Origin of the sequence: Streptomyces sp. NBC_01750 (assembly GCF_035918095.1) — a bacterium.
In the GTDB taxonomy this organism is placed as follows: domain Bacteria; phylum Actinomycetota; class Actinomycetes; order Streptomycetales; family Streptomycetaceae; genus Streptomyces.
In genome coordinates this window covers 2688486-2803828 of record NZ_CP109137.1, presented here as the reverse complement: position 1 = coordinate 2803828, position 115343 = coordinate 2688486, and the positions used below count along the sequence as shown (strand labels likewise).

The window sequence follows — 115343 nt, the reverse complement described above, 5'->3', positions numbered from 1 at the left end:
GCACATCCCCGTACGGCGGACCAGGCACACCATCGACTACCTCGGCACCTTCCTCATCGCCGCCGTCGCCACCTGCCTGATCCTGGTCGCCTCCCTCGGCGGCACCACCTGGGCGTGGGGCTCGGCGCAGATCATCGCGCTCGCCGTCCTCGGAGCCGTACTCCTGGTCGCTTTCGTGTACGTCGAGCGGGGCGCCGCCGAACCCGTACTGCCGCTCAGACTCTTCCGGATCCGCACCTTCACGCTCGTCGCCGTCATCAGCTTCATCGTCGGCTTCGCGATGTTCGGGGCGTTGACCTATCTGCCAACGTTCCTGCAGGTCGTCCACGGCATCACACCGACCCTGTCCGGTGTGCACATGCTGCCGATGGTGCTCGGCATGCTGCTCACCTCCACGGGCTCCGGCCAGATCGTCAGCCGCACCGGCCGCTGGAAGGTCTTCCCCATCGCGGGCACCGGTGTCACCGCCATCGGCCTCGTACTGCTCCACCAGCTCTCGGAGACCAGCTCCACCTGGGAGATGAGCGCGTGCTTCTTCGTCTTCGGTGCCGGTCTCGGCCTGGTCATGCAGGTGCTCGTGCTGGTCGTCCAGAACGCGGTCAGCTACGCGGACCTGGGCGTCGCCACCTCCGGCGCGACCTTCTTCCGCTCCATCGGAGCCTCGTTCGGCGTCGCCATCTTCGGCACGATCTTCGCCGGGCGGCTCCAGGACAAACTCGCCGAAGCGCTCGCCGGACGGCCGGGGACGTCCGGCGTCGGAGCCGCGCAACTGGCCGACGACCCGCGCTCCATCGCTCAACTGCCGCCCGCGCTGCGCCCGTCGGTGATCCATGCGTACTCCTCGGCCATCACCGATGTCTTCCTGTACGGCGTGCCCGTCGTGATGCTCGCCTTCCTCATCGCCTGGTTCCTCAAGGAGGACAAGCTGCGCGGCTCGGTCACCGCGCCCGATACCAGTCAGACGCTCGCCTCCAACCCGGTCGAGCGCTCCTCTCACGATGAGGTGGCCCGGGCCCTCTCGGTGCTGGGCTCGCGCGAGGGACGGCGCCAGATCTACGAGAAGATCGGCGCGAAGGCGGGGTACGACCTGCTGCCCGAGGCCAGTTGGCTGCTGCTGCGGATCAGGCGCCACGGCACGGTCGAGCCGGCCCTGCTCGCCGACGCCACCCCCGTACCACTGCACATCATCACCGACGCGGCCCGGCAGGTGGAGGAGCGGGGGCTCGCCCGCCGAGAGGGGCTGCAGCTGATCCTCACCGACCCGGGCGTCGAGGTGGCCGTACGGCTCGCGAAGGCGCGCGAGGAGTCCCTCTCGGAGCTGCTGGGCGACTGGTGGGCGCCGGAGCGGCCGACCGATCTGGTGCAGCTGGTGGAGGAGCTGAACGCGGAGCTGTGCGGGTCGGACGCCGAGCGGCCGTACAGTCCGCCGCCGAAGCGGGACCACGCGGCCTGAGCTCCCGGGCGGCTCACAGCTCCGGGTCGGCTCACAGCTCCGGGTGCCCGGGGCCGGTCAGAGTTCCTTGCCGTACCAGATATCCATGTACGGACCCGAGCAGTACGCCGGGATCTCGGCGTAACCGTTCCGGACGTAGAGCTTCCGTGCCTCGATCAGATCGAGCCGGGTGTTGAGGACCATCCGCCGGGCGCCCAGCTTGCGCGCCTCGCTCTCCAGCGTCTCCAGCAGGATTGCGGCGCCTCTCCTGCCGCGGAAGGCGCGGCGCAGAAAGACGCGCGTGAGCTCTGCCCGCTCGGCGTCCAGCATCAGCACCCCGCCGCAGGCCGCGGCCTTGGTGCCGTACCGCCCGACGACGAACTGGCCGGTGGGCGGCGTGAGTTGCTCGGCGCCGTCGCCGCTGAGCCCCTGGTCGATCTCCTCGGTGGTCGCGGGGCGCTGCCAGTAGCGGCTCGCGACCTCGTCGTAGTACTCGCGCCGCAGGGCGCTCGCGTCGGAGGAGTCGAACGCTTCGGGGGCCAGGGTCCAGGTGGTCATGGCGATCTCTGTACCGGAGGGGCGGGCCGTTTGGCCAACGAATTCCGGGCAACCCGCCTTCAGGAGGGCCCCTCAACCGAGTCGAACACACCGAATCGTGAACAGGGAAGGCAGTTATGTCCACAGTCCTGATCGTCATCGCTCTGGTAGCGGTGTTCGCGATCGTCGTCGTCGCCGTGCTCTACGCCGGTCCGGGCAGGGGAGGCGGCCGGCGGGGTCTGAAGCGGCGGTTCGGCCCCGAGTACGACCTGGTCCTCACCCGCCACGACGGCGACACCAAAGCGGCGGAACGTGAACTGGACGAGCGCGTCAAGCGCCACGGCGACATGAAGCCGCAGCCGCTGGCGAACGAGACACGTGAGCTGTACGTCGCCAAGTGGGCCGGTCTCCAGGAGCGCTTCGTCGACTCGCCGGCCGAGGCCGTCGCCGAGGCGGACGAGCTGCTGGCGCGGCTGGCGGGGGAGCGGGGCTTCCCCGAGGCCGCACAGCACGAGGAGCAGCTCGCCGCGCTCTCCGTGCACCACGCGCAACACGTTGGTGGCTACCGCCGGATGCACCGCGCGGCGCGCGCACAGTCGAGCACGGAGGAGCTGCGCGAGGCGATGGTCGAGAGCCGGGCGCTCTTCGAGGCCCTGCTCCACACCCGCGCCGCCGAGGACACCCGCCCGCACCGGGCCGGTGCGGTGGGGCGCGCCGGTCGCGGGCATCTGCTGAAGCCGAAGGGGAGTGGCGCCTGATGACGTACGAAGCGGAGCGTGCACCGACACCTGAGCGTGCACCGACACCTGAGCGTGCACCGACACCTGTACATGCCGAGACACCTGAGCGGGTCCAGTCACCAGCGCGGGCCGAGGCACCTGAGCGGGCCGAGGCACCCGAGCGGGCCGAGGCACCCGAGCGGGCCGAACACCTCGAACGTCTCGAGGGCCCTGAGTATCTTGAGCACTTCGAGCGTGATGAGGTCCGTGAGTCCCGCGACGAGAGCCCGTCGCGGCAGCTGATCCCGCAGGACGAGCGCGACAAGCTGACGCTGCGACTGCAGCAGTCCCTCGGCGGTTTTGTCGACGGGCCGCGGCATGCGGTCGAGGAGGCCGCCGCGATACTGGAGGACACCGCCGACCGCATCACGACCGCCCTCACCGAACGGCGCCAGGCTCTCCGCGCCGACTGGGACGGCGGGAAGGAGCGCCGCCCGGTGGAGGCGGACACGGAGGAGCTGCGGGTCGCCCTGCGCGCGTACCGCGAGGTGACGGAGCGGCTGCTGCAGATCTAGATCGTGGCCGGAGGCCCGGGTGTTGGGCCCGGCCCTCCGGCTTCGGCCTCAGGCCTTCGGGGCGGCCTGCTGGACCACCTCGAACGACCACAGCGTGGACCCGGAGGCGGCGGGCTTGGGACGCTCGCCGCCTTCGCCGCTGCCCGGGCCGCCCTGGCCCGCGCCGTGGGAGGCCTTCATCGAGCCCTCCATCCAGGCCTGGAAAGCGGCCTCGTCGCGCCAGCGCGTGTAGACGAGGTATTCGTCGGTCCCCTCCACGGGGCGCAGCAGCTCGAACCACTCGAAGCCGTCGGAGTTCTCCACCGAGCCCGCGCGGGACGCGAAGCGCTTCTCCAGCACCTCGCGCTGCTCGGCCGGGACGGTCAGGACGTTGATCTTCACAATGCTCATGCCGCCATCTTGCCGCACGGCCTGCGCTCACCGGCATGACGCACGGGGCGGGTTGGGGACACAGGCCGCGTCCCGCTCTTCGCGGGCAGGGCAGTCGGGCAGGCAGTCGTGCAGGCGGTCGTGCAGGCGGTCGGGCCGGACGGCCGGGCACCGACCGCCGCGACCACCCGCCCCACCCTCAGGCCACCACGCGCGCCACCAGCAATCCGTCGTACCCCTTCGTGCCCACCGTCTGTACCGCCGTCGCGCTCAGCCGCGGCTCCCGTGCCACCAGTTCGTACATCTCCCGCGTGCCCACGATGGCCGGATGCGTGTTGTCCGCGTCCACCACCGCCCCGCCCCGCACCGCGTTGTCGACGATGATCACGCTGCCCGGGCGGCTCAGTTTCAGCGCCCATTCCACGTAGCGCGGGTTGTTCTCCTTGTCCGCGTCGATGAAGATCAGGTCGAACGGGCCCGCGCCCGGTTCCGCCGCCAGCTTCGGCAGAATCTCCAGCGCCGCGCCCGTCCTGACCTCCGCGATCTTGTCGAGGCCCGCGTGGGCGAGATTCGCTCGGGCCACCTCCGCGTGCGCCGGGTTGTACTCCAGCGAGATCAGCCTGCCTCCCTCGGGCAGTGCCCTGGCCAGCCAGATCGTGCTGTAGCCGCCCAGCGTGCCGATCTCGAGCACCGTGCGCGCGCCCTGCAGCTGGGCCAGCAGATACAGCAGCTTGCCCTGGTTCGGGGCGACAGCGATGGCAGGCAGGCCGGCCGCATCGCTCGACGCGAGCGCGGCGGTCAGCGCTTCGTCGTCCCGGACGAGGAGGTCGGTGATAAAGCGGTCTACGGCGTTCCACCGTTCCTGGTTCTCCTGGGTCATACGCCCCAACCTATTTCAGGCGATCGGTGGCGGCACTTGGATTGCCGGAGGAGGTACGACCGGCCTCCGCCGCCGTGCCCGTACGCGCACGAGCACCACTGCCGCGAGAACCGCCAGAGCCCCGCCGACCGTCAGCAGCCACGCCGGGACACCGGCCACCGTCAACAGCCTGTTTTCGTACACCACCCGCCGGAAGGGGGTGTCCTTGTCCGTGGCGCGCAGTTCATGGTCGCCGTCGATCCGCTTGGGCTCCGGAAACTCCTGGTCCAGCGCCGTCAGGAAGGTCTCGCCGCCGCCGGTGAACGCGCCGAGCGCCCCGCTCGCCTCCACCTTCCCCGCGTACGTAACCTCCGGCGTGTTCCCGCCGATCGAGCCGCGCGGCTCCATCCGGTGCGGCGCCAGCACGAACAGACCCAGTGACTGCGCGGTCCTGGCCAGCCGCGACAGCCGCATCGGGTAGATGAGCCCGTCGCTGGCGAAGCGCAGCCGCAGCGGGTCGAGCGTGCCGCGCAGCACGGAGCCCTCCGCATCGGGGGCCAGGCGCACCGCCACGTACTCCCACTTCTGCTCGACGTACGGCTTCAGCGCGCCGGCGAGGCCGTCCGGCAGCTCGAAGCCGTTCCGCTCCAGCCAGCCGCGCAGCGCGCCGGGATCGGTCGCCGTCAGCCGTGCGACATCGAAGTCGCCGAGGCGCTCGCGGCCGACCACACCCACCGCCGGCGCACCCGCCGCGGGGGCCGGTGCGCCCGCGGAGTCGGCGGAACCCGATGAGAAGGGCCAGTCGTGGCCGCGCGGCCAGAAGTAGTGTCGCGTCCGGTGCTCCGGCGCGATGATCGTCTCGAGCTCGTCGAAGAGTGCGCTGTCGCCGAGCTCGACCGTCGCACGGCTCGGCACCGGCATGATCCAAGCAGCCTTGGGAGCGTTTCCGTCGACCGTGAAGCGCATCAGGATCTGCTCCGTACGGCCGTCCCAACCGACCACCGACGTCTCCCGGTTGACGGACATGTGCGACTGCTTGTCCGGCACCATCGCGCCGCATCCGCAGGCGTACGCAGGGCTGATCAGCGATCCGAGCTGCAGCGCGAGCAGAGCGAGCACCACCATCAGAAGCCGCTGTCCGTGTGGCGCGCGCGCCGCTGTCCTGTCTTGTATGTTCCCCCGCATGCCTCCTGTGACGGCGCCGCGGACCTCGCGGTTCCGGTGTCGTCGAACGAGATATCCGGTCAAAACATGGTGACAGTCAGGCGAAGAGGGGGTTGCCTGAGTCTCCTTCATGGGGCAGTGCGAGGCTCTATGAATCCGGAGCGGCCCGGACACGGAATCCGGAGCGGCCCTGACACGCAGGACCCGGCACACAGAACGTTGTCCAGGAACACAGAACGTGGGGAGGCGCGGCGCGACGTGGCGAACGCGGAGCACAGCGTGCACGGAAGTGCGACGACGGATACGAGGATGGGCGCGGCCAGGGCCGCCCTGTGGCTCGTGGCGGCCGTCCTCGCGGTACGGCAGGCAGCGGCAGTGCTCCGGCAGCCGCCCGGTGAACGGCTCACCGACCTGGAGACCTGGATCGGCGAGAACGGCGTCCTGCATATGAAGGGCTCGCTGTACGACTCCGACAGGTTCACCGGTACGCCGTTTGCCGGACTCGTACTGAAGCCACTGACCCGGGCCGCCGAGCAGGCGCTCGGCATCGCCTGGACCTTCGGCACACTGCTGCTCGTCGTCATGCTCGGCCTGGTCGTCGCCCGCGCTCTGCCGGGGCCCGTTTCGCGCCGCAGCGGACTGCTCGCCGCGCCCATCGCCATCAGCCTGCTGATGCTCTCGCTGCCCGTGCGCAACAGTTTCTACCTGGGGCAGACCAGCATCATCCCGGTCCTGCTGGTGCTGCTCGGCTGCTTCGCCGTGCGCGGCGAGAGGCCGTCCGGCGTGCTGATCGGCTTCGGCGCGGCGCTCCAGCCGACGGTGCTGCTCTTCGCGCCGCTGCTCTGGTTCACCGGCCGCAGACGCGCCGCCGTCACCTCGGCGGCCACCTTCGCCGCCTCCTCGGTGCTCGCCTGGGCCGCGCTGCCCCGCGACTCCTGGACGTACTGGGTGCACCATGTCGCCGGCGCCGGGCTCGGCGCCCGCCCGGACAGCCTGGCCAACCAGTCACTGCACGGCGCGCTTCTCCGTCTCGGCCTGGCGGGCCCGCTCGAGATCGCGCTCTATGTCGCGCTCGCGGCCGCGGTCTGTTTCTTCGGCCTGCGCCGTGCCGTCCGCTACGCCCAGGACGGACAGCTGCTCCTCGCCGTCGCCCTGACCGGCTGTGTGGCCGTCGCCGTCTCGCCCACCGCCTGGCAGCACCAGCTGCTGTGGGTGCTCCTCGCGGTCGTCGGCCGAGTCGGCAAGCGCGCCTCGGACCGCATGCTGTGGCCCGTCCTGGTGATCCTCGCGATCACACTGCCGGGCACGATGCTGCTGCCCAATATGGCGCTGCTCCATCCCGTACGCGACAACGTCCTGCTGATCGCGGCGCTGGCCGCGGCGGTCGCGGTGCCGTTCCTGCCCTGTACCTCGCCGTACTTCCGGCGGCCGGTGCCGACCGAGTACGCCCTGCCGCTCCCTGCCCGCTGGAGCCGGGTGCCGCTGCTGCCGTTCTGGCGGCGTGTGCTCAGCCGCCCGAACCTGCTGCTCGAACTGCTGGTGATACGGGTCGGCTACTCCGTCTACTCGCACATCCGCGCCGCCGCCACCGGCGGCGTGACGGCGGCCGAGGAGCACGGCCGGCAGATCATCTCCGCCGAGCAGGCGCTCGGCATCGACGTCGAGCACTGGGTCAACCACGCGGTGGTGAAGGCCGAGTGGGTCGAGGCCTTCTTCAACTTCTACTACACGTCCTTCCACTTCGTGGTGCCGCTGGCCATCCTCGGTGTGCTGTACGTCCGCCGCCCCGCCGACTACCGCTGGGCGCGCTCGTCGCTCGCCTTCGCGACGCTGCTGGCACTGCTCGGCTTCTGGCTGTACCCGCTGGCCCCGCCGCGACTGATGCCGCGCATGGAATTCATCGACACGGTGCACGGCCCGCAGGACCTCGCCAACCCGGACTACGGGGCGATGACGGCGGTCACCAACCAGTACGCGGCGATGCCGTCGCTGCATTTCGGCTGGTCGCTGTGGTGCGGACTGATTGTCCTGCTCCTCGCGCCGAAGCTGTGGATGAAGCTCCTCGGCCTGCTCCACCCGCTCTTCACTGTCTGCGCGATCGTGGCCACGGCCAACCACTGGGTACTGGACGCGGCGGGCGGCGCGGCGGTGGTGGGCGCGGGCTTCGGCCTGACGTACCTGCTGGCGGGCCGGCGGCAGCTGCGGGTGCCGGCGGGGGCGGTACCGGGGGCGAGAGCGGACGCGCGCGTGGATGAGCCCGCGGAGGAGCCTGTCCCGGTCGCGCCGAAGTAGCACGCGCGCCCCAGGGAGTACGGGTCGTCCCCGTACCCCCTGGGGGTGGATCGTCGCGTTCAGGCCAGGATCCGCCTGCGGGCACCTTTCCGCCACTCAGGCGGCCGAAATGTCATCGTTCCTGGTACGAGCGTGGCGACCGTTGACTACTCTCGGCTACGGGTCGGCTACAACCTGCCCTGCCATTGGTGGAGTTGAACGAGGGGATGCCCGCCATGAGCCAAGTCAACGTCCTCGACCCGAGTGCGTCGCCGCTCGACTACTACGGCTACGAGTTGCGTCGTTACCGGGAGGCGGTCGGCCTCACGCAGAAGCAGTTGGGCGAGATCATCAGCTACACGGGGTCGCTGGTCGGCCAGATCGAGACGGCGCGGAAGTTGCCGACGGCGGAGTTCAGCGAGCGGGTGGATGCGGCGCTGGGCACGGGCGGGATGCTGTCCCGGTTGCTGGATCTGGTGTTGCGCAGCCAACTGCCGTCCTGGTTTCAGCAGATCGCGGAGCTGGAGGCGCGAGCCACGGAGATCTACGCGTTCCAGGCGCAGCTCGTTCATGGCCTTCTGCAGACGGAGGCGTACGCCCGGGCGGTGCTCGGTGTCGAGTTGCCGGACGACCTCGATGGTCTGGTGGCGGCCCGACTGCAGCGTCAGCGCATCCTGCAGAAGGACGAGCCACCGTTCCTGTGGGTCGTCGTCGGTGAGTCCGTGCTCCACCAGGAGGTTGGCGGTGCCGAGGTGATGCGCTGCCAATTGGCTCACTTGTTGTCCTGCGTGGACAGCCGCAGGGTGAACATCCAGGTGTTGCCTTTCGCGGCTGGCGCCCACGCCGGTTCGCTGGGGTCGTTCACGGTGTTCCGGTTCGACAGCGATCCGGCGATCGTCTACACCGAGGACTACGTCACCGGCCATCCAACGGCGAATCCGCATGAGGCCAGGTCACATTCACTCCGTTACGATCAGCTGCAAGCAGCCGCCCTTCCCCTGAGGGATTCGGCGGAGCTGATCCGGCACGTGATGGAGGAACGCTATGGGGAGCACCCCTGATCTGACCGGCGCACAGTGGCGTAAGTCCAGCTACAGCGGCAGCACTGGCGGCGAGTGCGTCGAGTGCGCCCCCCTCAACGGCGCCGCCTGGCGTAAGTCGAGCTACAGCTCCGACACCGGCGGTTCCTGCGTCGAGATCGCCGAGGCCCCCCACGCTGTCGCCGTACGCGACTCCAAGGACCTCTCCCGCCAGCCCTTCCGCGTCTCGCGTACCGCCTTCGTCGCGTTCGTCGACTCTCTGCGCTGACCGGCGGGAGGCAGGGGCGTGGCGGGGGGGTTGTTGGCCCCTGCCTCCCACGGCGGACCGGGTCAGCCGTGGCTGACCCGGAGCTCCTTGATGCCGTTGAGCCAGGCCGAGCGCAGCCGCCGCGGGTCGCCGGCCAGCCGCAGATCCGGCAGGACGTCCGCTATCGCGTTGAAGATCAGGTTGATCTCCATCACGGCAAGGGACTTGCCGAGGCAGAAGTGCGGGCCTCCGCCGCCGAAGCCGAGGTGCGGGTTCGGGTCGCGGGTGATGTCGAACTGCTCGGGCTCGTCGAAGACTTCGGGGTCGTTGTTGGCGGAGGAGTAGAAGATCCCGACCCGGTCCCCCTTCTTGATCTGCCGGCCGCCCAGCTCCAGATCCTGCGTGGCGGTGCGCTGGAAGGAGACCACGGGCGTCGCCCAGCGCACGATCTCCTCCGCAGCCGTCTCCGGCCGGTCCCGCTTGTAGAGCTCCCACTGCCCGGGATGCGTGAGAAAGGCGTGCATGCCGTGGCTGATCGCGTTCCTCGTCGTCTCATTGCCCGCGACCGCCAGCAGGATCACGAAGAAGCCGAACTCGTCGTTGGAGAGGTTGCCTTCGTGCTCCGCCGCGACCAGTTGGGACACGATGTCCTTGGCCGGACACTCCTTGCGGGCCGCGGCCAGATTCATCGAGTACGCGACGATCTCCATCGCCGCCTCGGCGCCGATCTCCTCGGTGATCGCGTACTCCGGGTCGTCGTATGCCGCCATCTTGTTGGACCAGTCGAAGATCTTCGTGCGGTCCTCCTGCGGTACGCCGATGAGTTCCGCGATCGCCTGGAGCGGGAGTTCCACCGCGATGTTGGTGACGAAGTCGAAGCTGCCGTCGTCCTTCGCGCCGGCCGGCGCGGTCTCCACGATGGAGCGGGCGCGGCCGCGCAGGGCCGATTCCAGGGACCGGATCGCCCGCGGGGTGAATCCGCGCTGGACGATCTGGCGGACACGGGTGTGCTCCGGCGGGTCCATGTTGAGCATGATCAGCTTCTGGACCTCGATCTGGTCGCGGCTGATCGACTCCTTGAAGCGGATGACCGCGGTGTTGGTGTTGGAGGAGAAGAGTTCGGGGTGGGTGGAGACATGCTTGACGTCGGCGTGCCGGGTGACGGCCCAGTAGCCCTCGTCCTGGAAGCCGGAGATGCCGGCCGGCTGGCTGCACCACCAGACCGGGGCGGTCTGCCGCATCCGGGCGAACTCCGGGTGGGGGACGCGGGCTTGGAGCAGGTCGGGATCGGTGAAGTCGAACCCTTCGGGCACATGGGGGCAGTCCTTCGGCAGCTTCAAGGTCAACTCCAGGTCTGGCGGTGGTGTCGGTGACCGAGGTGGTCACGGGGTGGTGACACGGCTTGTCTGACGACCCATCAGAAGTTGACCGAAAGGTAGTAACGAGTTCTACAAGTGGCAAGGGTCGCGGCGGGATCTGTTGCCGGTAGGGGGGCAGCGGGGGCGTGCAAGGCTCTTGCGTACCGGGGGTAGCACTCATAAGACTGCTATGAGAACTAGAACGCGTACTAGTTCGGCCGTGGGAGCGCCGGGACGCTCAGCGGCTGTGCGAGGAGAGGACGAGCTCATGGCCGCGGAACCCGTCATCGTCGAAGCCGTACGCACCCCCATCGGCAAGCGCTCAGGCGCGCTTGCCAACCTCCATCCCGCCTATCTGCTGGGCGAGACCTATCGCGAACTTCTCGGCCGCACCGGCATCCACGCCGACTGCGTCGAGCAGGTGGTTGGCGGCACGGTCACCCACGCCGGCGAACAGTCCATGAACCCCGCGCGCAACGCCTGGCTGGCGATGGGGCTTCCGTACGAGACCGCGGCCACGACCGTGGACTGCCAGTGCGGTTCTTCGCAGCAGGCGAGCCATATGGCCGCGAACATGATCGCGGCCGGTGTCATCGACGTGGGCATCAGCTGCGGCGTCGAGGCGATGTCGCGGGTGCCGCTGGGGAGCGGCTCCAAGCACGGGCCGGGCAAGCCGTTCCCCGACGAGTGGAACGTGGATCTGCCCAACCAGTTCGAAGCGGCCGAGCGCATCGCGCGCAACCGCGGGCTGACGCGTGAACGGGTCGACTCCCTGGGGCTGCTGTCACAGGAGCGGGCCGCTGTGGCGTGGGCCGAGGAGCGCTTCAAGCGTGAGACGTTCGCCGTGCAAGTGCCCACCACGGAGGAGGAGCAGGCCGCCGGGCAGGGGATGTGGCGGCTCGTCGACCGGGACGAGGGACTGCGGGACACCAGTATGGAAGCGCTGGCAAGGCTGAAGCCGGTCATGCCGACGGCCGTGCACACCGCCGGCAACTCCTCGCAGATATCCGATGGTGCGGCCGCGATCATGTGGGCGTCCAAGCGGATGGCGCGCGCTCTGAAGCTGAGGCCGCGGGCCCGGATCGTCGCGCAGGCGCTGGTCGGCGCGGACCCGCACTACCACCTCGACGGGCCGATCGACGCCACGCGTGCCGTGCTCGGCAAGGCAGGAATGTCGCTCAAGGACATCGATCTGGTGGAGATCAACGAGGCGTTCGCGTCTGTGGTGCTGAGCTGGGCGCAGGTCTTCGAGCAGGACCTGGAGAAGGTCAATGTCAACGGTGGCGCGATCGCGCTCGGGCATCCGGTGGGAGCGACCGGGGCGCGGCTGATCACCACGGCCCTGCATGAACTGGAGCGCAGGGACAAGGAGTTCGCGCTGATCGCCATGTGCGCGGGCGGGGCGCTGGCGACGGGCACGATCATTCAGCGGCTGTAGGGGTCCTGCCCGCCTCGTGCCGTACCCGGGGGCAAACCCCGGGCCCCCGGTACGTCCTCCGGGGCTTCCTCCACGCCCGAAGGGCGTAGGGGGCGTGTCCTCAATCGTCGGACGGGCTGGATCTGCCCGCTCGGACGGGCCGGATTTTCCCGCCGGATGCGCTGGATTTTCCAGCGGGCCGGATCAGCCGCTCCGGCGATGGAGGCGCGAGTTCCGGGGCGGAGCCCCAGGAGGTCTCGTGGGCTGGATCAGTACCAGCCCTGCGCCTGCCAGGAGGACCAGGCGCCACAAGGGCTGCCGTAGCGCGACTTCATGTAGTCCAGGCCCCACTTGATCTGGGTGGCCGGGTTGGTCTTCCAGTCGGCGCCCGCGGACGACATCTTGCCGCCCGGCAGTGCCTGGACGAGGCCGTACGCACCACTGGAGGGGTTGGAGGCGTTCACATTCCAGCCGCTCTCGTGCTCCACGATCTTGCTGAAGCACTGGAACTGCGCGTCGTCCGCGATCATCTTCTGGGCGATCGCCTTGGGGGACCCGGACCCGTTCTCCGAGGTGGGAGCTGCGGCGGCCGTGGCCGGGTTCATGCCGAGCGCCATGCCGGCAGTGCCCAGGACAAGGGCGGAGCCGACGAGAGCGGACTTCGGGCGGCGGGTGATTCGGCTGACGAGCGAGCGGGACACAGGGTGACCTAACTTCCGAGAACAGGGCCGTCGCGGGCATGCCGGAACTCGCTTGTACGCGAGGGATCCGGCCGCCTGAGAGGCACTGCGGCTCCGGTGAGGAGCACTGACTGCGCCTTGCGACTGGACCAGTTGTAGCGGCGGGGTCAGCCCGTGGCAACGACCCTTGTTACTAGTCGAGCTCGCACCCGGGAGGGAACGCAGGCGGCTCGGCGGCGGAGGTTCCGCAGGTGGCAGGGGGGATCGGATGGGTCGCTATGGCCGATAAAAGGTACTATTCGGGCTCGTATCGGACCAAAGCCCTGTGGGGCGGCTCACCCCGGGGGGCCCTGTCGGGGGTCTCGAATGTGACCTGCGCCTCGAAGGCGGCACGGCGTGTGGCCCGGCGCAGCGCCTTGAGGACCGTCGAGCCGATGGTGAGGGTCAGTACGACGGTGAGCACCGCACGTCCGAGGTCCCAGCCGAAGGAGGTCGCCGCGCAGTAGGCGAGGAAGCGGACCAGGTTCTCCCGCACCGGATCGCCGGGGTGGAAGGAGATACCGGAGGAGAGACCGCCGATGTACGTCCAGCCCTGGAGATTCATGATCGTGCCGTAGGCGAACGCGGCGGCGGCCCCGTACACCCCGAGCAGCAGAAGCTCGGCGCGGCCGCGCAGCCGGTCCGGCTCCGGCAGCAGGCCCGCGCCCATCGTGAACCACCCCATCGACAGCATCTGGAACGGCATCCACGGGCCGACGCCGCCGGTGAGCAGCGCGGACGCGAACATGGTGACCGAGCCGAGTACGAAGCCGAAGCCCGGCCCGAGCACCCGCCCGCTCAGCACCATCAGGAAGAACATGGGCTCCAGGCCGGCAGTGCCCGCGCCCAGCGGCCGCAGCGCGGCGCCGACCGCGGCGAGCACTCCGAGCATCGCCACCGCCTTGGCGTCCATCCCGGTATCGGCGATCGTCGCGACGACGACGGCGACGAGGAGCGGGAGCAGCGCGGCGAAGAGCCACGGCGCGTCGGCGGAGTGGGCGAGCCCGGAGTCGGCGTCGGCGAGCAGCGGCCAGCCGAAGGCGATCACCCCGATCGCGCTGACCAGGACGAGGGCGGCGATGGACCGGGGGCCGAGGCGTACGGCGCGGCCCCGTGTGGTGTGGTTCACAGGGCGTCCCTGACCTGGGAGACGGTCAGCCACTTCTGCGGGGCCAGGATCTTGGCGACCTGGGGCGCGAAGGCGGGCGAGGAGACCACGACCTCGGCGGTCGGGCCGTCCGCGACGATCTCGCCGTCGGCCAGGATCACCACCCGGTGCGCGAGGTCGGCGGCCAGCTCCACGTCGTGGGTGGCCAGGACGATGGCGTGCCCATCGGCGGCCAGGCTCTTGAGGACGGTGACGAGCCGGGCCTTCGCCGCGTAGTCCAGACCTCGGGTCGGCTCGTCGAGGAGGAGGAGCGGCGGCCGCCCGGTGAGCACGATGGCCAGCGCCAGGGCGAGGCGCTGACCCTCGGAGAGATCGCGGGGATGGGTCCCGTCCGGTACGTCGGGCAGAAGCTCCGTCACCAGGGCGCGGCAGGAGCCGGGTGCGGCGCCCGCGTCGGCGTCGGCCGCCGCGCACTCCGCCGCCACCGTGTCCGCGTACAGCAGATCGCGCGGCTCCTGCGGAACGAGGCCGACCTGGCGCACGAGCTCGCGCGGGTGGGTGCGGTGGGGTGTGTGGCCGCCGACGAGGACGGTGCCGGAGGTGGGCTCGACCATGCCGACGAGAGTGGAGAGGAGAGTCGACTTTCCGGCGCCGTTGCGGCCCATGAGGGCGATGGCTTCGCCGGGGGCGACGGTGAGATCGATGTGGCGGAGGGCCTCTATGCGGTCGCGGCGGACGGTGAGCGCCCGGGTCTCGGCGAGCGGACCGCCCGAGCGGGGGATCAGCCCCGGACCCCGCGCCTCGATCGCCGGCGGGGCTGACATCGGCCCGGTCCGGGCCGGGGCTCCGCCCCGGACCCCGCGCATCAATCGCCGGCGGGGCTGCATTGCGGCCCGTCCGGTGATTGAGGACACGGCCGAAGGCCGTACGGGGGTCCGGGGTGGAGCCCCGGTTACGGGAAGGGGCGGGGTGGGGGTAAGACCTTCCAGGCGCTCCCGCAACGCACCGGCCCCGCGGCGCGCGTCCCGTACCGACAACGGCAGCGGGTCCCAGCCCGCCAGGCGGCCCAGCGCCACCACCGGAGGGTGCACCGGCGAGACCGCCATGACCTCCGCCGGCGCCCCGATCACCGGGGGCTCCCCGGGCGCGGGCAGCAGGATGACCTGGTCCGCGTACTGCACCACCCGCTCCAGGCGGTGCTCCGCCATCAGAATCGTCGTGCCGAGATCGTGGACCAGCCGCTGCAGGACCGCCACGACCTCCTCCGCCGCCGCCGGGTCCAGCGCGGACGTCGGCTCGTCGAGCACAAGGACCCTGGGGTGCGTGGTCAGCACCGAGCCGATGGCGACGCGCTGCTGCTGTCCGCCGGAGAGCGTGGCGATCGGGCGTTCGCGCAGCTCGGCCAGCCCGAGGAGATCGAGCGTCTCCTCGACGCGGCGGCGCATCACTTGGGGTGCGAGGCCGAGCGACTCCATGCCGTACGCCAGCTCGTCCTCGACCGTGTCGGTGACGAAGTGGGCGAGCGGGTCCTGGCCCACCGTGCCGACGAGATCGGCGAGTTCGCGCGGCTTGTGGGTACGGGTGTCGCGGCCGTCGACGGTGACGCGGCCGCGCAGGGTGCCGCCGGTGAAGTGCGGGACGAGGCCGGAGACCGCGCCCAGCAGTGTCGACTTGCCGACACCGGACGGCCCGACCAGAAGCACCAACTCGCCCTCGGGCACGGTCAGGTCGACACCGCTGATCGCGGGTGCGCCGGCATCGCCGTACGTCACCGACACGTCTTCGAAGCGGATCACGGTTTCTCCTGCGAGGCGGGTACGGGCGCGATGAAGGCGGGAAGCAGACCGATGACGATGCTCGCGGCGGGCAACAGGGGCAGCGTCGGCGCGGTCGGCGGTACGACACCGGGGTGCAGCGCCTCCGGGTCGTATGTACCCGCCCGGATCATCAGGGCAGCGACGACCGCGCCGGATCCGGCCACCAGCCAGGACCGCGGGCCCCAGCGGTCGGGACGGTAGCGGGTGCGTACGGAGCGCCGGCCGCCGAGCCGGAGACCGGCGAGCGCGGCGAGGAGCCCGGCGACGAGGAGGGGCAGAGCGTACGAAGCGCCCTCCGCGGCGAGCAGTCCGTACGAACCGGCGCAGACGCCGAGGAGCCCCCCGAGCGTGAGGACGGTGGTGGTGCGACGCACGGCGGGCGGGACGTGCGCGGTACGTCCGTACCCGCGCGCGTCCATGGACGCGGCGACGGCGACCGACCGCTCGAGCGCGCCCTCCAGGACGGGCAGCCCGATCTGCACGATCGCCCTTATGCCGCCGGTGGGGCGGCCGCGCAGGCGGCGGGCGGTGCGCAGCCGGACCACGTCCGCGACCATGTTGGGCGCGAAGGTCATGGCGACGACGACGGCGACGCCGACCTCGTACAGGGCGCCCGGGAGGGACTTGAGCAGGCGGGCGGGGTTGGCGAGCGCGTTGGCCGCGCCGACGCAGATGAGGAGCGTGGCGAGCTTGGCGCCGTCGTACAGCGCGAAGAGCAGCTGCTCGGCGGAGACCCTGCCGCCGATGCGTACGCCTCGCGCCCAGTCGGGCAGCGGTACTTCGGGGAGGCTGAACAGGACATGGGTCCCCGGGATCGGCGAGCCGAGGACGACGGAGAAGAGCACGCGCACGCCGATGACGAAGAGCCCGAGCTTGACGAAGGCCCCGTACGAACGGGCCCAGGGCGCGTCGGTACGCCGGGCGGCCACGACGTATCCGGCGACGCCGACGAGGAGCCCGAGAAGCAGCGGATTGGTGGTCCGCGACGCGGCGGTGGCCAGCCCGAGGGCCCAGATCCACCAGGCCCCGGCATGCAGGGCGTTGCTTCGACTGGCGGCGGGCGCGAGGAAGTACGACCTGCGGGGCGGTGTGCCGTCGCCCCGGTGACCGGCTGTTCGCTGCGCTGTCTCGTCGCCTCGGTGACCGGCGGCCCGTGCCGGTGCGAGGCCGGTCGCTGGGGACGGCTTTCCGCGGTCCCGGTGGTCGGCGGCTTGTTGCGGTGCCGTGCCGCTCCGGCCAGGGGCATGGGGCTGCGCCCCGTCGCCCGGGTGACCGGCTGTTCGCTGCGCTGTCTCGTCGCCTCGGTGACCGGCGGCCCGTGCCGGTGCGAGGCCGGTCGATGGGGACGGCTTTCCGCGGTCCCGGTGGTCGGCGGCTTGTTGCGGTGCCGTGCCGCTCCGGCCAGGGGCATGGGGCTGCGCCCCGTCGCCCGGGTGACCGGCTGTTCGCTGCGCTGTCTCGTCGCCCGGGTGACCGGCGGCCCGTGCCGGTGCGAGGCCGGTCGATGGGGACGATCCGTCCACCGGCCGTTCGGCCGCCTGCTGTTGCGTCGCGTCGCCGTGGCTGTCGGCCGCCTGGGGCGACGCCCCGTCAATCCCGCGCCTCGCCTCCGGGCCGCGGGTCACCGCATCTCCGGATCCACCCCGCCGCAGTGGCTCCGCCTCGTCTCGCACCGTCGATGCCCCGGTCGTCATCCCCGGCGGCGGCGTGACTGCCACACCGCCGCGGTGCCGAGTACCGCTACCGCCGCGATGCCGGCGATGAGGCCGACCGACGGACCGCCCTTGTCGTCATCGCTCCCGCTGTTCGCCGCGGACGCGGACGTGGCCGCAGAAGCTGACGGCTCCGGTTTCGCCGCGACCTGTTCGCCGCAGCCCGACTTCGGGTAGCCCGAGATCGCGCAGAGCAGCGCTTCGCTGTTGTACCGCAGCGGCTTCGCCACCGATGCCAGCGCCTCCGCGCTCGTCGCGTCCTTGCCGACCTGCGTGCACGCCGACCGCGCCGCGGGCGGGGTCTCGCCCGCCGGCGCGTCCGCCGGCGTTCCGGAGTCGATGACCAGCGCGATCCGCTTCATGCCGTCCTTCGGTGGCGTCCCGCCGCAGATCGCGTCGAAGTCCGGGGCCTTTCGTGGCTGCGCCGAGTCCCCGCTGTCCTCGCTCACCGAGAAGCGGAAACCGTTCACCGAGCCGTCCGACGGCCTCGCCGTGGCCGGTCCCTCGGTGGCGTACGTCCACTTCCCGCCGCCGCTCTGCCAGAACGACCAGTAGCGGTAACCCGCCGCCTGCGCCGGACCCGCGCCCAGCACCGTGAGCGCGGCGCCGAGCGCGAGGACGAGACAGAGGACTCGGGTGCGCATCACCGCTGCTGGTTCTTCTTGCGGCCGCTGATGAGGATTCCGGCGCCGACACTGGCGACGAAGAACACGCCCACGATCCACCACACCCCGACGCCCGAGCCGGAGTCCTTCTTCTCGTCCTTCTTCTCGTCCGCGGCCTGCGCCGGCTGCCCCTTCGCCGACTTGGGCGCGGGGCCCGTCGCGTTGAGCCCCGCCACCAGGTCCGTCCCGCCGAAGCTCTTCGGGTCCGCGCCACTCGCATGCGCGGCGAAGATCAGCTGCGCGTACGCCGCCGGGCCGGACGCCTTCGCCCAGGCCGCCGAGTTCTGCCGCAGCCACTCCAGCGGCTTCTTCGCCTGGTCGCCGAGGCCCTGCGCGTTCAGCGCGACGATCGCGTCCGCCGTGTTCCCGAAGTCCGGCTTCTCCGTCGGGTCCGTGGCGCCCGGCATCGGCGCCGTGTCGAGGTGCCCGGTCCTGGCGAGCGCGGTCGCCAGGTACGCCGCGCCGTTGTGCGCCGCACCCTCGACCGTCGTCGCCTTCTCGCAGACCGTGCCCTTGGCGTCCTTCGTGCCCGCCGTCACGACCAGGCCCTTGCCGTGCGCGCCGGCCACGGCCGCCGCCGTGGAGTCGGCGACGATGCCGGGTGACTTCAGCTGGAAGACGAACGCGCCGCCGTCCTTCCCGCCGCACGGCTTCGCGAACGCCAGCAGCGCGTCGTACGGCGTCTTCCCGCCCTTCGACTTCACCGCCGCCGGCTTCTCGCCCGCCGCCGCGAGCGCGCCGATCACGATGGACGTGGAGTTGGCGTCGCTGGCTCCGCCCGGGTTGTAGCCCCAGCCGCCGTCCGCGTTCTGCACGGACTTCAGCCAGTCGGCCGTCTTCTTCACGGCGGCGTCCTGCCCGCCGAGCGCGGCGAGCGCCTGCACCGCGGCCGCCGTGGCGTTGGAGTCCAGCGGCAGCTTGGCGTCGCACGCCTTGGTCGCGTCCGCGCGGTACGAGGGGAAGCCGCCGTTGTCGCACTGCTGACCGGTCAGCCAGTCCACGGCCTTGTCGGCCGGCGTGACGCCCACCGTGTCCTGTGCGAGCAGCGCCAGCGACTGCCGCCAGACACCGTCGTACGTCGGGTCGCCCGTGCCGTACAGACCGGCCGGCAGCACGGTCGACGGCTTCGGAGACGGCGCCGCTGTCGCGGCCGGTGCGGCGGCCGCGACAATGGCCACGCCGAGTACGGCGGAGGCGGCGAGCGATATGGCGCTGCGGCGAACGGTGGTCATGGCGGGCTGGGCCTCTCCTGGGGGAGCCGGGCACAGGCACGCTGAGGTACCAGGGCTCCGGCTCCGTATTCCTCGACGGTGCCGGCCACCGGCGGCTGCCGGTGGCACGAGCCGGTCACGACCGTGTACGGGGCATTCCGACTCACCGCCTGCGACGGCGGTTCACGGTTGCGGGTCAGCGCCGGATTTGCACCGGCTTCCCCCCGTACGGTCATGATGACGACTCGCTCACTGTACCGACCGGTCGTCGGCCGGACGCCGGTGGCCACCCCGGGCCGGACCGCCACGTACTCAGACCGCCACGTACAGCGTGGGGCCGCTCCCCGCGAGCACTTCCGCGTGCCCGAGCTTCACCAGGCGCCGCAGATGCGCCTCCGCCTCCGAGACCGCGATGTTGCGTGATCCGTACGGGATCTGCTCCCAGGGCCGGTTCCACTCCATCCGCTCGGCGACCTGCCACGCGGTGCGCGGCGCGGCGAGCAGCCCGAGCAGACCGGTGAGCCGTTCCTCGTGGTGGGCGAGCAACTCCCGTACCCGGGAGGCGGCGTCGGGGAAGGCGTACTGGTGAGCCGGGAGCACCTCGGCGGGTGCGAGGCGGCGGATGCGCTCCAGGGAGTCGAGGTAGTCGCCGAGCGGATCGGTGACGGTGGCTGTGTCGCCGGCGGCCGGATCCTCGTAGAGGCCGATGTGCGGGGTGATCCCGGGCAGCAGATGGTCGCCGGAGAAGAGCCGTCCATTGCCGGGGCTGCCCGCCGGATGGGCCTCATCCAGGTGGAGGCAGACATGGCCGGGCGTGTGGCCCGGGGTCCAGATGGCGCGCAGCCGGCGGCCCGGCAGGTCGAGGAGTTCGCCGGGAACGATCTCCCGGTCGGGCAGGGCCCCGCGCAGGCCCGGCAGCGTGCGCATCCGGCCCGAGGCGCGGGCGGCGCGCAGCGGCGCGGTGTGCTCGTCGGGGGCGCCGGCCCTGGTGAGCTTGTCCGCCAGATACTCGAGCCAGAGGGCCGGTGCGGCCTCCCTGGTGCGGCGTACGACCGCAGTGTCCGCGGCGTGCATCGCGATCCAGGCGCCGGAGACCTCCCGGACCTGTCCGGACAGTCCGTGGTGGTCGGGGTGGTGGTGGGTGATGACGACGCCGTGGATGTCACCGACCGCGACATCGATCGAGCCGAGACCCGCGACGAGGGTGTCCCAGGAGGCCGGGTCGTCCCAGCCCGTGTCGATGAGTACGGGCCCGCGGCCGGTGTCGAGCAGGTGGACCAGCGTGTGACCGAGCGGGTTGTCCGGGATGGGCACCTCGATGGACCAGACGCCCCCGCCGTGGTCGGTCACCTGGGTCATGAGGCTCTCGTCTCTCCTGGGCGGCACGGCCATCGTTCACTATAACTAGAACTGGTTCCAATGGTCGCCCAAGTCGACTGTCATTCCCGGGGAGTTGGCCGGCCTGCGGCGCGCCGACGACGAAGGCCCCGGCCGGCGAACCGGTCGGGGCCTTTCATCGGTGGAGCGTGCGCGCCATCCCCGCGGAAGCGGGACCGGGGCGGATGGCGGCCGGATTCCTCGTGCCCGCTATCGGGCCGTTCCGAAGTCCTGCGTCCAGTAGTCGCCGGGCTGCGCGAGGCCGATGCCGATCTCCTTGAACGCACAGTTGAGGATGTTGGCCTTGTGGCCGGGGCTGGACATCCAGCCCGCCATGACGCTCTCGGGTGTGGCGTAGCCGTAGGCGACGTTCTCGCCGTAGGTGCTCCAGCTGTAACCGGCACTCGTGATCCGGTCGCCAGGAGACGACCCGTCGGAACCCGTGTGGGACATGTTCTTGTGGGAAGCCATGTCCTTGCTGTGGTCCAGGGCGGCCTTGGTCAGCTTCGCGTTCATGGTCAGCGCGGAGCAGCCGACCTTGCCGCGCTCGCTGTTGACGAGTTGCAGCACGCGGGCGGCAGCCCCGGAAGCGGGGGCGGTGGCCTTCGGTGCGCTGGGAGACGCGGTCGCCTTCGGCGCGGTGGTCTTCGGCGCGCTGGGAGTGGCGGTGGCCTTCGGCGCGGCCGGAGACCCGGTGGGCGTCTTCGACTCTCCCGCGGTCGGCCTGTGGCCCCACGGAGCACCCGTCCACCGATGTCCCGTCCACCGATGTTCCGACTTCGCGCCCTTCCAGTGGTGGGCGTGGGGCTGACTGCCCGCGTCGACCTGAGGGTCCACGCAGGCCATGGCGGCAGAGGGCACAGCCACGGCTCCCACGGCGACGGCGGCGATCGTTATCTTCCGGTAGTACGTCTTCTTACGGTGCTTGCTCATGCGTGACCTCGCTCGATAATCGCGGAGCGCCCCCGGTGTGGCCGACTCTGCGCAGATCCTGCACCTGAGCTGCGGAGACGCTTTGCGCCGCCATTCTTAGAACCGCTGTCGGGGCAGGGCAATGAGCGCCGGTGCTATCACGCTTCGTAGTACCGGACGGCTCTTGAAAAGGGCGCACGGGCGTGCTGGTCCGGTTTATGGGGTTCCGTAATTTCCTGACGCTCCGTCAGAAGCCCTTGCTCGCTCGCTGAACGGGCGAAAGTGTCGAGCGGATCGAATGCCCCCAAATCCTGCGTGGAGCATGTCTGTATCAAGACGGACAAATGTCGCTATGTCGTCAAGATGCCATCTACTATTCAGCGACCTAAGTTCCAAATGTCCCTGTGGTCGATGTCACTGGGCGATGGATGGGCAAGCCTCTCGCCTGGTTGTTATGAGCATCTTTGCCGCTTATGCGAGTTCTCGAAGCGGGAATGGCGCCCGAAGTCGATCAAGGAGAATCCACTGCGCGCTCGCCGTCCAATGCTGTTCGAGCGCATCGGCACTCGCCGTCGCTGATGTCGGACGGGCGGACGGGGAGGGCAGCCGCCTCTCGAGGCCGCCTGCCGGAGGGCCGGCAGCGGCTGGGGCGCGGCCGGGCTGTGGGGAGCGGGCCGGCCGGGACAGTCGTCTGGTGCTGAGCCAGGGGCTCAGCACCAGACATGACGCGGGTGGTCGGCGACAGCGCTAGGGGCGGCAGCCGTCGAACGCGATGTTCAGATGGCGCGGTCCGCGCAGCACAGCGTTCTGGCGGTAGGGGGGCGGGTCCTCCAGCAGCCGCGGGTTGTCGAGCCTGCGGGCGAGTTCGGTCAGGGCGATCTGTGCCTCCAGGCGGGCGAGGGGCGCGCCGAAGCAGTTGTGGATGCCGCTGCCGAGGCCGAGGTGCTGGTTGTCCTTGCGGTCGGGGTCGAAGCGGTCGGGGTCGAGAAACCGCTGCGGGTCCCGGTTGCCGGAGGCAAGGACGAGCCAGAGGGAGGCGCCCTTGGGGATGGTGGTGCCTGCGACCTCGATGTCCGCGAGGGTGGTGCGCTGGGGCAGCAGCTGTACGGGGGGCTCGAAGCGCAGGAGTTCTTCCACGAGCGGGACGGCCAGCTGGGGTTCGGCCCGGAGCCGCTTGAGGACATCCGGGTTGCGCAGCAGGGTGAGCATCCCGTTGGTGATGAGGTTGACCGTGGTCTCGTGGCCGGCGATCAGGAGCAGAGCGGCGGTGCTGAGCACTTCCATCTGGGACATCTGCCCGTCCGGTCCGTGCTCGGTGGCCAGCGCGGAGAGCATGTCGTCGCCGGGTGCCTTGCGGCGTTCGTCGATGAGCCCGGCCAGATACACGCCGAGGTCTGTGCGCGCCGTCTGGGCGATGCGGCGCCGCTCGGTGGGGTCCTCGGACGGGTCCGGGTCCAGGCTGGCGGCGATGGTGTCGGCCCACGTGTGGAAACGTGCCTCGTCCTCGCGGGGGATCCCGAGCAGTCTGCAGATCACGGTCACGGGGAAGGGGTAGGAGAAGTTGTCGACGAGGTCGATCTGCTCCCGGTCTCCGAAGTCGTCGATGAGGTCCGAAACGATCTTGGAGAGCTCGCCGCGCATGTTGTGGACGCGCCGAGGGGTCTCCGGCGGTCCGAACGGCCGCATCGTCATACGGCGCAACCGGTCGTGCTCGGGAGGGTCGAGCTTCAGGAAGGTGGGTGGCAGGGCACTCTCTTCCTCCTCCTGGTCAGGGAGGGCGCCGGCTGCCCGCGGGGACAGATTGCGGGCGTCGGAGCTGATCCGCGGATCGTGGAGCAGGCCCTTGATCTCCCAGTAGTTGCTGACCACGTACGTGTTGGTGTCTTCCTCCCGGTACACCGGAGTCTTGCGGAGCTCGGCGTAGAGGGGGTAGGGGTCGGCGCGGTTGGCGTGGTCGAGGATCTGTCCCAGGAGCGTGGCTTGCGTCATGGCGGGTCCTTGTGGGCGTTGGAGACGGCTTTGCGGGCCTCGGACGGGCGTTGCCGTGCCCGTGGTCAGGCCCGGACCGGGGTGAAGGTGATCCGCCGGTCGGTCGGCGAGTAGCCGCTGAGGGTGACGGACGGCGCGTGGGTGGGCAGGGACGGGTCGGGGAAGTCGGCCGGGACCGGCCGCAGACCTTCCGGTCGGCGGTCCACCGTGGGGAACGGCGGCGGGAACGGCGCAGCCGTTTCGATCTGCCGCTGGTAGAACTCCAGCCACTTCGTCTGGTCGAAGGTGACGGCGGCGATGACGCGGCCCTGGTATCCGTACACGCCGGTGAAGCGGTGTTCGGCGAGTGCCCCCTGGGCGATGAGGATCTCCTCGCCCAGGGACGGGACGCCCACCGACTTGATGCTGACCCCGAATTGGGAGGACCAGAAGGCCGGCACCCACAGGTGCGGACGGCGATCCGAACTGGCGCTGATCATGTTGTGCGCCGCGATCTCGGCCTGTGCGACGGCATTGCCCCAGTGTTCGAGGGACAGGAACTGGTAGCCGAAAAGCGCGTGCGGGGATCGTGCGACGTCGCCGGCGACGAAGACGTCGTCGGTCACGATGCCCCGGACGTCGAAGGCGCGGCATCCGGCGTCGCAGGCGATTCCGCGCGGGCCGGCGCCGAGCCCCGAGTCGGCCAGCCATGCGGTGTTGCGCGTCGCGCCGAGCGAGACCACCGCGACATCCGCCTCGACGGTGGTGCCGTCGGACAGGTGGGCGCACCGCAGGCGTCCTGCCGAGTCGCCCTCCAACCCCGTGACCATGAGGCCGCAGCGCAGGTCCACGCCGTGTTCGCGTTGCAGCTCCGCGGCCGCCTGGCCGACCACACCGCCGAGCGCGCCCACGAGAGGCGCCGCGGCGCGTTCGACGACGGTGACCGGCAGCCCGCGCTCGCGGCAGGCGGACGCGATCTCCGAGCCGGTGAAGCCGGCGCCGATGACGAGCACCCGGCGTGCGCCCACCAGCCGCCGCTGCAGTCCGGCCGCGTCGTCGCGCGTGCGCAGTACGAAGACCCCGTCAAGGTCGGCTTCCGCCTCATGCGGCCACGGCCGGGCGTGAACGCCGGTCGCGATCAGCAGCCGGTCGTACTCCACCTCGTCGCCGTCGGCCAGGCGCACCCGTCTGTTCGCCATGTCCAGCCCGGTGGCGGCGACACCGAGCCGCCAGTGAGCGTCGAACTCCATGCGCTGTGGCAGTGCGGTCCGATCGGCGGACGTCTGGCCCAGCAGGACCTGCTTGGAGAGCGGCGGTCGGTCGTACGGTTCGTACGGCTCGTCGCCGATCAGCGTGAGTGAGCCGGTGAAGCCCTCCTTCCGCAGGGTCTCCGCGGCCCGGAGGCCGGCGAGGGAGGCGCCCACGATCACGATCCGCCCCTCGCGCCTCATCCACTCCAAGTACCCGTCACCGGCCACTGGACAGCCCCTCCCTCACCGGGGCAGGCGTATCGCCCGGGTCGTCCACGAGGATGGCCTGGACCGGACATGCCGCGACGGCCCGCGCCACGTGCTGCCGCTGTGCTTCGTCGGCGTGCGGCTTGTACAACAACGCCTCGTCGCCGTGCATGGTGAATACATCGGGTGCGAGGAAGGCACACTGCGCGTACCCCTGGCAACGGTTGAGATCGACGACAAGCCTCATCAAGGGGCCGCCCTTCCAGTAGTACCCCTGGCCCAGCATGCGAGTGCCGCTGTGGTTCCGCGAGCACAGGCGGGCCAATGGAGTTAACGGTCGACAACGCTCAGGAAATGGCTGGAGGTCATGAGGAGACGGCTGGTCATGACGAGACGGCCGGCACGGGGCGCGGGCGGAAGCTGGCGACAAGGATGTAGAGGCTGAGGATCAGGGCCCACCCGGGGAAGACCAGCTCGGACCAGGCGATATTGCCCGTCACGAAGAGCAGTATCAGGGCGACCAGGTAGCCCAGGAGGGAAAGCCAGCGCGGAAGGACCCCGAGCCGGTGCCCGATCGAGGAGGTCGAGAAGGTGAATACCGCGGCCATGCGCATCGAGTAGGTCGTCAGCAGGTTGTAGGTGAAGTGATTGCCGAAGGACCACACCTGCAGCTGAGAGTCGACCCCGGCCGCGTCGGCCGTGACCAGCAGACTTCCCGCTGCCGCCGCGGCCCCGAAAAGAGTCGCCACGAACACCAGACCGCTGCCGAGAAAGACCGTGGAGATGAACTGGTCCTCCGCCTCTCCGATCCGCGCGCGGACAGCGCCCATGAACCACAGGAAGAAGATGCCCGCGAACGGGATGAGGCTGAGCGCCGTCTCCACCGTGTGCCGACGCGAGGGATCGCTGAACCAGCTGCTGGCCCCCTTGCTCCCCTCGTGCGGTATCGCCAGGCGGACCAGAACGATGGCGGCGGCGAGCAGGATGGCGAAGATGATCCCTACCAGGCCTGCGGCTCGTGGAGTGCGCAGCGACTGGCTGCTCTTCTCCATGGAGGTCATTCGCTTCCTCTCCCTGTCCGTGCGTCACCCGGTCCGGTGACGGCCTGTTCCCCGCCCGGCCGCGGCGGCGACGGGCAGGTGCCGGATGCCCCGCTTCCGCCGGCCGCGCCGTAGGCCGGACGTGGCGTTGCGGCCCCGCGCGGACCCCCGGATGACGACTAGGACCAGCAAGCACCCGCGCACGCGGCCGCGCCACCCGGATCACCCGTGCGGGTGACGTGTGCGCCACCCGGTACTCGACGACTGCGGCTCAAGCACTCCCCTCCCGGCGGGAAACCACTGGTCGGGGCTATTTCGTTCCTGCCGTGGACTCCTTCAACTAGAACTGGTATCAGTTCTGAAACAGAGTCAGAAAAGCGCCGGGCCGCAGGAGGCAGCAGCCATGACCGAGCTTGTGGAACACGGAAAGCTGTTCATCGGCGGGGAGTGGGCCGATCCGCTCGGCAGCGACGTCATCGAGGTCGTGTCGCCGCACACCGAGCAGGTCATCGGGCGGGTCCCGCACGCCTCACCGGCGGATGTCGACCGGGCGGTGGCCGCCGCCCGCGAGGCCTTCGACGAGGGGCCCTGGCCGCGGATGACGCTCGACGAGCGGATCTCCGTCATCACCAGGATCAAGGACGCGATCGCGGTACGGCACGAGGAGATAGCCCGCTCCATCAGCGCGCAGAACGGCTCTCCGTACTCGTGGAGCGTGCTCGCGCAGGCGCTCGGCGCGATGATGGTGTGGGACGCGGCGATCACCGTCGCGCGCGGATATCCGCACGAGGAGCAGCGGGCCGGAGTGCTCGGGCCGATCCTCGTACGGCGTGAGCCGGTGGGCGTCGTGGCGGCCGTGATTCCCTGGAACGTCCCGCAGTTCACGGCCGCGGCCAAGCTCGGCCCGGCGCTGCTGGCCGGCTGCACGGTGGTGCTCAAGCCATCGCCCGAGTCACCCCTGGACTCGTACATCCTCGCCGGGATCGCGCAGGAGGCCGGGCTGCCCAAGGGTGTGCTCTCGATCCTCCCCGCGGACCGCGAAGTGAGCGAGTACCTGGTCGGGCACCCCGGCGTCGACAAGGTCTCCTTCACCGGCTCGGTCGCGGCCGGCAGGCGGGTCATGGAGGTCGCGTCACGCAATCTCACCGGCGTCACACTGGAACTCGGCGGCAAGTCGGCGGCGGTGATCCTGCCGGACGCGGACCTGGAGTCGGCGGTGGCCGGGATCGTCCCGGCGGCCTGGATGAACAACGGGCAGGCGTGCGTGGCCCAGAGCCGTATCCTCGCGCCGCGCAGCCGCTACGACGAGATGGCGGAGGCGTTCGCCGCCGCGGCGAGCGCCCTGGTGGTCGGCGACCCGCTCGACGCGGCGACGCAGGTCGGGCCGCTGGTGGCCCGCCGCCAGCAGCAGCGCTCGCTCGACTACATCCGGATCGGGCAGGAAGAAGGCGCCAAGATACTCACGGGCGGCGGGCGTCCGGCCGGTCTTGAGCAGGGCTGGTACGTGGAGCCGACACTCTTCGGCGGCGTCGACAACTCCATGCGCGTCGCCCGCGAGGAGATCTTCGGCCCGGTGATCTGTCTGCTGCCGTACGGGGACGAGAACGAGGCGGCGAAGATCGCGAACGACTCCGACTTCGGGCTCAGCGGCAGCGTCTGGACGACCGACGTCGAGCGCGGCATCGACTTCGCGCGGCGGATCAGGACGGGGACGTACAACGTCGATACATTCAGCCTCGACATGCTCGGGCCGTTCGGCGGCTACAAGAACTCGGGCCTGGGGCGGGAGTTCGGGCCCGAGGGCTACGGCGAGTACCTGGAGCACAAGATGATCCATCTGCCGGCCGGGTACGGAGAGAACTGAGGAGAGAAGTCATGGGAGACCGCTGGCACGTCGAGGTCGACCGGAGCGTCTGCATCGGCTCGGGCATGTGCGTGAGCCATGCCCCGGACGGTTTCGCACTCGACTCGGCCCGGCAGTCGCATCCGCGGGACGCCGACACCGACGCCCACGAGATGATCCTCGCGGCGGCCGAGAACTGCCCGGTCGAGGCGATCGCCATCACCCTGCTGGAGAGCGGGGAACCGGTCTTCCCGCCCGAGGAGTAGCGGAGCGGCGCGACGAACCCCGGGCCGGGCCATGGCCCGGGGTTCGTCGCGCCGGGTGACCGGGAAGGCTTCGAGGTGGACCGTAGGCACTCGCCTGCCTGCGGCTCGCCCTTGCCCATGCCGCGCCGCGCGCCTCATGCCGCTCGTGCGGCTCGTGCCGCTCGGTAAGGCGACCTGCCACCTCGACCCGGCGGCCGAGGCGCGCGCCGGGCGGATGTCCGCCGCCCGGCCCGGCGGCACGCCGATGTGTCGTCGCGCACCGGACCGGCTCGACTCGCCGGCCGCGTGCTGGTGATGGACGGGACGCACGCGGAGTACGGCACCACGAGGAGCCGCCGGCCCGCTCGTCCTGCTACCGCGAACCGACAGGGCCTTCGCAGGGTTCTCACACCCAGCCCTCGCCCTGGGAGATCCTTATGGCGTCGACCCGGTTGCGCGCGCCGGTCTTACGGGTGATGGCCGCCATGTAGTTGCGCACCGTGCCGTTGGACAGATGGAGACTGTTCGCTATGTCGGTGATCGAGGCTCCCTCGGCGGCCAGTGACAGCACATTCAACTCCCGCTTGGTCAGCGGAATCTGAGATGCGCGCAGAAAGCCGAAGCCCAGTGAGTCGTCGACGAAACGTTCCCCCCCGGCCACCTTGCGGATGGCGGCGATCAGATTCTCGGGCGTGCCCTCATTGTCGACAAAACCACAGGCGTGCGCCTCGACCGCCCGCCGGAGCGGACCTGGCCGGTTTGCGTTGGCAAGGACCAGCAACGGTCTTCTTCCCGTACCGGTCCGGCCTTCCGGCAGCTCGCCGAGCGGCGCGATGCCGTACGACTCGGAACAGTCCAGGTCCACCGCGCACACGTCGGGGCGGAGTAATCGCGCCCGGCCCGGCGCACTGCGCCAGGGCGCGTCGTAGACCTCCAGGTCGGGCTCTCCGGCGAGTCTCTCCGCCAGCGCCGACCGCAACATACCGACATCGTGCACGAGAAGTACCCGGATCACGTTCTGTCCCCCATCAGTTGACCGCTCACCGCTCACCGGATGCCCCGTCCGGCGCGAACGAACATTCTTGGCTGGCTTTCCTCCTCATGCAGTCGCAGAACAAGCCAAGAGGGGGCAAGGGGGGCGCACGTACCGCGCGTGAACCCCGGAGTGTGTCACCGGCGCACGCGCGTTGCCTTCGAGACCCCTGGGGTGATCGAACGGGAGTCCGGCTCGCCTGCGGCCGGTTGGCGAGGGACGTGCGCGGGACGCGGTGGGCGGCCGCGACCACCGGTGTGGCGGGAAGTGTCCGGCGAACTCCGGCCTGATGGCCCGGCCCCGGCGCGGTGCCCGAAAGCCGTCTAGCCCCGGCCCTTGACCGGCCCGGGCGGGGTCGTCAGATCGATCAGCCGGCACACCGTCTCGATGTCGATCTTCACCTGTGCGATCGAGGCGCGCCCCGATAGCCAGGTGATCAGCGCCGAGTGCCAGGTGTGCTCGATCACGCGGACCGCGGAGAGCTGCTCGGGCGTCGGATTCTCCAGCCTCATGGCGTCCAGGATGATCGCCGTGGTCTGGCGGGAGACCGTGTCCACCTCGGGGCTGACGCTGCGGTCCGCGAAGGTCAGCGCCCGCACCATCGCGTCCGCGAGATGCGGTTCGCGCTGGAGCGCGCGGAAGGCCCGCATCAGAGTCTCGGCAACCCGTTCCGCCGCGCTGTCCCCGCCCGGCGGCTTCTTCCGCAGAGTCGTGTGCATGTGCTGGAGCTGGTCCTGCATCGTGGCGACCAGCAGATGGATCTTGGAGGGGAAGTAGCGGTAGAGCGTGCCGAGCGCGACGCTCGAGGACTCGGCGACCTCGCGCATCTGTACCGCGTCGAAGCCGCCGCGGCTGGCCAGCTGAGCGCTGGCGTGCAGGATGCGACGCCGGCGCGCCTCCTGGCGTTCCGTCAGGGGCGGCGACGCGGGCACCACCGGCTTGGCTTCGGCTGTCATATGTCCCGTTCCATGCACGAGTCCGGATCGCACAGCATGGCAGGGCCTCCGTCGTGGCGCGAATCACCTGATCCGGCCCTTACAGCAGCGCTACCTGCCGGTAGATTCGAAGCTCCTTGAGCGATCAAGTCTGAAACTTGTTCTAGATTAGCGCGAGCGGTTACGCTCCGGCGAAAAGGCAGTGAGAAGGGGGCCGTGAGTGACCGCTGAGGCCATAGAGGCCGGCCCTCGTACGGGCAGGTCAGGCGGCGGTGACGAGCCGCTGCGCATCGCGCTCCTCACCTACAAGGGCAACCCCTTCTGCGGCGGCCAGGGCGTCTATGTACGGCACCTCTCGCGCGAGCTCGCCCGCCTCGGCCACAGCGTCGAGGTGATCGGCGCGCAGCCCTTTCCCGTACTGGACGACGGCGTGCCGCTCACCGAGCTGGGCAGCCTCGACCTGTACCGGAGCCCGGACCCGTTCCGTACGCCGAAGCGCGACGAGTACCGCGACTGGATCGACGCGCTCGAGGTCGCGACCATGTGGACCGGCGGCTTTCCGGAGCCGCTCACCTTCTCGCTGCGCGCCCGGCGCCATCTGGCCGCGCGGCGTGGTGAGTTCGACGTCATCCACGACAACCAGACGCTCGGGTACGGGCTGCTCGGCGACCTCGGCGCACCGCTGGTCACCACCATCCACCACCCGATCACCGTCGACCGGCAGCTGGACCTGGACGCGGCGGACGGCTGGCGCAGGCGCGCATCCGTACGCCGCTGGTACGGCTTCACGCGGATGCAGAAGCGGGTCGCGCGCCGACTGCCTTCGGTGCTCACCGTCTCCGGTTCCTCGCAGCAGGAGATCGTCGATCACCTCGGCGTACGAGCCGACCGCGTCCATGTCGTCCATATCGGGGCCGACACCGACCTCTTCTCGCCAAATCCGGCGGTCGCGGAGATCCCCGGCCGGATCGTCACCACCTCCAGCGCGGACGTCCCGCTCAAGGGCCTGGTCCATCTTGTCGAGGCCCTGGCGAAGGTCCGTACGGAGCATCCCGCCGCGCATCTCGTCGTCGTCGGCAAGCGCGCGGAGGACGGACCCGTCGCGCAGCTGATCGAGCGGTACGGCCTCGAGGACGCCGTCGAGTTCGTCAAGGGCATCTCCGACGCCGAACTGGTCGACCTGGTGCGCAGTGCGCAAATCGCGTGTGTGCCATCGCTGTACGAGGGCTTCTCGCTGCCCGCCGCGGAGGCGATGGCGACGGGCACACCGCTTCTCGCCACGACCGGCGGCGCGATCCCCGAGGTCGCGGGCCCGGACGGGGAGACCTGCCTGGCCGTGCCGCCGGGCGACGCGGGTGCGCTCGCCGCGGCTCTGGGCAGGCTGCTGAGTGACGAGGCGCTGCGCGTACGGCTGGGGGCGGCGGGCCGGGAGCGGGTGCTGGCGCGGTTCACCTGGAGGCAGGCGGCGATCGGTACGGCCGAGCACTACCGCGAGGCGATCGCCACCCGCGAGCCCCGGTCCGCGGCGCGGGGGGCCGCCCGGTGACCCGCCTCCACCAGGCGCGGCGTGCCCGGGCCGGTACCGGTTCCCGGCATCCCCTGCGCCCCGCGCCACAGGCACCGGCCCCCTCCGCGGCCCGGAGTCCCGGCCGCCCCGCGGCCATAAGTGTGGGCCGCAGGCTCACGAATCCGGACCGCACTGCGGACCCGCGTACTCGAACCCCCGACCGCGAAAGCAGGTCTTCGTGCTGACCGTCGACTTCTCCCGCTTCCCGCTCGCCGCAGGCGACCGCGTGCTCGATCTGGGCTGCGGCGCAGGCCGGCACGCGTTCGAGTGCTACCGGCGCGGTGCGCAGGTCGTGGCCCTCGACCAGAACGGCGAGGAGATCCGCGAGGTCGCGAAGTGGTTCGCCGCGATGAAGGAGGCCGGGGAGGCCCCGGAGGGTGCCACCGCCACGGCCATGGAGGGCGACGCACTCAATCTGCCGTTCCCCGACGAATCCTTCGACGTCGTGATCATCTCCGAGGTCATGGAGCACATCCCGGACGACAAGGGTGTGCTGGCCGAGATGGTGCGGGTGCTGAGGCCCGGCGGGCGGATCGCCGTCACGGTGCCGCGCTACGGCCCCGAGAAGATCTGCTGGGCGCTGAGCGACGCATACCACGAGGTCGAGGGCGGCCATATCCGTATCTACAAGGCCGACGAGCTGCTCGGCAAGATGAAGGAAGCCGGCCTCAAGCCGTACGGCACGCACCACGCACACGCGCTGCACTCGCCTTACTGGTGGCTCAAGTGCGCCTTCGGCGTCGACAACGACAAGGCCCTGCCGGTCAAGGCGTACCACCAGCTGCTGGTCTGGGACATCATGAAGAAGCCGCTGGCCACGCGGCTCGCCGAGCAGGCGCTCAACCCGCTGATCGGCAAGAGCTTCGTGGCGTACGCGACCAAGCCGCACCTGCCCGCAGTGGCCGCCAAGTGACTGTGTCCAGGAGCGGCCCCGGCCGTACAGAACACCTTGTCCTGCCCGGGGTCCTCACATCGGAGGAAGCCCTCGAGACCGTTGCCGGGATACTCGCCCTGCAGCGCGAGGACGGCGCGATCCCGTGGTTCAGAGGGCATCACCTCGACCCGTGGGACCACACCGAGGCGGCCATGGCGCTGGACGCTGCGGGCGAGCACGAGGCCGCGGCCCGCGCTTACGAATGGCTGAGGCGGCATCAGAACGCGGACGGATCCTGGTACGCCGCGTACCACGACGGCGAGGCGGACCGGCCCACCGACCGCGGCCGTGAGAGCAACTTCTGCGCGTACATCGCCGTCGGCGTCTGGCACCACTACCTGGCCACCGGCGACGAGATGTTCCTCGACCGGATGTGGCCGGCCGTCTTCGCCGCGATCGAGTTCGTACTGGCGCTGCAGCAGCCCGGCGGCCAGATCGGCTGGAAGCGGGAGGCGGACGGAACACCGGTCAATGACGCGCTGCTGACGGGTAGTTCGTCGGTCCACCAGGCACTGCGCTGCGCGCTGGCGATCGCCGAGGAGCGCGAGGAGCCGCAACCCGACTGGGAGCTTGCGGCGGGCGCCCTCGCGCATGCGATCCGCCGGCACCCCGAGCGTTTTCTCGACAAGAGCCGCTACTCGATGGACTGGTACTACCCCGTCCTCGGCGGTGCGCTGACCGGCCCGGAGGCCAAGTCCCGTATCGAGGAAGGCTGGGACGACTTCGTCGTACCGGGCCTCGGCGTACGGTGCGTGCTGCCCAACCCGTGGGTGACCGGCGGGGAGAGCTGCGAACTCGCCCTGGCGCTGTGGGTGATGGGCGAGTCCGACCGGGCGCTGGAGATCCTTCAGTCCATCCAGCATCTGCGCGCCGAGGGCGGTATGTACTGGACGGGGTACGTCTTCGAGGGAGACCGGGCCATGTGGCCGGAGGAACTCACCACCTGGACAGCGGGTTCGCTGCTGCTGGCGGTGGCCGCCCTCGGGGGCGATGAGGCGACCACCGCGGTCTTCAGCGGGGAGCGACTGCCGAAGGGGCTCGTTCCCGACTGCTGCTAGGGGCCGGAGACGGGGCTCCGCCCCGGGCCGCGCCTCCTCGAGCGCCGAGGGGCAATGTCAGCCCCTCGGCGCCGCGCTCGAGGACATGCTCTAGTGGCGTCGCAGCCGGCCCGCCACCGCGTGGCCGATGAAGAGGTACACCACCGCCGCCAGGCCGTAGCCGGCGACGACACGCGCCCAGGCTTCGTCGAAGGTGAACAGGTCGTAGGACCAGCCGGCGAGCCAGCGCGCGGTGTCCTGGACGAAGTTCACCAGGTCGTTGGCGCGGTTGGCGTCCAGCAGGTACATCAGGATCCAGAGGCCGAGGATGACGGCCATGACATCGGCAACGATCATGATGACCGTCGCGGCCTGATTCGTTCCGTTGTGATGACGAGGACTCATGGGCATCGGGTTACCGCTTGTGAGCGTGTGAAACCATTCAGGCTCTTCCGGATGCTTCCGCATGGTGGCAGGCGGCAATCGCCCGGCGCAGACGCGGAGCGGGGCTAGGAGTTCAGCTCCGCCAGGACGCGCAGGGTGTGCGGGTCCGGAGCGGTCACCAGCAGGTCCGTGACCGGGCCCTTGCGCCACAACTCCAGGCGTTCCGCGATCCGCTCACGCGGACCGACCAGCGAGATCTCGTCGGCGAAGGCGTCGGGGACGGCATGGACGGCTTCGTCGCGGCGGCCGTCGGCGAACAGCTGCTGGATACGGCGGGCCTCGGACTCGAAGCCCATCCGGGCCATCAGATCGGCGTGGAAGTTCCGCGCCGCGTGGCCCATACCGCCGATGTAGAAGCCGAGCATCGCCTTCACGGGCAGCAGGCCCTCCGCCACATCCGCACAGACCGTGGAGCGGACCATCGGCGCGATCATGAACCCGTCGGAGATGCCGCTGAGCGAGGCCTCGTAGACGTCCGTGCGCATCGGCGACCAGTACAGCGGCAGCCAGCCGTCGGCGATACGCGCCGTCTGGGCGATGTTCTTCGGACCCTCCGCGCCCAGCAGCAGCGGCAGCCCGGCGCGCAGCGGATGCGTGATCGGCTTGAGCGCTTTGCCGATGCCGGTGGCGTCCTCTCCTCGGTACGGATGGGAGTGGAAGCGGCCCGCCAGTTCAACAGGGGCCTCGCGCCTGAGGACTTGGCGGATCACATCGACGTACTCGCGGGTCGCCGTCAGCGGGCTCCTCGGGAACGGCCGGCCGTACCAGCCCTCCACCACCTGCGGCCCCGACAGCCCGAGTCCGAGCATCATCCGGCCGCCGGACAGGTGGTCCAGGGTGAGTGCGTGCATCGCGGTGGCGGTGGGCGTACGGGCGGCCATCTGCGCCACCGCCGTGCCGAGTCGGATCCGGGTGGTGTGCGCCGCGATCCAGGTCAGCGGGGTGAAGGCGTCGGAACCCCAGGCCTCCGCCGTCCACACGGAGTCGTAGCCCAGGCGCTCGGCCTCGCGCGCGAGATCGAGATGGGCGGGGTCGGGGCCGCGGCCCCAGTAGCCGAGAGCGAGTCCGAGTCGCATGCCGTGTCCCCTCCAGCGATACGTTTCTGACGACTCGTCAGGGTACGTCGGCGGCCCCCCGCCCGGAAGGGCGAGGGGCCGCTGTGCGGACCGTTTGCGCAGCCGCTTGCGCGGTGTGCGTCAGCCGCGCTGGATGCCCGAGGTGTCCTGCAGCACGCCACGACGGCCGTCCTGCGTCTGGGCCACCAGGCCGGGACCGCGCTGCTCGACCGCGAGGTACCAGGTGCCGGGAGCGAGCTCGGCGATCGGCGTCGGCGAACCGTCCTCGCCGTACAGCGGACGGGCCACCGGCACCGCGAACCAGAACGGCGTGAAGTCCGAGGCGCCACCGGCGTTCTGCGGCGCGGCCGGGGCCGACTGCTGCTGGCCCGGCTGGGCGCCGTAGGGCTGGGGCTGGCCGGGCTGCGCGCCGTAGGGCTGCTGCTGGGCACCCGGGTAGCCGTAGCCGCCGGCCATACCGGGCTGCGCGCCGTACGGCTGCGCGGCCGGCTTCGGGGCGCCGAGGAGCGGGGCCTTGAATGCCGGGACGATGAGCGAGCAGACCGCACCGGCGGCCAGGACGAGCGCGGCGATGAAGCCGAGGATGAGGCCGGTGCCGGCGTCGACACTGCTGCCGACATCCAGGGAGCCCGCCGGGTCGAAGATCGCGCCGAGCGAGCTCCACGCCGTGAAGACGGTCAGGGCGACGCCGAGCTGGCCGAGGTCGAGCCCGATGACCTTCGGCGGCTGCGGCAGCCCGCGCGAAATGACGATCAGTGCGGCGCCGATGATGCCGGCCAAGTAGACACCCAGGAGCAGGGAACCGTTGTCCCAGGCGTTCGGCACGCCGTCGCAGTTGCTGCCGGAGCAGTCGAACGTGTCGAGGAACGAGGCGATGAACAGCAACACCGCTGCTCCGATCACCACGCCATCGCCTCGAGTGAGGGAGCGGATGTTCACGTAAAAGTCCTTCGTCGGTCGTGTCATCGGGGCGGTCGTCGCTGCCGCCGTTGCGGCGGTGTGCACGGCACGGAGCTCGGGGGTGACTCCCCATCGTAGAGGTGAATCTATCGTCTGCCCGATCCGGCCGTCTGCCGGGTGCAGGAGTTACCGGTCGAGGTAGCTGCTGATGCCGTCCGCCATTCCCTGTGCCGCTTTCTGGCGCCAGTTGGAGCTTGTCAGCAGAGCGGCATCCTTCGGGTCACGCATATTGCCGCATTCGATGAACACCTTGGGCACTGTGGACAGGTTGAGGCCGCCGAGATCCTCGCGTACGTCCAACCCCGTTCCGTCGCCCACATAGTTGGAGGGCGCGCTGCCGGTCGCGCGTACGAACTTTCCGGCGATCCGCTCGCCGAGGTCGCGCGAGGGGCCGACGATTTTCGCGGTGTCCGCCGCACCCGCCTTGACCAGGGCCGGAAGGATCACATGGAAGCCGCGGTTGCCGGTGGCCGAGCCGTCGGCGTGAATGGAGATCACCGCATCGGCCCCGGCCTTGTTGCCGATGCGTGCCCGTTCATCCACACAGGGGCCGAACGGCCGGTCGTCGGTGTGAGTGAATTTCACCGTCGCGCCCTGCTTCTCGAGCAGCGTGCGAAGACGTTGTGACACATCGAGGCTGAATTCGGCTTCGGTGTAACCGGCGTTGGTGGACGTGCCCGTCGTGTCGCATTCCTTGCGATTGGTTCCGATATCCACGAGTTTGTTGATTTCGCTCGTGTGCTGGAAATTGCCGGGATTGTGTCCTGGGTCGACGACCACCACCCTGCCGGCGAGCGGTCCCGACGCTCCGGGCTTTCCCTTCGACGGCGACGGCGACGGCGACGGCGAGGGCGAGGCGGTGGTGGAGCTGGCGGACGGCGACGGAGTGGCCGGAGGAGCGGGCTTGCCGACGGCGGCCGACCGGCTCGGCAGCGCCTTCGGCGGCTCGTTCTCGTCCGGGCCGCTCATCGACTCCCAGACGAGCCAGCCCGCCAGCGCGGTCGGCACCAGCGCGGCAATCGCGATCGTGAGATTGCCGCGGCCGGAGCGGCGCGGCGGTGTGGGAGGCCAGTTCTCGTCGTACGACACCCTCGCGATGCTAGCCCGGCCGCTCAGATCCCCGTTCCGGTACGCCGCAGGACGCGCAGTGAGCCGGTCACCGAGACCTCGGTGAACGCGCCGGACGCGAGTGCCCTGAGGTAGACGCGGTACGGGGCCTGACCGGTCCACTCGTCGACCGGGTCGGGGAAGACGTCGTGGATCACCAGCAGGCCGCCGTCGGCGACATGCGGCGCCCAGCCCTCGTAGTCGCCGCCCGCGTGCTCGTCGGTGTGGCCGCCGTCGATGAAGACCAGGCCGAGCGGTGTGCCCCAGATCTTCGCGACCTGCGGGGAGCGGCCGACGACGGCGATGACGTGGTCCTCGAGGCCGGCCTTGTGCAGGGTGCGGCGGAAGGTCGGCAGCGTGTCCATCTCGCCGACCTCCGGGTCGACGACGCTCGGGTCGTGGTAATCCCAGCCCGGCTGCTGCTCCTCGCTGCCCCGGTGGTGGTCGACCGTGACGGCCGTCGTGCCCGCCTCGCGGGCGGCGTCGGCGAGCAGGATGGTCGAGCGCCCGCAGTAGGTGCCCACCTCGAGCAGCGGCAGCCCGAGCGCGCCCGCCTCCGCCGCGGCCGCGTAGAGGGCGAGGCCCTCGGTCACGGGCATGAAGCCCTTGGCCGCCTCGAAGGCGGCGAGGGTCTCCGGCTTGGGCGCGGCGGCCATGGTTCCTCCAGGTCGTACAGGTGTCCTGGCCGCCCATGGTGCCGTATCCCGTGCGCGGCACGGACAGGAAGGCCGTCGTCTGACCTACCATCAGATTGGAACGTGTTCTAGTCTGCCGCCCATGGGCATCGGAATCACGCGGGAGCAGCGGGAGTTGGCCCGGTCCGTACGCGGCTGGCTGGCACGCGCCGTGCCGCCCGAAGAGGTGCGCAAACATCTCGATGTGCCCTCCAGCGGGGTCGGCCGCCCCGGCCACTGGGACGGCGCCGCCGAGCAGGGGCTCCTCGGCGTGCATCTCCGCGAGGAGTACGGCGGCGGAGGCGGCACGCTCCTCGATCTGGCCGTCGTTCTGGAGGAGACAGGACGGGGCGTGCTGCCGGGGCCGTATCTCGTGAGCGTCCTCGCCTCCGAGATACTGCGGCGCTCGGGCCGGGACGAACTCGTCGCCGCGCTCGCGGACGGCCGGCGGATCGGTGCCGTGGCGCTCGGGACCGGCACGCTCACCGCCGTCGCCGTCGACGGCGGCTATCTGCTCGACGGGACCGCACCGCCCGTCCTCGCGGGAACGCAGGCCGATCTGCTGCTGCTCGCCACGGAGACGGCGCACGGCACGGTCTGGGCCGCCGTGGACGCGGAAGCGCTCGCGATACGCGCCCATGAGAGCGCCGATCCGACCCGGCCGACCGCCGAGGTGGCGGCGCACGGAGTCGTCGTCCCGCAGCCGCGGGTCCTCACGGTCGACACCGCGCTCGTACGGGATCTGGCCGCCGTGCTCTTCGCGGCGGAGGCCTGCGGGGTGGCGGCACGGTCGCTGGAGATCGCCGCGGAGTACGCGAAGGTGCGCGAGCAGTTCGGGCAGCCCATCGGGCGGTTCCAGGCGATCAAGCATCTCTGCGCCGACATGCTGGTGCGCGTCGAGCAGGCGAGGGCGCTGACGTGGGACGCGGCGCGCGCGGTGGACGAGAACCCGGGCGTACGGGGCCTGGTGGCCTCGCTCGCCGCCGGAAGCGCGCTGGACGCCGCGTACAGCTGCGCCAAGGACTGCATCCAGGTACTCGGCGGAATCGGCTTCACCTGGGAGCACGACGCGCATCTGTATCTGCGGCGGGCGCTTGTCGCGCGTCAGCTGCTGGGACCCGGCGACAGCCACCGGCTGCGGGCCGTGCGGCTCGCGGCACGGGGAGCGCGGCGCGAGCTGCGTCTCGAGCTGCCCGCGGAGGCGCAGAGGTACCGGGGTGCGGCGCGGGCGGCGGCCGAGGGCGTGCGGGGTCTCGATCCCGCTGGGGTACGCCGGGCTCTGGCCCCCACCGGGTATGCCGCCCCGCATCTGCCGAAGCCGTACGGCCGCGGCGCCGGACCCGTCGAGCAGCTCGTCGTACAGGAGGAGCTGCGGGCCGCCGGGGTGAAGACCGGCGGCCTCGGGATCGCGACCTGGGTGGTGCCCTCGCTCATCGCGTACGGGAGTCCGGCGCAGCGGGAGCGGTTCCTGGGGCCGACCCTGGGCGGCGAGCTGCGGTGGTGCCAGCTGTTCTCGGAGCCGGACGCCGGGTCCGATCTGGCGTCGCTGCGCACACGGGCCGAACGGACCGGCGACGGCTGGCGGATCACCGGCCAGAAGGTGTGGACGAGCGCCGCGCAGTGGGCCGACTACGGGATCCTGCTCGCCCGAACGAATGCGGCGGCTCCCAAGCACCAGGGACTGACGTACTTCCTCGTGGACATGAAGAACACCGAGGGGATCGACATCCGGCCGCTCAAGGAGATCACCGGGGAGTCGCTCTTCAACGAGGTGTACTTCGACGGGGCGCTGCTCCCGCACGACGCCGTGGTCGGGCAGGTCGACGACGGCTGGAAGGTCGCCCGCAACACTCTCGGCAACGAACGCGTGCACATGGCCGACCAGTTGACTTTCGACACGGGACTCGAGGCGCTGATCGCGCGGGCGCCCGAGGCTGACGGGGCCTGTCGGTCCCGTATCGGGGCCATCGCCGCCGAGGCGCACGCGCTCGCCTGCATCGGCCTGCGGACCACTCTGCAGCAGGTGTCGGGCCTGGAGCCGGGGGCGGGCGCGAGCGTACGCAAACTCCTCCAGACCTCCCATCAGCAGAAGGTCGCCGAGCTGGGTCTCGAACTGCTCGGCCCCGAGGGCGCGTTGTGCGAAGGAGCCGGTGAGCGGGCTGTGCACGGCTTCCTCATGTCGCGCTGTCTGACCATCGCGGGCGGCACCACGCAGGTCCAGCTCAATGTCGTCGCCGAGCGCATCCTCGGCCTCCCGCGGGACTGAAGGAGTACGCAATGAAGAGCTACATCGTCGGCGCCGGGATGACGAAATTCGAGAAGCCCGAGACGCGTGACCGGCAGTACTGGGACATGGCGAAGGAGGCGGGGACGCAGGCGCTGGCCGACGCCGGGATCTCGTACGACCTCGTCGAGCAGGTGCCCGTCGGCTACTGCTTCCAGGCATCCACGGCGGGCCAGCGGGCCGCGTACGAACTCGATCTGACCGGCGTGCCCGTCTACAACGTCAACAACAACTGCGCGACGGGCTCGACGGCGCTGATGATGGCGCGGCAGTTCGTCGAGGGCGGTATCAGCGACTGCGTACTGGCGATGGGCTTCGAGAAGATGACCCGCGGGGCGCTCGGCGCGGGATCCGACGGCAGCGCCTTGGAGACCTCACCCGTCGCCCGGCACTACGGCGTCATGGCCGCCGGGCACGGCTTCGAGTCGAGTCCCCCCACCGCCCAGATCTTCGGCAACGCCGCCCGCGAGCACATGGAGCGGTACGGCACCACCGAGGCGCAGCTCGCCGCCGTCGCCGCCAAGAACCACAAGCACTCGGCGAACAACCCCGACGCCCAGTTCCGGGAGGTCTATTCGGTCGACGAGATTCTCGCGGCGAAGACGATCCACCGGCCGCTGACCAGGCTCCAGTGCTCGCCCACCTCCGACGGGTCGGCCGCCGCGGTCGTCGTCTCCGAGCGCTTCGTCGTCCAGCACGGCCTCCACGACAAGGCCGTGGAGATCGCGGCCCAGTCGATGACCACCGACACCGGCGAATCCTTCGCTTCCGGCTCCTGCATCGACGTCGTCGGCAAGCCGATGTCCCGGGCGGCCGGTCGGCAGGTCTTCGAGAGCTCCGGACTCGGCATCGAGGACGTCGACGTCGTGGAGCTGCACGACTGCTTCTCCATCAACGAGCTGCTCACCTACGAGGCGCTGGGCATGTGCCCGGACGGCGAGTCCGGAAAGCTGGTGGAGAGCGGTGCGACGACCTACGGCGGACGATGGGTGGTCAACCCGTCGGGCGGCCTGATCTCCAAAGGGCATCCGCTGGGCGCCACCGGGCTGGCCCAAGTGGCCGAGCTGGTGCGGCAGCTGAGGGGCGAGGCGGGTCCGCGGCAGGTGGACGGGGCGCGGATCGGGCTCGCGCACAACATCGGGCTTGGCGGGGCCGCGGTCGTCACACTGCTGCGGAGGTCCTAGGTCCGGCGGGCCCCCGGTCCGTACATCGATTTCCCGATGTACGGACCGCCGGGCGGCTGCGACCATGACCGTCATGGCCCAAGCCTCCTCGGACGTCCAGCAGCCCCTCATACCGGCATCCGCCGCCCGGTCCTCAGGTACCTGGGCGGTGATTCTCGCCGCGTGCGCCGGCCAGTTCCTCGTCGTCCTCGACGTGTCCGTGGTCAATGTCGCGCTCCCCTCGATGCGCGCCGACCTCGGGCTCTCCACGACCGGCCTGCAGTGGGTGCTCAACGCGTACTCCATCGCCTTCGCCGGCTTCATGCTGCTCGGCGGCCGGGCCGCGGACATCTTCGGCCGCAAGCGGATGTTCCTCGTCGGGCTCGGCCTGTTCACCGCCGCGTCCGTCGCCGGCGGGCTCGCACAGGAGGGCTGGCAGCTGCTCGCAGCCCGCGCCGTACAGGGCCTGGGCGCGGCCGTGCTCGCCCCGGCCACCCTGACCATCGTGACGGCGGCCGTGCCGCCGGGCCCCGCGCGGGCCCGGGCGATCGCCACCTGGACGGCGGTGGGCGCGGCGGGCGGCGCGGCCGGCGGGCTCGTCGGCGGCGCCCTCACCGATCTGCTGTCCTGGCGCTGGGTGTTGCTGATCAATGTGCCGTTCGGCGCTCTGGTACTGGTGGGTGCGGCGATCCGGCTCACCGAGAGCCGGGCGGGCGACGGCCGCCGGCTCGACCTGCCGGGCGCGGTGCTGGTCACCGGCGGCCTCGCGGCGGTCGCCTACGGCATCGTGCAGACCGAGGAGTCGGGCTGGACCGCGCCCGCCACACTGCTGCCGCTGATCGGCGGGCTTGCGGTGCTCGGGGTCTTCCTGGCGGTGGAGAAGCGGACCGCGGCGCCGCTGATGCCGCTGAAGGTGTTCCGGTCGCGGGCGGTCTCCGCGGCGAACGTGGCGATGCTGGTCTGCGGTTCGGCGTCCTTCGCGATGTGGTTCTTCATGACGGTGTACGCGCAGAATGTGCTGAGCTACACGCCGTTCCAGGCGGGTCTGGCGCTCATCCCGAGCTCGCTGAGCGTGATCGTCGGCTCGAAGCTGGCGCCCCGGCTGATGGCCAGGGCCGGTGCCAGGAACGTCGCCGTCATCGGCGCGCTGGTCGCCGCGACCGGTTTCGGCCTGCAGACCACCATGACCGCCGACGGCACGTACCTCACCTCGATCCTCGGCCCCGGCATTCTGATGATGGCCGGCGTCGGACTCGCCGCGACGCCCCTCGCCTCGCTCGCCACATCGGGCGCGGAGCCGGGCGACGCGGGCCTGGTCGCCGGGCTGATCAACACCTCGCGGACGATGGGCGGCGCCCTGGGCCTCGCCGTTCTGTCCACGGTCGCGGCGGCGCGAACGGCGGGCGGCACGGATCCGGAGGCGCTGACGGCCGGCTATGCGCTGGCGTTCCGTACGGGGACGGGGCTGCTGCTGGCGGCGGCTGTGCTGATGGTGCTGTGGCTGCCGCGGCGTACGGAGTCGTAGCCGGGGCTCCGCCCCCGACCCCGTACGCCCTTCGGGCGTGTCCTCAATCGCCGGACGGGCTTGAATGTTCGGGCGGCGCCCCCGGTAATCGCCGGGCTTGAATGTTCGGGCGGAGCCCCCGGTTACAGCCAGCCCTGCCGACGGGCAGCCCGTACCGCCTCCATGCGATTGCGCGTGCCCGTCTTGCCGATCGCCGACGACAGATAGTTCCGCACGGTCGACTCGGACAGATGCAGGGCCGCCGCGATGTCGGAGACCGTCGCACCGTCCACCGAGGCGTTCAGTACATCCCGTTCGCGCGCGGTGAGCGGACTCGGCCCCGCACTCAGCGCCGCCGCGGCCAGCGCCGGGTCGATCACCGTCTCCCCGGTGAGCACCCGCCGGATCGCCTCGGCCAGCTCCTCGACGGGACCGTCCTTGACCAGGAATCCGGCGGCCCCGGCCTCCATCGCCCTGCGCAGATAGCCGGGCCGGCCGAAGGTGGTGAGGATCAGCACCCGGCAGTCGGGAACCTCGTCCCGCAGATCGGCTGCCGCGTCAAGACCGCTGCGTCCCGGCAGTTCGATGTCCAGCAGTGCCACATCGGGCCGCGAGACGAGCGCGGCATCGACGATGGCGTCACCACGGCCGACTTGGGACACCACCTCGATGTCCTCCTCGAGTCCCAGCAGCAGCGCCAGCGCGCCGCGCATCATGCCCTGGTCCTCGGCGAGGAGGACGCGAACGGACTTGGCGGGCCGGTGATCCGGGGGCATCTCTTCCACGGCGTAAGGGTATGTCCGACCAGGGCTCATTCGACCTGCACAGGTTCCGCTCCCTGCTGCTCCCGCTGTTGCCGCACCTCGTCCACGGGGAGTTCCGCCCGGACCCGGAAGCCGCCCCGCTGCGACGGGCCCGCCTCCAACGAGCCGCTCGCGGCCGAGAGGCGTTCCGTCAGGCCCTTCAGACCCGTGCCGCCCGGGGTGGCGGCGACAGAGTCGACAGGGGATCCGCGGCCGTCATCGGTGATCGTGAGGCGGACCCGGTCCTGGGCGCCCTCCAGAGCGATCTCGCAGCGGGCCGCGCCGCTGTGGCGTACGGCATTGGTCACCGCCTCGCGGACCACCCAGCCCAGCAGCGCCGCCGTCTGCGGTTCGAGCGGCGGGCCCGACTGACGGACCACCGGTTCGATGCCTGCCGCCGTGAGCGCCGAGCGGGCCCGGTCCAGTTCGGTGGCGAGGCTCCCCTCGCGGTAGCCGGTCACCGCCTCGCGTATCTCGGTGAGGGCCTGGCGGCCCACCGACTCGATGTCCGTGATCTGGATGATCGCGGCGTCCATGTCGCGAGGGGCGAGGCGGCGCGCGGCCTCCGACTTGACCACGATCACCGAGAGGGTGTGGCCGAGCAGATCGTGCAGATCGCGGGAGAAGCGCAGCCGCTCCTTCTCGACGGCGGTACGGGCCAGCTCCTGCCGGGTGTCCCGGAGTTCACGCACGGTCTCGGACAGGGCGAGGATGGCGGCGGTCACCATGCCGGAGATGAACGTCCCGTACGCGACATTGACCGCACCCCACCCGTCCCGCACCCCGGCGATCACCCCGGCCAGGGCGCTCAGCCCCAGCACGGTCGGGCCGAGCCTGCGGCCCCGCACGACCGAGCCGACGGCCAGGCCGAGGAGCGGGAAGAAGAGCAGCCAGCTGCCGCCGTACCCGATGGCGAGGCCACAGGTGACCGCGGTCATCGCCACCAGCAGCCAGCGGGTGGAGGGCGCCTCCCGTGCCTCCTTGACGAAGGCGCGGAACACCACGGAGATGTAGAGGGAGTTGAAGACCAGCAGACCGATGCCGCCGATCCAGGGGTTGGGGGTCTTGCCCTGGAGGAGGTTGGAGAAGGCACCCATTCCCATCAGCAGCCACGGCAGCATCGCGAAGCCGTTGGGCGGGCCCATCTCCTCGGCCCCTCGCTGCCCGGCTTTCCTGCGAGTCCGCCATTCGGCCTTCTGTCCGCACCAGTCGGCCTTCCAGGCGTCCATCCGCGCGGTGTACCCGGCGTACCACTCGCTCTTCCCGCGCATCGTCGCTCCCGTCATGCCGTCCTCGCGGCCCGACGGTATGAGATCACCGCGTACGAGCCGAACACCAGCAGCCAGCCCAGCAGCACCATCACCGTGGTGAGGCCGGGCGCGTGGCCCAGTGTCGTCGACCAGCCCAGGTCCGCGAAGCGGTTGGCCGGGGTGTACTGCGACAGTGAGCGCAGCCAGCCGGGGAACAGGTCCACCGGGAACCACAGTCCGCCGACGACCGCGAGCCCCAGATTGCAGGCCATGTTCACCACGCCCGTCGTCTGCGCGGAGAGCCGGTAGCCGTTGCCGAGCCCCAGCAGCGTGAAGGGGAGTGCGCCGAGCCAGAGCAGCACACTGAGTGCCACCCACTGCCAGGCATCCAGCCGTACGCCGTTGAGCAGACCGCCGGCCGCGAGGACGGCGACGATCGCGGGCAGCACGGTCACCGAGCCGGTGAGCGCGCGGCCGGTGACGACCTGGCGCGGGCTCATCGGCGTGATCCGCAGCTGCCGCAGCCAGCCGAGTGCCTTGTCCTCGGCCACCCCTCCGCCGGTGGACAGGGCCGCGCCGAGCGCTCCGTACGCCGCCATGCCGACCATGGAGGCGGTCTTCCACTCGGCGGCGTTCTCGCCGAGGTTGGTGAAGAGCAGGTACATCATCACCGGCATCCCGATACCGAAGATGACGAATCCGGTGTCGCGCAGCGTGCGGCGTACTTCCAGCTTGAGGTAGGCGATGATCATCGGGCTGTCTCCAGTTCGGGCGAGGCCGAGGTGAGGGCGAGGAAGGCGTCTTCGAGCGAGACCGGGGCGACTTCGAGGCCACGGATCGCGCCCAGTTCGGCGAGTGCGACGACCGTCGCGTCCGAGTCGTCCGTACGCAGCCGGGCACGGTCGCCCCGTACCTCCATGGAGACGACGCCGGGAAGCAGGGTGAGCCCCTCGGTGCTGCGGCCCGCCAGGTCGAAGGAGACGAGATTGCCGCCGGCCGAGCGCTTGAGCTCCTCGCTCGTGCCGTCGGCGACGATCCGGCCGTGGTCGACGACGACGATCCGGTCGGCGTTGTCGTCGGCCTCCTCCAGGTAGTGGGTGGAGAAGAGCACGGTGTTGCCGCGCTCGGCGTAGCCGCGCATCGACCTCCAGAAGGCGTGCCGCGCCTCGACGTCGAGTGCCGCGGTCGGCTCGTCGAGGATGATCAGCTCCGGGTTGCCGGCCAGCGCGACGGCGAAGCGCACGCGCTGGACCTGGCCGCCGGAGAGCCGGTCGGCGCGGCGGTCCGCGAGTTCGGTGAGCCCGGCCAGCTCCAGCGCCTCGGCGACAGGCAGCGGCCGCGGGTAGGTGGCGGCCACGAAGGTGACCACTTCGCGCACGGTCACCCGGGGGATCGGGCGGCCGTCCTGGAGCATCGCGCCGACACGTCCGCCGCTCACCGCGTGCTCGGGGGTGCGGCCGAAGAGCCGGACCTGGCCGGCGTCGGGGTCGTTCAGGCCGAGCATCAGGCTGATGGCGGTGGACTTGCCCGCGCCGTTGCGGCCGAGCAGGGCGACCGTCTCGCCGCGCCGGATGCCGAGGTCGATGCCGTCGACGGCGCGCACGTCGCCGAAGACCTTGGCCGCCCCCGCGAAGCTCACCGCCGCCTCGCTGTCTGTCGTCTGCAACTGCGTCTGCGTCATGTGGATCACGCTACGGAGCGGGCACAGGGTCCCGGCAGATGCGCATGTACGCACTCGGCAGTGACAAATGTCCTGGGTGAGCGACCGCTCCTGACATGGCGTCAGCAGTCTTCACAAGTGCTGGGGCCTGCGTTATACATAGGGGGCCATCGGCCTAGAACGCGTTCTAGAACGGGCGCCGGGGCCGGTCCCGTGCGACCTCGGTGCGGCCGACGGTGCGGACGGCCGCGCCGAGGTCTTCCACTCCTCAAGGAGCAGCATCCTCATGCCCATTGATGCCGCCAAGGCCGTCGCCGCGGAACCCCGCAGCGCCGAGATCGGCTGGGACCACAAAGACGTCCTGCTCTACCACCTCGGCCTCGGAGCCGGCTCCTTCCAAGGCGCGCCAGGACCCGCCACCGACCCCGACGAACTGCGCTACACCCTCGAGTCGAAGCTGCATGTGCTGCCCAGCTTCGCCACCGTCGCCGGCGCGGGCAAGGGCGTCATCGGCGGGCTCACCGGACCCGGCCTCGACATCAGCCTGGCATCCGTACTGCACGGCGGACAGAGTGTCGAGATCCACCGGCCGATCCCGGTCGAAGGCCGGGCCGTATCGACCTCCCGGATCGCGGCGGTCTACGACAAGGGCAAGGCCGCGATCCTCGTCCTGCGCTCCGAAGCGGCCGACGACAAGGGCCCGCTGTGGACCAGCGACGCCCAGATCTTCGTACGCGGAGAAGGCGGCTTCGGCGGCGACCGCGGCCCCTCCCGGCGCATCGAACTCCCCGGCCGCGACCCGGACAGGACCGTGGAGCGCGCCATCCGCGAGGACCAGGCACTGCTCTACCGGCTCTCCGGCGACTTCAACCCGCTGCACGCCGACCCCGAGTTCGCCGAGCTCGCCGGCTTCGACCGGCCGATCCTGCACGGGCTCTGCTCGTACGGCATGACGCTCAAGGCGGTCGTCGACACGATGCTCGGCGGGGACGTCACCCGCATCCGCTCGTACTCCACACGCTTCGCCGGGGTGGTCTTCCCCGGCGAGACCCTGCGCATCAGGATGTGGCGCTGTCTCGAACCGGCCCGCGTCCAGGTCTCGGTGACGGCCGTCGAGAGGGACGACGCGCCGGTCCTCGCCGACACCATTGTCGATCACTTCTGAGCCGATCACTCCTGAAGGGAGCCGCACCGTGCGCGCAGCCGTACTGCACGAGACAGGGCAGGACAAGCTCGAAGTCCTCGACGACATCGAGGCGGTGGGCTTCGGCCCCGGAAAGGTCAAGATCCGGGTCCGGGCCACCGGACTGTGCCACTCCGACGTCTCCGCGATGAACGGCGTGCTGCCGCAGCCCGCGCCCTTCATCCCGGGGCACGAGGGCGCCGGCGAGATCATCGACGTCGGCGACGGTGTGAGCGGCCTCAAGCAGGGCGACCGGGTGCTGCTGTGCTGGCTGCCCGCGTGCGGTGTCTGTCCCGCCTGCAAACGCGGCCAGACCCAGCTCTGTCTCGCCGGCTTCATGAACGCGGGCACCCCCAACTTCAGGCGTTCCGGCGCAAGCCCTTCCGACGTCTTCGGCTTCGCGGGTACCGGCACCTTCGCCGAGGAGGTCGTCGTCGACGCGGGCTGCGCCGTACCGATCCCCGACGATGTGCCCTTCGACATCGCCGCGCTGATCGGCTGCGGAGTGACCACGGGCCTCGGCGCGGCCATCAACACCGCTGATGTCGCGGCGGGTTCCTCGGTCGCCGTCATCGGCTGCGGCGGAGTCGGTATCTCCGCGATCCAGGGCGCCAGGCTCAAGGGCGCGGCCCGGATCGTCGCCGTCGACCCGGTCGCGAGCCGACGTGAGGCAGCCCTCAAGTTCGGTGCCACGGAGGCCGTTTCGCCCGATGAGCTGGCCGACGCCAAACAGCAGCTCACCGCGGGCGAGGGCTTCGACTACGTCTTCGAGGTCGTCGGCAGGTCGGCGACGGCCCGCACCGCGTACGAGACGACCCGGCGCGGCGGCACCCTGTGCATCGTCGGCGCGGGCGCCACGGACGACTTCCTTCAGCTCAACATGTTCGAGCTGTTCTTCGACGAGAAGCGGATCCTGCCGTCCATGTACGGCGGCGGGGACGTACTCACCTCGTACGAGCGTGCCATCGCCCTGTGGCGCGCGGGCCGGATCGATCTCGAAGGGCTGATCACCCACCGGGTGCGGCTCGCGGAGATCAATGACGCGCTGGCCCAGATGCGCACGGGCGAGGCGCTGCGTACCTGCATCGAAATCTGAGGGGAACCGGATGTCTCTGCCACTGGAGGGCCTGTCCGCGATCGTCACCGGGGCGGGCCGCGGCCTCGGCCGCGCGGAAGCGCTGGAACTGGCCGGGCTCGGCGCGAGCGTCGTCGTCAACGACTTCGGCCGGCCCGGCCGTGACGGGTCCGGAGAGGCCTCGGCCGCGCCGGCCGAGGAGGTCGCCGCCGAGATCCGGGCGGCGGGCGGCTCCGCCGTGGCCCACCAGGGGGACGTCTCCGACTTCGAGCAGGCCCGCGAGCTTGTCGAGCTGGCCGTCTCCCATCACGGAAAGCTCGACATCCTGGTCAACAACGCGGGCATCCTGCGCGACCGGATGGTCTTCTCCATGAGCGAGGAGGATTGGGACTCGGTCGTACGGGTCCACCTCAAGGGTCACTTCAACACGACCCGCTTCGCGGCCGTCCACTGGCGCGAGCGCTCCAAGGCGGCGGGCGGCCCGGTCTACGGCCGGATCGTCAACACGTCGTCGGAGGCATTCCTCGCCGGCTCCGCGGGACAGCCGAACTACGCGGCGGCGAAGGGCGGCATCGTCGGCCTCACCACGTCCACGGCGCTGGCGCTGGGCAAGTACGGAGTGACGGCCAATGTGATCTGCCCGCGGGCCAGGACCCGTATGACCGAGGACGTCTTCGCGGGCTACGCGGAACCGGTGGACGGCGGGCTCGACCCGCTGGCGCCGGAACACGTCGCCCCGCTGGTGGGTTATCTGGCTTCTCCGGCGGCGGCCAAGGTCAACGGCCAGCTGCTCGTCGTGCACGGCGGCATGGTGGCGATCGTCGAACGGCCCAGGGTGGCCGCGAAGTTCGACACATCGAAGGAGGCGTTCAGCTACGACGAGCTGGACGCGCTGCTCACCCCGCACTATGCGGACCGGCCACCGGGGGAGACGTTCGCGGCGGCGGAGGTTCTGGGGCTCAGGCGGGGGTGACCGGGCCGGTCCGGCGGCCGGCTTGTCCTCAATCGCCGGACGGGCTCGGTTTCAGCCCTCCGGCGATTGAGGAGCGGGGTCCGGGGCGGAGCCGCGGGGCTCCGCGTCAGACCGCGCTGCCTACCTCCCCGGGACGGCGGTGCCGCCCGTGCGCCGGAGTCGCAGACTCCTCCGTCGTGGCCGCACCGCCCCGGTGCTTTCCGGCGCCGCCGGCTTCGGCCTGGACGGCGGCCGCACCGTGCGGACGCTCCTGGGTCGTGTCGGTTCGGGCTTCAGACATGTGGGAAGTCACCCCGTCGTGATCGCTGAATTACGTGTCGCAGGGCCCCCGCCCACACCTACGAACCCGTCACCGCCGGCGTACGGTCGGTGCGGTGAGCAGCCCGGCCCCAGAATTCAATCAGGGGCCGTACGCCCGGTGAGAGGCGCCTGCTGCAAAGGAACCGGCCTGCACACAACAGGAGTCCCCACGTCCCCGGACGGTTCCTCACCTGCGCGTTCCGCTTGTGCCGGTTCTGTGACCACCGCCCTGCCGTCAGTCACATCAGGTACGAAGAGGTCCGCCGGCCCGTCGATCCGCGCCACCCCGCACGGCACCGCCCCGGTCGCGTACGGCAGTTGCAGCACCCCCTCCCGGCTCCACAGCCCGGCACCCGCCAACCACCCGTCCGGCGCGGCCAGTTGATGCAGCCGTCGGCCCGAAGGGCGCCACAGGCCGAGCCAGCTCCCCGCCGCCCCGTCGATCCGCAGCGCCACCGCGCAGCTCTCCGGCATCAGCGCCTGCCCCGGCTGTACGGCGAACGGCGTCACCGCGCAGTCCGCGAGCCGCAGACACTCCGGGAAGCGCACCGGCCGCAGACTCCCCAGCACCCCCCAGCCCAGCCGGCCGTGGCCCGGCGCGTTCGAGCGGATCAGCAGCAGTCCGCTGTCCGGCTCCGCCAGCAGCAGCCGGTCGTCGCTCTCCTCGGTGATCTGCAGCAGCGGCGTCACCTCCCCGCCCCGCTCCAGATCGACCGCCACCGCCTTGACCGGACCCTCGTCCCACTGCCGGTCCAGGGCGAGCATCCGCCCCGTACCGTCCAGCCACACCCCGCCCGAGCAGCGCCCCGGCACCTCGGCGACATGCTCGGGTCCGTACGCGCCGCCCGCAACCAGCCAGATCGAGCTGGACTTCGCGCCCGGCGCCAGAGCGTAGGCGCACACACCGTCCGGCGACGGCGGCAGCAGCGTCAGCTGCGCCGACTCGATCCAGCCGAGCGGCAGTTCGCCCGTCCCCGGCCCCGTCGGATACAGCAGCGAGAAGGCATGCCTGCCCGCCACCCGCCGCCGGATGAGCACCCGCCCGTCGGCCAGCGGCAGCACCTCGGCGTCGCGCTCCTCCGGTTGGCCGAGCGGCAGGGGCACCGCATAGGGCTCGGGTCCGTCGAGCGTCCACCGCTCGGGGAACAGGGCATCTCCGCCCCCCGCCAGCCGGGCCGCGTAGGTCCCGTCCGTGGTCATCGTGAATCCCGGACTCCCCACGGTTCCGTCCTCCGTGGCGGTCTCGATGGCACAGGCTGTCATCGGCACGTCACCTCCGGTGACTGAAGCTAGGTATCGCACTTCCTGCCGAACAACAGGTGAGACCCCACTTCACACATAAGGGTGGCCATGCGGGGATTCACCTGAGGGGCAGGGGGCGATTGTGCTCAGCGGGGCAGTGGTGCCTGAAGCGTGGCGCCCCCGAGCCACGGATCAGGAGCACGTGATTGTCCCGCGCAGACGGCGGCAGGCACGTATCCGACACTCCGCGTACGTATTCGATCAAGCAGCGGCAGTGGTCGAACAGGCCTCCCAGGCCGACGGAGCACGGAGCGCGGGTAACCTGTTCCCGTGCCCCGTCTGTCGGAAGTCCTCGCCGCGCTCGACGCCCTCTGGCCTCCCGAGCGGGCCGAACAGTGGGACGCCGTCGGCACGGTCTGCGGGGACCCGGAAGCCCAGGTCAGCCGGGTTCTGTTCGCCGTCGATCCGGTGCGGGAGATCGCCGACGAGGCGATCGGGCTCGGCGCCCAGCTGATCGTCACGCACCACCCGCTCTATTTGCGCGGTACGACCACGGTCGCGGCCTCCACCTTCAAGGGCCGTGTCGTGCACACGCTGATCAAGCACGACATCGCCCTGCATGTCGCGCACACCAACGCGGACACCGCCGACCCCGGAGTCTCCGACGCCCTCGCGGGCGCGCTCGACCTCCGGGTCGTACGCCCTCTGGTGCCGGATGCCACGGATCCGAGCGGTCACCGCGGCCTCGGCCGGATCTGCGAGCTCGACCACCCCGAGACGCTGCGGGAGTTCGCCGCGCGCGCGGCGAAGCGACTGCCGGGCACCGCGCAGGGCGTCCGTATCGCCGGCGATCCGGACGCGGTCGTCCGTACCGTCGCGGTCAGCGGCGGCTCCGGCGACAGCCTCTTCGACCAGGTGCGGGCCGCGGGTGTGGATGCGTTCCTCACCGCCGACCTGCGCCACCACCCGGTCTCCGAAGCCACGCAGCATTCGCCCCTCGGGCTGGTCGACGCCGCCCACTGGGCCACCGAGTGGCCCTGGTGCGAGCAGGCCGCCGCCCAGCTCGACGAGATTTCCGACCGGCACGGCTGGGGCCTTCGGGTCCACGTCTCGCACACGGTCACCGACCCCTGGTCCGCCCAGATCGCCCCCGCCGCCGAACTGCCCGGGAGCGCTTCGCGCGCCCCTTCCGATTCCTCTTCTCCTGGAGCCCCCAACTGAACGCCGCGCCCGCCGACCAGATCCGACTCCTCGACGTCCAGGCCCTCGACGTACGACTGTCGCAGCTCGCCCACAAGAGCACGTCGCTGCCCGAGCACGCCGAGATCGAGTCGCTCACCAAGGACCTCACCCAACTGCGCGACCTGCTGGTCGCCGCGCAGACCGAGGAGAGCGACACCGCCCGCGAGCAGATCAAGGCGGAGCAGGACGTCGACCAGGTGCGCCAGCGCGCCGTACGCGACCAGCAGCGCCTCGACTCGGGCGCCGTCACCTCGCCCAAGGACCTGGAGAACCTGCAGCGCGAGATCGTCTCGCTCGCCAAGCGCCAGGGTGACCTCGAGGACGTCGTCCTCGAGATCATGGAGCGCCGGGAGTCCGCGCAGGAACGTGTCTCCGAGCTGACCGGGCGGGTCTCCGCCGTCCAGGCCAAGCTGGACGATGCGACCGCGCGCCGGGACGCCGCGCAGGAGCAGATCGACGGCGAGGTCGCCTCGGTCACCAAGGAGCGCGAGGTCGCGGGCGGCTCCGTACCTGCCGATCTGATGAAGCTGTACGAGAAGCTGCGCGTCCAGCAGGGCGGGGTGGGCGCGGCCCGCCTCTACCAGCGACGGTGCGAGGGCTGCCAGTTGGAGCTCAACATCACCGAGGTGAACGAGGTCAAGGCGGCGTCGCCGGACACGGTGCTGCGCTGTGAGAACTGCCGTCGCATTCTGGTCCGCACCGCAGAGTCGGGTCTGTAATGCGGGAGTTCGTCGTCGAGGCGGACGGCGGCTCCCGGGGGAATCCGGGCCCGGCGGGCTACGGCGCGGTCGTGCTCGACCCGAAGACGGGCGAGCCCCTGTCCGAGGTGGCCGAGTACATCGGTGTGGCGACGAACAACGTCGCCGAGTACAAGGGCCTGATCGCGGGACTGAAGGCCGCGAAGGCCCTCGACCCCGAGGCCGGGGTCCGTGTCCGGATGGACTCCAAGCTGGTCGTCGAGCAGATGTCGGGCCGCTGGAAGATCAAGCACCCGGACATGAAGCCGCTCGCGGCGGAGGCCGCGCGGATCCTGCCGCCCGCCCGGGTGACGTACGAGTGGATCCCGCGCGAGAAGAACAAGCACGCGGACCGGCTGGCCAACGAGGCGATGGACGCGGGCAGGAAGGGCAAGCAGTGGGAGCCGTCGCGCTCCACGGCGGCCCTGGACGCGCATGACGCGCGGGACGCGGCGGCGGCGCGCGTGGTGGGCGACGCGACCGCCGGCGCGGCGAGGGCGAGGGCGGCGCTGGCGGGCGGCCCTTCGACCGGTTCCGGCCGTACGGACTCTTCCGGCGCGGCCGGGTCCGCGGGCGCGGGCCGTACGGAGTCCTCCGGCGTCGCCACAGCCACCGGGAGCCTCGAGACCGAGGCGGCGACCCCGACGGTCGGCTGGGGCCCCGCCGACCTCGGCACCCCGGCCACCTTCGTCCTCCTTCGTCACGGCGAGACGCCCCTCACCCCCGAGAAGCGCTTCTCGGGCAGCGGCGGCAGCGACCCCTCACTGTCTGCGGTGGGCCGGCGCCAGGCCGACGCGGTCGCGACCGCTCTCGCGGCCCGCGGCACGATCGAGGAGATCGTCAGCTCCCCGCTGAAGCGCTGCCGCGAGACCGCGGAGGCGGTCGCGGCCCGCCTGAACCTCGATGTCCGTATCGAGGAGGGTCTGCGCGAGGCGGACTTCGGCGCGTGGGAGGGTCTGACGTTCGCGGAAGCGCAGGAGCGGTACCCCGACGATCTGAAGGCCTGGCTGGCCTCGCCGAGGGCGACACCCTCGGGCGGCGGCGAGAGCTTCGCGACGGTGGCCCGCCGCGTCGCGGCAACCCGCGACAAGCTGCTCGCGCGCTATGCCGGCCGCACGGTGCTGCTGGTCACGCACGTCACGCCGGTCAAAACCCTGGTGCGGCTGGCCCTGGGCGCTCCGCCGGAGTCCTTGTTCCGGATGGAACTCTCGGCGGCGTCGCTCTCGGTGGTGGCGTACTACTCGGACGGCAACGCGTCGCTGCGACTGCTCAACGACACGTCTCACTTGCGCTGACGCGGCGACCCGGTAGACGCGATGACCTGGTATCTGACCGAGGACGTCGAGGAGTTCCGCCGCGTCGCCGGCGACTGCCTGGCGCGGGACTCCGTCCTCAGCACCGCGCTGCTCACCGTGAGCGAGACGGTGCGTCGGCACGGACCGCACGCGTACGGGGACACGGAACCCGCTTGGTTCGGGTGGTGGCGGGAGAGCGACGACGCGCCTGTGGACGGCGCGTTCCTGCAGACGCCGCCGCGGCCACCGCTGCTCGGCCCGATGCCGGAAGCCCTCGCCCGTGCGCTGGCGCGGGAGTTGCGCGCGGCAGGGGTGACGCTCGGGGGAGTGAGGGGCGGGGACGGCAGCACACAGGCCTTCGCCGACGAGTGGACGGGCGGAGGAGGCTGGAACGTCGGCCGGCGGCTCCGGCTCTTCCGGCTCGGTGAGCTGACGCCACAGCGGCCCGCTCCACCCGGCCGCGCCCGGCAGGCCACCGCCGACGACATCCCGGTGGCCGCCGCCTGGATGAAGGGGTTCGCCGTCGACGTAGGTGAGACGTCCGACGCGGACTACACACAGAACATCGCGCGCCGCGTCGCCGACGGACGCCTGTACCTGTGGGAGGGGGACGACGGACGGCCGGTCTCCATGGCAGGGTGTTCGCCGCTCGTCGCGGGACAGTCCCGGGTCTCGCCCGTCTACACCCCGGCCGGGCTCCGCGGACGCGGATACGCCGGCGCGGTCACCGCCGCCGTCAGCCGCGCCGCGCTCGAGGCGGGCGCCGAACAGGTCCTGCTCTTCACTGACCAGGCCAACCCCACCAGCAACGCCCTCTATCAGCGCCTCGGTTACCGACCGGTGGCCGACTTCGTCGATGTGGACTTCGGCTGAACCCGGCCGCGCAGCGCGGCCGCTCCGGCCGCCAGTCTCTCGACCCGTGCCCAGTCCTTGGCGCCGATCGCGTCGGCGGGCAGCATCCAGGTACCGCCCACACACCCCACGTTCCGCAGCGCAAGATACGACGGTGCCGAACCGAGCGAAATCCCGCCCGTCGGGCAGAAGCGCGCCTGCGGAAGCGGCCCGGCAAGGGACTTGAGATACGGTGCGCCGCCGGCCGCCTCCGCCGGGAAGAACTTCATCTCGCTCACCCCACGCTCCAGCAGCGCCACGACCTCCGAGGTCGTCGAGACACCGGGCAGGAACGGCACGCCCGACGCCTCCATCGCGTCCAGCAGCCGCTCCGTCCACCCGGGGCTGACCAGGAACCGCGCTCCGGCCGCGACCGTAGCGTTCACGCCGTCCGCCGAGATCACCGTGCCCGCGCCGACCACCGCGTCCGGCACCTCGTCCGCGATCGCGCGGATCGCGTCGAGCGCGGCCGGCGTCCGCAGCGTCACCTCGATCGCCGGCAGACCGCCCGCGACCAGGGCCCGCGCGAGTGGTACGGCATCGGCGATGTCGTCGAGGACGACGACGGGAACGACAGGCGCGAGGTCCAGCACAGAGGGCATGGCCCCATCCTGCCGGTCGCACTGCGAGCCACGCAACGAGCGTTGCATACAGTGCAACGCATCAGTGAATCTGGGAGACCACCACGTCCAGGGCCCACGCCCGCCCCGCCCGGGCCGGCTCCTGCGCCTCCACCACGTACCCGAGATCCCGCAGCGTCTCCACCAGCTCGCCGGGCCCCTTCGGTTTCGCGCCCGCCGTGAGCAGGTCCCGTACCAGCCGGCCCTTCGTGGCCTTGTTGAAGTGGCTGACCACCGACCGCTTCTCGACCCCGTCCACCAGCTGCGAGTGCAGCACCCGCACCGTCGCCGTACGCCCCGCCACCTCGCCCTGCGGCTTCCACGCCGCCGCATACGCCGAGGACCGCAGATCCAGCACCAGGCCGTTGCCCGACGCCTCGGGCAGCACGGAGGCCATCTGCCCCCGCCAGTACGCCCCCAGTGTGCCGAGCCCCGGCAGCTTCACGCCCATCGAGCAGCGGTACGACGGAATCCGGTCGCCCATCCGCACCGCGCCCCACAGCCCCGAGAACACCAGCAGCGACTGCCGGGCCCGCCGCCGCGCGTCGGGCTCCAGCGTCGCCGGACCGAGCGCGTCGTACAGCACGCCCGTGTAGATCTCCCCGGCCGGCCGGGTCCCCGCGGTCCGCAGCTCCACGTTCTTCGCGATCTCGCCGCGCAGGCCCTCGCTCAGCCCGAGCACCTCCCGCGCCTTCTCCTCGTCGGCGGCGCACAGTTCGACCAGTTCGTCCAGCACCGCGGCGCGCGCCCCGGCAAGACCCGGCAGCGACAGCGACTCCGGCTTCAGCGGAGCCCCGCGCCCGGAAGCGGCCTTACCCTCCGACGGCGGCAACAGCACGAGCACGGCAAGTCTCCTTCGTACGTACGGGGGCGGGGGTGCGGGCCCCGCGCCAGCCTACGGTCATCCGGGGTGCCGTCCGTCCCCGCCCGCCATACGCTCGGTCCATGCCCCGCCGCCATATGCACATGACCGGCGCAGCCGAAGCTCCGCTGCGGGCCGCACTGCGTGAGCTGCGTACGACGCTCGACGTGCCCGAGGGCTTCCCGGCCGAGGTCCTTGCCGAGGCGGAGTCCGCCGCCAGGGCACCGCGCCTGCCGGACCACGACGCCACCGACATCCCGTTCTTCACCATCGACCCGCCGGCCTCCGCCGACCTCGACCAGGCAATGCATCTCGCCCGCCGCGACGGCGGCTTCCGGGTGCACTACGCGGTCGCCGACGTCGCCGCCTTCGTCACCCCCGGCGGCGCGATCGACGCCGAGGCCCACCGCCGGGTGCAGACCCTCTACTTCCCGGACGAGAAGGTCCCGTTGCACCCGGCCCCGCTCTCCGAGGGCGCGGCCAGTCTGCTGCCCGGCCAGACCGTGCCGGCGCTGCTCTGGCGGATCGACCTCGACACCGAGGGCCGTACCGTCACGACCGAGGTGCGCCGCGCGCTCGTACGCAGCCGGGCCAGGCTCGACTACGAAGGTGTGCAGCGGCAGATCGACGCCGGCACCGCCGAGGAGCCGACGGCGCTGCTCAAGGACATCGGGCTGCTGCGCGAGGCGCTGGAGCGTGAGCGCGGCGGCATCTCGCTGAACGTCCCGGAGCAGGAGGTCGTCGAGCAGGACGGCGCGTACTTCCTCGAGTACCGCGCCCCGCTCCCGGCCGACGCCTGGAACGGCCAGATCTCCCTGCTCACCGGCATGGCCGCGGCCGATCTCATGACCGCGTCGGGCACCGGCATCCTGCGCACCCTGCCCAATGCCCCGGTCGGCGCGGTGGCTAGGCTGCGCCGCTGCGCGAAGGCCCTGGGCATCGACTGGCCGCACCATGTCTCGTACGCCGAAGTCGTCCGCTCCCTCGACCCGCACAACGGCCGCCATGCCGCCTTCCTCCAGGAGTGCACGACGCTGCTGCGCGGCGCGGGCTACGCCGCTTTCTCGGGAGGCGAACTGCCCTCGCCCGCGGTCCACGCCGCCGTGGCCGACGAGTACACGCACTGCACCGCGCCGCTGCGGCGGCTCGTCGACCGGTACGCGGGCGAGCTGTGCGTGGCTGCGGTGGCCGGGAAACCGCCGCCGGAGTGGGTGACGGCCGCGCTGGACAAGCTGCCGCAGGAGATGGCGGAGGGCTCCCGACGCGCCAACACGGTGGAGCGGGAGTGTGTAGACATCGTCGAGGCGGTGCTGCTGAGAGAGCGGGTCGGCGAGATCTTCGACGCCTTCGTGGTGGAGGTGAAGGAGTGCGACCCGGCCGTCGGGACGGTCCAGCTGGAGGACCCGGCGGTGGTGGCCAGGATCGATGGCGGCGGCGAGGGGCTTCCGCTGGGGGAGCGAGTACGGGCTCGCCTCACGCAGGCCGACCCGGGGGCGGCGAAGGTCCTGTTCGCGCTCGCGTGAGCGCGAACAGCCGTGGTCAACAACGTTGGCTGCGCCCGGGGACCCGCCCTCGGTCACGGCCGGCCCGCGGCCCTACTCAGCCTCGGCTTCCGCACCGCATCCGGCCGGACGGGCCGGACGACGCCGGTCCGGGCACCGGTCGTCGCGGGCCTGTGCGGCTGGTCGGCCCGTATCTCGTACGATCGCGCCTTCGGCTACGGAATCCGTTGAAAGGAAGGCTTCCAGCGTGCCTGACCCCACCCGTGCGCAGCAGATCGTCACCGCGGCCCGCGAACTGCTCGAGCAGGAAGGCCCGGAAGCGCTCACCATGCGCCGCCTCGCCGAGCGGGTCGGCATCAAGGCACCGTCCCTCTACAAGCACTTCCCGGACAAGTCCTCGGTCGAGACGGCCCTGATCGCCGAATTCCTCCGCGAGACCGCCGAGGTCCTCGAGGCCGCCGAGGCCGCGGCCGCCGGCTCCTTCCAGGCTCTGGCCACCGCCTACCGCGCCTACGCCCTGGCCCATCCGCACCTCTACCGTCTCGCCACCGACCGCCCGATAGCCCGCGAGGCCCTGCCCGCGGGCGTGGAGGACCGTGCCGTTGCCCCTCTCCTCCGCGCGGTCGGCGGCGACGCGGACGCCGCCCGGGCGGCCTGGGCCTTCGCCCACGGCATGACCATCCTCGAACTGAACGGCCGCTTCCCGCCGGGCGCTGACCTCGCGGCGGCCTGGGCCACCGGCTCGGCGGGCTTCGTCCGCACACGCGCCAGGTAGCATGGGTGCCACGGCAGACGAGCCGGGCGGACGGCCGCGTGAAGATCTTCTGGATCTTCCCGAGGAACGTCCGGGCTCCACAGGGCAAGGTGGTGGGTAACGCCCACCCGGGGTGACCCGCGGGACAGTGCCACAGAAAACAGACCGCCGGGGACCTCGGTCCCCGGTAAGGGTGAAACGGTGGTGTAAGAGACCACCAGCGCCTGAGGTGACTCAGGCGGCTAGGTAAACCCCACCTGGAGCAAGGTCAAGAGGGGCCGCCCTCAAAAGCGGCCCTGCGCGGACGTTCGAGGGCTGCCCGCCCGAGTCCGCGGGTAGACCGCACGAGACCGGTGGCAACGCCGGTCCTAGATGGATGGCCGTCTCCCCGGCCGCCGCGAGGCGACCGGGAGACAGAACCCGGCGTACAGCCCGACTCGTCTGCCGGTATGGGCCCCCGGCCAGCGAAATTGCTGGTCAGGGGCCCTTTTTCTGAGATTCGAGACTTGCCTGGAGCCCGTTCCGTACCGGTTCAAACCGGACCGCTCGGCTACGACGGCAGCCACGAGGGTAGCCATGGGAAGTGGGGCCGGAGATTGGCGGCGGTGGGGCCTGACCTGGTGCAGGCGGCCTATGTCATGGGTCATCTGTCTGGTCCCGTCGAGATGTCTGAGGATGTACGCAGCCGCTTCTGGCTTGTACCTCCCTGACAGCCCTGCTGAGTGGAGCAGCACTCTTCGTCTGATCGTCAGCAGCCTTGCGTACCGACTGATACTCGCCGGAGAGAGGCGTCGGCGGCCGCGGCCCGGCGGCGAGACCAAGGGGGCCGGGAATAGCGGCGGCGGGGCTGAGGCCGGTTGCCGGCCTGAGCCCCGCTGAGGTTCACCCTTCGCCGCTGCGTCTATGCAGGGGTTGCGAGGACGAGGGGACGCCGATGCGTGCCGATGCCTGAGCGAAGCGAAGGCATCGGAACTCTTACTTCATTGTGGTGCTTGATCTTGTTACTAAAGGCGCCTGATCTAGCGGCAGGCCGTAGCTGTTGTAGGCCCACTCTCCGAGTCCGGCGCCTCCGAGTGCGGGATCCGCGATTCCGTGAGCGCTGTCGGCGACCACTGCCCGAGCAGATCTGGCGATCATGAGCATTGGTTGTCAGTAGTTGTCCGCGCGGAAACAGGAGCCGGAGACAGCACAAAGGCCCGGGTCTTCGATCCGGGCCTGAGGGCATCCTGCACACAGGCGGTCCCCGGAAAATTCTGATCAACCCACTACGCGTTTCTCAGAAGCCGCCGGGGACCTGGCCGGTGCCCGACAGGTACTCCACGAGGGAGCCCTGTCGTGGTTGACCGGTCCTATTTACAGTGATTACTCCGGTTCTGTGAGGTGGTCAAGGGATCCGGCGGACTACCCCGCGCCGGCCTGCTCCGGGGGAGGTTCGAAGCGCAGCAGTGCCCCGACCTGGTGCGCGCGAAGTTCCGTCTCCGGCTCGATGTGCCGGACCTCGCCGCCGTCGTCTTTGACGGTCTCGGTCAGTGCGTCGATGATGTCGGGAACCTCGCGCAGCGGCTCCCCGCAGAGCGGGCAGGTCTTTCCCGAGCGCGCAAGCAGCCCGTCCCGGTCGCAGACGACACCTGGGGCGACCGCCTCCTCGTCCACCGCCAGCGTCCGGATCGCGGCCAGCGAGGCCGCCCACAGCGTCTCGTCGAGCCCGACGGCGCAGGGCCGCCGGGCCGCCCTGGCTTCGAGGATCTCGCCGACGAGCTGTCGCTGCTCCTGTTGTGCGTGGTCGGAGACGAGCTCCTGCACCTTCTGCTTGATGTCCGCGGGCGTGGCGGTCCCGCGGTCGACGGTGAAGCTGCCGATGAGCCGGTCCCGCAGTTCGCGCGGGAGAAATTCGATGAAGACCGGTACCTCATAAGGGTGGCCGCCGACGACGAGCAGGTCGAAGCTCCCGGTCCCGAAGAGCTGCTTCAGCTCGCCGATGAGCCGCCGGTAGTGCCGTTTGCTGAGCTCGTCGGCCTTGTTGCGGACCCGGTCCTCGGCGAGCCCCGCGGCGTAGTTGGGCTTGCGCAGCGTACGGTCGCGGATCGTCTCCAGCTCCCGGGCCTGGTCGATGTAGTGCTCCCAGACCTGGCCGGTCCCCTTGTCCACGATGACCGCGCAGGTGCGGTAGTACTCGTCGAGCACGCCCAGCATCGGACGGACGTACGGATCGGCGTCCACCACGATGCGTTCGCGGGTGCTTCGCGGCAGCCACACCTGCTCGTAGACGCCGTTGCCGCTGCAGGAGAAGACGGCGACAGCGCCCGATCTGTGGGGCTCCTCCTCGAGCGTTTTCTCGATCTTCGCGATGTCGTCGCGGAGCGAGAGCCGCGCGGCGTGCTCAAGTGTGCGATCCTCCGCGAGGGGCCGGATGCGGTCCAGCAGGCTCGCCACCCGGGTCAAGAACGCGCGGCGGCCCGTCCTGTCCGGTTCCGCGGGGACGTAGAGCGAGACCAACGGAAGTCCGTTCCCGTCCAGCCGGAGAATTCGATCGACCTGGTCTTGCGTGATCATCACCGCTCCTCGCGCTCCGTGAGCCTCGCTCCGCCCCGTTCCAGGTAACGCGGTGGGCGCGGGAGCAGCAACCGCAGCGTGACTCCGTACAGTAACCCCCGGGCTGCCCGCGCCGGGCGGGTCAGGCACCGATGCCTTTGGGGAACGCGAACTCACGGGGCCGACTCGCGCGCCGCCAGACCAGGGTGGCCAGCGCCATGACGAAGATCAGCCCGGCCAGGATGACGAGCTCGATTCCCTGGGGATTCCACTTGAACCGCTCGGCCTCGGCGGTGACGATGAGAACCTTACGGATTCCCGCGATCAGGCCTACAACGAGAAAGGGTTCCGCGTCCAGTGTCCGGTTCCTGATGGGGAGGCGGACCGTGTGCAGCAGCTCGGCCACCATGAACAGCACAAGGCTGTTGTCCAGCGTGGAGAGCATGATCGTCGGGCTCGTCCGTCGATGGGAGCGCGATCCAGCCGGAGGGCGGGCGGCGGGCGTCGAAGTGGACCTCGTGGGCGTCGACCGCACGGAGCCACGGGAAGCGGTCCGTCAGGTGCCGCGTGAACGCGCTCCCGGCGTGATCCTCGGCGTGCCCGGCGTACGGCGAGCCGACGACCGGCAGGAAGGCGTACACGCCGCTCACGGGCCCCTGGTAGGTCAGGGCGATGTGACGGACGAGCCGAGGCGGATCAGCTCGTAGCCGACTTCCGCCAACTTCGCCCACCGGTCGGTGAGGACCTGGTCCTACCCCCTTGGTGCGGCCGGTCTCCCGGCTCTCGTCGCCGTCGAGGTCGGGGAGGACGGAGAGCATCACGCGGGCGGCGAGCGTCACGACGGCGGCCGGATCGGTGGCGTTGACGGTGACGTCGGGTGGACGGGGAACGTGTCGGGCCGGTCGGCGTAGACCTCGATGCGGCCTGCCTGCTCGACGACGATCAGGGCGTGGCGGCCGTTCGTGAGCCGGGACGTGGCGACGTTGGGGCGGGATTCCGTACGGGGCGGGGTCGAGGGTCCAGGCGACGTCACGGCGGGCGTACTGTTGGCCGACGAGTTTGGAGCGCTGTCGGTCGACCTCAACGTGGAGTTCCTGGCCCTCTTCCGCGCACTCGCCGACGAACTCGGCACCGACTGGACGAAAGTCCAGGGGCCGACGCCATCTTTACCGGGACCGGCAAGCTCAAGCCTGGCATGCGCTCCTACGCCCGCCGCGTCACCCGCCCGCCTGGCCGACCGGCTGAGGGGGCCAGCGGAGACGTCCGGCCCAAGGCGGTGCTCCTCGTCCACAACTCCGGCCTGCTCGCACACGGCGGTGCAGGGCACGAACTCCTGGTCTCGTTGCCGCAGGCTGCCCGCCGCACGACTGAGGCGCCACGCGGCCTGGGGTGGCTGTGTCCAATGGAGGAGTCGAAGCAGACACCCGCGTTGGACGGGCGGCCGTCGAGGCCGTGGGACCGGGCGATGGAGTCGGTTGTGCTCCATTCGCTTTCTCGAAGGGGCTGCGGGCCGGGGCATACCGAGGCTTCGTGACTACCGAGAAAAACCGTTCCGTAGTTAACGCTTCACGCATTGGTGAGCTGACCGTAGAATTTCCGCATCCAGGGGGGATCAGCGGGACTCGTGCGGCCACCAGGACAGTACGGACTTCTCTGGCCGCGCTTTGCGTTGGCAGCAGAGGGGATTGCCGTCGACGCCGGTGCTCCGTTGGCCCAGAAGCGACAACATCAGGGGCCAGCGTGACGAACTCGGGTGACTTCGGGGGCAGCCAGGGACTCGACCGCCTCAAGGCGATGCTTGAGAGCTGGCGCACCTCTCTCGTGGACCTGAGCGGCCGCAACCGGCTGCTCAATTTCCGCCACACCAAGTCGGCGACACTGGAGATCGCGACCCCATCCGCGCAGGAGTTCGTCGAAGGCCTGGCCCGTGGCTGGGACTTCGCGCCGCTACCGGATGAGGAACCGGAGGTCGGCGAGGGCATGCGACCCGGCGATGTGGTCCTGGCGAAGAAGGGCGACCGCACCGACGGAATCGTCACCCAGAAGACCACCGCGCCTTCCCTTCTGCGCGCGTTGAACAGCTTGCGCGCCAAAGCGACGCAGGTCTTCAACGACTATGGCCTGTGGACCCTCAATCTCGGCGTCGGCATGCTCCGCTGGCGTGAGGACGGAGCTGAGACGGGCAGTGACGCCCCCCTGGTACTGATGCCGGTGGTCATCGAGCGCGCGCGCAACGGCCGGCTCCGCCTCAGGGCGAGCGACGACGAGGAACCGCGCCTCAACCCGGCCCTGAAGGTGAAGCTGGAGCAATTCCATATCGACTGGGCTCCGGTTGGCGAACAGGACCCTTCGGACCTGCAGGCTGTGCACTCCGCCGCGGCACGCGCGGTGGCGGGCAAGGCCGGATGGCAGATCTCCGACCGTGTAGTGCTCGCACTCTTCGCCTCCCACAAGGAATCGATGTACCAGGACCTGCTGGACAACGAGGACCGCGTCCTCGGCAGTGACCTCGTACGGGCGATGGCTCTCGGTACGAACTCCGGGCTCGCGTCCGACCGTTTCGACTTCGAGGAGATCGAGCTCGACCGGATCGACGAACTGAGCCCGCCCGAGGACAGCCCGCTGGTGCTTGACGCCGACGCCTCGCAGCGGCAGGCAGTCGCCGCGGCCGTGGCTGGACAGTCGTTCGTCCTGGACGGTCCGCCCGGCACAGGCAAGAGCCAAACGATCACGAACATGATCGCAGGTCTGATGCACGCAGGCTGCAGTGTGCTCTTTGTCAGTGAGAAGGCGGCGGCACTCGACGTTGTCCTCGACCGGCTGAAGTCGGTCGGACTCGACTCGTACGCCCTGGCCCTCCACAGCCACAACACCAGCCGCAAAGCGGTGGCTCAGGAGCTGGGCCGGGTTCTCGCGGAGGAGCCGCGCGCACCGCAACTGTCACAGCAGACCTTGGCCCAGGCCAGGGAACTGCGCCTCGCGCTCAGCGCCTACGCCGAAGCAATGAACGAGGTCCGCGACCCGCTGGGACGGACCCTTCACGACGTGCTTGGTCGGGTCGGCCAACTGTCCGAGGCGCCGGTGGCCTATCTGAGCCGTGGTGACGACACGCCCACCGGGGCAAGGGCGACGTTTCACGCCGAGACGCTCAGTGACGAGGACCTGCGCCTGATCGTCGAGGCGACGAAGGCCATCTCCGACGCTTGGGAGGCGGTCGCCGACCCATCGTTCCCCTGGCGTGACCTGCGAGACGGCCTGCCGCATCCACGGCCTGTGCTGGAGCAGGCGCAGGCGGCGCGGGACGCGCTCACGACGGCGGTCGACCGGTACCGGGACCTCGCGCCCGGGGGAGTGCCCGTCACAGACCAGAGCGGAATCGACCGTCTGATCGCGCTCCTGCGGCTGCTCGAGGTGCGGAGTCCGGTGCCGGAAGCCTGGCTGACCACCGATGCCTTCGCCGACGAGGTGGACGACCGGGTCGACGCCTTCCTCGCGGAACTGCGCAAGGTGCAGCGTACAAGCACCGCCGTCCGCGCGGCGGTGGGCGGGCGTTGGCAGGAGCTGTCCACCAGGCTGAAGGCTGAGCCTGGGGAAGCCGAGAAGACGCTCTCGGCGCTGGCGCCGCGCGGCCTCGACCTCGCCGGACTCACGGAAGAGCGAGCGCGACAGCTCGCCACGGACTTCGACGCGACCGCTGGGGTGCTCGAGCGGACCCTGAAGAGCCTCACCAGCGTCAGCCACTTCACCGGGCTCACGAACCCCGGCAGCCCCGAGGAAGCACGTCATCTGTGTGACGTGATCGCCGTGGCCGGCACGGAGCACCGCCCTCTTGAGCAGTGGTTGGACCTTGATGGCCCCGCGCGAGCGGAGGAGGCGGCGGTCCGGGGCGCCGCCGACGCACTGAGCGACTTCTTCGCACGACGGGACCAGGTACTCTCCGCCCGAGCCCTTGCGACGGACCACGCAGGCCCGGGGTGGGCCGAACTGCGTCCCGAACTGAGCGCAGAACGACCGCCCAACGAGCAGGCACTCGCCGCACTGGAACCGCCGGGAGTCGACATTGCGTCGATGCCCGTCCGCGAGGCCGCGGAGCTGGCCGAGTGCTTCGACACGCTCGCTGACACCCTTGAGATGGCCGCCGAGCACGCCGACTCGGTGGCCGAGCGCCTTGGGTGCCGGCGGCCGAAGGCGACGTCCGAGGCCGAGGACCTGGTCACGCTCGTGGAGTTGGCCACAGCCTCGGACCGTACGCTCGAAGCGTGGCTCGATCCCCGGGCACTTTCCGGCGTCCAGGCAGCCGTCGCGGAGATGTCCTCAGCGGCCGAAGAACTGGCTGTCGCGGAGGAGACGGCGCGCGGCATCTTCCTGCCCGAAGTCGTCTCCGAGCCCGAACTGCCCGAAGCAATCCATCGGCTCACCGAGGGCCGCCAGGGACTCGCCGGCATGCTGTCCAGCAGAATCCGGGCCGACCGGAAGCTCGTGGCCCAGCTGACACACGGCGGCTCGTGGCGCGGCGAGCTGTACGACAAGCTGCCGCTCGCCGACGCCTGGTGCGCCGCTTACCGGAAGCTGCGGTCGTTGACCATGACCCACGCCGAGCTGATCGGCCGCTATCGGGGCACGGCGTTGCCCGACGTCCCGGCGCTGCGCAAGGCACTCGCGCACGCCGAAGCGGTCCACGCACTTGCGCCCGAAACCGTGGCCGACCCCTACCGGCGGAGCCTGCTCGCCACTCACCTGGTCGACGGCAGAGAGCCCCAACCCGCACTCGTCGAGCTGGGTACGGCGCTGCGCAGCGAACTCGCGACGTGGCGACGGGCCTTGGACAGCACGTTGCTGGCACCGCATGCGGCCGATCTCACCAAGCAGCCGCTCCCCGACGCCGCCCGCTGGCTGCGCGCCCACCTCGCCCCCGTGCGGCAGGCCGTCGTGCTGCTGGACACCGTGGCCTCGGTCGGTCGCCGGGACAGTGGCCCCGGTTCCGAGCACACACTCGCTTCCGCGCGCACGGCGGTCACGGTCGCGCATGCGGCACAGAAGGAGACCGCCACGTTCGCCGCTCAGGCCGTGACCGACCGAAACCTTCTCGGCCCCTGGTACCGGGGCCTCGACACGCAGGCGGAGGACCTGTACGACGCCGCACCCAACGGCGTGACGGGCTACGAGCCCATGGGACAGCTCCTGCGCCGCGGCCTTGACCTGACGCGACAGCAACCGGGCCCGTACACCACGGAGCAACAGCGCGAGTTGCTGGGCCGGTACGCCCCGGAAGGGCACCCCCACACCGAGGCATTGCGGGCCGCTCTGGACTCCGCCCGGCTGATCGCCCGCCTCGCACCCGACACGCTCACGGAGCCAGCGCGCCGGACCAGCCTTGTCAACGTACTGGCCGACGGCCGGCCCGAACCGCGCGAACTCCTCGCGCAGACCGACCAGATCCGCTGTGACCTGGACCTATGGCAGGAGTACACCGCCGAGCCCCACATTGCGGCGGTCGGCACAGCACTCGCCGCCCGAACCCTCGAAGGAGCGGCGAGCTGGCTCCGCGCGCACGTGGAGCCCTTCGAAGACGCGGCCGACCTCATACGCTCAACCGCCCGCGTGATGAACGAGGAGACAAGCCTCACCCTGTCGCGGGCCAGGGAAGCGGTGGCCGCCGTTGTCTCCGCCCGCGCCGCCGAGTCCTCTTTCGCGGAGAACGACGCCACCTACCGAAGCCTTCTCGGCTCCCTGTACCAGGGCACCGAGACAGGCCGCGACGCGATCCTGGATGCCCTGGACTGGGCCCAGAAGGTTCGGCGTACCGCACATGGCGGCCACTCCGCGCCACTGCCGCGAGCGGCGGCCCGGCTGATGCTGACCGCATCAGTTGACCCGTCCGTCGCGGACCGCGCCAACGACTGGAGCGGTCAGCGCGAGGCACTCGCCGGGTACTTCGAGCCCGAGCGGGCTGAGGAGCTGCGACGCGAACTCGCCGAATCCCTTACCGCTGCCCAGTCCGTCCTGTCCCGCCTCGACCGCGACCCCTTCGGCCCGGAAGCGTGGACTAGCTGCGCCGACGCACTGACCCTGCTGCGCCGCTACCACCTCGACGGGCTGCCCGACCAGCTCGCGCGCCGCGAGGTCTCCGCCGAGGACTTCCCCGCCGCGATGGAACGAGCGGTGCTCACCGCATGGGTCGAGCGCCAGCTCGCCACCGACAATAGGCTGAAGCCGATGCGGGCCGTGGAACGCGACCAGCTGGTGGAGCGCTTCCAGAGGGCGGACCAGGACCTGGTGGCGGCGGCACACGCCGAGGTCATCGCCGCATGCAACTCCCGCCGCCCCCGCCGGACATCGGTGGGCCAGGCCGCCGTGATCCGCCGCGAGGCCGAGAAGCAGCGTCGCCACATGCCCGTACGGCACCTGCTGAAGCAGACACGCGACGTCGTACGGCTGGTCAAGCCCTGCTTCATGATGAGTCCACTGACGGTCAGCCAGTTCCTGCCACCAGACTTTGAGTTCGACGTCGTCATCTTCGACGAGGCATCCCAGGTGCTGCCCCAGGACGCGGTGAACTCCGTCTACCGGGGCAAGGCCCTCATCGTGGCCGGTGACCAGAAGCAGCTGCCGCCGACCTCGTTCTTCATCGCGGCCAGCGACAGCGACGACGGCGACGAGTGGGACGAGGACGACACCGACGGCTTCGAGTCCATCCTCGACATGTGCAAGGCCAGCGGAGTCCTGCGCGGGCTACCCCTGCGCTGGCACTACCGCAGCCGGCACGAGAATCTGATCGCCTTCAGCAACCACGACTTCTACGACAACTCCATGGTCACGTTCCCGGGCGTGCTGGAACAGGGACCGGACGTCGGCGTGGAGTTCATCAAGGCGGACGGTGTCTACGACCGCGGCGGGAGCAGCGACAACCCTCGCGAGGCCACCAAGGTCGCCAAGCGCGTCATCCACCACTTCGACACCCGCCCCGAGCACACCCTCGGTGTGGTCGCGCTGTCGAAGGCGCAGGCGGAGGCAATCGAGGAGGCGGTGCAGAAGGCGAGGGCAGCCCGCCCGGACCTCGACCACCACTTCACGGAGGGCCGGCTCGACGGTTTCTTCATCAAGAACCTCGAAACCGTCCAGGGCGACGAGCGCGACGTCATCATCCTCTCCATCGGCTACGGTCCCGACCACCGGGGCAAGCTGCTGTCGACATTCGGCCCCATCAACAGGGAGGGCGGCTGGCGACGCCTCAACGTGGCCGTGACCCGCGCCCGGCGCCGCATGGAGGTCATCGCCTCCTTCCACGGAGGCGATCTGCCGGACAGCGCCAACAAGAGCGTGCAACACCTCAAGCGGTACTTGCAGTACGCCCAGCACGGTCCTGCGATCCTTCAGACGGAGGCCGCCGATCCGGAAGCAGCCCCGGAAAGCCCCTTCGAAGAGGAGGTCATCGACGTTCTGCGCGGCTGGGGATATGAGGTCCAGCCGCAGGTGGGGGTCGCCGGTTTCCGCATCGACATGGCGGTACGGCACCCGGGCGCGCCCGGCACGTACGCGCTGGGCATCGAGTGCGACGGCGCCATGTATCACTCCTCACGGGCGGCCCGGGACCGCGACCGGCTCAGGGAGGCGGTCCTGCGCGACCTGGGTTGGAGGCTGCACCGAATCTGGGGTACGGACTGGTATCGCAACCGGCGGGATGCGATGGCGCGGCTGCGGTCCGTGGTGGAGGCGGCGTGCGCGGAGGATCCGCATGCGGTGCGAGTGGCGCCACCCGTGGGGGTGGACGGCAGCGGCGGAAACCGTGGCAACGGTGACAGTACGGCGGAGGCCGTGGACGGCCCCATGAGCGCGGGGCGCGGAGAGTCTGTAGAAGGGGCAGCAGGTGGTCCGGCAGTCCCGCGAGTGGAGTTCGTGACGGTCGACGCCGGCCCTGCCCCCTGGAGCCGTCCCTACCAGGACGTCGACCCTGACCTGTTGGCAGAGGTACGTGACAGGTCGAGCAGCCGGCGGGGCATGTGGGGCGTGGAGTTGCAGGACCCCGATGCCCTTGACGTGGTGGCGGACGTGGCGCTGTGTGTGGTTGAGGTGGAAGGGCCCGTCGAGAAGGAGGTGATCTACACCCGGGTCCGTCTCGCGTGGGGCCTCGGACGAGCCGGCCAGGTGGTTCGCGACCGCATCGATCGAGCTCTTCGCCGCCTGCTCAAACACGGCAAGATCGTCCACGTCGGTACGGCCTACGACAGGCCCGGCCACGAGACGGAGTTCGCCCGCACGCCCACTGAGCGGTGTGCCCGACGAGTCGCGGAGGTTCCCGTGGCGGAGCGGCAACTCGTGCTCAGAAACGTGGTCGACGAAGGACCGGGCGTGCATCGCGAGGACCTGCTGCGGGAAGCCGCTCGCTTCTTCGGGTGGGCGCGGCTCGGAGTCGATATCCGGGACGCGCTGACTGGCGACATCGACGCGTTGATCGCCGCAGGGGACTTGATCGATTCGGAGGGTGACCTGATGCCCGCCGAGGGTTCTTGATTCGTTGCGGTGACGCGTCCGCTGGGATGACGCGGACGCTACCGAGGTCGACCTCGCCGACTCCAGAGGTCAGAGGCCATGCACTCGGTATCCGGATGTCGGTCGGGGAGACCGGGCATGGGGTCCGCTGCCTCCAATGCGGCCACCGGTACGACTGCCAGTACCGCCAGGTACCCTCGAACACATCGTCATCGCGGCCCGACGGGCTTCCGCTCCACTCCGGTGGAGTCTCGAAGGACATGCCCCCACCCGCACGAGTCTCTTCGTGCTGCCTGGGGGAAGTCCTTGCTGTTCCGCGCGTCCGCGAAAACGGTCGCCGTCATGGCACTCGACGGTTCGCTGTTCCTGTACCTCACCGAGCAGTTCGTCCACATGCACGGCTATGGACCCGGAGCCTCGGAGATGCGTTCCTGGGAGCGCAGCATCCCGCTTCTGACCGCCGCGCTCAACGACGCCGGCCTGGGCGACGTCGAGGTCATGCTGGAGTACGCGCTACCGCTGAACAGCAAGCGTGCCGACGTCGTCCTCGCCGGCTTGCACCCGATCACGCAGGAGCCGTCCTACGTTGTGGTGGAGCTGAAGCAGTGGAGCCAGGCGGCTCCGCACGAGGACGACCCCACCCTGTGCTATGTCGACGCCTACGCGCACCCCGTGCTCAACCCGATCGAGCAGGTGCGGCGATACTGCGACTACCTGATCAACTTCAACGGCGCGGTGGCCGAGCACGGCGAGCGGATCCACGGAGTGGCCTTCCTGCACAACGCCACCGAGTTCGGGGTGACGGGGCTGCGGGAGATCGAGCGCGACGGGCAGGGACTGCTCTTCACGGGGGAGCGTCGCGGTGCGTTCCTGGACCACCTCCGGTCGAAGCTGAGCGACAAGCACCCCGGGGCCCGTGCGGCGGACGAACTGCTCGCGGGCGCCACCGTGCCGTCTAAGCAGTTGATGTCCGTGGCAGCTCAGGAAGTGCGGGAGCGACAGCAGTTCGTCCTTCTCGACGAGCAGCAGGTCGCCTACCGCATGGTGCTCAACGCGTTGGAGAGGGCGAAGCGCGCCGACCACAAGGAAGTCGTCATCGTCACAGGCGGCCCCGGTACCGGGAAGAGCGTGATCGCGCTCCAACTGCTCGGCGAGCTCTACCGGAGGGGCGTGGCTGCGGTCCACGCGACCGGCTCGCAGTCGTTCACCAAGACGATGCGCAAGGTGGCCGGCTCCCGGAAACGGGAAGTCCAGGATCTCTTCAAATACTTCAACAGCTTCATGACCACGGAGAAGAACAGCCTGGGTGCTCTGATCTGTGACGAGGCGCACCGCATCCGGGAGACGTCTGCCAACCGCTACACTCGCGCGGCCCTGCGGACCGGCAGGGCACAGATCGACGAACTCATCGACGTCGCCCACGTACCGGTCTTCTTCCTCGACGAGCACCAAGTGGTGCGTCCCGGTGAGATGGGCACCGTGGACGAAATCCGTGAGGCCGCGGCCAGACGGGGCATCGACTGCCATGTCGTCCCCCTGGACAGCCAGTTCCGCTGCGGAGGCAGCGACGCCTACCTGCGCTGGGTGGTCCGGCTCCTCGGCCTTGAGCCCGGCGGGCCGGTCGTGTGGGAGCCCGACGACCGCATGCAGTTGCTGGTCGCCGACAGCCCTGAAGAGCTGGAGGCGTTCCTCGACGCCCGCCGCGCCGAGAAATACGGTGCCCGGATGTCCGCGGGCTACTGCTGGCGGTGGTCCCCCGAGCCCAAGCCCGGCGATCCACTGCCTCCCGACGTCGTCATCGGGGGCTGGGCCCGGCCTTGGAACCTGCGCGGGGACCGGTCGGTCTCCGGCGCGCCCCCGTCCGCGCTGTGGGCCACCGACCCTGCGGGCTTCGGGCAGATCGGCTGCGTCTACACCGCCCAGGGGTTCGAGTACGACTGGTCCGGCGTCATCATCGGTCCGGACCTTGTCTGGCGAGGCGACCGCTGGGTCACCGACCGCACCGCGTCCAAGGACCCGGTGTTCAAGAAGGCCACACCGGAAACCGATGTGGACCGTCTCATTCGGAATACGTACAAAGTGCTGCTGACGCGGGGCATGGTCGGCACGATCGTGTACTCGACCGACCAGGAGACCCGGGAGAGGCTGCGGGAACTGGTGTCCGGCCGACCGGAGCCACAGCCTGCCGCGATCGAGGAGCCACTTCTGCGGCGGTGAGCGCGTGATATCCGGCCATGATGGCCGTGCTTCCAGCCGACCGATGTGTCATATGCGTTGGGAGGGCCTTCACTTCCTTAAGATCCCAGGCGTCATTGCGGCCCGACGGGCTTCCCACGTGGACATGCCCCCATCCGCACGAGTCACTCGTGCCCTGGGGGATCCACCTCGTGTCCATGCTCCTGCTGAAACTGGCAGCGCGAGATCTGCTGAACCTGAACTCAAGACGCCGTATGGTGCCCCACCTCGCCGCGAGGTGGAAGCACTTCCTCAGCACCGACGCTTCGTTGCCTGAACGTTCCGCCTGGGCAGAGAGCCTGGTTCATCTTGCCGAAGATCTGATCGCCGCCGACCGTGGGAACGTCGAGATGGTCGTCGAGTGCGCGGCCACGCTCGACGAGACCGACCGCGCTGGGGACCCGCGGCTCATCGACGTCGTCCTCGTGGGGCATCATCCCAAAGAGAACGGGCTGTCCGTCCAACTCGTCGAGCTGAAGCGTTGGTCGACGGTGACCCGGGTGGAGCGAGCCACCGCGGAACTGGTGCATGTCCCCGGTATGGGGGAGAAGAAGCATCCCGCGCTGCAACTGCGCGAATACTACGAGGCGTTCACAAGTGACAGAGGGCCGCTGCACGGACTGGACTACGAGTGCGGCGGCTTCGCCTATCTGCACAACGCCACCGACGCCGCGGTGCTCCCGCTGGTCGGCGTGGACGCGCCGACCGGTTCCTACGCCCGTGTCTACACCAGCGACCGCCGCGCCCAACTGCTGTCGGACCTGCGGAGCAGCTTCGCCGACGACGGTGCCGACTCGGCGGCCGAGATCCTGTTACGGAGCATGGGCCTGCGCAACACCCCGCTGCTCGACGCCATGATCCGCTCCAGCGGCGAGGACACGGTCTTCACCCTGCGCGGCCGTCAGAAGAAGGTCGCGGACCAGATCCTCGACACTGCCGCCAAGGTGCTTCCCGATCCCCGGCGGCCCGCGCTCCTCCCCGACGAGCGACGGGTGGTGTTCCTCGTCACGGGCGGTGCCGGCACGGGCAAGAGCGCCATCGGCCTCCAGCTCAAGGCCGAACTGGAGGCGGAGGGTCGCACGGTCAAGTACGCGAGCGGTAGCAGGGCCTTCAACGGCGCGCTGCAGGAGCATGTCGGCTTCGGCGACCGGGAGTTCAAGGAGACCTTCACCTACTTCAGCAACTTCGTCACCCCGCCCGACCCGCCGCTGGACGTGCTGATCTGCGACGAGGCCCACCGCCTGCGCGACCGCTCCACCAACCGCTTCTGGAAACCCGAGGACTGGGGCACCAAGCCTCAGGTGGACGAGCTCCTCGACGCCTCCCGGTTGACGGTGTTCTTCCTCGACGAGGGTCAGTCCGTGCGCCCGCAGGAGGTCGGCACCGCCGCTCTCGTGGAGGACGCGGCACGGCGCTACGACGCCCACCTGGTCCGTAGCAGCCTGCGGGAACAGTTCCGGTGCGGCGGCAGCGACGCCTACATCCGCTGGGTGCGCGGCGCGCTGGGAGTGTCCGACGCGGAGCCGGAGCTGTGGACCCCGGACGGACTGATGCATGTCGAGGTCGTGGACAGCCCGGAGGAACTCGAGCGGATCATCCGTTCCGAGGCCGGGGCGGGAGCATCCGCGCGCATGGTCGCCGGATACTGCTGGCCCTGGACGAAGCCCCTGGGCAAGGAGAAGCGACTTGAGCCCGACGTCCGGATCGGTGACTGGCACCGGCCGTGGAACGCGGACAGCGACTCCTTCTGCGAGAACAAGACCGTCCCGCCTTCCAAGATCTGGTCCGTGCACGAGAACGGTCTCGGCCAGATCGGCTGTGTGTACACCGCGCAGGGCCTGGAGTGGGACTGGTGCGGCGTGATCATGGGCGAGGACATGGTGCGCCGGGGCGACCGTTGGGTGTTCCGCCGGGGCAAGGAGACGGCGGACAAGGAAGCGGGCGTCAAGCGGGTCGCCGTTCCCGGGTCGTTCGATCCCAGGGTGAAGCCGAAGAGCGTGGAAGATGACGAGTTCGCCCGCCTCGTCCGGCACGCGTACCACGTGCTGATGACCAGGGCGAGCCGGGCGACCGTGCTCTACTCCACGGACGAGGAGACCCGGGACTACCTGAAGGGGCTCGTCGGCGACGTCGAGATCCACGGTCTGCGACCCACCTGGGAGAGTCTGCCGGAGCAGGCGCGACAGCCACATCTGCCCCGTCCCGGCCGAGGAGGGCGCCGCCGCAGGAAGCGTCAGAAGAAGGACACTCCGCCCGGAGAGATGCGTCTTTTCTGAAACGGTGGACCAGTAGGTGGAGTGGCGGGCGCCCGGGCCCGCCACCTGCCGGTCAGAAGACCAGGCGCGCTACCACGGTAAGGGCCGTCACCAGCAGATTGGTGATGACTCCCACCGTGACGTCGACCAGAATCTGACGAATCCGGTCACGACGTGCAAGCTTGTACTCAACGGGGTTCATCGGTTTCCACTCCTGAGCGTGAGCTGGGAATGGCAGGGATCGCCCTACCGGGCATCCGCAGTCACACCGCGTGTGGCACGCGGTGGAGACCACTCGTCGCTCATCGCCGAGGACCGGCACCTAAAACACCGCCGACGTACCCTCCGGGAAGGTGCGCAGCAGGTAACCACGTTAGTGCACGCGCCAGTTGACGCAGATCGATTTTGGACGCCGCGGTGTCTCCGCCCGGGCGCCGGACGCGATGGCGCCGGGGGGCGAAACGGCGTCGATCGCGGTGACATCGACTGTGTGGAGTTTGCGCATTTTCACCTGAGGGGGTGGGCGAGGCTCCAGGATATTGGTGGTCCACGCGCCACAAGTCACCGGAGTTGGGGGATAAGGGGGGAATGTTCCATACTCCCGTCCTTCACCGTCTCTTTTCATGGCACGGCCAGCCACTAGGATTTGCGTCAAGGGTCTGACCACGGGGAACGGTCGCCCTTGCGGGACACGAGGAGCGGGGAAGAGGCATGCGGGAAGGCCGGTGGGTCACGGTCACCCAGTCCGAGTTCGATCACGAACGCCGTGGCCTGGACGCGATCCGGGAGAAGCTGTCGGACTCCGACCCCTGGCGTGCCTGGTCGAACTTCACCTTCACCGCGAACACCGGACACGTCCGCGAGGTGGACCTGCTGGTCGTCGCCCCCGGCGGCGTCTGCATGATCGAACTGAAGGACTGGCACGGCTCGGTCGCCTCCGAGAACGGCACCTGGGTGCAGACCACACCCGGCGGCCGCCGCCGTACGCACGGCAACCCGCTGCACCTGGTCAACCGCAAGGCCAAGGAACTGGCCGGCCTGCTCGCGCTGCCCGGCGGCAAGCGGGTCTGGGTCGCGGAGGCCGTCTGCTTCACGGACAACAGCCTTCGAGTACGCCTGCCCGCCCACGACCAGAACGGCGTGTACACCGTCGACGAGCTGGTCGAGATGCTGGGGCAGCCTCCGCGTGACGAGCGGCGCCGCGTCACCGCGATCGGCTCGCGCGAGATCGAGGCGGCCCTCAAGAACATCGGCATCCGCAAGAGCGACGCGCAGTACAAGGTCGGCCCGTACGAGCTGGAGCGGAAGTCCTTCGACTCCGGGCCCACCTGGGCGGACTACCTCGCCCGCCACAGCGACCTCCCCGAGGCCGCCCGCGTCCGCATCTACCTCAGCGAGCGCGGCTCCGACGCCTCCCTGCGCCAGTCCGTCGAGAACGCCGCCCGGCGCGAAGCCGCGGTGCTGGGCCGCTTCAAGCACCCGGGCGTGGTCGAGCTCAAGCAGTACTTCCCCTCCGGGCACGCCGCCGGCCCCGCGCTGATCTTCGACTACCACCCGGACACCCTGAAGCTGGACGAGTACCTGGTCCAGTACGGCGAGAAGCTGGACATCCTCGGCCGGATGGCACTGGTCCGCCAGATCGCCGAGACCATGCGCTCCGCGCACTCCAGCCGTATCCACCACCGGGCGCTCGCCGCCCGCTCCGTGCTCGTCGTCCCCCGGCCGCGCGGCGGGAAGGGCCGGGCCGTGGGGGAGGAGGCCGCCTGGCTCACCCCGCACCTCCAGATCTCCGACTGGCAGATCGCCACCCAGCGCAGCGGCGACTCCTCCCAGGGCCAGGGCATGACCCGCTTCGCGCCGACCGCCCTGTCCGCGATGCACCTGGCCGACGACGCCGACGCCTACCTCGCCCCGGAACTCACCGCCCTCAACCCCGACCCGGTCCACCTCGACGTGTACGGACTCGGCGTCCTCACCTACCTGCTGGTCACCGGCAAGGCGCCGGCCGCCAGCCAGGCCGAGCTGCTGGCCCGCCTGGAGGCGGGCGAGGGCCTGCGCCCCAGCTCCCTGGTGGACGGACTGTCGGAGGACGTGGACGAGCTGGTCCAGGCCGCCACCGCCTACCGGCCGGGCCAACGCCTGTCCAGCGTGGACGAGTTCCTGGAACTGCTGGAGGTCGTCGAGGACTCCCTCACTGCCCCGGCCCAGGCGGCCACCGCTACGGAGGGGCCGGCCGACGAGGACGACGAGACCGCCGCCGACAAGGACCCGCTGGAGGCCGTCGCCGGAGACGTGTTCGCCGGCCGGTGGGAGATCCGCCGCCGCCTGGGCACCGGCTCCACCAGCCGCGCCTTCCTCGTCCGCGACCTTCAGGCCGAAGCCCGCAGGACCCGCCCGCTGGCCGTCCTGAAGGTCGCCCTCTCCGACAGCCGCAGCGAGATCCTCGCCCGCGAGGCCGAGGCCATGGGACGCCTGCGCCCCCACTCCGGCATCATCCGCCTCGTCGAACCCGAACCGCTGCACATCGGCGGCCGTACCGTCCTGGCACTGGAGTACGTCGGCGACGAGCGCGACGACAACGGGCAGAGCACCGAGGGCGCGGGCCGCCCGCGCCGCCGTGAGGAGACGGTCGCCCGCCAGCTCCGCGACAACGGCCGCCTCCAGGTGGACCAGTTGGAGGCTTACGGCGACTACCTCTTCGGAGCCGTCGACTTCCTGGAGGGCGAGGGCGTCTGGCACCGCGACATCAAGCCCGACAACATCGCCATCCGTATCCGCCCCAACCGCACCCGTGAACTCGTCCTCATCGACTTCTCCCTCGCCGGCTACCCGGCGAAGAGCACCAACGCGGGCACCGACGGCTACCTCGACCCCTTCGTCGACGTCATCACCCGCGGCTCGTACGACTCGCACGCCGAGCGGTACGCCGTCGCCGTCACCCTGCACCAGATGGCCTCCGGCGAGCTGCCCAAGTGGGGAGACGGCAGCGTCCTGCCCCGTATGACCGACGCCAAGGAGTGGACGTACCCGACCATCGCGGCCGAGGCCTTCGACCCGGCCGTACGCGACGGTCTCGTCGCCTTCTTCCAGAAGGCCCTGCACCGCGACGCCGGCCGGCGGTTCCCCGAGCTGAAGCCGATGCGGGACGCCTGGCGCAAGGTCTTCCTCGACGCCTCCCAGACCGTCCCGTCCAGCCACCGTTCCCGTCACCCGGCCGCTACGGCCACGGAGGAGGGGACACCGGCCGAGGGCGCCGCCGCGGCGGCGATCGCGGACGCCGAGCCGGAGACCGCCGAGCAGCAGCGCGACCGCCTCGCCGCCGAGGTCACCCGCGACACCCCGCTCACCGTCTCAGGCCTCACGCCCGCCGCCCAGTCCTTCCTGTACGGCCTGGGCATCACGACGGTCGGCGAACTGCTCGACTACAGCCGCCGCAAGCTCGTCAACGCCCCCGGACTGGGGGCCAAGACCCGCAACGAGGTCCAGCAGCGGCAGCGCGAGTGGGGCGAGCGGCTGCGCGAGATCCCCGTCTCACCGCTCACACCGAAGGGCCGAGCCGAGGCCAAGGAGGAGCTGGAGCAGCTCACCGCAGCCGAGTCCGCCCTCGTCGGCGAGCTCGCCACGGGCGCCTCGGCGAGCGCACTGTCGCCCCGCATACTCCGCTCCGTCAGCCTCGACACCCTCGCCACCGTCTTCGTACCCGCCGTCAACAACAACGGCTCCAACCGCAACAAGGCCGAGATGGTACGGCTGTTGCTGCGCCTGCCCGACGAGCACGGCGTGCTGCCCGACATCGGGGTCTGGCCGAAGCAGAAGGATGTCGCGGAGGGCCTTGGGCTGAGCCAGGGTCGTATCCCGCAGATGCTCAAGGACGAGCGCAAGCGCTGGAAGGCGGAGCCCGCCGTTCAGGCACTGCGCGAGGAGATCATCGACCTGCTGTTGAGCATGGGCCGGGTCGCCTCTGCGGTGGAGATCGCGGACGCCCTGGCGGTCCGGCGCGGCACGCACCTCGCGGGGCGCGAGCAGCGGCGCGCGATGGCGCTCGCAGCCGTACGGGCCGTGGTCGAGGTAGAGCAACTGGCCCCGCAGGAGGCCGAGTTCCAGCACCAGCCGAACCGCAAGGCGACGGACGAGTCCCTGGGCGCCGGCCTGCTCGCCCTCGACGTACGAGAGAACGACGGCCCGGACACCCCGACCGCGCCCGGCCTGCTGGAGTACGCGACCCGCCTCGGCAAGACGGCCGACCGGCTCGCCAGGCTGGACACCCTGCCGACGGCGGCGACCGTGCTCGCCGAACTGGGCGCGCTGACGGTGCCGCCGGGCGCGGTGGACTGGGACGAGCGCCGCATGGTGGAGCTGGCGGCGGCGGCGTCCGTGAACGCCGCCGCCACGCCACGCCTGGAGATCTACCCGCGGGACCTGTCGCTCGTCAGGGCGTTGCGCCTCACGCAGGCCGGGCTCGTCCGCTGGATCCCGGGTATGCCGGAGGGGCAGCAGCCGGGCCTGACCGGCGAGGCCGTGCACGAGCGGGTCCGTGCTCGCTTCCCGGAGATGGTCGCTCCTGACGGGCGTGGCGGCACGCACCACGAACTGCCGACGGGCGGCCCGCTCACCAAGGCGTTGCGCGACGCCGGCTTCGAACTGTCGCTCAGCATGCACGAACGCGAGGGCGTGCTGCGCTACCTGCCGACGCGAGTGGACGACGCGTCGAGCTACCTGACTACAGGTGCGTGGCGGCAGTCGACGCGTACGGGTGCGGTGACGCGGTACGCCGACGACCCGCAGCTCGCGGGTGCGGTACGTGCGGAGGAACGGCTCCTCGCGTCGGCCCGCCGGGACGGGTACCGGGTGCTGACCGTACGGCAGCAGTTGGTGCGGGACGCGGTACGGGAGTTGGGTGCGGGGCGACTGGGCACGCGGGCGGTGTCGGTGACCGAGCTGTTCCTGGAGGCCCTGCACGCGCAGGTGACGCCGGGCACCAAGCCCACCTGGGAGACCCTGCTCAAGGCGGACGCCGCCGAGCCGGGCTCGAAGGGCGCGGTGCGGTTCGCGGAGTACGCGCGGACGGCGTGGGGCGCGGTGGAGCCCCGGATCGCGGAGCTGCTGGGCAACGGTGGTGGCGGGGCCGGGCCTGTTCTGCTGACGGAAGCCGGGGTGTTCGCGCGGTACGACGCGATGGGCGTCCTGGACCGGCTGGCGTCGGCGGCCCGGCGGGGCGGGCGGGGGCTGTGGCTCCTGGTCCCGCAGAGCGACCCCTCGCGCGAGCCCCGGCTCGGGCAGGTGGCCGTGCCGTACCAGGCCGGCCTGGGGGAGTGGATTCAGCTTCCGGACACGTGGGTGGGCAACGCCCATCGCGGGTCCGGCGAGGTTGTGGCTAGTGCCAGTGGTGTCGAGGGAGACGCAAAGTGATCGACCGCAAGGCTCTGTTGAACGACCTGAAGCAGCAGGTCAAGGCGGTCGAGACCGACCTTGGACGCCAGGTGAAGGCGCTGGGTGATGTTGGCGCGCGGCTGAGGGCCGAGTACGACCAGGCGCGCAAGCTCGGGCGTACGGCGGCGACGTGGACGTCGTGGCTGGACGAGCGGGTCACGCAGGTCGCGGTGGCGTGGGTGCTGGGGACTGTGTTCGTACGGTTCTGCGAGGACAACCGGCTGATCCCGGAGCCGTATCTGACGGGGCCGGACGGTGACCGGCGGGAGCTGGCGGAGTCGCGGTACGACGCGTACGTGGAGTCGGACGAGGATCCGACGTACCGGGGGTGGCTGGAGAAGGCGTTCGAGGAGCTGGGGCGGGGGCAGGCGGGTCGGCTGCTTTTTGATAAGCGGCACAACCCGCTTTTCCAGGTTCCGCTTTCGCATGATGGTGCGCGGGAGTTGGTCGAGTTCTGGCGGGGGAGGGATGAGGGTGGTGTCCTCGTCCATGACTTCACCGACCCGCTGAACGAGGACGGTACGGAGGGGTGGGACACGCGGTTCCTCGGCGACCTGTACCAGGACCTGAGTGAGGCTGCCAGGAAGACGTACGCGCTGCTTCAGACGCCGGAGTTCGTGGAGGAGTTCATCCTCGACCGGACGATGAATCCTGCGGTGCGGGAGTTCGGGTACGAGGAACTGAAGATGATCGACCCTACGTGCGGGTCGGGGCACTTTGTGCTGGGGGCGTTTCGGCGGTTGGTACGGCTGTGGGGGGAGGGGCAGCCGGGCAAGGATGCACATGAGCGGGTAGCGGCCGCGCTGAAGTCGGTGCACGGTGTGGACGTCAATCCGTTCGCGGTGGCTATTGCTCGGTTCCGGTTGCTGGTTGCGGCGATGGCAGCGGGTGGTGTGCGCACGTTGGCGAAGGCGGCGAAGTACGACTGGCAGGTATCTCTGGCGGTCGGAGACTCGCTGATCAAGTCCCGCCGCTCCCAGCAGGGCAACCTGTTCGGCGGGGTGGACGAGGACTTCGTGGACGAGTTGGCCGAGTTCAAGTACGCGACGGAGGACTTGCACGAGTACCCGGACGTCTTGCAGCCGGGGCAGTATCACGTGGTGGTGGGGAACCCGCCGTACATCACGGTCAAGGACAAGACACTCAACGTTCTCTACCGGGAGCTGTATCCGGCGTGTGCGGGCAAGTATGCACTGTCGGTGCCGTTCGCCCAGCGGTTCTTCGAACTGGCCAAGCGCGGAGATGCTGAGGGACGCGGCTACGGCATGGTCGGGCAGATCACCGCGAACTCGTTCATGAAGCGGGAGTTCGGGGCGAAGCTCATTGAGGGATACTTCGGGCACACGGTGGAGTTGACCGAGGTCATCGACACCTCGGGTGCGTACATTCCGGGGCACGGGACGCCGACGGTCATTCTCGTGGGCAGGCAGCGGGGTGGCGATGGGCGATCGCCGGTCATCCGGACCGTTCGCAGTGTGCAGGGTGAGCCGTCCGCGCCGGACAACGCCGAGGAGGGGCTGGTCTGGCAAGCAATCCTTGAGCAGATCGACAAGCCTGGTTCCGTTAGCCAATGGGTGTCCGTCGACGATCTTGAGCGCGCTCGATACTTTGGCAAGCAGCCTTGGGTTCTAGCTGATGGCGGTCTGGAGATGGTCGAGCAGCTTCAGGCGGCTGCGGTCAAGAAGCTTGCAGAATTGACCGAAAGTAGCGGATTCTCGGCGATCACTGGCGACGACGATCTTTACTCTTTCCCTCGGCCGCTCGCTGCCTGGGTGCCTGTACATGGTGCACCTATGCGGCCGTTCTTGGAGGGAGATCAGATTCGAGACTGGGTCAGCTTGCCTGGCGTAGACGCTATCTATCCAATCGGCACCAACCGGACTGATCGTGAACTATTGGAGTCGAGGGCTTTGTGGCCCGGGCGCCATATCCTTCGAAACACTCTGTACTTCGGTCAGACGAAGGAGCAGCGTGGTATCCCATGGTCCAACTACGCTTACTACAAAGAAGACCGCCTCAACGCGGATCGTCTGATTACCTTTGCATTCGTTGCAACGTGCAACCACTTCGTGTTGGATCGAGGCGGGAAGGTGTTCAACAGGTCCGCACCAGTGATCAAATTGCGGGAGGAGGCGGGCGAGGAGGAGTACCTGCGGCTGCTTGGGCTGCTTAACAGTTCAGCGGCTGGATTCTGGCTCAAGCAAGTGAGTCAGTCAAAAGGTAATGGCGGCATCGGTGGTGGAATCTCGGACGAATTCTGGGAGCACCGGTTCGAGTTCACCGGAACGAAGCTGGAAGAGTTCCCCCTCCCCGCTGGGTACCCCACCAAACTCGGCACCGCGCTCGATGATCTGGCTCAGCAGCTCATTGCTGTCAGCCCTGCAACCGTGGCAGCCCAGGCTATTCCGACTGCCACGACCCTGCGAGAGGCCGCCTCCCGCTGGGAGTTGACACGCGCGCGGATGGTCGCTCTCCAGGAGGAGCTGGACTGGCAGGTCTACTCTCTCTACAACCTTCAGTCCGAGGACCTCCGCGTCTCCAACGATCCCGACGATCCCAACATGCCCGCGCTCAACCTCGGTGAGCGCGCATTCGAGATCGTCCTCGCCCGCCGCGTAGCCGCAGGCGAGGCCAGCGGCGAGTGGTTCAAGCGGCACGGCTCCACCCCCATCACGGAGCTCCCTGCTCAGTGGCCCGCCGCCTACAGGCAGATCGTCCAGAAGCGGATCGACGCCATCGAGTCGAACCGCGCCATCGGCATGGTCGAGCGCCCCGAGTACAAACGTCGCTGGGCCGCCGAGGGCTGGGACGCACTCCAGGAGAAGGCCCTGCGCTCCTGGCTGCTCGAACGCATGGAAAACCGTGACCTCTGGTCTGACGAGAACGGTCAGCCCACCATCCTTACCCTGGCTCGCCTCACCGACGCGCTCTCGCGTGACGAGGACTTCGTCTCCGTCGCCAAGCTCTACGCACCCCGCAAGGAACTCGCGAAGGTTGTCGCCGAACTGATCAGCGACGAGCACGTGCCGTTCCTCTCCGCCCTGCGCTACAAGCCCGCCGGTCTGAAGAAGCGCGCCGACTGGGAAGAGGTGTGGGACCTCCAACGCAAGGAGGATGCCGCGCCCGACGAGCCCGCCAAGCGGAAGATCCGGGACTCCATCCCTGTGCCGCCGAAGTACACCTCGGCCGACTTCCTCCGCCCCTCCTACTGGAGGGCGCGCGGCAAGCTCGACGTGCCCAAGGAGCGGTTCATCTCTTACGGGCAGGCCAACGCCGCCACCCCTGAGCTGTACGGGTGGGCCGGCTGGGACCACCGGGAGCAGGCACAGGCCCTCGCCACGTACTTCACTAACACCGCGCTGTCCACCGAGGAGATCACGCCGTTCCTCGCCGGCCTGCTGGAACTCCAGCCGTGGCTGTCCCAGTGGCACAACGAGTTCGACATGCTCTACAGCGGCTCCCCGGCGGACTTCTTCGCTGGTTACCGCCAGCAGAAGCAGGGCGAGCACGGACTCACTGACGACGATCTCCGTGGCTGGCGTCCTCCGGCCGCGACCCGAGGTCGTCGCGCAGCAGTGAAGCAGTAGCCAGGAGTAAATCGAGGTCCGTCGGTTCAAGGGCCACCCGGTGCGTGAGCGGGTGGCCTTGGGTCCGCACGTGCAGATCCGCCCACACGGTCTTGCCCGGGGCTGCTGGGCGAGGGCTGACGCCCCAGTCGTCCGCGAGGGCGGCGACCAGAAGCATGCCCCGGCCGGACTCGGAAAGCGAGTCGGTCGCCGGGGGACTGGCCGGGGGCCGTTTCTCGGCGCGGGTGTCCGTCACCTCGATGCGGAAGGTGTCCTCGGCCAGGGTGAGTTGGACGTGGAAGTCCCGGCCGGGGACGTGGCCGTGGCGTACGGCGTTGGCGCTGAGTTCCGCCGTGATGAGGGTGAGCGTCTGGTTGACCGGGGTCGTGTAGGGGTGGCCCCAGTCGTTCAGGCGGTGCGAGACGAGTCGGCGGGCGAGGCGGGCACCGCGCGACGTTGAGGTGAAGCGCATGGTGAACTCGCGTTCGGGTGCGGGGCGCTGTGGCATATGCCCGTTCGGGGGAGTTGCTGACTTCATGCGGTCAACGGTTGCGGACTCTGCGTAGCGTTGAACAGGAGCGATGCGCTGACGGGTACGGGCTGTACACGTCGGCGGTGCGCTTGTACGTGGTGTCTGGCGTGACCGGTTCCCAGGCCGCGCGTTGGGCGGGCGGAGTCCGGTGGCTGTGGTGGTCGTACGGGAGGAGTCGCGGCGTGGACGGCGAGGTTCAGCAGCCGGAGTATGAGGTCGGGACAGGCATGTTGTGCATGTTCGGACGGCAGTTGAAACTGTTCCGGGAGCGCGCGGGGATGGACCGCGCGAAGCTCGGGTCGCTGACCGGGTACTCGGCCTCGACGATCGCGTCGTTCGAGCAGGGGAGACGTATCTCGCCGCCGAAGTTCATCGACCAGGCTGATGAAGTGCTGGACGCCGGTGGGGTGTTGAGCGCGAGCAAGGAGGAGGTGGCTCGGGCTCAATATCCGGCGTTCTTTCGGGATGCGGCCAAGTTGGAGGCCGAGGCCGTCGAGCTGCATGTGTATGACACTCAGTTGGTCAACGGCCTGCTGCAGACGGTGGAGTACGCGCGAGCGGTGTTCGCCATGTGGCAGCCGCTGTTGGACGAAGCGCTCATGGAGCAGCGAGTAGCCGCACGACTAGCACGGCAGGAGATCTTCTCCCGACGCCCTGCGCCGCATCTGAGCTTTGTGATCGAGGAGGCTGTCCTGCTCCGGCCGCTCGGCGGAGAGGCTGTCTGGCGAGGTCAGTTGGAGCACCTCATGCTGATCGCGGAGAAGCGCAACGTGGTAATCCAGGTGATGCCGTTGTCCCGCCAGGAACATGCGGGACTCGCTGGACCGTTCACCTTGATGGAAGCCAAGGATGGGCGCAGGATCGCGTACACGGAGGTACAAGGCGACAGCCGTGTGCACACAGAGCGTCACAAGGTGCGGGAGCTTGAGCGTACGTACGGGATCCTTCGCGCGCAGGCCCACACTCCGACAGAATCGCTGGCGTTGGTCGAAAGGTTGCTGGGAGAGAGATGAGCGGGGAAGAGGCGGGGCCGGACACTGATGCCCTGGCATGGTTCAAGAGCAGTTACAGCGCTGGTGACGGTGGCCAGTGCGTTGAGGTCGCGGCTGCGATAGGCGCCGTACACGTCCGCGACTCGAAGGACACAACCCGCGCCGCACTCGCCGTAGAACCCACGGCGTGGACCGCGTTCGTCGAGTTCGCGGCACTCTGACAGAGGTGGCACCGATCGCAGGGCCTTCCGGTGGGCATGTGCTTGCCGAGGGCCCTGCGCATGTCCGCCTCCGCAGCACCTTCAGCAGCCCTCGCGCGCCTTGCTCGCCGAGTGTCGCGCCGGCGCAGGCTGCCACGGCGATCAACGTGCTCAGCGGGGCTCGGTTCGCGACGGGTGGTCGCCTTCCGGGTGACGATCGGCATCGTGAGGGACCCAGCCCGCACGCCACCGTCACTCACATAGCGAGGCCCCAACGGAGCTGACACAGTCCGGCCCTTGGAGTGCGGAGCTACTGTAGGTTCCTGCTATGAAACAGGGCAAAGACATCGAGAACCCCGAGTCGCGCTTCTCCGCGGTGCTCCTGGCGGCAGCAAAGCTTCCCGGCGTGCGTATCAACAGGGAGACGTACCTCCGAAGTGCGCTGGCTCGTCACTGCACCGAGGACGACATCCGGAGAGCGATAGAAGAGACCCCCGCTGCGGCGGGCATCCCTGTTGAGGTTCTCGACAAGGTGGCCAACGACTCCATCCGCTTCGAAACCGGCAAGGTCAGCGCTCTCTCCGCCGCTGCCGGGATCCCCGGCGTCCTCGCCCTTCCCGCCACTGTGCCCGCCGACGTGGCCCAGTACTTCGGCCACATGGTGCGTATCGCGCAGAAACTCGCCTACCTCTACAGCTGGCCCGATCTGTTCTCCGACGACGGCGATGACGTCGATGACGCGACCATGGGGGTGCTGACGCTGTTCTTCGGCGTGATGTTCGGCACCCAGTCGGCGAACGCCGCTGTGGGGAAGGTCGCGGGGATGATGTCGAAGCAAGTCGCCAAGAAGCTGCCCCAGAAGGCCCTCACCCAGGGGGTCATCTACCCGATAGTGAAAAAGGTCGCGGCTTACCTCGGCGTCCAGATGACGAAGCAGTCCTTCGCGAAGGTCGTCTCGAAGGCCATCCCTCTCGTCGGGGCCGTTGTCTCCGGCGGGCTCACTCTTGCGACCTTCCTTCCGATGGCCAAGAGGCTCAAGAAGCACCTCTCCAGCCTGCCGCTGGCGGAGCCGTCGCACCGAGTGATGGATGGGGAAGTCGTGGATGGCGAAGTCGTGGAAGACCACAGGCCTTTCGCCACAGCACACGCTGAACAGCCGGGCGCGGACGCCACTGCCATCAAGCTGGACGCACCTCAGTCCTGACCCCGCGAGCACCCTCCTGGCTGTCCAAGGGAGCGGTCTTCCGTCTTCGACGGAGGCGCCGGCCCGGGTTCGCCGGTGCTACGGCTGCTCGTGATGCGTTTGGCCCCGGACGCACGCCCACAACGCCATCAACGCGCATTCAGGGATCGGCGGGCCGAGTTGATGAGGTTGTGGGCGTCGGCCCCGAACACCGCCGACTCGCTGAGGGTCTTCCAGACCTTCTTGTACAAGGCGATGTTGTCGGCATCGTTCAGCCACATCTCGGCGTGCCAGTCCTCGGCGACGACCAGCCGGTCGTCGAGCACCCAGAAACCGTTGGCAGGCACGATCTTGACGGACGCCGTGAAGGGGATGACACCCAGCTCGACCGTGTCCATGCCGATCATGCCGTTGAGGCGGTCGAGTTGGCTCGCCAGCACTGAGGGCGGGCAGATCAGTGACCGCAACGCCGCCTCCCACATCAACACGTGCAGCTTGCGGCCGGACCGGTACAGCCATTCCTGGCGCTGCACCCGGGAGCGGACGGCTGCCTCGATGTCGCTCGCTCCGCCCAGCAGCTCCGAGTACCGCTGGATGACGTGTCGGGCGTACTCCGGGGTCTGCATCAGTCCGGCGATCACCGACTCCTCCCAGATCCACATGTCGGAGGTGCGGTCGATCTCGGCGCTCAGCCCTTCGTGAAGGGGCTTGAAGCCGTTCGCCAGCGCTCGGCGCCATGACCTGATGTGCGATTCGAACCCGGCCAGTCTGGCCGCGAGTTCGGGGTACACCCCCGGCTGCTCGGTCGCGTCGGCCCACGCCCGCAGGTCCTCGGGGGTGGCTGTCTGCTTGCCGTTCTCCAGCTTGCTGATCTTGGAGCCCGGCCAGCCGAGCCGTTGCGCGAGCTGCTGACCGGTGAGCCGACCACCGGGGCACGTGAAGCGGAGTTCGCGCAGCCGCGCACCCAACGCCGCCCGTGCTTGCTGATAGTCAGTGCTCACCGGGCACGCGCTATTCGGTCGTGGCCACCTGCGCGGCGAACTGGTCGCGCGGGATGGCGTTGTGCATCGCCGCGTCGCGCACCATGGCGTACCGCACGACCTCAGCCGGTTCGGTGATCAGCTCGATGTCGAGCAGGTTGTCCTCGTCATCGAAGTGCAGCAGGGCGACCAGTCGTGAATCGAAGATCCAGAAGTCCTCGGCGGGCAGGCCGGCTCGCGCGGCGTCCTCGCGCCACAGGTACCGGATGTCCTCGCCGAAGGTGGCGTTGTGCCGGGCGTAGTCGAGCAGGAACAGTTGTTCCGTGGTGGGGGGGTTGTCGGCGATGCGGACACGGCCGACCCTCTTACCGGCGCCCGTCTGGCCCTTGATGTTGACGAACCAGGGTTCGTCGGGGTCGCAGGGCGACGAGCCGGTGGCCAGGAACGCCTGGAAGTCGGGGTCCTGTCGGTCCGACGCGTAACCGCGCCGCGTCTCCAGCCGCCAGGCGGTGTGCTCGAAGGTCTCGAACAGGCGGCGGAAGGTGGCCCGGTCCACGAGTTCCGGCACCCTCTCCATCTCCTTAGGCCCCCAGTTCACGAGCAGTTCGCGCGGCACGGCCACCGCTGCCTCGCCGACTCCGAAGTGCTTGAGCTGTGCGAGGTCTTCGGGGTCGGTGACGGGCATGCCTTGAACGATGATCTCCCCGGTGCCTTCGTCCGTGTGCAGGGCGGGGCAACCGTCGACCTTGCTGTCCGTGCCCGTGAAGCGCAACCGACGAACCATGGACGCTCTCCCTTCCGCGGGGTGCTGATCCCATCAGCATGGTCGGGGGTCCGGGCCTGGCACTACGGGGTCAGGCAAGGCTCATGAGAAAACACCAGCAATCTCGGGCGCGCGGCGAGCAAATTCGAGAAAACAGCGTACCGCCAGTCAACGCCCCGCTTCTAGCGTCCTGCTCATGGCCTCGAAAGAACGGAACAACGTCGACCCGCACGCGGCGGCGGAGACGTTGAGAGCGGCGCTGTCCGATGTCGGGCTCGTCCTGCCCTCGCTGAGGGTCGACCCTGCCTCCCCCACGCTGCGGCTCATTGAGCTGGGGCGGGTGCGCTCCGACGTGGCCGCCCGCCTGGCCGAAGCGATCCGACGGGGGGTGACGCGTGATGCCTGAGGAACAGCAGCCGGAGGGCGCGCTGGTCGTCGACACCGAGCGCGACAGGCTTGGCTACGTCATGGGTCACCTCGGACGGGTCGTGCAGCTTCGGCCGGTGACGGGCGGACGCGAGTGGGACGTCGATGCTGCTCGTGTCCGCCTTGCAACGGATGAGGAGCGGCAGCACGCCATGCGGGAGCGAACCCGTGCTCTGAACTCGGCAAGCAGTGGCGGGGTCTTCTCATGACCACTCCGGACACCTCGACCATGTCTGCTGAATGGGCAACCGCCAGGGCTCCACCGAAGCCGCCCGCTCCAGCCAGGTCACCCAGTAGCCCTCGCTGGAACGGGATCCGCAAGGCGCCCTCGCCGCGCTTTCAGCCGGGACAGGCTGACAGGCGGGGCGGGCTCGAACCGGTACGACACGACCTGTCTCCGAAGGAGTAGTCCATGACCGCCACACTCGACCGGCCCGTGAGCACCCGCACACGGGACCCGAAGGAACTCCTCAACGCCGTTCAGCCCCGCATCAAGCACCTGACGATCAACGTGCTGGACGGCGACATGACCCTGTGGGACCGCGAGGTGGCCCTGCTGCTGCGCGACCACACGATGGTCCGCGACATGGCCGAGCGGATCCTCGGCAACGCGGTCATGTACACCATCGGCTGCATGGAGCACCCGGAGGTCCACCTCGGGGTCGGCAAGCTCGTCGACATCGGCGTGCACCAGCTCATCCTCGACACGCCGGTGTGATGGGCACTCTGCGACGCGTACAACGAGGGCCGTTACAAGCACCACGCCCCGTTCATCGAGCGTCGTCGCGACGGTCTGTGCCTGCGTACGGCGGACTTCCTGAAGTCCATCGGCTTCGACATCGACGAGGAGCTGTGGGCGATCGACGGCACGGACTGCTCGCCGTGTGACAACAAGGTCCCCGACAGCCACTGAACGGCCCTGCCCTGCTCCCTGTCCTCAGTACTTAGGGAGGACAGGGGCCAGCCCCTGCGAAGAGGAATCGCCTTGCCCGCACAACACGACATCGCCGCCGAGACGGAGCTGTGGGACACCTTCGCCGCTTCCGCCTTCAAGGACGACGCGGAGCCGAGCTTCTGCTGGACCCAGTACGCCGGACACGGACCCGGTCCGGAACTGCTCGGCGACCCGCGTTCCGTCCTGGAGATCGGCTGTGGCACCGGCCGCGCTCTCGCCTACCTCGCTCAGCGCGGCATCGCCGCTCGGGGCGTTGATCTGTCTCCCGTCATGGTGAAGAAGACCACCACGAAGTGGGCGGGCACCGGCGCGGAGTTCGTGTGCTCCGAGGTACTGGAGTACCTGAGCGAGCACGAGGAGGTATACGACGCGGTCTACTCGATCTTCGGAGCCGCCTGGTTCACCGACCCGGGCCGTCTCTTCCCCCTTGTCCGCAGGAGGCTCAGGCCCGGCGGTGTCTTCGTGTTCTCGCAGCCGCCGGCCATCCCCGGCGCGTACGGGCCGCAGGGCATGTACAAGGGAGGCTTCGCCGGAAAGGCGATGTTCACCTACCGCTACAGCTACCGCCCGGCCGTCTGGCAGCGCCTGCTCACCCGGGGCGGGTTCCCCACGGCTGAGGCGCAGGTCCTCGACGCGCCTCACCCGGGGCACATCGGGACGCTCCTCGTTCGCGCGGTCGCTCCATGACGGACCCCGGTCAAACGGTCACGGACTCTGCGTAGTCGAACAGGAGCGATGCACTGACGGGTGTGGGCTGTACGCCTGGGTGGTGCTTGTGTACGCGGTGTTGGGCGTGACCGGGTCCCGAGCCGCGCGTTGGGCGAACGGAGTCCGGTGGCTGTGATGGTCGTAGGGGAGGAGCTGCAGCGTGGACGACGACGTTCAGCAGGCGGGGTACGAAGCGGCGGCCCTGCTCAGACTGCTGGCCCGGTTCGCCGCCGAGCCGCTGCCGCTGACTCTGCTCAACCACGCCGACATCGGCGCCGTACTGCCTCGTGCCCGAACCGAGACAGCCCTCAGAGCCCTCCTCGACCAGTCCCTGTCCGAGCTGGTCGACGCCGCCGGCGCGCGCTGCGTACAGAGTCACGGCATCCTGCTCGACAGCGTCTCGGCGGCGACCCCCGCGGACCTGGTGCCCGCCCTCGACACGACAGCCGTCCGGCTGCTCGACGCGGCCGTGCCCGGCGTACCCGACGCGGGTCCGCACGATCCGCGACTGCGCCTGCTGGTACCTCACGCGCTGGCCCTGCTGAGGCACATCGGCGGGCCGTCCGCCGCCGACGCCCTGGCCGTCGCGACGCGGCTGTCGGTCGCCCTGCACCGGACCGGTGACTACCTCTCCGCCTGGGAGACCGCCCGCACCGCGGCGGACCTCGCACAGCGACTCCTCGGCGCGGACCACCGTACGGTCCTCGCCGCCCGCTCCAGGGCCGGGCGGGCACTGTTCCGGCTGGGCAGGTACGCCGAAGCCGAAGCGGCGCTGCGCGCGGTCCGGGACGCCCAGGAGCGCCTGTTCGGCGCCGACGACCCCGACACCACGGACAGCGGCTATGGCCTCCAGCTCGTGCTGGCGAACCTCGGCAGACGCGAGGAATCCGTCGCGCTCCTCCGCGACACCGTCGCCGGGCGCCGTTCGGCGCTGGGCCCCGCGCATCCGCTGACCCTGCGGGCCCGCGCCAGCCTGCTGGAGATGCTGCCCGCCGCCGAAGTGGTCACCGAGGAAGGCGGCACACTGCTCACGTTGCCGTCGGAATGCGATCGGTCCCTCGGCCCCGACCACACCGTGACACTGGGCGCCCGGCACAACCACGCGTGGGCGCTGTACCTCCTGGGCCGCTTCGACGAGGCCGACCGTGAGATCCGGCGGGTCGCCGAGACGTATGTGCGGCGCTTCGGGCCCGAGTACCCGATCGTGCTCGCCGCCCGGCAACTCCTCTCCCGGACCCGGGCCGCGCTCGGACACGTGGAGGAGGGGATCGCGCTGATGACCGACGTCGTCGAGCGGCGGGAACGCGGCCTGGGCCCCGAACACCCCTTCACGGTCGCGAGCCGGCAACTGCTGGACGCCTACCGGTCGGGGAGATGGCGGCCGTAGTGCTTACGGCGGGACGGGAGCGGCCCGCACGGACGGTGCGCGAGGGTATACGGCACGGGGTCGACGGGAGTACGGATGTAGGGTGCTATGCGCAGGCCGTACGGGTGACGTTCAGTACGAGGGGGACGAAAAGTGCAGACGCCGCGAACCCGTCTACCGTGACCCGGCCGACGCCGTGAGTGTCGTTCCCGTCCGGTCACCGCGTGACCGGTTCCGTCCTCGCCACCGGCCGGGACAGCCGACCCGCCGCACCGGCCGTCCGCACCCCTGAGCCCCGCCCCACCCTCGGACCGGCATCGGGCCTCGGCGGCGGACCCCGCACGACACCGAGTACGAGCAGCAGCACCGACCACCGTCAGGGAGAGCGAGACCCGCAATGGCCCAGCCGCCCCTCCTCCGCGATGTCATCGACATCAAGAAGAAGATCTCCACTTCGGACTTCGTGCTGTCCCTCGCCGAGGCGACGACACCCGAAGGCGCCCAGAACGCGCTCAAGGACTACGTCGTCACCGAGCGGCTGCTGGAGAACTTCGACGAGGCGCTGGCGCTCATCAAGTCCTCGCTCGACGGACACCGCTCCAAGGCGGCCTACCTGCACGGCTCGTTCGGTTCCGGTAAGTCCCACTTCATGGCCGTGCTGTACGCGCTGCTCAGCGGCGACCCGGCCGCCCGCGCCCGTACCGAGTTCGACCCGGTGCTGACCAAGCACGAGTGGCTGACCACGGACGGCAAGAGGTTCCTGCTCGTGCCGTACCACATGCTCGGCGCGAAGGCCCTCGAACAGCGGGTGCTCGGCGGGTACGTCACGCACGTCAAGAAGCTGCACCCGGACGCCCCGACCCCGCAGGTGTACCGGACCGACTCCCTCTTCGCCGACATCCGGGCCAACCGTGCCACTTACGGTGACGATGCGGTCATCCGTGGCCTGGGCGGCAGCGACGCGGGCGACGGCGAAACGGACGAGTGGGGTGAGGGCTTCGCCTGGACCCCGCAGCTCCTCGACACCGCCCTCGGCGCCGAAGAGAACCACGAGGGGGGCACTCCGCTCAACCTCCGTAATCCCTCCACCCCGGCCGAGCTGCGCGCCAAGCTGGTCAACGACGCCAGCACCAATCTTTTCCCCGGCTTCGCCAAGAACGCCGTCGAGAACGAGCACGGCTTCATCTCCCTGGACGCCGGTCTGTCCGTCATCGCCGAGCACGCCAAGTCGCTCGGCTACGACGGACTGATCCTGTTCCTGGACGAGTTGATCCTCTGGCTCGCGACCCTCATCCACGAGCAGAAGTTCGTGGCCCGCGAGGCCAGCAAGATCACGAACTTCGTGGAGGGCGGTGACGCCCGCCGCGCCATCCCCGTCGTGTCGTTCATCGCCCGCCAGCGCGACCTGCGTGAACTCGTCGGCGAAGAGGTGTCCGGCGCGGCGGAAGCCTCCATCCAGGACACCCTGAACCTGGCCTCCGGCCGGTTCGACAAGATCACTCTGGAGGACCGCAACCTCCCGCAGATCGCTCACGCGCGCATCCTCAAGCCGAAAGACGCCGAGGCGGAACGGCTCGTCGAGGCGGCCTTCGAGCAGACCAAGCGGGTCGGCACCCAGGTCTGGGACACCCTCCTCGGCTCGGAGAAGGGCACGACCGGCGCGGACGCGGAGTCGTTCCGGCTGACGTACCCGTTCTCGCCGGCGTTCATGGACACCCTCGTCCACATCTCGTCCGCGCTGCAGCGCTCCCGTACCGGTCTGAAGCTGATGGGGCAGCTCCTCGCCGACCACCGCGACGAGATCCGCCTCGGGCAGCTCATCCCGGTCGGCGACCTCTACCCGGTGATCGCGGAGGGCGGCGACAAGCCGTTCACCGACAGCCTGAAGGTCGTCTTCGAGGCCGCCGACAAGCTCTACAAGACCAAGCTTCGGCCCTACCTCCTCAGCTCGTACGACATCACCGAGGACGACGTCAAGCAGTACCGCACCAGGCCCGAGACCGTCACCGACGTGCAGCGCGCCAACCGCTGTCGGATGTTCGTCGGCGACAACCGGCTCGTGTGCACCCTGCTGCTGTCGGCGCTCGCGCCCAGCGTGCCCTCCCTGGCCGAGCTGACCATCCGGCGGCTCGGCGCGCTCAACCACGGGTCGGTCCTCGCACCCATCCCGGGCGCCGAGGTCGGCATCATCAAGAACAAGGTCGCCGAGTGGGCAGCCCGGTTCCCCGAGATCAAGGAGACCGGCACCGACGCCAACCCCGGCGTACGGCTGGAGCTGTCCGGCGTCGACGTCGACTCCGTCATCGCCAACGCCCAGGTCAACGACAACCCCGGCAACCGGGTCGCCCTCGCCCGACGTCTGCTGTCCGAGGAACTGGGCGTCGAGCACGGGCAGTTGAGCGACCAGCTCAACTTCACCTGGCGCGGTACCTCCCGCACCGCCGAGATCGTGTTCGGCAACGTCGCCGACGAGGACGAGCTGCCCGACCACGACCTGATGCCGCAGGAGGACGGTCGCTGGCGTATCGCCATAGACCTCCCCTTCGACGAGGGCGAGTGGGGCCCGGTCGAGGACGTCAACCGCATCCGGCGGCTGCGCGAGCGCCAGCAGGGCGAGCGGTCCCGCACCGTCGCCTGGCTGCCCGCCCATCTGTCCGCGCAGCGCTTCGCCGACTTCCGGCGTCTCGTCGTCATCGACAAGGCCCTCGCCGACGAGCACCGCTTCGACACCCAGTACGCGGGCCACCTCAACGCCGACAACCGCAGCCGCGCCAAGGGCCTCCTCGAAACCCAGCGCGAGGCTCTGCTCAAGCAGGTCAAGGGTGCCTTCAAGCAGGCGTACGGGCTCGCCCAGAAGCAGGCCGCCGACGTCGTGCCCGACTTCGACGACCACCTCGTCCCGCTGCCCGACGTGGACGGCCTCACCCTGTCCTTCGGGCAGAGCCTGCACGACGGCATCCGGCACGTCGCGGGCAAGCTGCTCGCCCACCAGTACCCCGCGCACCCCGACCTCGACCCCGACGGCACCGGCACCGCCGTCAAATCCGCCGACACCCGCAAGGTGTTCACCCATGTGCGGGCCGCCGCCGAGGCGCGTGACGGGCGGGTGGAGGTCCCGGCCGCCGACCGCAAGCTCATGCAGCGGATCGCCGGACCCCTGCGCCTCGGGCAGCAGAAGGAGGCGTACTTCGAGCTGTCCCGCTACTGGGCCGACCACTTCCGCCAGCTCGCCAGCGCCCAGGGTGTCACCGGGGACCTGTCCCTGATCACCCTGACCGACTGGACGGACAAGCCCGACCCGCGCGGCCTGCCCGACTTCCTCGCCCGGCTCGTCGTCGCCGCCTTCGCCGAGATGGACGACCGGGTGTGGGTGCGCGGCGGCACCGTACTCGACCCCGCGCCCGAACTGTCCGCGATCAAGGACCATGACGCGCTGCGCAGTCAGCCGCTGCCCGCCGAGTCCGACTGGGACACGGCACGGCAGCGCTTCGAGACGATCTTCGGGCAGAAGGCTCCTGCCCTGCGGCGCGGCCGGATGGTCAACCAGTTCGCCCGCCAGATCATCGAGGCCGCCCGCGCCCACCGGGACCACGCGGCGGACTTGGTGCACCAGTTGGAGGCCCGCGCCTCCTTCCTCGGCCTCGACCAGACCGCCGACACCGGACGGCTCGCCCTCGCCCGCCGCTCCCTGCAACTGCTGGACGCGCTCACGGCGGAGGCCGGCAAGGGCGCGGCCGGAGCGAAGAAGACCGTGGAGGCCCTCGCCTCCTTCGACCTGGGCGAGACCAGCGCCGACCGGTACGGGACCTCCATCAAGCAGGCCCGCGGCGTCGCGGAGGCCGTTGCCTCCGCGCCCTGGAGCACCCTCGAACTCGCCGCCGGACTCGGCCCCGAGGGCGCGGCACTGCTCGACTCGCTGCGTAACGTGGCCCGCGACGATCAGCGCACCGCGGACCTGCGCGACGCCCTGGCCCGCACCCAGCGCGAGGTCGTCGCCCTGGTGAAGCGCAGCCAGGCCGCCGCCCCGCCGCCCGCGCCCGTCGCGCCGCAGCCCACGGCCGACGACCTGTCCCTGAACACACCGACCAGCGACCCGCGCATCCCGTACGCCCCGCAGGAGATCCCCACACCGGCTTCCTCCGGCAGCGGCTCCGCGCGAACGGCCGGTGGTCGCCGCACAACCGTGGCACGTGCCGCCGCCGACCTCCAGGCGGAACTGTCCGAACTGGCCGCCCGCCACCCCGACGCGACCATCGAGATCACCTGGAAGGTCGTCGAATGACGGACACCGTCGCCGCCGCCCCCGGCGCCGTCCGGCTGAACATCGCGACCGTGACCCAGTACCTGTCCTCGCAGTCCTCCCTCGCCGCCTCCCTGACCGGAGACGGCGGGGGCAGGCGCCGGGTCGTGCTGCTGCGGTCCGCGCCCCAGTGGGACGGGCCCGCCGAACCCGGCTGGGGCGAGGGCCGGACGGCCGGCGTCGCGGTGGCGCCCTCGCCGCTCGCCGTCCACGAACTCGTCCTCGACCACCTGACGGGCCGGCGCCCCGGCCCCGCCGTCCTGGTCGTCCTCACCGACCGCGAGCAGAACGAACTCGACCCGGCGATCGCCGCCCGCGTCCACAAGCAGCGCATCGACATGGTCGACAGCTGGGACGTCGTGCGGGAGGCGTTCGGCGCCCGGCAGATCGACCCACGCCTGAAGGACGTCAACTGGGCCGCCGAAGCCTTGCTCGACGCCACCCCGCCCGGCGGCTGGCCGCCGGTGCCCGGTGGCTGGCTGTCCCGGCAGTACGCCCTCACCGCGCTCGCCCAGCGTCGCTTGCGCCTCGGCCGCTACGACACCGAGGGCGGCACACGGCGCCCCGGTGAGGACCGGCTCGACGCGCAGACCCTGCTGCACTGGTCGACCCGGCCCGGCGCCCCGGAACGGCTGCTCGCCCTGCGCGGTCCCGAGCGCGCCGGGCTGACCGCCTTCCTCGGGGAGGAGGACCAGGCCGGTCTCGCCGGACGCGCTCTGCTCGCTCTCGTCGACGCCGAGCGCGGCGCGGACGCCGCCGCCTTCGGCCTCGTCTGCGAGGCCTTGTGGCAGCACGCCGAGCCCGCCCCCGAGACGTATCAGGCCCGGGGCCGTGCCGAACGCTACTTCGGAGACCAGCCCCCAGCCGTCGGCGAACAACTCGACGTCCTGGTGGGCGTCTTCGGCCGGTCCGCCGAGGAGTACGTGAGCACGCTGCTGACGGCCGGGCACCGGGGCGGCGGCGCCGACGCCGACCAAGCCCGCGAAGCGCGCCGCACCAGTGGCATCGTGCTCGACCGGGCCGCCGTGCTGGCCCGCCAGTTCGGCGCGGAGGCGGCTGTCGCGGCGAGCCCCGTCCTGCGCGGCGGACTGGACGCCCGGTTCACCGCCGTCGGCCAGGCCCTCGCGTCGGGCGACACGGCCGCGGTCGCGGAAGCCGTGCGACGGCTCGCGGACCATAGGCTCGCCACCGATCCGGAGGAGTCCGCCCGCGTCGAACGCGCCCGCATGGGTCAACGCCTCGCCCTCTGGCTGGTCACCGACCCATCCGCCGACGCACCCACCGTCGCCGACGCCATACAGCGGCACGTCACCGAGACCGGCTGGGCCGACCTCGCCCTGGAGCACATCGAGGCCGGCGGCGACCCGGACCCCGTCCTCAAGGCCGCCTACGACACGCTCGGCACGCACGTCAGGGACCGGCGGCGGCAGATCGACGCATCCTTCGCTCGCACGCTGGCCGGCTGGACGCAGGACGGCACCCCGCCCGGCGGCATGCTCACCGTCGAGACCTTCCTCGACCGAGTGGTCGGCCCCGTCGTCCGGCGCGGCGAGGAGCGGCGGGTGCTGCTGCTCGTGCTCGACGGCATGAGCGCGGCCATAGCGAACGAACTCGGCGAGGAACTGCGGCGCTCCTGGGCAGAGTTCGACCCGATTGCCGAGGGCACCCCGCGGCGGCGGGCGATGGCCGCCGCCCTCCCCACCGTGACGGCCGTGTCCCGGACGTCGCTCTTCGCGGGCACCCTGATGAAGGGCACCCAGGCCGATGAGAAGCGGCTCTTCCCCGCGCTGAAGCTGTGGAGCGGGGCACCGGCCGCCGTCTTCCACAAGGACGACCTGCGCACCGAGACCGCGGGCGACACCTTCGGCCCGGCTCTCACGGAAGCGCTCACCGACGGCAGGACCCATGTCGCCGTCGTCCTCAACGCCATCGACGACCGGCTCGCCAAGGAACAGAAACTCGGCGACGGAGCCTGGCGGGTCGACGACGTACCCGGCCTGCGTGACCTGCTCCGGGTGGCGGCGGCCCAGGGCATGGCGGTCATCGTCACCAGCGACCACGGCCACGTCGTCGACCGGCACGGAACGAAGGCCGACGCGGCCACCGAGCCCGCGTCCGCGCGGCACCGCCTGCCCGGCGGCCCGCTCGCCGAACGGGAGATCGCCCTCACCGGGCCGCGCGTGGTCTGGCCCGAGCCCGGCGCGTCCATCGTCGCGCTCTGGGACGCGGACTCCCGCTACACCGCCCTCAAGGCCGGCTACCACGGCGGGGCCTCCCTCGCCGAGTTCACCATCCCGGTGCTCGCCTTCCTGCCGTTCGGGGCGGAACCGCCCAAGGGGTGGCGGGAGCTGGGAGACCAGCGGCCACCCTGGTGGGCTTCGAAGGAGGCGGGCAGGCCGGTGTCGGGCGAGCGTTCGGCTCAGTCGGCCGGCGCGGCTCCGAAGAAGGGGACGGCGAAACCCCGCAAGAAGCACCCCGAACCCGAGTCGCTGCCCGACGCGTTGTTCGACGTGGCGCTGACCGCCGGGGGAGACGACGCACTGCTCACACCGACCCTCGTCTCCCGGACCGAGGTGCTCGTGAAGGCGCTGCTCGACTCGGAGACGTATCAGGTGCAGCTCGATGGTCTGGCCCGCAAGCCGCAGCAGGAGCAGGTCCACAAGGCCCTCGCCGCCCTGCTCGACGCGGGTGGCACATTGCCCGTGACCGCGCTCGCCCAGCGGGCGGGCATGCCCACCGCCCGGGGCGACGGCTTCGCCGCAGTCCTGCGGCAGCTCCTCAACTACGACGGCGTACAGGTGCTGGAGACCCTGCCGGACGGACGCACCCTACGGCTCCACGATGCGCTGCTGCGCGAGCAGTTCGCCCTCCGCGCGGGCTGACAGGGTTCGGGGTGCCTCTGGTGTTCGCCTGCAGGCACCCCGGGTAGCGGCCCCGGCACGCGGCACCGCTCTCCTGGTATTCCCGCCCGCCGCCTCAGGCCACGAACGCCCGCAGCAGCTTCGCGAACGTCGTCAGTTCGTCGAGCAGCTCCTGCGGAAGCGGCTTCTCGTCGAAGTGTGCGATCCGGTTGCGGATGTCCTTCACCTGCTTCAGACGGCCGATGAACTGCTCCCTGGGCATGTTGTGCCACTTCAGGGCTTCCCAGTTGGCGTCGGCGGCTTCGGCCAGTGACGTCTTCGTCTGGGCGCCGTCCAGAAGCTTCAGATAGTCGCCGAACATGAGGTCGGAGACCTGGCCGGTGCGGTGCTCGGCCTTCTTGTTCGTCTGGACGGCCTTGATGGTCTCCTCGTCCAGTGCCGCGCCCAGGCAGCGGCGCAGCAGGGACTCGATCTCGCCGACGATGAAGAAGGGCCGTGCCGCGCCCTCGAAGCGGTCCGTGACGTCCGCTGCGCTGACGATGCCAGAGAGGCAGCCGTCGTCGCCCCGGACCAGGAGGTAACCGTGTTCGCGGATGACCGGCAGGGCGGAGAAGAACTCCTGGCGGGTGTCGGCGACCGGAAGGGAGTCCTTCTCCATCGCGTTGTCCAGAGTCGGCTGCTTGCCCGCCTCGTACATCTTGGCGACGGACCCCCAGGTGACCACCCCGTGGATCTGCGCCATGCCGGTGGTCACCGGGACCTGCGCGAGGCCCTTCGTGCGCATCAGGAACGTGGTCTGCGCCAGAGGCGTACCGGGACCGACGGACACCAGACCGCGCCGCGCCGACGGGATGTCCCCGAGCAGCAGACGCTGCGGCAGGGCGGCCGAGGGCAGGGCCTCGTCCGTTTCGTCCTCCTCCACGCCCGCGGGGGCGGCCTGCGCGGGGACGGACGCGAGCGGCACCACTTCGACGTTGCTGCGCTGACCGCAGACGGCGAAGTCCGGCAGCGTCGTCAGCCCGGCGTCCGTGAGTGCCTGCGAGATGCGGTGCACCGTCCGGTGGTCGCGGACCCTGACCTGGAAAAGGTCCAGAATGTCCTGCACGGGCACGGTCCTGCCCTTGAGCGCGGCGAGGTCCTGCCCGCTCGGTGCGGTCGTCATCGGGCGTCGCCCTCCGCGAGGTCACGGAGCATGGTCCTCTTGCCCATGGCGGAGTGCACGAGATCCTGCAACTGCTTGGAACGGTCGTTGTAGAACCGTTCGTAGTCGTTGTCGCGGAGTGCTTCCGGATCGATGAGGTGGGTGGCGAGCACATCGTCGAACCACTCGGGGCGCATGTCGGAGGCGGCGACCATCGTGGACAGGTAGGACGCCGGCGCCCCGGTCATGTCCATCGCCGCGCGGTAGGACAGCGGGGTCTTGTTCACGATGGAGTTCGTGGGCAGGTCCTGGCTGTTGCCCCGCCGGAACCAGGTCTTGGGGAAGATCTGCCGGACGTCCACGCTGTACTCGTCCAGCCTGCCGGGCTTGAGCGGGCTGTCCGTGTAGTGCCAATCCACCGCCCCCTGCTTGACCAGCAGGGCGTAGATGCCCTTGTAGGCGGCGCTGTTGCGGGTGGTGAGGCTGTCGAGGCGGTCGGCGAAGAAGAACGCGTCCGTGACGGTGTCGGGCGCCCGGTCGTCCTGCGCGATCCAGGGGACGAGCTGCTCGACGTCACGCGTGAAGCGGGTCTCGGTGGAGCCGCCGTACATCTCGCCGAGGACTCCGCACCAGTACCACTGCTCGGTCTTCTCCTCCGCTCCCAGGCCGTCCAGCGCCGTGTCCAGGATGGCACGGACGGCCGCGAGCGGGACGAGCTGCGTCTTGTACGGCAGGTCGCTCGGGCGGACGATGCACTGCCGTTCCAGGAAGTCGCCCACCCAGGCGAAGGCGTCCGCCAGTTTCGGCGCCAGCCGGACGAAGTCGGCCAGCGGGAGGTCCAGCAGGTCCCGGCGCTTGCACGACACCGTCGCCCCCCTGCCCGACTGCTTCCGTTCCCAGGTGCGTACCAGGGCGATGGCCTGCAGGAAGTCGATGCTGCTCAGCCCGTTCTCGAGGCCGCCGTCCAGACGGCCGAAGACCGGGTACTTGGCTGCCAGCCCCTGCTTGATCTCCCGCCACACTTTGGGGAGTTGGTAGTAGTCCCCGCTCTGGTCCACGTAGTCGCGATCCCCGGCGTAGGTCGCGGTGAGTAGTTCGAAGACGTTCAGAGGTACGCCGCCCGTATTGACCCGCTCGAAGACCGCGCACACGGCGTCCATGGAGGTGGTGGCGGCCAGCCGGATCATCGGGACCTGGAAGGCGCGGACCTGCTGGAGGACCAACTCGTCGAACTGCCCCCACAAGTTCCAGTTCCGGTCCTCGTCCGCCTTGACGTACGACATCATCCACTGGTTCACACGCTGTGCGTCGAAGACGAGATGCAGAGGGAAGAGACCGGCCGCGCACTCGTTCTCCGTGGTGCTCAGATCCAGCACCACCGTGCGGTTGAAGTCGGTGCGGAGGACCTTGTCCGCCGGGACGGACAGGATGGCTTCGTCGCGATCCGCGCCCGGGCCCACGGCCTTCTCGATGTCGACGTAGTACCACCGCTCGATGGGTTTGTTACGGGCGTCCGCCGTTTCCACCGGGGCGTCCAGCCACAGGGCCTGGAAGAGGGAGGTGAGACGCTGCTGACCGTCGAGCAGGAGGAGGTCCGCGGCCGGATCCCCGTCCGGGCGTGCCCCGGTGAGCGTCCGCGAACGGAATCGGGTGGCGCCGCCGGTCTGCAGAGTCATCACCACGCCGAGCGGATAGTCCAGCGTCACCGTCGCGATGATCGCGCGGATCCGATCGTCGTCCCACTTCCAGTTCCGCTGGAAGTCGGGCAACTGTAAGGAGCCCGACGCCACATCCGCGAGTACGTCCTTCAGCTTCACATTGTCGAGTGCCGCCACGTTCGTCCCACTCCCACCCTGCCGAATGTACGGAGAGTGATTCCAGCAGCGTATCCGGGTGACCGTCAACCGATTCAACGAAGTAGGCGCCCCGCCACGGTGCCGCGTGCAGCGCGGACCGATCGACGGCCGCCATCCGGTCCCCGTACGGGCGGGCCCGTGGAAATGGAAGACTGACTCCTGTGAGCACCACCGGATCCCAGCGCCCCGCCCAGGTGAGCGCCGCCCGCCGCCGTACCGTCATCGACGCGCTGCGACGCGGTGCCGTGCCCGACAGCGGCCTCGACCTGCTGGCCACCGGACTCGACCGGTTCGAAACGGCCCTGGACACGGAACTGGACTCGGTGGCGTCGGGCGGGTCCGTGTTCAAGGCTGTGCGGGGCGAGTACGGGTCCGGCAAGACGTTCTTCACCCGCTGGCTGGGGGAGCGGGCCAAGCGTCGCAACTTCGCCGTGGCCGAGATCCAGATCTCGGAGAACGAGACCCCGCTGCACCGGCTGGAAACGGTCTACCGGCGGCTCACCGAGCGCCTCACCACCTCCAGCTTCCCTGCGAGCGCCCTCCGACCCGTCGTCGATGCCTGGTTCTACGCCCTGGAGGAGGACGCACTCGCCGACGGTGCGACCGAGGACCGTCTCCCGGGCGACGTGGAGAAACTGCTCGTCGCACGGCTCGCCGAGGTCTCCCGGCACGCCCCGTCGTTCGCCACCGCTCTGCGCGGCTACCGCGCCGCCCTCGCGGACGGCGACGAGGCGACCGCGGCGGCCGTCCTGGCGTGGCTCGGCGGCCAGCCGCACGTGGCGGCCTCCGCCCGCCGATCCGCCGGAGTGCGGGGCGACCTCGACCACTTCGGTGCGCTCGGGTTCCTGCAGGGCCTCCTCACCGTGCTGCGCGACTCAGGACACACCGGGCTGTTTGTCGTCCTCGACGAGGTGGAGACGCTGCAGCGGGTCCGGTCGGACGCCCGCGACAAGGCACTCAACGCGCTGCGGCAGCTCATCGACGAGGTGCACTCGGGCCGCTTCCCCGGCCTCTATCTGGTCATCACGGGTACCCCGGCCTTCTACGACGGTCAGCAGGGCGTGCAGCGTCTGGCACCGCTCGCTCAGCGGCTGGCCACCGACTTCACCACTGACCCGCGCTTCGACAACCCTCGCGCTGTGCAGATCAGGCTTCCCGGCTTCAACCAGGAGTCCCTGGTCGGACTCGGCCTCACCATCCGTGACCTGTACGCCGATGCCGCAGAAGCACCCGACCGTGTGCGGAAGGTCGTCGACGACGTGTATGTCGCGGACCTCGCGGTGGCCGTCGGCGGGGCGCTGGGCGGGAAGGTCGGAGTGGCTCCCCGGCTGTTCCTGAAGAAACTCGTCGGGGACGTACTCGACCGCGTGGACCAGTTCGACGACTTCGACCCTCGGCAGCACTACCGGCTCACCGTCGCCGGCAGCGAACTCACCGACGTCGAGCGAAACCTGGCAGCCACTGTCTCCGGACACTCCGCGTCGGCCGATGACATCGACCTGGAGCTGTGATGGCGGACGCGGGACTCCCGGCCGGGAAAGACCCGGGTGACGAGGATGTCGACGTACTGGACCGACTCGACCCCGTCGTCCTGCATCACATCGTCAACACACTCGGCTGGCCCGATCTGCGCCCCCTGCAGCGGGCGGCGATCCCCCCGCTCATGGAGGGACAGGACGCCGTACTGCTGGCTCCGACGGCGGGGGGTAAGACCGAGGCGGCCTGCTTCCCCCTGCTGTCGGCGATGACCGAGCAGAAGTGGACCGGCACATCCGTGCTGTACCTGTGCCCGCTCAAGGCACTCCTCAACAACCTGGTCGGCCGCGTCGACTCCTACGCACAGTGGCTGGGGCGACGGGCCGCACTCTGGCACGGGGACACCAAGGAATCGCAACGCCGGCGTATCCGCGCCGAGGCACCGGACATCCTGCTGACCACGCCCGAGTCGCTCGAAGCGATGCTGATCGGCGTCAAGACCGACCACGCCCGCCTTTTGGGGAGTGTGCGAGCCGTCGTCGTCGACGAAGTGCACGCGTTCGCAGGGGATGACCGGGGATGGCACCTGCTCGCCGTGCTCGAACGGCTGGAGCGGGTTACCGGACTGCCTATTCAGCGCGTTGGACTCTCAGCGACCGTCGGCAACCCGGCCGAGCTGCTGCACTGGCTGCAAGGCGCGGGCGTCGGCAGCCGCAAAGGTCAGGTCGTCGCCCCTGGAGTGCACCTGCCGGCCACCGACGGCGGCGGACGCGGTGACAAAGCGATCCCCGAGGCGTCCCACAGGCCTGCGGGCGAAGTGGAGCTCGACTACGTCGGCTCCCTCGACAACGCCGCCAAACTCATCGCGGCGCTGCACAGAGGAGAGAAGCGGCTCGTCTTCTGCGACTCGCGCCGCCAGGTCGAGGAGTTGGGTGCGGCGCTGCGCGCGCGTGAGGTGACCGTCTTCCTGTCCCACGCCTCCCTCTCCGTCGATGAACGCACCCGTTCCGAGCAGGCGTTCGCGGAGGCCCGTGACTGCGTCATCGTCTCCACGTCAACCCTCGAGCTCGGCATTGACGTCGGTGACCTGGACCGCGTCATCCAGATCGACTCACCGGCCTCCGTTGCCTCGTTCCTGCAGCGCATCGGCCGCACCGGCCGGCGTTCCGGCACCGTGCGGAACTGTCTGTTCCTCACCACCCGCAAGGACACACTGCTGCAAGCGGCGGGCCTGCTGCTGCTGTGGTCTCGCGGCTGGGTGGAACCGGTCCTCCCCCCACCGGAGCCGCGCCACCTGGTGGCCCAGCAACTGCTCGCAGTCACCCTGCAACAGCACAAGCTCGGCGACCAGTTGTGGGACCGGCAGTGGAACGGCCTCGCCCCCTTCGACAAGTCGGCTGCCCCCATCCTGCGCTTCCTCACTGAGGAGGGCTTCCTCGACAGCGACGGTGGGATGCTGTTTGTCGGCCCCGAGGCGGAACGCCGCTTCGGCAAAAGGCACTTCATCGAACTCACCGCATCCTTTACCGCACCTCCGCAGTTCACCGTCCTGTCCGGACGCACGGAGATCGGCCGCACCGACCCGAGCGTGCTCACAGAGGAACGCCCCGGCCCCAGGCGGTTGCTACTCGGTGGACGCAGTTGGCAGGTCACGTACATTGACTGGCTGCGCAAACGCGTCTTCGTCGAGCCGGCCGACGGCGGCGGCATCGCCAAGTGGATGAACGGCGGCGTCGCCGGACTGTCGTACGCCCTGACGCGTGCCATGCGCGAGGTGCTGCTGGGCACGGCCCCGCCGGTCTCCCTCACCCGGCGTGCGGAGGCGTGCCTGGCCGAACAGCGTGAGGCCGACGCACCCGACACCGTGCTCCCGGGCGGCACATTGATTACGCGCGTCGGCTCGGACGTCCGCTGGTGGACCTGGGCCGGTTACCGCGCCAACGCCACCCTGGCCGCCACCCTTCAGTCGGTCACCGATCCTCTGCAACGACCCACCGACAGCTGGCTGCGCCTGCGCGAGAACCTCACCCCGGCCGACTGGCGTGCGGCCCGTGACAACGTCGGTGAGAACCTCGTCCTGCCTGACGTGGACCGCCGGGCCGTACGCGGCCTGAAGTTCTCCGCCGCCCTCCCGGAACGCCTCGCCGTGGCCACGGTGGCGGCCCGCTTGGCCGACTTCGAGAGCGCCCGCTCGGTGCTCGGCGAGTCGGCGCGCTTTCAGTACGACGGCTGAAGCGGAAAAGCCATCAAGTCCGCTTCAGACGGACGCCAGGGGTTACGCCCGCCCCAACTGCTCCGTCACCACTGCAAGGCGGAGGCCTATTGGCGGCCTGAGAAGGAGTGTCAAACGAGGGTTACATCGAACTCGCGACCCTGGAGGCGGTTGGCGGTGTCCACCGTGGTGGCCTTGAGGCCGCGTGCGGCGAGTCGGGATCGGATCGCGTCCGCCTGCCGACACCACGCAGGTACCGCACCGCCCAGCCGTCGACGGGCTCGCGGTCTACGCGACCACCGTCGGGTTCGTCTGCAGTATGCGAAGGCAGCCGCATGGAGACGGACTCGGAGTCTTCGAGCGCATCGAGCAGACCGCCTGACCCCAAGAGGTGACGAAGCCCCCGTCCGGACCGCTCCAGGGCGGGATGTCGTCTTATGTAGCCATCAAGGTAGCCACACAAGAGCCCTCCTTACATGTTTGCCCAGGTCATAGCGCTGTCGTGACTCTCCCCGGCGTACAGCCCGACTCGTCTGCCGCTTGCATTTCCTCAGGTCAGGCACGTTTTTTGGAGCGGCTTCCCGCCACGAGGCTCACCGCGGCCAGTCGGCCGCCGATCTCGACCTGCCGGAGCTCGCAGTTCCGGCAGACGCTCGGTTCGCCGTTGTCTTACGAGGGCCTTCATCGGGACCTACTCTTGGGCCATGGAAATGCGAAAATCCGGACTTCCGGCGGGAGTTGGGCCACCGGCCAAGGCAGCAGCCGGTTGGCGGCTGGTGTTCGTGCCCAGCCGGATCCGTGAGTTGGCCGTCGTCCTCGGCGGAGGCGTCATGGGCCCCTCGATGATCGCCGCTCCACTCCTGCTGGCCGCTCTGGTGGCTGCCCTGTTCTCGGGGAGCCCGTTTTTCTGGGGCGTCCTGTGGATTCTCCTGGGACTCACGGGCATAGCTGTGATCGTGCTCGTCGTGGGCGGGATGTGTGCCGCGGCAGCCACGATGGTGCGGTGGGTCGAGTTCCGCCCCGAGGGGATTCCGGCCCAGGTTGTGATCGCCCGCTTTGCGCGTTCGTCGACCATGGCCATGGCTGAGCTGCAGCGAGTCGTCGTCTTCGAGCGGCTGAGGCTGGGCCGGCGGAAGTCGATCAAGGTGCTGCTGCACACCCGCGGCGGGACGGTGGAGTGCGAACCCGCGACGCTCTCGCCGCTGTCCCGGATCGATACGCAGAGGCTGATCGACCGGCTGACCGAGCAACTGGGTCCGGCCGGTGTGGCTGTGGAGGGTCGGACAGAGAGCGAGCGAAATTTCCTGTGCCCGGATGAGTGGTGGGCGCCGTCCCGCATAGCCGATCTGTGGCAGGTGCCCTCCAGTGCGGTCGACGGTATCGCCGCTCAGCACGGCGTCAGAGGCTACACGTACACCCCCCGGGCAGGCGCCATGTACAGCCCCGACAGGGCGGTCATGGTCTACGATCCGGGGCGGGCATACGAGGTCGCCGAAGATGTCCGCGCGGAGCAAGCGGCCGGCCAGGCCTTCGGAAGCGGGGCGGCACCGGATCCGGATCCGGATCCGGATCCGGCCGAGGGTGGCACACCGGATTGAGCCGTAGGATGCACCGCCCGCGGCCAGGGCCGGCCGGCCCCGTTGGGCTCCGATCCTCTGAAGCCCGTCCTCGCAGGTCACATCCGCTTCGACTCGCACAAGCACAGGTCGGAAGGGTGTGGCGGACGACCCCGGCGTACGGCCCGACTCGTCCGCCACACCACCTCGTGTGGTGACCGCCCGGGTGGTGACCGGTCGACGGTCAGGCGAACATTCCGGTGCGAAGCCTGGTGAGCGTGCGCGTCAGGAGCCGGGATACGTGCATCTGGGAGACGCCGAGTTCGGCACCGATCTGGGACTGGGTCATCTCCTGGCCGAAGCGCATCTCGATGATGCGTCGCTCCCTGTCGTCGAGCTGCTCCAGGAGCGGGGCCAGCGTGTGCAGGTCCTCAATCGTTTCCAACGCGGGGTCCGGCTCGCCCATCACGTCGGCAACCGTGCGCGCCTTGCCGGCCTGGCCGTCGTCGCCGACGTCATTGGGTGTGTCCAGGGAGCCCGCGGTGTAGCCGTTGGAGGCGACGAGGCCTTCTATGACCTCTTCCTCGCTGAGCTTCAGATGCTCGGCCAGCTCCTTGACCGTCGCGTCGCGGTCCTGGCCGGCGGCGAGCTGCTCCTGCGCCCGGACGATCTCCACGCGCAGTTCCTGCAGGCGCCGGGGAACGTGCACGGCCCAGGTGCTGTCGCGGAAGAACCGCTTGATCTCGCCGATGATGTAGGGAATGGCGAAGGAGGTGAACTCGACCTCGCGGGACAGCTCGAACCTGTCGATCGCCTTGATGAGCCCGATGGTGCCGACCTGGACGATGTCTTCCATATCGCCGCTGCCGCGGTTGCGGAAGCGCCTCGCGGCGAACCGCACCAGGGACAGGTTCATCTCGATCAGCGTGTTCCGGGCGTACTGGTACTCGTGGGTGCCCTCCTCAAGGACCTGGAGCTGGTCGAAGAACAGCTTCGAGAGGGCTTTTGCATCCTTCGGAGCGACCTTCCCCGCGTCTTCGATCCAGGGCAGCTCACCGACTCCGGCCGGTGCGCCGACCGGAGAAGATGCCGCGGCCTCCGCCAGTACCGTGTTGGCAGTCTGTGCAGAAGTCGCTGTCATGTCCCCACCCCTTCGCTCGTCATGCACTCTTCTCGAACCGCGCCTTCCCGCGCGGATTCTTTCTATGCCTGTCGATCCTTGTGGTCTTTTGGGGCGCACTCCCCTTCGTTCGCCGCCTGGCCGCCGGGTATCAGCCAGTGCTCTCGGCCGGCGGTGGGAGTAAGGTCGGCGGGGCGTTGGGACGACGCCGGGTGCCGAGGTCAGTGGGGGTGGGCGGGTGGATGCCTCAGACGGTGCGGGTTCGTCGGCAGTACCGTTGCCACACAGGGTGGCCGAACTGGAGATCTGCACGCTGAAGGATCGACCCGGAGTGCACGCGGCCGGTGAGGTGACTCTGGCCACGCGCACAGCGTGGGAGCGGGCGCTCGACAGCCTGGTCGGCGGAAGCGGTGACGTTTACCTCGATCTGTCCGCAGTGACGTTCATCGACGTAGCCGGTACGTCCACCGTGGCGGTCGCGGCCCAGCACCTGGGCACCGGACGGCGCATGGTCCTCGAGGGGCCGCCGCCCGCGCTGCGACGCGCCTTGGACATGTTCTGGCCCGACTTGGCGGCGATCGAGGTGACGAAGTGACACACACGGCTGAGCCATTCGTCCACCCGGCGCTGTTCTACCGGGGCAGCGAGGAGTACCTGGCGGGAACTGTGCCGTTCATCCAGAACGGTCTCGCCGCGGGCGAGCCGGTGGCGGTGGCGGCCCCCGAGAGCAACCTCGAACTGCTGCGCGCGGAATTGGGGGCAAGCGCCGGAGAAGTGCGGTTCATCGACATGCGCGAGGCCGGGCGCAACCCGGGGCGGATCATTCCCAGGGTGCTGAGGGCCTTTGCCGATACCTATCCCACCCGGCGGGTGCGGATCATCGGTGAGCCGATCTGGCCCGGCCGCACCCCGGCCGAGTACCCGGCCTGTGTCCAGCACGAGGCACTGATCAACACCGCGTTCAGCGGCCGGGAAGTCACCATCGTGTGCCCCTACGACGCCGCAGGACTCGATGCCGCGGTGCTCGCCGACGCCTACGCCACCCACCCGGTCGTCGTCGACCGAGGACGTGCGAAGCCCAGCGGCACGTACGACCCCGACCGTGCCGTCGCCGCCTACAACCAGCCACTGGCACGCCCGCAGCGGGCCTCCGCGTTCGCCTTCGAGGCCGAACGCATTCCCGACGCCCGGGACTTCGCGGTCGAACGGGCCAAGGACCTGGGTCTGTCGGGTGAGCGTCTGGGGGACTTCGCCCTGGCCGTCGCCGAGCTGACCACCAACAGCGTGGTGCACGGCCATGGTTCAGGCACCGTATGGGTCTGGGGCGAGGACGGGCAGATCCTGTGCGAAGTGAGAGACGCAGGACTCCTGAGCGACCCGCTGGCCGGCCGTCGCCCGCCCACGCGTGACCAGCTCGGTGGCCGGGGCCTGCTGATGGTTCACTACCTCACCGATCTGGTCCGCGTCCACACCGGCCCGGAGGGCACCGCGATCCGCTTCCATCTCGGGACCTGACCGGCCTGACCGCGACCCGACCGGCCTGACCGGGCCTGACCGGGACCTGAACTGCCGGCAGCCTCGGTGCCCGGTCACGGTGTCCCGGGTGTCTTCTCGCTGCGAGGTGCCGGTACGCCCCGGTCGTTCTGGAGGACCCACAGTTCCTGGAAGAGCCCGGGGGAGTCGACCAGTTCCCCGAAGGTTCCCTGCTGGATGACGCGGCCGTGGTCGAGGACGACGATGTGGTCCGCGACGGCGACATTGGCGAGGCGGTGGGTGACGAGCACCACGGCCCTGTCCCGGGCGATGTCCCGGAGGCCGGTGAAGATGCGGTGCTCGGCGCGGGCGTCGAGTGCGCTGGTGGGTTCGTCCATCACGAGCAGCCCGGCCGGGCGGTGGAAGGCGCGGGCGATGGCGATGCGCTGCCACTGGCCGCCGGAGAGCTCCACCCCGCCGAACCACTCCCTTGCGAGCAGCGTGTCCAGACCGCTGCGCAGACCGTCCACCACCTCGGCGGCCCCGGAGCGTGCGGCGGCGCGCAGAACCGCCTCGTCGCCCTCGTGGAGCTGGCCGAGCGTGATGTTTTCCCTGGCCGACATGGGCCAGTGCGCGAAGTCCTGCGGAACGATCGCGGTCTGCGTCCACAGGGCGTGCGGATCGAAGTCGGCGACGTCCTTCCCGTCCCAGGTCACGGTGCCGTCGGTGGGGAGATACAGGCCGGTCAGGAGCTTGCTGAGGGTGGTCTTGCCGGAGCCGTTCTCGCCGACGAGGGCCAGGACTTCGCCGCGGCGGACCTCCAGAGTGACCTTCTCCAGCGCGGGGTGGTCCGCGCCCGGGTAGCGGTAGGTGAGGGCCTCGGCCCTGACGGTCCGCGGGGACGGCGGTGCGAGAACACCACGATTCAGACGGTGGCCGCCGGCCTCCTCGATGAACTCGGCCCAGTCGTCGAGATAGAGCCCGGTGCGGAAGAGGCGGGTGCCGTAGCCGACGACGCCGCGGAGCGAGGAGCCGACCGTACTCAGGGCGAAGACCGCCGTGCCCGCCGAGGCGACCGACATCCGCCCCGAAGCCAGGAGAAGAGCAAGGGCCACCCACACCAGTCCGGCGGCCAGCCCTCCGGCCGTCGCGCCGACGATCGCGTAGCGCGCGCCCTGGTGCACGGCCTTGTCGGTGGCCGAGTCGACCCGGTTGCCGATGGCCCGGTAGCGGTTCAGCAGGAACTCCGCCATGGTGCAGGAGCGAAGCTGGTCGGCGGTGTCCTTGTCGACCACGAACCAGCGCAGCAGGCTCAGGGTCCGGCGCTCCGCCGCCATGGCGCGTGAGGTCTGGTAGTGGACGCGGGCGCCCTTCACGCTCGCGATTCCCTGCGGGACCGCGGCGAGCATCAGCAGCGGCAGCAGGACCGGATGCAGGACCGTGACCACTCCGGCCGCCGCGACGAGCGAGGCGACGCAGGCCATGACGTCCTGGGATTCGGTGAGGAGATCCTGGGCGACCTCGGCGCCCCGGTCGGCCGCCTCGCGCTTGTCGTTGAAGCCGGGATGGTCGTACGCCGACAGTTCCGCGTTGACCGCCGCGGTCAGCATCTGCAGCTCGGCCTCCCGCGAAATCCTGGGGGAGAGGCGGCTGGAGATGTTGTTGACGGCGATCCCGAGCACGGCTCGCAGCCCGGCCGCTCCGGCCAGTACACAGATGGAGGGGAGAGCGTCCAGAAGGTTGTCGCCCATATTGCCGCCGGCGATCAGAGCCGTGATCGTGCTCGTCGTCGCGAGCAGCCCGAACGCCTCCATGAAGCCTGAAAGGGCCTGGCAGACCAGGAGGGTGACGACCGCGCGCCGGTCGACGCGCCAGGCGAGGGCCAGTGCCTTGCGTACGAGCTGGGGCAGCCGCTTGGCCATCGCCTTCGTGGTGACCGGCTGCTCCTCGCAGGCGGCCAGTGTGGCGGAGCGGTACCGCAGCTCCTCGCCGGGGTTCTCGGCGGCTCCGGTGGTCTCAGGGGTCTTGGCGGTCCCGGTGGATTCGTTGGTCTCAGGGGTCTCAGGGGTCTTGGCGGTCAACTCGGTCCCTTCTCCAGCCACGCCACTGTCCTGACGGGTTGAACTCCAGGAACCACCATTGCCGCTGCCGGTCCATCGCGGTGTCGAAAGCGCCGAAGACCAGCGAAAAGTGGTCAGGGCAGACACGCGGCGGCGAACGGGGACGGATCAGATCAGTCCGGTGACCGCTCGAGCGAACGCACCGCGACCCCGCGCAGATGTGCCCCGAAGACCTCCGGCGCGTCCGGCGTGAGCGTACGCAACGCCACCATCGCCGTGACGATCACGTCGCAGAGCTCCGACTCCACGTCCTGCCAGCTGTGCGTCGTCCCCTTGCGCGGGTTCTGGCCCGTCGCGCCGATGATCGCCTGGGCGACCTCGCCAACCTCCTCCGAGAGCTTCAACATCCTGAGCAGCGTCTCCTGTTGGGGCGGCAGATCGCTCTCCGCGTCGAGCCAGTCGTGCAGTCGGCCGACCGTGTCCCAGATGGGGTCCAGGGTGTGATTCATGCCCGCAGCCTGTCATGTGCGGGGAGCTCGCGGGACCCGGGCGGCGCTCCTTGCGGCCGCTGCCGCGGCGGCCTGACGGACCTCAGGGGGGCGGGGCTTCAGCGACGGGGCTTCAGCGGCGGGGACTCAGCCGAGTTCGGGAATGCGGGCCCCGGAGCCGCTCACCCGCACTCGTGGATCGCCTTCGCGGAGCGTCACCGTGAGCACTCCGGGACGGCCCATGTCCACGCCCTGGTGCAGAGTGAGTTCCGACTCGCCAGGTACGAGGCCGAGTTCGCGCGCGTACGCACCGAAGGCTGCCGCCGCCGCGCCCGTCGCCGGATCCTCGACCACGCCGCCCACCGGGAACGGGTCCCGGACATGGAACACCGAGTCGGACTCACGCCACACCAACTGGACCGTCGTCAGGTCGAGGCGGTGCATCAGCGCTTCGAGGCGCGCGAAGTCGTACTGAAGATCCGCGAGCCTGGCGCGGGTCGCGGCCGCCAGGACCAGATGGCGCGCGCCCGCGAAGGCGATACGCGGCGGCAGCGCCGGATCCAGGTCCTCGGCGGCCCAGTCGAGAGCGGCGAGTGCTTCCCGCACATCCTCCCCGGCCGCCTCCTCGACGTGCGGCTCGACGCTGGTGAGCGTCGCGACCAGCACGCCGCCCACGGACGCGACCGTCACAGGCACCGGGCCCACGGGGGTGACGAAGACGAAGTCGCCGGGGCCGGTGCGCTCCGCCAGCGCGACAGCCGTCGCGACCGTGGCGTGGCCGCAGAACGGGACCTCGGCCTTCGGGCTGAAGTACCGGGCGGTGAAAGCCTGCCCAGAGGCGTCGAAGCCCTCGGGCGGTGCCGTCAGGAAGGCGGACTCGCTGTAGCCGACCTCGGCCGCGACGGCGAGCATTGCCGCGTCGTCGAGCCCGGACGCGTCCAGGACGACCCCCGCGGGGTTGCCCCCTTCGGGGTCGGTCGAGAAGGCGGTGTAGCGCAGCACATCGGCAGTCGTGATCATGGAAGGAACCCTAAGGGACCCACGCGCCCTTCAGGAAGGGGGCTCAGCCCCGGCCGATGTACGGCATGGCCGCCGCCATCACCGTCGCGAACTGCACATTCGCCCCCGGCGGCAGCTCCGCCATATGGAGCACCGTCCGCGCCACATCCGCCGCGTCCATCACCGGCTCCACCACCACGTCCCCGTTGGCCTGCAGGATCCCCGCCTGCATCCGCTGGGTCATCTCGGTCGCGGCATTGCCGATGTCGATCTGGCCGCACGCGATCGAGTACGCCCTCCCGTCGAGCGACAGCGACTTCGTCAGGCCCGTCATCGCGTGCTTAGTCGAGGTGTACGGCGCCGAGTTCGGCCGCGGCACATGCGCCGAGACCGAGCCGTTGTTGATGATCCGGCCGCCCTGCGGGGACTGCTCCTTCATCGCCCGGAATGCCGCCTGCGCGCACAGGAACGCGCCCGTCAGGTTCACGTCCACCACCGTGCGCCAGGCCTCGTACGTCAGGTCCTCGAACGGGACGGAGGGGCCGGACGTGCCCGCGTTGTTGAACAGCAGGTCAAGTCGGCCGTGGTGTTCCCGTACCGCGGCGAACAGCGTGGTGACATCTGCCGGTGACGTCACATCAGTGGGGACGCACAGGACATCCCCGCCCGCCAGAGACGCCGTTTCCTCCAGGGCCTCGGCCCGCCGGCCCGCCGCGACCACCGACCAGCCCGCACCCGCCAGCGCCACCGCCACGCTGCGGCCGATGCCCGAACCCGCTCCTGTCACCACCGCGATCCTCGCTACAGCGTTCATGGACGCGCAGCGTAGTCGTCCACCTGTACGCGGAACTCATCCGACCGTCATGCGGATGTTGTGTACTCGACAACACGGAGTCGTCGGCCCCTACTCCAATACGGAAGGACAACCACCGTCAGGGGAGGGGCACATGAGGTCCGCATCGCACGCACCCGAGCTCAGGGCTGCCGCCGGGCACATCGGCCGCCGCAGGTTTCTCACCGTCACCGGCGCCGCCGCGGCGCTCGCCTTCGCCGTCAATCTGCCCGGTACCGCCCACGCCGCCGAGCTCGACGCCAAGAAGATCACCGAGGACCCCTTCACCCTCGGCGTCGGCTCCGGAGACCCGAGGCCCGGTGCCGTACTGCTGTGGACGCGCCTCGCGACCCGCCCGTACGAGCCCGACAGCGGACTGCCGCGCGCCAAGGTGCCGCTGCGCTGGGAGCTGGCCCACGACTCCCGCTTCACCCGTATCGCCCGGCGGGGATCCGTCACCGCCCACCCGGAGTTCCACCACAGCGTCCACGTCGACATCACCGGCCTCGACCACGACCGGCCCTACTACTACCGCTTCCGCGCCGGGAACTGGATCAGCCCGACCGGACGGACCAGGACCGCTCCCGCCCGGTCCGCGCGGATCAATGAGCTGAAGCTCGCCGCCGTCTCCTGCCAGGCGTACCACGACGGCTACTTCACCGCGTACAAGCACCTCGCCGAAGAGGAGCTCGACGCCGTCTTCCACCTCGGCGACTACATCTACGAATACGCCGTCAACGCGGTCGGCGGCGCCCGCAACTACACCGACCGGAGCCTGCCCGCGCACTTCAACCGCGAGACCGTCACGCTCGAGGACTACCGGATGCGCTACGGCCTGTACAAGTCCGACCCCGATCTGAAGGCCGCCCACGCCGCGCACCCCTTCGTCGTCACCTGGGACGACCACGAGACCGAGAACAACTACGCCGACGAGACCCCGGAGAACGACGTCTCGCCGGAGGAGTTCCTGCTGCGCAGGGCCGCCGCCTACCGCGCGTACTGGGAGAACCAGCCGCTGCGCAAGCCGCAGCAGCCCGCAGGACCCGATATGCGGCTCTACCGCCGGCTGCACTTCGGGCGGCTCGCGCAGTTCGACATCCTCGACACCCGTCAGTACCGCTCCGACCAGGCGTACGGCGACGGCTGGCAGGTGCCGGGACCGGAGTCCGAGGACCCGGCGCGCACCC

91 protein-coding genes, 1 other RNA gene, 2 pseudogenes and 1 riboswitch (2 of these 95 cut by a window edge) are annotated in these 115343 nt (G+C 70.0%); of the genes and pseudogenes, 48 read left to right on the top strand and 46 right to left on the bottom strand.

The window, feature by feature from the left end; all coding sequences use genetic code 11:
* Nucleotides 1-1453 carry the 3' portion of an MDR family MFS transporter gene (locus tag OG966_RS12630; RefSeq protein WP_326649671.1) on the top strand. 596 nt of this gene lie to the left of the window's left edge, so 1453 of the gene's 2049 nt are visible here — the last part of the coding sequence; its start codon lies beyond the left edge, outside the window; it ends in the stop codon at nt 1451-1453.
* Nucleotides 1454-1510: 57 nt separating this feature from the next.
* On the opposite strand, the gene OG966_RS12625 is transcribed toward OG966_RS12630, so the two are convergent.
* The gene (locus tag OG966_RS12625) at nt 1511-1990 is read right to left on the bottom strand and encodes a GNAT family N-acetyltransferase (RefSeq protein ID WP_326649670.1); all 480 of its coding nucleotides are present in this window, start codon (nt 1988-1990) and stop codon (nt 1511-1513) included.
* A gap of 116 nt (nt 1991-2106) precedes the next feature.
* On the opposite strand from OG966_RS12625, the gene OG966_RS12620 reads away from it, so the two are divergent.
* Nucleotides 2107-2727 (top strand): hypothetical protein, encoded by a 621-nt coding sequence (locus OG966_RS12620; RefSeq protein ID WP_326649669.1) that lies wholly within the window; start codon nt 2107-2109, stop codon nt 2725-2727.
* Nucleotides 2727-3263 (top strand): hypothetical protein, encoded by a 537-nt coding sequence (locus tag OG966_RS12615; RefSeq protein WP_326649667.1) that lies wholly within the window; start codon nt 2727-2729, stop codon nt 3261-3263. The genes OG966_RS12620 and OG966_RS12615 overlap by 1 nt, the downstream gene beginning before the upstream one ends.
* Nucleotides 3264-3311: 48 nt before the next feature.
* On the opposite strand, the gene OG966_RS12610 is transcribed toward OG966_RS12615, so the two are convergent.
* The 3 genes from OG966_RS12610 to OG966_RS12600 all read right to left on the bottom strand — a co-directional run bounded on the left by OG966_RS12610 (nt 3312) and on the right by OG966_RS12600 (nt 5616).
* Nucleotides 3312-3653 (bottom strand): antibiotic biosynthesis monooxygenase family protein, encoded by a 342-nt coding sequence (locus OG966_RS12610; protein WP_326649666.1) that lies wholly within the window; start codon nt 3651-3653, stop codon nt 3312-3314.
* Between the two features lie 178 nt (nt 3654-3831).
* Nucleotides 3832-4512, bottom strand: a complete 681-nt coding sequence (locus OG966_RS12605; RefSeq protein ID WP_326649665.1) for an O-methyltransferase — start codon at nt 4510-4512, stop codon at nt 3832-3834.
* 15 nt (nt 4513-4527) lie between these two features.
* Nucleotides 4528-5616, bottom strand: coding sequence for a DUF2330 domain-containing protein (locus OG966_RS12600; protein WP_326649664.1), 1089 nt, complete (start codon nt 5614-5616; stop codon nt 4528-4530).
* A 348-nt stretch (nt 5617-5964) separates the two neighbouring features.
* Here OG966_RS12600 and OG966_RS12595 point away from each other — a divergent pair, with 348 nt between their 5' ends.
* The 3 genes from OG966_RS12595 to OG966_RS12585 all read left to right on the top strand — a co-directional run bounded on the left by OG966_RS12595 (nt 5965) and on the right by OG966_RS12585 (nt 9234).
* Complete coding sequence (locus OG966_RS12595) at nt 5965-7947, top strand: bifunctional glycosyltransferase 87/phosphatase PAP2 family protein (protein WP_326655175.1); 1983 nt, start codon at nt 5965-5967, stop codon at nt 7945-7947.
* A 215-nt stretch (nt 7948-8162) separates the two neighbouring features.
* On the top strand, nt 8163-8987 hold the full coding sequence (locus OG966_RS12590) for a helix-turn-helix domain-containing protein (RefSeq protein WP_326649663.1): 825 nt from the start codon (nt 8163-8165) through the stop codon (nt 8985-8987).
* Nucleotides 8971-9234 carry a DUF397 domain-containing protein gene (locus OG966_RS12585; protein ID WP_326649661.1) on the top strand — a complete coding sequence of 88 codons (264 nt, stop codon included), beginning with the start codon at nt 8971-8973 and terminating at the stop codon, nt 9232-9234. The genes OG966_RS12590 and OG966_RS12585 overlap by 17 nt, the downstream gene beginning before the upstream one ends.
* Nucleotides 9235-9296: 62 nt before the next feature.
* Here OG966_RS12585 and OG966_RS12580 read toward each other — a convergent pair whose 3' ends face one another.
* The gene (locus tag OG966_RS12580; RefSeq protein ID WP_326649660.1) at nt 9297-10553 is read right to left on the bottom strand and encodes a cytochrome P450; all 1257 of its coding nucleotides are present in this window, start codon (nt 10551-10553) and stop codon (nt 9297-9299) included.
* A 286-nt stretch (nt 10554-10839) separates the two neighbouring features.
* Here OG966_RS12580 and OG966_RS12575 point away from each other — a divergent pair, with 286 nt between their 5' ends.
* Complete coding sequence (locus OG966_RS12575) at nt 10840-12009, top strand: steroid 3-ketoacyl-CoA thiolase (protein ID WP_326649659.1); 1170 nt, start codon at nt 10840-10842, stop codon at nt 12007-12009.
* Between the two features lie 248 nt (nt 12010-12257).
* Here OG966_RS12575 and OG966_RS12570 read toward each other — a convergent pair whose 3' ends face one another.
* From OG966_RS12570 to OG966_RS12515, 12 genes are all read right to left on the bottom strand, one after another.
* Nucleotides 12258-12689, bottom strand: coding sequence for a transglycosylase SLT domain-containing protein (locus tag OG966_RS12570; RefSeq protein ID WP_326649658.1), 432 nt, complete (start codon nt 12687-12689; stop codon nt 12258-12260).
* Between the two features lie 274 nt (nt 12690-12963).
* Entirely contained in the window at nt 12964-13836 is an 873-nt protein-coding gene (locus tag OG966_RS12565) for an ECF transporter S component (protein ID WP_326649657.1), read from the bottom strand.
* A complete protein-coding gene (locus OG966_RS12560) occupies nt 13833-15611 on the bottom strand; it encodes an ATP-binding cassette domain-containing protein (protein ID WP_326649656.1) in 1779 nt (592 codons plus the stop codon). The genes OG966_RS12565 and OG966_RS12560 overlap by 4 nt, the downstream gene beginning before the upstream one ends.
* Nucleotides 15608-16669 (bottom strand): energy-coupling factor transporter transmembrane component T, encoded by a 1062-nt coding sequence (locus OG966_RS12555; protein ID WP_326655174.1) that lies wholly within the window; start codon nt 16667-16669, stop codon nt 15608-15610. The genes OG966_RS12560 and OG966_RS12555 overlap by 4 nt, the downstream gene beginning before the upstream one ends.
* A gap of 653 nt (nt 16670-17322) precedes the next feature.
* Nucleotides 17323-17988, bottom strand: a complete 666-nt coding sequence (locus OG966_RS12550) for an SCO2322 family protein (RefSeq protein WP_326649654.1) — start codon at nt 17986-17988, stop codon at nt 17323-17325.
* Nucleotides 17988-19241, bottom strand: coding sequence for a prenyltransferase/squalene oxidase repeat-containing protein (locus OG966_RS12545; protein WP_326649653.1), 1254 nt, complete (start codon nt 19239-19241; stop codon nt 17988-17990). Before OG966_RS12545 ends, OG966_RS12550 begins: the two co-directional genes overlap by 1 nt.
* A 111-nt stretch (nt 19242-19352) precedes the next feature.
* Nucleotides 19353-19486, bottom strand: a riboswitch (cobalamin riboswitch).
* Between the two features lie 46 nt (nt 19487-19532).
* Nucleotides 19533-20579, bottom strand: a complete 1047-nt coding sequence (locus OG966_RS12540) for an MBL fold metallo-hydrolase (protein ID WP_326649652.1) — start codon at nt 20577-20579, stop codon at nt 19533-19535.
* A gap of 228 nt (nt 20580-20807) precedes the next feature.
* The gene (locus OG966_RS12535) at nt 20808-21530 is read right to left on the bottom strand and encodes a CAP domain-containing protein (RefSeq protein WP_326649651.1); all 723 of its coding nucleotides are present in this window, start codon (nt 21528-21530) and stop codon (nt 20808-20810) included.
* A 726-nt stretch (nt 21531-22256) separates the two neighbouring features.
* Nucleotides 22257-23498, bottom strand: coding sequence for a cytochrome P450 (locus tag OG966_RS12530; RefSeq protein ID WP_326649650.1), 1242 nt, complete (start codon nt 23496-23498; stop codon nt 22257-22259).
* 65 nt (nt 23499-23563) lie between these two features.
* On the bottom strand, nt 23564-24955 hold the full coding sequence (locus OG966_RS12525; protein ID WP_326649649.1) for an NAD(P)/FAD-dependent oxidoreductase: 1392 nt from the start codon (nt 24953-24955) through the stop codon (nt 23564-23566).
* The gene (locus OG966_RS12520; protein ID WP_326655173.1) at nt 24945-25181 is read right to left on the bottom strand and encodes a ferredoxin; all 237 of its coding nucleotides are present in this window, start codon (nt 25179-25181) and stop codon (nt 24945-24947) included. Before OG966_RS12520 ends, OG966_RS12525 begins: the two co-directional genes overlap by 11 nt.
* A 136-nt stretch (nt 25182-25317) precedes the next feature.
* Nucleotides 25318-25995, bottom strand: a complete 678-nt coding sequence (locus OG966_RS12515; RefSeq protein ID WP_326649648.1) for a hypothetical protein — start codon at nt 25993-25995, stop codon at nt 25318-25320.
* 382 nt (nt 25996-26377) lie between these two features.
* On the opposite strand from OG966_RS12515, the gene OG966_RS12510 reads away from it, so the two are divergent.
* The 3 genes from OG966_RS12510 to OG966_RS12500 all read left to right on the top strand — a co-directional run bounded on the left by OG966_RS12510 (nt 26378) and on the right by OG966_RS12500 (nt 28378).
* Complete coding sequence (locus OG966_RS12510; protein WP_326649647.1) at nt 26378-27838, top strand: aldehyde dehydrogenase; 1461 nt, start codon at nt 26378-26380, stop codon at nt 27836-27838.
* An 11-nt stretch (nt 27839-27849) separates the two neighbouring features.
* Complete coding sequence (locus OG966_RS12505) at nt 27850-28083, top strand: ferredoxin (RefSeq protein ID WP_326649646.1); 234 nt, start codon at nt 27850-27852, stop codon at nt 28081-28083.
* Between the two features lie 145 nt (nt 28084-28228).
* Nucleotides 28229-28378 (top strand): hypothetical protein, encoded by a 150-nt coding sequence (locus OG966_RS12500; RefSeq protein WP_326649645.1) that lies wholly within the window; start codon nt 28229-28231, stop codon nt 28376-28378.
* Between the two features lie 90 nt (nt 28379-28468).
* On the opposite strand, the gene OG966_RS12495 is transcribed toward OG966_RS12500, so the two are convergent.
* Together OG966_RS12495 and OG966_RS12490 are read right to left on the bottom strand one after the other, a co-directional pair.
* Entirely contained in the window at nt 28469-29044 is a 576-nt protein-coding gene (locus OG966_RS12495; RefSeq protein WP_326649643.1) for a response regulator transcription factor, read from the bottom strand.
* A 374-nt stretch (nt 29045-29418) separates the two neighbouring features.
* Complete coding sequence (locus tag OG966_RS12490) at nt 29419-30051, bottom strand: TetR family transcriptional regulator (protein WP_326649641.1); 633 nt, start codon at nt 30049-30051, stop codon at nt 29419-29421.
* A gap of 199 nt (nt 30052-30250) precedes the next feature.
* Here OG966_RS12490 and OG966_RS12485 point away from each other — a divergent pair, with 199 nt between their 5' ends.
* The 3 genes from OG966_RS12485 (at nt 30251) to OG966_RS12475 (ending at nt 33589) form a co-directional block, all read left to right on the top strand.
* Nucleotides 30251-31576, top strand: coding sequence for a glycosyltransferase family 4 protein (locus OG966_RS12485; RefSeq protein WP_326649640.1), 1326 nt, complete (start codon nt 30251-30253; stop codon nt 31574-31576).
* 199 nt (nt 31577-31775) lie between these two features.
* Nucleotides 31776-32510, top strand: a complete 735-nt coding sequence (locus OG966_RS12480; protein WP_326649639.1) for a class I SAM-dependent methyltransferase — start codon at nt 31776-31778, stop codon at nt 32508-32510.
* A 2-nt stretch (nt 32511-32512) separates the two neighbouring features.
* Nucleotides 32513-33589 carry a prenyltransferase gene (locus tag OG966_RS12475; RefSeq protein ID WP_326655172.1) on the top strand — a complete coding sequence of 359 codons (1077 nt, stop codon included), beginning with the start codon at nt 32513-32515 and terminating at the stop codon, nt 33587-33589.
* A gap of 90 nt (nt 33590-33679) precedes the next feature.
* Here the strand turns inward: OG966_RS12475 and OG966_RS12470 are convergent, their stop codons facing one another.
* From OG966_RS12470 to OG966_RS12450, 5 genes are all read right to left on the bottom strand, one after another.
* Nucleotides 33680-33973 (bottom strand): hypothetical protein, encoded by a 294-nt coding sequence (locus tag OG966_RS12470; protein ID WP_326649638.1) that lies wholly within the window; start codon nt 33971-33973, stop codon nt 33680-33682.
* Between the two features lie 104 nt (nt 33974-34077).
* Complete coding sequence (locus tag OG966_RS12465; protein ID WP_326649637.1) at nt 34078-35088, bottom strand: LLM class F420-dependent oxidoreductase; 1011 nt, start codon at nt 35086-35088, stop codon at nt 34078-34080.
* Nucleotides 35089-35208: 120 nt separating this feature from the next.
* Entirely contained in the window at nt 35209-36027 is an 819-nt protein-coding gene (locus OG966_RS12460; RefSeq protein WP_326649636.1) for a hypothetical protein, read from the bottom strand.
* Nucleotides 36028-36174: 147 nt separating this feature from the next.
* Complete coding sequence (locus OG966_RS12455; protein ID WP_326649635.1) at nt 36175-37137, bottom strand: N-acetylmuramoyl-L-alanine amidase; 963 nt, start codon at nt 37135-37137, stop codon at nt 36175-36177.
* Between the two features lie 23 nt (nt 37138-37160).
* Entirely contained in the window at nt 37161-37811 is a 651-nt protein-coding gene (locus OG966_RS12450; RefSeq protein WP_326649634.1) for a class I SAM-dependent methyltransferase, read from the bottom strand.
* 121 nt (nt 37812-37932) lie between these two features.
* On the opposite strand from OG966_RS12450, the gene OG966_RS12445 reads away from it, so the two are divergent.
* From OG966_RS12445 to OG966_RS12435, 3 genes are all read left to right on the top strand, one after another.
* Complete coding sequence (locus OG966_RS12445) at nt 37933-40095, top strand: acyl-CoA dehydrogenase (protein ID WP_326649633.1); 2163 nt, start codon at nt 37933-37935, stop codon at nt 40093-40095.
* 11 nt (nt 40096-40106) lie between these two features.
* Nucleotides 40107-41297, top strand: a complete 1191-nt coding sequence (locus tag OG966_RS12440; protein ID WP_326649632.1) for a lipid-transfer protein — start codon at nt 40107-40109, stop codon at nt 41295-41297.
* 64 nt (nt 41298-41361) lie between these two features.
* Nucleotides 41362-42801, top strand: coding sequence for an MFS transporter (locus OG966_RS12435; protein WP_326649631.1), 1440 nt, complete (start codon nt 41362-41364; stop codon nt 42799-42801).
* A 122-nt stretch (nt 42802-42923) separates the two neighbouring features.
* Here the strand turns inward: OG966_RS12435 and OG966_RS12430 are convergent, their stop codons facing one another.
* Genes OG966_RS12430 through OG966_RS12415 form a run of 4 tightly spaced genes read right to left on the bottom strand, consistent with a single transcriptional unit; the run spans nt 42924 to nt 46514 of the window.
* Nucleotides 42924-43556 carry a response regulator transcription factor gene (locus OG966_RS12430; protein ID WP_326655171.1) on the bottom strand — a complete coding sequence of 211 codons (633 nt, stop codon included), beginning with the start codon at nt 43554-43556 and terminating at the stop codon, nt 42924-42926.
* A gap of 35 nt (nt 43557-43591) precedes the next feature.
* The gene (locus tag OG966_RS12425; protein WP_406733891.1) at nt 43592-44854 is read right to left on the bottom strand and encodes a sensor histidine kinase; all 1263 of its coding nucleotides are present in this window, start codon (nt 44852-44854) and stop codon (nt 43592-43594) included.
* Nucleotides 44855-44865: 11 nt separating this feature from the next.
* Complete coding sequence (locus tag OG966_RS12420; protein WP_406732245.1) at nt 44866-45585, bottom strand: ABC transporter permease; 720 nt, start codon at nt 45583-45585, stop codon at nt 44866-44868.
* Nucleotides 45582-46514 (bottom strand): ABC transporter ATP-binding protein, encoded by a 933-nt coding sequence (locus tag OG966_RS12415; RefSeq protein WP_326649629.1) that lies wholly within the window; start codon nt 46512-46514, stop codon nt 45582-45584. Before OG966_RS12415 ends, OG966_RS12420 begins: the two co-directional genes overlap by 4 nt.
* A gap of 265 nt (nt 46515-46779) precedes the next feature.
* On the opposite strand from OG966_RS12415, the gene OG966_RS12410 reads away from it, so the two are divergent.
* Genes OG966_RS12410 through OG966_RS12400 form a run of 3 tightly spaced genes read left to right on the top strand, consistent with a single transcriptional unit; the run spans nt 46780 to nt 49724 of the window.
* Nucleotides 46780-47658, top strand: coding sequence for a MaoC/PaaZ C-terminal domain-containing protein (locus OG966_RS12410; RefSeq protein WP_326649628.1), 879 nt, complete (start codon nt 46780-46782; stop codon nt 47656-47658).
* A gap of 28 nt (nt 47659-47686) precedes the next feature.
* Entirely contained in the window at nt 47687-48772 is a 1086-nt protein-coding gene (locus OG966_RS12405; protein ID WP_326649627.1) for a Zn-dependent alcohol dehydrogenase, read from the top strand.
* 10 nt (nt 48773-48782) lie between these two features.
* On the top strand, nt 48783-49724 hold the full coding sequence (locus OG966_RS12400; protein WP_326649626.1) for a 3-oxoacyl-ACP reductase: 942 nt from the start codon (nt 48783-48785) through the stop codon (nt 49722-49724).
* Nucleotides 49725-49830: 106 nt separating this feature from the next.
* Here OG966_RS12400 and OG966_RS12395 read toward each other — a convergent pair whose 3' ends face one another.
* Together OG966_RS12395 and OG966_RS12390 are read right to left on the bottom strand one after the other, a co-directional pair.
* On the bottom strand, nt 49831-50004 hold the full coding sequence (locus OG966_RS12395; protein ID WP_326649624.1) for a hypothetical protein: 174 nt from the start codon (nt 50002-50004) through the stop codon (nt 49831-49833).
* A gap of 116 nt (nt 50005-50120) precedes the next feature.
* Complete coding sequence (locus OG966_RS12390) at nt 50121-51287, bottom strand: hypothetical protein (protein WP_326649623.1); 1167 nt, start codon at nt 51285-51287, stop codon at nt 50121-50123.
* Between the two features lie 309 nt (nt 51288-51596).
* Here OG966_RS12390 and OG966_RS12385 point away from each other — a divergent pair, with 309 nt between their 5' ends.
* The 4 genes from OG966_RS12385 to OG966_RS12370 are packed head-to-tail and all read left to right on the top strand — an operon-like array spanning nt 51597 to nt 55413.
* The gene (locus OG966_RS12385) at nt 51597-52487 is read left to right on the top strand and encodes a Nif3-like dinuclear metal center hexameric protein (RefSeq protein ID WP_326649622.1); all 891 of its coding nucleotides are present in this window, start codon (nt 51597-51599) and stop codon (nt 52485-52487) included.
* A complete protein-coding gene (locus OG966_RS12380; protein ID WP_326655169.1) occupies nt 52484-53227 on the top strand; it encodes a zinc ribbon domain-containing protein in 744 nt (247 codons plus the stop codon). The genes OG966_RS12385 and OG966_RS12380 overlap by 4 nt, the downstream gene beginning before the upstream one ends.
* Nucleotides 53227-54540, top strand: coding sequence for a bifunctional RNase H/acid phosphatase (locus OG966_RS12375; RefSeq protein WP_326649621.1), 1314 nt, complete (start codon nt 53227-53229; stop codon nt 54538-54540). The genes OG966_RS12380 and OG966_RS12375 overlap by 1 nt, the downstream gene beginning before the upstream one ends.
* 21 nt (nt 54541-54561) lie before the next feature.
* The gene (locus OG966_RS12370; protein WP_326649620.1) at nt 54562-55413 is read left to right on the top strand and encodes a GNAT family N-acetyltransferase; all 852 of its coding nucleotides are present in this window, start codon (nt 54562-54564) and stop codon (nt 55411-55413) included.
* Here the strand turns inward: OG966_RS12370 and eda are convergent.
* A complete protein-coding gene (eda, locus tag OG966_RS12365) occupies nt 55371-56033 on the bottom strand; it encodes a bifunctional 4-hydroxy-2-oxoglutarate aldolase/2-dehydro-3-deoxy-phosphogluconate aldolase (protein ID WP_326649619.1) in 663 nt (220 codons plus the stop codon). The two genes, OG966_RS12370 and eda, sit on opposite strands and share 43 nt — an antisense overlap.
* A gap of 61 nt (nt 56034-56094) precedes the next feature.
* Nucleotides 56095-56895 carry a peroxide stress protein YaaA gene (gene yaaA / locus OG966_RS12360; protein ID WP_326649618.1) on the bottom strand — a complete coding sequence of 267 codons (801 nt, stop codon included), beginning with the start codon at nt 56893-56895 and terminating at the stop codon, nt 56095-56097.
* Nucleotides 56896-56996: 101 nt separating this feature from the next.
* Between yaaA and OG966_RS12355 the strand changes: the two genes are divergently transcribed.
* From OG966_RS12355 to rnpB, 3 genes are all read left to right on the top strand, one after another.
* The gene (locus OG966_RS12355; protein WP_326649617.1) at nt 56997-58436 is read left to right on the top strand and encodes an RNB domain-containing ribonuclease; all 1440 of its coding nucleotides are present in this window, start codon (nt 56997-56999) and stop codon (nt 58434-58436) included.
* Between the two features lie 226 nt (nt 58437-58662).
* Entirely contained in the window at nt 58663-59190 is a 528-nt protein-coding gene (locus tag OG966_RS12350; protein WP_326649616.1) for a TetR/AcrR family transcriptional regulator, read from the top strand.
* Between the two features lie 18 nt (nt 59191-59208).
* Nucleotides 59209-59613, top strand: an RNA gene (gene rnpB / locus OG966_RS12345) — RNase P RNA component class A.
* A 957-nt stretch (nt 59614-60570) separates the two neighbouring features.
* Here rnpB and OG966_RS12340 read toward each other — a convergent pair.
* Nucleotides 60571-61722 carry a baeRF10 domain-containing protein gene (locus OG966_RS12340; RefSeq protein WP_326649615.1) on the bottom strand — a complete coding sequence of 384 codons (1152 nt, stop codon included), beginning with the start codon at nt 61720-61722 and terminating at the stop codon, nt 60571-60573.
* 121 nt (nt 61723-61843) lie between these two features.
* A complete protein-coding gene (locus OG966_RS12335; RefSeq protein WP_326649614.1) occupies nt 61844-62146 on the bottom strand; it encodes a phosphate-starvation-inducible PsiE family protein in 303 nt (100 codons plus the stop codon).
* On the opposite strand from OG966_RS12335, the gene OG966_RS12330 reads away from it, so the two are divergent.
* Nucleotides 62145-62408, top strand: coding sequence for a hypothetical protein (locus tag OG966_RS12330; protein ID WP_326649612.1), 264 nt, complete (start codon nt 62145-62147; stop codon nt 62406-62408). The two genes, OG966_RS12335 and OG966_RS12330, sit on opposite strands and share 2 nt — an antisense overlap.
* Before the next feature lie 128 nt (nt 62409-62536).
* Here the strand turns inward: OG966_RS12330 and OG966_RS12325 are convergent, their stop codons facing one another.
* Entirely contained in the window at nt 62537-62734 is a 198-nt protein-coding gene (locus OG966_RS12325; protein ID WP_326649611.1) for a hypothetical protein, read from the bottom strand.
* 707 nt (nt 62735-63441) lie between these two features.
* Here OG966_RS12325 and OG966_RS12320 point away from each other — a divergent pair.
* The 3 genes from OG966_RS12320 to OG966_RS12310 all read left to right on the top strand — a co-directional run bounded on the left by OG966_RS12320 (nt 63442) and on the right by OG966_RS12310 (nt 74702).
* Nucleotides 63442-70212 carry a DUF3320 domain-containing protein gene (locus OG966_RS12320; RefSeq protein ID WP_326649610.1) on the top strand — a complete coding sequence of 2257 codons (6771 nt, stop codon included), beginning with the start codon at nt 63442-63444 and terminating at the stop codon, nt 70210-70212.
* A 285-nt stretch (nt 70213-70497) separates the two neighbouring features.
* A complete protein-coding gene (locus OG966_RS12315; protein ID WP_326649609.1) occupies nt 70498-72408 on the top strand; it encodes a DUF2075 domain-containing protein in 1911 nt (636 codons plus the stop codon).
* A 287-nt stretch (nt 72409-72695) separates the two neighbouring features.
* A complete protein-coding gene (locus OG966_RS12310; RefSeq protein WP_326649608.1) occupies nt 72696-74702 on the top strand; it encodes a DUF2075 domain-containing protein in 2007 nt (668 codons plus the stop codon).
* Nucleotides 74703-74754: 52 nt separating this feature from the next.
* Here OG966_RS12310 and OG966_RS12305 read toward each other — a convergent pair whose 3' ends face one another.
* Nucleotides 74755-74883 (bottom strand): DUF6408 family protein, encoded by a 129-nt coding sequence (locus OG966_RS12305; protein WP_220141422.1) that lies wholly within the window; start codon nt 74881-74883, stop codon nt 74755-74757.
* 509 nt (nt 74884-75392) lie between these two features.
* Here OG966_RS12305 and pglW point away from each other — a divergent pair.
* Together pglW and pglX are read left to right on the top strand one after the other, a co-directional pair.
* Complete coding sequence (gene pglW, locus OG966_RS12300; RefSeq protein ID WP_326649607.1) at nt 75393-80090, top strand: BREX system serine/threonine kinase PglW; 4698 nt, start codon at nt 75393-75395, stop codon at nt 80088-80090.
* Nucleotides 80087-83698: a BREX-2 system adenine-specific DNA-methyltransferase PglX gene (gene pglX, locus OG966_RS12295; protein WP_326649606.1), complete on the top strand. Its 3612-nt coding sequence runs from the start codon at nt 80087-80089 to the stop codon at nt 83696-83698. Before pglW ends, pglX begins: the two co-directional genes overlap by 4 nt.
* On the opposite strand, the gene OG966_RS12290 is transcribed toward pglX, so the two are convergent.
* Nucleotides 83625-84185, bottom strand: coding sequence for an ATP-binding protein (locus OG966_RS12290; RefSeq protein WP_442806805.1), 561 nt, complete (start codon nt 84183-84185; stop codon nt 83625-83627). The genes pglX and OG966_RS12290 overlap by 74 nt on opposite strands.
* Nucleotides 84186-84391: 206 nt before the next feature.
* Here OG966_RS12290 and OG966_RS12285 point away from each other — a divergent pair, with 206 nt between their 5' ends.
* The 3 genes from OG966_RS12285 to OG966_RS12275 all read left to right on the top strand — a co-directional run bounded on the left by OG966_RS12285 (nt 84392) and on the right by OG966_RS12275 (nt 86605).
* The gene (locus OG966_RS12285; RefSeq protein ID WP_326649604.1) at nt 84392-85222 is read left to right on the top strand and encodes a helix-turn-helix domain-containing protein; all 831 of its coding nucleotides are present in this window, start codon (nt 84392-84394) and stop codon (nt 85220-85222) included.
* Nucleotides 85219-85422, top strand: coding sequence for a DUF397 domain-containing protein (locus tag OG966_RS12280; protein WP_326649603.1), 204 nt, complete (start codon nt 85219-85221; stop codon nt 85420-85422). Before OG966_RS12285 ends, OG966_RS12280 begins: the two co-directional genes overlap by 4 nt.
* A 307-nt stretch (nt 85423-85729) precedes the next feature.
* Complete coding sequence (locus OG966_RS12275; RefSeq protein WP_326649602.1) at nt 85730-86605, top strand: hypothetical protein; 876 nt, start codon at nt 85730-85732, stop codon at nt 86603-86605.
* A 128-nt stretch (nt 86606-86733) separates the two neighbouring features.
* On the opposite strand, the gene OG966_RS12270 is transcribed toward OG966_RS12275, so the two are convergent.
* A complete protein-coding gene (locus OG966_RS12270) occupies nt 86734-87585 on the bottom strand; it encodes a helix-turn-helix domain-containing protein (RefSeq protein ID WP_326649601.1) in 852 nt (283 codons plus the stop codon).
* Nucleotides 87586-87595: 10 nt separating this feature from the next.
* On the bottom strand, nt 87596-88348 hold the full coding sequence (locus OG966_RS12265) for a DUF6879 family protein (protein ID WP_326649600.1): 753 nt from the start codon (nt 88346-88348) through the stop codon (nt 87596-87598).
* Between the two features lie 175 nt (nt 88349-88523).
* Here OG966_RS12265 and OG966_RS12260 point away from each other — a divergent pair, with 175 nt between their 5' ends.
* The 7 genes and pseudogenes from OG966_RS12260 (at nt 88524) to pglZ (ending at nt 98964) form a co-directional block, all read left to right on the top strand.
* Nucleotides 88524-88733, top strand: a complete 210-nt coding sequence (locus tag OG966_RS12260; protein ID WP_326649598.1) for a hypothetical protein — start codon at nt 88524-88526, stop codon at nt 88731-88733.
* Nucleotides 88726-88962 carry a hypothetical protein gene (locus tag OG966_RS12255; protein ID WP_326649597.1) on the top strand — a complete coding sequence of 79 codons (237 nt, stop codon included), beginning with the start codon at nt 88726-88728 and terminating at the stop codon, nt 88960-88962. Before OG966_RS12260 ends, OG966_RS12255 begins: the two co-directional genes overlap by 8 nt.
* Nucleotides 88963-89165: 203 nt before the next feature.
* Nucleotides 89166-89666: pseudogene (locus OG966_RS12250) on the top strand (hypothetical protein).
* 72 nt (nt 89667-89738) lie between these two features.
* Nucleotides 89739-90395, top strand: a complete 657-nt coding sequence (locus OG966_RS12245; protein ID WP_326649596.1) for a class I SAM-dependent methyltransferase — start codon at nt 89739-89741, stop codon at nt 90393-90395.
* 211 nt (nt 90396-90606) lie between these two features.
* Nucleotides 90607-91803, top strand: a pseudogene (locus tag OG966_RS12240) (tetratricopeptide repeat protein); the annotation flags it as partial.
* 376 nt (nt 91804-92179) lie between these two features.
* The gene (pglY, locus tag OG966_RS12235) at nt 92180-96064 is read left to right on the top strand and encodes a BREX-2 system ATPase PglY (protein ID WP_326649595.1); all 3885 of its coding nucleotides are present in this window, start codon (nt 92180-92182) and stop codon (nt 96062-96064) included.
* Complete coding sequence (pglZ, locus tag OG966_RS12230) at nt 96061-98964, top strand: BREX-2 system phosphatase PglZ (protein ID WP_326649594.1); 2904 nt, start codon at nt 96061-96063, stop codon at nt 98962-98964. The genes pglY and pglZ overlap by 4 nt, the downstream gene beginning before the upstream one ends.
* 94 nt (nt 98965-99058) lie before the next feature.
* Here pglZ and OG966_RS12225 read toward each other — a convergent pair whose 3' ends face one another.
* Nucleotides 99059-100105: a CBS domain-containing protein gene (locus OG966_RS12225; RefSeq protein WP_326649593.1), complete on the bottom strand. Its 1047-nt coding sequence runs from the start codon at nt 100103-100105 to the stop codon at nt 99059-99061.
* Nucleotides 100102-101919 carry a GmrSD restriction endonuclease domain-containing protein gene (locus OG966_RS12220; RefSeq protein WP_326649592.1) on the bottom strand — a complete coding sequence of 606 codons (1818 nt, stop codon included), beginning with the start codon at nt 101917-101919 and terminating at the stop codon, nt 100102-100104. Before OG966_RS12220 ends, OG966_RS12225 begins: the two co-directional genes overlap by 4 nt.
* Before the next feature lie 182 nt (nt 101920-102101).
* On the opposite strand from OG966_RS12220, the gene brxD reads away from it, so the two are divergent.
* From brxD to OG966_RS12205, 3 genes are all read left to right on the top strand, one after another.
* Complete coding sequence (gene brxD, locus OG966_RS12215) at nt 102102-103451, top strand: BREX system ATP-binding protein BrxD (RefSeq protein ID WP_326649591.1); 1350 nt, start codon at nt 102102-102104, stop codon at nt 103449-103451.
* Nucleotides 103451-105649, top strand: a complete 2199-nt coding sequence (locus OG966_RS12210; RefSeq protein ID WP_326649590.1) for a DEAD/DEAH box helicase — start codon at nt 103451-103453, stop codon at nt 105647-105649. The genes brxD and OG966_RS12210 overlap by 1 nt, the downstream gene beginning before the upstream one ends.
* A 683-nt stretch (nt 105650-106332) precedes the next feature.
* Entirely contained in the window at nt 106333-107226 is an 894-nt protein-coding gene (locus OG966_RS12205) for a hypothetical protein (RefSeq protein WP_326649589.1), read from the top strand.
* 202 nt (nt 107227-107428) lie between these two features.
* Here the strand turns inward: OG966_RS12205 and OG966_RS12200 are convergent, their stop codons facing one another.
* Nucleotides 107429-108325, bottom strand: coding sequence for a SigB/SigF/SigG family RNA polymerase sigma factor (locus OG966_RS12200; RefSeq protein ID WP_326649588.1), 897 nt, complete (start codon nt 108323-108325; stop codon nt 107429-107431).
* Nucleotides 108326-108593: 268 nt separating this feature from the next.
* Between OG966_RS12200 and OG966_RS12195 the strand changes: the two genes are divergently transcribed.
* Together OG966_RS12195 and OG966_RS12190 are read left to right on the top strand one after the other, a co-directional pair.
* Nucleotides 108594-108899: an STAS domain-containing protein gene (locus OG966_RS12195; protein ID WP_326649587.1), complete on the top strand. Its 306-nt coding sequence runs from the start codon at nt 108594-108596 to the stop codon at nt 108897-108899.
* Nucleotides 108896-109819: an anti-sigma factor RsbA family regulatory protein gene (locus OG966_RS12190; RefSeq protein ID WP_326649586.1), complete on the top strand. Its 924-nt coding sequence runs from the start codon at nt 108896-108898 to the stop codon at nt 109817-109819. Before OG966_RS12195 ends, OG966_RS12190 begins: the two co-directional genes overlap by 4 nt.
* 74 nt (nt 109820-109893) lie before the next feature.
* Here the strand turns inward: OG966_RS12190 and OG966_RS12185 are convergent, their stop codons facing one another.
* The 4 genes from OG966_RS12185 to OG966_RS12170 form a co-directional block, all read right to left on the bottom strand.
* The gene (locus OG966_RS12185; protein WP_326649585.1) at nt 109894-111879 is read right to left on the bottom strand and encodes an ABC transporter ATP-binding protein; all 1986 of its coding nucleotides are present in this window, start codon (nt 111877-111879) and stop codon (nt 109894-109896) included.
* Between the two features lie 131 nt (nt 111880-112010).
* The gene (locus tag OG966_RS12180; RefSeq protein ID WP_326649584.1) at nt 112011-112346 is read right to left on the bottom strand and encodes a MazG-like family protein; all 336 of its coding nucleotides are present in this window, start codon (nt 112344-112346) and stop codon (nt 112011-112013) included.
* Between the two features lie 126 nt (nt 112347-112472).
* Complete coding sequence (locus OG966_RS12175; protein ID WP_326649583.1) at nt 112473-113345, bottom strand: PhzF family phenazine biosynthesis isomerase; 873 nt, start codon at nt 113343-113345, stop codon at nt 112473-112475.
* Nucleotides 113346-113388: 43 nt separating this feature from the next.
* Nucleotides 113389-114138: an SDR family oxidoreductase gene (locus OG966_RS12170; RefSeq protein ID WP_326649582.1), complete on the bottom strand. Its 750-nt coding sequence runs from the start codon at nt 114136-114138 to the stop codon at nt 113389-113391.
* A 133-nt stretch (nt 114139-114271) separates the two neighbouring features.
* Here OG966_RS12170 and OG966_RS12165 point away from each other — a divergent pair, with 133 nt between their 5' ends.
* A protein-coding gene (locus tag OG966_RS12165) for an alkaline phosphatase D family protein (protein WP_326649581.1) crosses the window boundary here: on the top strand, nt 114272-115343 show its 5' portion. 551 nt of this gene lie beyond the right edge of the window; the window shows 1072 of its 1623 coding nt (coding positions 1-1072); the start codon lies at nt 114272-114274; its stop codon lies off the right edge, out of view.

Excerpts from the sequence above, each read along its gene's own strand:
- OG966_RS12440 (WP_326649632.1), top strand. The coding sequence starts at position 40,107 with ATGAAGAGCTACATCGTCGGCGCCGGGATGACGAAATTCGAGAAGCCC.
- OG966_RS12290 (WP_442806805.1), bottom strand. The coding sequence starts at position 84,185 with ATGCCACAGCGCCCCGCACCCGAACGCGAGTTCACCATGCGCTTCACC.
- OG966_RS12450 (WP_326649634.1), bottom strand. The coding sequence starts at position 37,811 with ATGGCCGCCGCGCCCAAGCCGGAGACCCTCGCCGCCTTCGAGGCGGCC.
- OG966_RS12540 (WP_326649652.1), bottom strand. The coding sequence starts at position 20,579 with ATGACCCAGGTGACCGACCACGGCGGGGGCGTCTGGTCCATCGAGGTG.
- OG966_RS12265 (WP_326649600.1), bottom strand. The coding sequence starts at position 88,348 with ATGGTTCGTCGGTTGCGCTTCACGGGCACGGACAGCAAGGTCGACGGT.
- OG966_RS12425 (WP_406733891.1), bottom strand. The coding sequence starts at position 44,854 with ATGCGCGGGAAGAGCGAGTGGTACGCCGGGTACACCGCGCGGATGGAC.
- OG966_RS12490 (WP_326649641.1), bottom strand. The coding sequence starts at position 30,051 with ATGACAGCCGAAGCCAAGCCGGTGGTGCCCGCGTCGCCGCCCCTGACG.
- OG966_RS12340 (WP_326649615.1), bottom strand. The coding sequence starts at position 61,722 with ATGATCACGCAAGACCAGGTCGATCGAATTCTCCGGCTGGACGGGAAC.
- OG966_RS12420 (WP_406732245.1), bottom strand. The coding sequence starts at position 45,585 with ATGATCATCGCCTACCTCAAGCTGGAAGTACGCCGCACGCTGCGCGAC.
- OG966_RS12225 (WP_326649593.1), bottom strand. The coding sequence starts at position 100,105 with ATGACGACCGCACCGAGCGGGCAGGACCTCGCCGCGCTCAAGGGCAGG.
- OG966_RS12445 (WP_326649633.1), top strand. The coding sequence starts at position 37,933 with ATGGGCATCGGAATCACGCGGGAGCAGCGGGAGTTGGCCCGGTCCGTA.
- pglW (WP_326649607.1), top strand. The coding sequence starts at position 75,393 with ATGCGGGAAGGCCGGTGGGTCACGGTCACCCAGTCCGAGTTCGATCAC.
- OG966_RS12175 (WP_326649583.1), bottom strand. The coding sequence starts at position 113,345 with ATGATCACGACTGCCGATGTGCTGCGCTACACCGCCTTCTCGACCGAC.
- OG966_RS12180 (WP_326649584.1), bottom strand. The coding sequence starts at position 112,346 with ATGAATCACACCCTGGACCCCATCTGGGACACGGTCGGCCGACTGCAC.
- OG966_RS12305 (WP_220141422.1), bottom strand. The coding sequence starts at position 74,883 with ATGAACCCCGTTGAGTACAAGCTTGCACGTCGTGACCGGATTCGTCAG.
- OG966_RS12355 (WP_326649617.1), top strand. The coding sequence starts at position 56,997 with ATGCCCCGCCGCCATATGCACATGACCGGCGCAGCCGAAGCTCCGCTG.
- OG966_RS12255 (WP_326649597.1), top strand. The coding sequence starts at position 88,726 with ATGCCTGAGGAACAGCAGCCGGAGGGCGCGCTGGTCGTCGACACCGAG.
- OG966_RS12520 (WP_326655173.1), bottom strand. The coding sequence starts at position 25,181 with ATGAGGCTTGTCGTCGATCTCAACCGTTGCCAGGGGTACGCGCAGTGT.
- OG966_RS12515 (WP_326649648.1), bottom strand. The coding sequence starts at position 25,995 with ATGACCTCCATGGAGAAGAGCAGCCAGTCGCTGCGCACTCCACGAGCC.
- OG966_RS12410 (WP_326649628.1), top strand. The coding sequence starts at position 46,780 with ATGCCCATTGATGCCGCCAAGGCCGTCGCCGCGGAACCCCGCAGCGCC.
- OG966_RS12275 (WP_326649602.1), top strand. The coding sequence starts at position 85,730 with ATGAAACAGGGCAAAGACATCGAGAACCCCGAGTCGCGCTTCTCCGCG.
- OG966_RS12530 (WP_326649650.1), bottom strand. The coding sequence starts at position 23,498 with ATGACGCAAGCCACGCTCCTGGGACAGATCCTCGACCACGCCAACCGC.
- OG966_RS12470 (WP_326649638.1), bottom strand. The coding sequence starts at position 33,973 with ATGAGTCCTCGTCATCACAACGGAACGAATCAGGCCGCGACGGTCATC.
- OG966_RS12335 (WP_326649614.1), bottom strand. The coding sequence starts at position 62,146 with ATGCTCTCCACGCTGGACAACAGCCTTGTGCTGTTCATGGTGGCCGAG.
- OG966_RS12375 (WP_326649621.1), top strand. The coding sequence starts at position 53,227 with ATGCGGGAGTTCGTCGTCGAGGCGGACGGCGGCTCCCGGGGGAATCCG.
- OG966_RS12590 (WP_326649663.1), top strand. The coding sequence starts at position 8,163 with ATGAGCCAAGTCAACGTCCTCGACCCGAGTGCGTCGCCGCTCGACTAC.
- OG966_RS12550 (WP_326649654.1), bottom strand. The coding sequence starts at position 17,988 with ATGCGCACCCGAGTCCTCTGTCTCGTCCTCGCGCTCGGCGCCGCGCTC.
- OG966_RS12390 (WP_326649623.1), bottom strand. The coding sequence starts at position 51,287 with ATGACAGCCTGTGCCATCGAGACCGCCACGGAGGACGGAACCGTGGGG.
- OG966_RS12595 (WP_326655175.1), top strand. The coding sequence starts at position 5,965 with ATGGGCGCGGCCAGGGCCGCCCTGTGGCTCGTGGCGGCCGTCCTCGCG.
- OG966_RS12620 (WP_326649669.1), top strand. The coding sequence starts at position 2,107 with ATGTCCACAGTCCTGATCGTCATCGCTCTGGTAGCGGTGTTCGCGATC.
- OG966_RS12260 (WP_326649598.1), top strand. The coding sequence starts at position 88,524 with ATGGCCTCGAAAGAACGGAACAACGTCGACCCGCACGCGGCGGCGGAG.
- OG966_RS12435 (WP_326649631.1), top strand. The coding sequence starts at position 41,362 with ATGACCGTCATGGCCCAAGCCTCCTCGGACGTCCAGCAGCCCCTCATA.
- OG966_RS12400 (WP_326649626.1), top strand. The coding sequence starts at position 48,783 with ATGTCTCTGCCACTGGAGGGCCTGTCCGCGATCGTCACCGGGGCGGGC.
- OG966_RS12615 (WP_326649667.1), top strand. The coding sequence starts at position 2,727 with ATGACGTACGAAGCGGAGCGTGCACCGACACCTGAGCGTGCACCGACA.
- OG966_RS12210 (WP_326649590.1), top strand. The coding sequence starts at position 103,451 with ATGGCGGACGCGGGACTCCCGGCCGGGAAAGACCCGGGTGACGAGGAT.
- eda (WP_326649619.1), bottom strand. The coding sequence starts at position 56,033 with ATGCCCTCTGTGCTGGACCTCGCGCCTGTCGTTCCCGTCGTCGTCCTC.
- OG966_RS12430 (WP_326655171.1), bottom strand. The coding sequence starts at position 43,556 with ATGCCCCCGGATCACCGGCCCGCCAAGTCCGTTCGCGTCCTCCTCGCC.
- OG966_RS12575 (WP_326649659.1), top strand. The coding sequence starts at position 10,840 with ATGGCCGCGGAACCCGTCATCGTCGAAGCCGTACGCACCCCCATCGGC.
- OG966_RS12415 (WP_326649629.1), bottom strand. The coding sequence starts at position 46,514 with ATGACGCAGACGCAGTTGCAGACGACAGACAGCGAGGCGGCGGTGAGC.
- OG966_RS12610 (WP_326649666.1), bottom strand. The coding sequence starts at position 3,653 with ATGAGCATTGTGAAGATCAACGTCCTGACCGTCCCGGCCGAGCAGCGC.
- pglY (WP_326649595.1), top strand. The coding sequence starts at position 92,180 with ATGGCCCAGCCGCCCCTCCTCCGCGATGTCATCGACATCAAGAAGAAG.
- OG966_RS12205 (WP_326649589.1), top strand. The coding sequence starts at position 106,333 with ATGGAAATGCGAAAATCCGGACTTCCGGCGGGAGTTGGGCCACCGGCC.
- OG966_RS12395 (WP_326649624.1), bottom strand. The coding sequence starts at position 50,004 with ATGTCTGAAGCCCGAACCGACACGACCCAGGAGCGTCCGCACGGTGCG.
- OG966_RS12535 (WP_326649651.1), bottom strand. The coding sequence starts at position 21,530 with ATGAGCAAGCACCGTAAGAAGACGTACTACCGGAAGATAACGATCGCC.
- OG966_RS12495 (WP_326649643.1), bottom strand. The coding sequence starts at position 29,044 with ATGTTGCGGTCGGCGCTGGCGGAGAGACTCGCCGGAGAGCCCGACCTG.
- OG966_RS12200 (WP_326649588.1), bottom strand. The coding sequence starts at position 108,325 with ATGACAGCGACTTCTGCACAGACTGCCAACACGGTACTGGCGGAGGCC.
- OG966_RS12605 (WP_326649665.1), bottom strand. The coding sequence starts at position 4,512 with ATGACCCAGGAGAACCAGGAACGGTGGAACGCCGTAGACCGCTTTATC.
- OG966_RS12510 (WP_326649647.1), top strand. The coding sequence starts at position 26,378 with ATGACCGAGCTTGTGGAACACGGAAAGCTGTTCATCGGCGGGGAGTGG.
- pglZ (WP_326649594.1), top strand. The coding sequence starts at position 96,061 with ATGACGGACACCGTCGCCGCCGCCCCCGGCGCCGTCCGGCTGAACATC.
- OG966_RS12505 (WP_326649646.1), top strand. The coding sequence starts at position 27,850 with ATGGGAGACCGCTGGCACGTCGAGGTCGACCGGAGCGTCTGCATCGGC.
- OG966_RS12545 (WP_326649653.1), bottom strand. The coding sequence starts at position 19,241 with ATGACCACCGTTCGCCGCAGCGCCATATCGCTCGCCGCCTCCGCCGTA.
- OG966_RS12465 (WP_326649637.1), bottom strand. The coding sequence starts at position 35,088 with ATGCGACTCGGACTCGCTCTCGGCTACTGGGGCCGCGGCCCCGACCCC.
- OG966_RS12170 (WP_326649582.1), bottom strand. The coding sequence starts at position 114,138 with ATGAACGCTGTAGCGAGGATCGCGGTGGTGACAGGAGCGGGTTCGGGC.
- OG966_RS12585 (WP_326649661.1), top strand. The coding sequence starts at position 8,971 with ATGGGGAGCACCCCTGATCTGACCGGCGCACAGTGGCGTAAGTCCAGC.
- OG966_RS12280 (WP_326649603.1), top strand. The coding sequence starts at position 85,219 with ATGAGCGGGGAAGAGGCGGGGCCGGACACTGATGCCCTGGCATGGTTC.
- OG966_RS12370 (WP_326649620.1), top strand. The coding sequence starts at position 54,562 with ATGACCTGGTATCTGACCGAGGACGTCGAGGAGTTCCGCCGCGTCGCC.
- OG966_RS12600 (WP_326649664.1), bottom strand. The coding sequence starts at position 5,616 with ATGGTGGTGCTCGCTCTGCTCGCGCTGCAGCTCGGATCGCTGATCAGC.
- OG966_RS12625 (WP_326649670.1), bottom strand. The coding sequence starts at position 1,990 with ATGACCACCTGGACCCTGGCCCCCGAAGCGTTCGACTCCTCCGACGCG.
- OG966_RS12330 (WP_326649612.1), top strand. The coding sequence starts at position 62,145 with ATGATCGTCGGGCTCGTCCGTCGATGGGAGCGCGATCCAGCCGGAGGG.